This is a genomic window from Pseudomonas fluorescens (assembly GCF_004683905.1).
GTDB lineage: Bacteria > Pseudomonadota > Gammaproteobacteria > Pseudomonadales > Pseudomonadaceae > Aquipseudomonas > Aquipseudomonas putida_A.
The window spans coordinates 2,350,645-2,463,142 of the sequence record NZ_CP038438.1; the positions used below are offsets into that span (position 1 = coordinate 2,350,645).

Annotated in this window: 106 protein-coding genes and 3 pseudogenes (2 of these 109 running past the window's edge); 52 read left to right on the forward strand and 57 right to left on the reverse strand. The window is 60.0% G+C overall.

From position 1 onward, the window contains the following. Positions 1-300: the final stretch of a DHA2 family efflux MFS transporter permease subunit gene (locus tag E4T63_RS10540; protein ID WP_047597558.1), read on the forward strand. 1,230 nt of this gene lie to the left of the window's left edge; the window shows 300 of its 1,530 coding nt (coding positions 1,231-1,530); its start codon lies beyond the left edge, outside the window; its stop codon occupies positions 298-300. 179 nt (positions 301-479) lie between these two features. Here E4T63_RS10540 and lpxH read toward each other — a convergent pair whose 3' ends face one another. Both lpxH and E4T63_RS10550 read right to left on the reverse strand, forming a co-directional pair. Beyond that, positions 480-1,226, reverse strand: a complete 747-nt coding sequence (gene lpxH, locus E4T63_RS10545) for a UDP-2,3-diacylglucosamine diphosphatase (protein WP_135295428.1) — start codon at positions 1,224-1,226, stop codon at positions 480-482. After that, entirely contained in the window at positions 1,223-1,729 is a 507-nt protein-coding gene (locus tag E4T63_RS10550) for a peptidylprolyl isomerase (protein WP_098968133.1), read from the reverse strand. Before E4T63_RS10550 ends, lpxH begins: the two co-directional genes overlap by 4 nt. Before the next feature lie 266 nt (positions 1,730-1,995). On the opposite strand from E4T63_RS10550, the gene E4T63_RS10555 reads away from it, so the two are divergent. Continuing rightward, positions 1,996-3,696 carry a glutamine--tRNA ligase/YqeY domain fusion protein gene (locus E4T63_RS10555; protein ID WP_135295429.1) on the forward strand — a complete coding sequence of 567 codons (1,701 nt, stop codon included), beginning with the start codon at positions 1,996-1,998 and terminating at the stop codon, positions 3,694-3,696. A 22-nt stretch (positions 3,697-3,718) separates the two neighbouring features. After that, positions 3,719-5,101: a cysteine--tRNA ligase gene (gene cysS, locus E4T63_RS10560; protein ID WP_047291685.1), complete on the forward strand. Its 1,383-nt coding sequence runs from the start codon at positions 3,719-3,721 to the stop codon at positions 5,099-5,101. Between the two features lie 62 nt (positions 5,102-5,163). Here cysS and uppP read toward each other — a convergent pair whose 3' ends face one another. After that, positions 5,164-6,036, reverse strand: a complete 873-nt coding sequence (gene uppP, locus E4T63_RS10565; RefSeq protein ID WP_134785993.1) for an undecaprenyl-diphosphatase UppP — start codon at positions 6,034-6,036, stop codon at positions 5,164-5,166. Between the two features lie 253 nt (positions 6,037-6,289). Continuing rightward, complete coding sequence (locus tag E4T63_RS10570) at positions 6,290-8,137, reverse strand: sigma-54-dependent Fis family transcriptional regulator (RefSeq protein WP_135295430.1); 1,848 nt, start codon at positions 8,135-8,137, stop codon at positions 6,290-6,292. A gap of 369 nt (positions 8,138-8,506) precedes the next feature. Between E4T63_RS10570 and E4T63_RS10575 the strand changes: the two genes are divergently transcribed. From E4T63_RS10575 to E4T63_RS10600, 6 genes are read left to right on the forward strand one after another with little or no spacing between them, the layout of a single operon-like run. Further along, positions 8,507-9,601 (forward strand): ABC transporter ATP-binding protein, encoded by a 1,095-nt coding sequence (locus E4T63_RS10575; RefSeq protein WP_135295431.1) that lies wholly within the window; start codon positions 8,507-8,509, stop codon positions 9,599-9,601. Then, entirely contained in the window at positions 9,601-10,710 is a 1,110-nt protein-coding gene (locus E4T63_RS10580; protein WP_135295432.1) for an ABC transporter ATP-binding protein, read from the forward strand. Before E4T63_RS10575 ends, E4T63_RS10580 begins: the two co-directional genes overlap by 1 nt. Continuing rightward, positions 10,707-11,573, forward strand: a complete 867-nt coding sequence (locus tag E4T63_RS10585) for a carbohydrate ABC transporter permease (protein WP_007961995.1) — start codon at positions 10,707-10,709, stop codon at positions 11,571-11,573. Before E4T63_RS10580 ends, E4T63_RS10585 begins: the two co-directional genes overlap by 4 nt. 10 nt (positions 11,574-11,583) lie before the next feature. Further along, on the forward strand, positions 11,584-12,384 hold the full coding sequence (locus E4T63_RS10590) for a carbohydrate ABC transporter permease (RefSeq protein WP_027614646.1): 801 nt from the start codon (positions 11,584-11,586) through the stop codon (positions 12,382-12,384). Between the two features lie 10 nt (positions 12,385-12,394). Beyond that, positions 12,395-12,667 carry a DUF2160 domain-containing protein gene (locus tag E4T63_RS10595; RefSeq protein WP_027614647.1) on the forward strand — a complete coding sequence of 91 codons (273 nt, stop codon included), beginning with the start codon at positions 12,395-12,397 and terminating at the stop codon, positions 12,665-12,667. Between the two features lie 47 nt (positions 12,668-12,714). Then, complete coding sequence (locus E4T63_RS10600) at positions 12,715-14,457, forward strand: ABC transporter substrate-binding protein (protein WP_098968138.1); 1,743 nt, start codon at positions 12,715-12,717, stop codon at positions 14,455-14,457. Between the two features lie 397 nt (positions 14,458-14,854). On the opposite strand, the gene E4T63_RS10605 is transcribed toward E4T63_RS10600, so the two are convergent. Together E4T63_RS10605 and E4T63_RS10610 are read right to left on the reverse strand one after the other, a co-directional pair. Next, a complete protein-coding gene (locus E4T63_RS10605) occupies positions 14,855-16,288 on the reverse strand; it encodes a heavy metal sensor histidine kinase (protein WP_135295433.1) in 1,434 nt (477 codons plus the stop codon). Beyond that, positions 16,285-16,959 (reverse strand): heavy metal response regulator transcription factor, encoded by a 675-nt coding sequence (locus tag E4T63_RS10610; protein ID WP_003223767.1) that lies wholly within the window; start codon positions 16,957-16,959, stop codon positions 16,285-16,287. Before E4T63_RS10610 ends, E4T63_RS10605 begins: the two co-directional genes overlap by 4 nt. A gap of 539 nt (positions 16,960-17,498) precedes the next feature. Between E4T63_RS10610 and E4T63_RS10615 the strand changes: the two genes are divergently transcribed. From E4T63_RS10615 to E4T63_RS10655, 8 genes are all read left to right on the forward strand, one after another. Then, complete coding sequence (locus E4T63_RS10615) at positions 17,499-18,746, forward strand: TolC family protein (protein ID WP_135295434.1); 1,248 nt, start codon at positions 17,499-17,501, stop codon at positions 18,744-18,746. A 49-nt stretch (positions 18,747-18,795) separates the two neighbouring features. Further along, on the forward strand, positions 18,796-19,989 hold the full coding sequence (locus E4T63_RS10620; protein ID WP_135295435.1) for an efflux RND transporter periplasmic adaptor subunit: 1,194 nt from the start codon (positions 18,796-18,798) through the stop codon (positions 19,987-19,989). A 15-nt stretch (positions 19,990-20,004) separates the two neighbouring features. Beyond that, a complete protein-coding gene (locus E4T63_RS10625) occupies positions 20,005-23,154 on the forward strand; it encodes a CusA/CzcA family heavy metal efflux RND transporter (RefSeq protein WP_135295436.1) in 3,150 nt (1,049 codons plus the stop codon). Between the two features lie 212 nt (positions 23,155-23,366). Next, complete coding sequence (locus tag E4T63_RS10630) at positions 23,367-23,567, forward strand: co-regulatory protein PtrA N-terminal domain-containing protein (RefSeq protein ID WP_098968143.1); 201 nt, start codon at positions 23,367-23,369, stop codon at positions 23,565-23,567. Between the two features lie 66 nt (positions 23,568-23,633). Continuing rightward, positions 23,634-23,966, forward strand: a complete 333-nt coding sequence (locus tag E4T63_RS10635) for a DUF2790 domain-containing protein (protein ID WP_135295437.1) — start codon at positions 23,634-23,636, stop codon at positions 23,964-23,966. 457 nt (positions 23,967-24,423) lie between these two features. Further along, positions 24,424-24,804, forward strand: coding sequence for a DUF6124 family protein (locus E4T63_RS10645; protein WP_095138906.1), 381 nt, complete (start codon positions 24,424-24,426; stop codon positions 24,802-24,804). A gap of 289 nt (positions 24,805-25,093) precedes the next feature. Beyond that, on the forward strand, positions 25,094-25,384 hold the full coding sequence (locus E4T63_RS10650; protein ID WP_041073246.1) for a DUF1778 domain-containing protein: 291 nt from the start codon (positions 25,094-25,096) through the stop codon (positions 25,382-25,384). Next, the gene (locus E4T63_RS10655; protein ID WP_135295438.1) at positions 25,342-25,863 is read left to right on the forward strand and encodes a hypothetical protein; all 522 of its coding nucleotides are present in this window, start codon (positions 25,342-25,344) and stop codon (positions 25,861-25,863) included. The genes E4T63_RS10650 and E4T63_RS10655 overlap by 43 nt, the downstream gene beginning before the upstream one ends. A 159-nt stretch (positions 25,864-26,022) precedes the next feature. Here E4T63_RS10655 and E4T63_RS10660 read toward each other — a convergent pair whose 3' ends face one another. From E4T63_RS10660 to E4T63_RS10670, 3 genes are all read right to left on the reverse strand, one after another. After that, positions 26,023-27,348 carry an OprD family porin gene (locus E4T63_RS10660; protein WP_135295439.1) on the reverse strand — a complete coding sequence of 442 codons (1,326 nt, stop codon included), beginning with the start codon at positions 27,346-27,348 and terminating at the stop codon, positions 26,023-26,025. 173 nt (positions 27,349-27,521) lie between these two features. After that, the gene (locus E4T63_RS10665; RefSeq protein ID WP_027614657.1) at positions 27,522-27,836 is read right to left on the reverse strand and encodes a helix-turn-helix domain-containing protein; all 315 of its coding nucleotides are present in this window, start codon (positions 27,834-27,836) and stop codon (positions 27,522-27,524) included. Further along, positions 27,826-28,176, reverse strand: coding sequence for a toxin (locus E4T63_RS10670; protein WP_135296915.1), 351 nt, complete (start codon positions 28,174-28,176; stop codon positions 27,826-27,828). Before E4T63_RS10670 ends, E4T63_RS10665 begins: the two co-directional genes overlap by 11 nt. A 369-nt stretch (positions 28,177-28,545) precedes the next feature. Here E4T63_RS10670 and E4T63_RS10675 point away from each other — a divergent pair, with 369 nt between their 5' ends. After that, complete coding sequence (locus tag E4T63_RS10675; protein ID WP_135295440.1) at positions 28,546-29,010, forward strand: GNAT family N-acetyltransferase; 465 nt, start codon at positions 28,546-28,548, stop codon at positions 29,008-29,010. A 191-nt stretch (positions 29,011-29,201) separates the two neighbouring features. Here the strand turns inward: E4T63_RS10675 and nuoN are convergent, their stop codons facing one another. The 22 genes from nuoN to E4T63_RS10785 all read right to left on the reverse strand — a co-directional run bounded on the left by nuoN (position 29,202) and on the right by E4T63_RS10785 (position 55,436). After that, entirely contained in the window at positions 29,202-30,665 is a 1,464-nt protein-coding gene (nuoN, locus tag E4T63_RS10680) for an NADH-quinone oxidoreductase subunit NuoN (protein WP_003223784.1), read from the reverse strand. A 7-nt stretch (positions 30,666-30,672) separates the two neighbouring features. Next, positions 30,673-32,205, reverse strand: coding sequence for an NADH-quinone oxidoreductase subunit M (gene nuoM / locus E4T63_RS10685; protein WP_003223785.1), 1,533 nt, complete (start codon positions 32,203-32,205; stop codon positions 30,673-30,675). 39 nt (positions 32,206-32,244) lie between these two features. Beyond that, positions 32,245-34,098 (reverse strand): NADH-quinone oxidoreductase subunit L, encoded by a 1,854-nt coding sequence (gene nuoL / locus E4T63_RS10690; RefSeq protein ID WP_135295441.1) that lies wholly within the window; start codon positions 34,096-34,098, stop codon positions 32,245-32,247. Continuing rightward, positions 34,095-34,403, reverse strand: coding sequence for an NADH-quinone oxidoreductase subunit NuoK (nuoK, locus tag E4T63_RS10695; protein WP_003223790.1), 309 nt, complete (start codon positions 34,401-34,403; stop codon positions 34,095-34,097). Before nuoK ends, nuoL begins: the two co-directional genes overlap by 4 nt. Before the next feature lie 3 nt (positions 34,404-34,406). Further along, positions 34,407-34,907, reverse strand: a complete 501-nt coding sequence (gene nuoJ, locus E4T63_RS10700; RefSeq protein WP_003223793.1) for an NADH-quinone oxidoreductase subunit J — start codon at positions 34,905-34,907, stop codon at positions 34,407-34,409. A 9-nt stretch (positions 34,908-34,916) separates the two neighbouring features. Then, a complete protein-coding gene (nuoI, locus tag E4T63_RS10705) occupies positions 34,917-35,465 on the reverse strand; it encodes an NADH-quinone oxidoreductase subunit NuoI (RefSeq protein ID WP_003223795.1) in 549 nt (182 codons plus the stop codon). Between the two features lie 11 nt (positions 35,466-35,476). After that, positions 35,477-36,484, reverse strand: a complete 1,008-nt coding sequence (nuoH, locus tag E4T63_RS10710; protein ID WP_003223797.1) for an NADH-quinone oxidoreductase subunit NuoH — start codon at positions 36,482-36,484, stop codon at positions 35,477-35,479. Further along, positions 36,481-39,195 carry an NADH-quinone oxidoreductase subunit NuoG gene (nuoG, locus tag E4T63_RS10715; RefSeq protein ID WP_135295442.1) on the reverse strand — a complete coding sequence of 905 codons (2,715 nt, stop codon included), beginning with the start codon at positions 39,193-39,195 and terminating at the stop codon, positions 36,481-36,483. Before nuoG ends, nuoH begins: the two co-directional genes overlap by 4 nt. 136 nt (positions 39,196-39,331) lie before the next feature. After that, the gene (gene nuoF, locus E4T63_RS10720) at positions 39,332-40,687 is read right to left on the reverse strand and encodes an NADH-quinone oxidoreductase subunit NuoF (RefSeq protein WP_041073222.1); all 1,356 of its coding nucleotides are present in this window, start codon (positions 40,685-40,687) and stop codon (positions 39,332-39,334) included. Continuing rightward, positions 40,684-41,181 (reverse strand): NADH-quinone oxidoreductase subunit NuoE, encoded by a 498-nt coding sequence (gene nuoE, locus E4T63_RS10725; protein WP_003223804.1) that lies wholly within the window; start codon positions 41,179-41,181, stop codon positions 40,684-40,686. The genes nuoF and nuoE overlap by 4 nt, the downstream gene beginning before the upstream one ends. A gap of 2 nt (positions 41,182-41,183) precedes the next feature. Beyond that, entirely contained in the window at positions 41,184-42,968 is a 1,785-nt protein-coding gene (gene nuoC / locus E4T63_RS10730) for an NADH-quinone oxidoreductase subunit C/D (protein ID WP_027614664.1), read from the reverse strand. 69 nt (positions 42,969-43,037) lie between these two features. Continuing rightward, entirely contained in the window at positions 43,038-43,712 is a 675-nt protein-coding gene (locus E4T63_RS10735; RefSeq protein WP_003223809.1) for a NuoB/complex I 20 kDa subunit family protein, read from the reverse strand. Positions 43,713-43,722: 10 nt separating this feature from the next. Then, on the reverse strand, positions 43,723-44,136 hold the full coding sequence (locus tag E4T63_RS10740) for an NADH-quinone oxidoreductase subunit A (RefSeq protein ID WP_003223812.1): 414 nt from the start codon (positions 44,134-44,136) through the stop codon (positions 43,723-43,725). Between the two features lie 647 nt (positions 44,137-44,783). Continuing rightward, positions 44,784-46,109: an isocitrate lyase gene (gene aceA, locus E4T63_RS10745; RefSeq protein WP_003223815.1), complete on the reverse strand. Its 1,326-nt coding sequence runs from the start codon at positions 46,107-46,109 to the stop codon at positions 44,784-44,786. 473 nt (positions 46,110-46,582) lie between these two features. Then, the gene (locus E4T63_RS10750; RefSeq protein ID WP_096795640.1) at positions 46,583-47,344 is read right to left on the reverse strand and encodes a secretin N-terminal domain-containing protein; all 762 of its coding nucleotides are present in this window, start codon (positions 47,342-47,344) and stop codon (positions 46,583-46,585) included. Positions 47,345-47,587: 243 nt separating this feature from the next. After that, positions 47,588-48,013, reverse strand: a complete 426-nt coding sequence (locus tag E4T63_RS10755; protein ID WP_003223818.1) for a GNAT family N-acetyltransferase — start codon at positions 48,011-48,013, stop codon at positions 47,588-47,590. Beyond that, positions 48,006-49,178, reverse strand: coding sequence for a cupin domain-containing protein (locus E4T63_RS10760; protein ID WP_003223820.1), 1,173 nt, complete (start codon positions 49,176-49,178; stop codon positions 48,006-48,008). The genes E4T63_RS10755 and E4T63_RS10760 overlap by 8 nt, the downstream gene beginning before the upstream one ends. Positions 49,179-49,264: 86 nt before the next feature. After that, positions 49,265-50,635: an adenylosuccinate lyase gene (purB, locus tag E4T63_RS10765; protein ID WP_027614666.1), complete on the reverse strand. Its 1,371-nt coding sequence runs from the start codon at positions 50,633-50,635 to the stop codon at positions 49,265-49,267. A gap of 127 nt (positions 50,636-50,762) precedes the next feature. Then, positions 50,763-51,386, reverse strand: a complete 624-nt coding sequence (gene hflD, locus E4T63_RS10770) for a high frequency lysogenization protein HflD (protein ID WP_003223824.1) — start codon at positions 51,384-51,386, stop codon at positions 50,763-50,765. Continuing rightward, on the reverse strand, positions 51,383-52,507 hold the full coding sequence (gene mnmA / locus E4T63_RS10775) for a tRNA 2-thiouridine(34) synthase MnmA (protein WP_027614667.1): 1,125 nt from the start codon (positions 52,505-52,507) through the stop codon (positions 51,383-51,385). The genes hflD and mnmA overlap by 4 nt, the downstream gene beginning before the upstream one ends. A gap of 59 nt (positions 52,508-52,566) precedes the next feature. After that, positions 52,567-53,013 carry an NUDIX hydrolase gene (locus tag E4T63_RS10780; RefSeq protein ID WP_007964846.1) on the reverse strand — a complete coding sequence of 149 codons (447 nt, stop codon included), beginning with the start codon at positions 53,011-53,013 and terminating at the stop codon, positions 52,567-52,569. Positions 53,014-53,210: 197 nt separating this feature from the next. Further along, positions 53,211-55,436 carry an NADP-dependent isocitrate dehydrogenase gene (locus E4T63_RS10785; protein WP_135295443.1) on the reverse strand — a complete coding sequence of 742 codons (2,226 nt, stop codon included), beginning with the start codon at positions 55,434-55,436 and terminating at the stop codon, positions 53,211-53,213. A gap of 481 nt (positions 55,437-55,917) precedes the next feature. Here E4T63_RS10785 and icd point away from each other — a divergent pair, with 481 nt between their 5' ends. Continuing rightward, positions 55,918-57,174, forward strand: coding sequence for an NADP-dependent isocitrate dehydrogenase (icd, locus tag E4T63_RS10795; protein ID WP_003223831.1), 1,257 nt, complete (start codon positions 55,918-55,920; stop codon positions 57,172-57,174). Positions 57,175-57,235: 61 nt separating this feature from the next. On the opposite strand, the gene E4T63_RS10800 is transcribed toward icd, so the two are convergent. Then, positions 57,236-57,517: a cold shock domain-containing protein gene (locus E4T63_RS10800; protein ID WP_098968501.1), complete on the reverse strand. Its 282-nt coding sequence runs from the start codon at positions 57,515-57,517 to the stop codon at positions 57,236-57,238. Positions 57,518-57,741: 224 nt separating this feature from the next. On the opposite strand from E4T63_RS10800, the gene clpS reads away from it, so the two are divergent. After that, positions 57,742-58,125 carry an ATP-dependent Clp protease adapter ClpS gene (gene clpS / locus E4T63_RS10805; RefSeq protein ID WP_098968154.1) on the forward strand — a complete coding sequence of 128 codons (384 nt, stop codon included), beginning with the start codon at positions 57,742-57,744 and terminating at the stop codon, positions 58,123-58,125. 30 nt (positions 58,126-58,155) lie between these two features. After that, complete coding sequence (gene clpA / locus E4T63_RS10810; protein WP_097088113.1) at positions 58,156-60,426, forward strand: ATP-dependent Clp protease ATP-binding subunit ClpA; 2,271 nt, start codon at positions 58,156-58,158, stop codon at positions 60,424-60,426. Between the two features lie 1,068 nt (positions 60,427-61,494). On the opposite strand, the gene infA is transcribed toward clpA, so the two are convergent. The 4 genes from infA to trxB form a co-directional block, all read right to left on the reverse strand. Further along, positions 61,495-61,713 (reverse strand): translation initiation factor IF-1, encoded by a 219-nt coding sequence (gene infA / locus E4T63_RS10815; RefSeq protein ID WP_002553999.1) that lies wholly within the window; start codon positions 61,711-61,713, stop codon positions 61,495-61,497. Positions 61,714-61,825: 112 nt separating this feature from the next. Continuing rightward, positions 61,826-62,533: an arginyltransferase gene (locus E4T63_RS10820; RefSeq protein WP_027614671.1), complete on the reverse strand. Its 708-nt coding sequence runs from the start codon at positions 62,531-62,533 to the stop codon at positions 61,826-61,828. Between the two features lie 57 nt (positions 62,534-62,590). Beyond that, positions 62,591-63,271 (reverse strand): leucyl/phenylalanyl-tRNA--protein transferase, encoded by a 681-nt coding sequence (aat, locus tag E4T63_RS10825; protein ID WP_047601673.1) that lies wholly within the window; start codon positions 63,269-63,271, stop codon positions 62,591-62,593. Positions 63,272-63,333: 62 nt separating this feature from the next. Further along, on the reverse strand, positions 63,334-64,293 hold the full coding sequence (gene trxB, locus E4T63_RS10830) for a thioredoxin-disulfide reductase (RefSeq protein ID WP_135295444.1): 960 nt from the start codon (positions 64,291-64,293) through the stop codon (positions 63,334-63,336). A gap of 307 nt (positions 64,294-64,600) precedes the next feature. Here trxB and E4T63_RS10835 point away from each other — a divergent pair, with 307 nt between their 5' ends. From E4T63_RS10835 to cysG, 6 genes are all read left to right on the forward strand, one after another. Continuing rightward, positions 64,601-67,009, forward strand: coding sequence for a DNA translocase FtsK (locus E4T63_RS10835; protein WP_098968156.1), 2,409 nt, complete (start codon positions 64,601-64,603; stop codon positions 67,007-67,009). Positions 67,010-67,076: 67 nt separating this feature from the next. Next, positions 67,077-67,697: an outer membrane lipoprotein chaperone LolA gene (gene lolA / locus E4T63_RS10840; protein ID WP_007966612.1), complete on the forward strand. Its 621-nt coding sequence runs from the start codon at positions 67,077-67,079 to the stop codon at positions 67,695-67,697. Positions 67,698-67,869: 172 nt separating this feature from the next. Beyond that, positions 67,870-69,192, forward strand: coding sequence for a replication-associated recombination protein A (locus E4T63_RS10845; protein ID WP_098968158.1), 1,323 nt, complete (start codon positions 67,870-67,872; stop codon positions 69,190-69,192). Then, positions 69,192-69,566 carry a fluoride efflux transporter CrcB gene (gene crcB, locus E4T63_RS10850; protein WP_027614675.1) on the forward strand — a complete coding sequence of 125 codons (375 nt, stop codon included), beginning with the start codon at positions 69,192-69,194 and terminating at the stop codon, positions 69,564-69,566. The genes E4T63_RS10845 and crcB overlap by 1 nt, the downstream gene beginning before the upstream one ends. Positions 69,567-69,581: 15 nt before the next feature. Then, positions 69,582-70,862 carry a serine--tRNA ligase gene (serS, locus tag E4T63_RS10855; protein WP_003223852.1) on the forward strand — a complete coding sequence of 427 codons (1,281 nt, stop codon included), beginning with the start codon at positions 69,582-69,584 and terminating at the stop codon, positions 70,860-70,862. Beyond that, a complete protein-coding gene (cysG, locus tag E4T63_RS10860) occupies positions 70,863-72,257 on the forward strand; it encodes a siroheme synthase CysG (RefSeq protein ID WP_135295445.1) in 1,395 nt (464 codons plus the stop codon). It begins immediately after the preceding gene. Between the two features lie 117 nt (positions 72,258-72,374). Here cysG and E4T63_RS10865 read toward each other — a convergent pair whose 3' ends face one another. The 8 genes from E4T63_RS10865 to E4T63_RS10900 form a co-directional block, all read right to left on the reverse strand. Next, positions 72,375-73,376 carry a glutathione S-transferase family protein gene (locus tag E4T63_RS10865; RefSeq protein ID WP_135295446.1) on the reverse strand — a complete coding sequence of 334 codons (1,002 nt, stop codon included), beginning with the start codon at positions 73,374-73,376 and terminating at the stop codon, positions 72,375-72,377. Between the two features lie 91 nt (positions 73,377-73,467). Beyond that, entirely contained in the window at positions 73,468-74,469 is a 1,002-nt protein-coding gene (locus E4T63_RS10870) for a glycosyl transferase family protein (protein WP_135295447.1), read from the reverse strand. After that, positions 74,466-74,801, reverse strand: coding sequence for a TusE/DsrC/DsvC family sulfur relay protein (locus E4T63_RS10875; RefSeq protein WP_134786012.1), 336 nt, complete (start codon positions 74,799-74,801; stop codon positions 74,466-74,468). Before E4T63_RS10875 ends, E4T63_RS10870 begins: the two co-directional genes overlap by 4 nt. Beyond that, positions 74,798-75,091 carry a sulfurtransferase complex subunit TusB gene (gene tusB / locus E4T63_RS10880; RefSeq protein ID WP_027614680.1) on the reverse strand — a complete coding sequence of 98 codons (294 nt, stop codon included), beginning with the start codon at positions 75,089-75,091 and terminating at the stop codon, positions 74,798-74,800. Before tusB ends, E4T63_RS10875 begins: the two co-directional genes overlap by 4 nt. Further along, entirely contained in the window at positions 75,091-75,447 is a 357-nt protein-coding gene (tusC, locus tag E4T63_RS10885) for a sulfurtransferase complex subunit TusC (protein ID WP_135295448.1), read from the reverse strand. The genes tusB and tusC overlap by 1 nt, the downstream gene beginning before the upstream one ends. 1 nt (position 75,448) lies before the next feature. Beyond that, entirely contained in the window at positions 75,449-75,841 is a 393-nt protein-coding gene (gene tusD / locus E4T63_RS10890; protein ID WP_027614682.1) for a sulfurtransferase complex subunit TusD, read from the reverse strand. Positions 75,842-76,020: 179 nt separating this feature from the next. Then, positions 76,021-76,725: a YoaK family protein gene (locus E4T63_RS10895; protein ID WP_027614683.1), complete on the reverse strand. Its 705-nt coding sequence runs from the start codon at positions 76,723-76,725 to the stop codon at positions 76,021-76,023. Between the two features lie 25 nt (positions 76,726-76,750). After that, positions 76,751-77,080: a DUF6388 family protein gene (locus E4T63_RS10900; protein WP_135296916.1), complete on the reverse strand. Its 330-nt coding sequence runs from the start codon at positions 77,078-77,080 to the stop codon at positions 76,751-76,753. 134 nt (positions 77,081-77,214) lie between these two features. Here E4T63_RS10900 and E4T63_RS10905 point away from each other — a divergent pair, with 134 nt between their 5' ends. After that, positions 77,215-77,565: a hypothetical protein gene (locus E4T63_RS10905; RefSeq protein ID WP_047601654.1), complete on the forward strand. Its 351-nt coding sequence runs from the start codon at positions 77,215-77,217 to the stop codon at positions 77,563-77,565. A gap of 110 nt (positions 77,566-77,675) precedes the next feature. On the opposite strand, the gene E4T63_RS10910 is transcribed toward E4T63_RS10905, so the two are convergent. Continuing rightward, positions 77,676-78,101 (reverse strand): GNAT family N-acetyltransferase, encoded by a 426-nt coding sequence (locus E4T63_RS10910; protein ID WP_135295449.1) that lies wholly within the window; start codon positions 78,099-78,101, stop codon positions 77,676-77,678. Between the two features lie 147 nt (positions 78,102-78,248). Between E4T63_RS10910 and E4T63_RS10915 the strand changes: the two genes are divergently transcribed. The 3 genes and pseudogenes from E4T63_RS10915 to E4T63_RS10925 all read left to right on the forward strand — a co-directional run. After that, the gene (locus E4T63_RS10915) at positions 78,249-78,686 is read left to right on the forward strand and encodes a hemerythrin domain-containing protein (RefSeq protein ID WP_027614687.1); all 438 of its coding nucleotides are present in this window, start codon (positions 78,249-78,251) and stop codon (positions 78,684-78,686) included. A 222-nt stretch (positions 78,687-78,908) separates the two neighbouring features. Beyond that, on the forward strand, positions 78,909-79,544 hold the full coding sequence (locus E4T63_RS10920; protein WP_027614688.1) for a lytic polysaccharide monooxygenase auxiliary activity family 9 protein: 636 nt from the start codon (positions 78,909-78,911) through the stop codon (positions 79,542-79,544). A gap of 40 nt (positions 79,545-79,584) precedes the next feature. Continuing rightward, positions 79,585-80,607: pseudogene (locus E4T63_RS10925) on the forward strand (chitinase); the annotation flags it as partial. A gap of 127 nt (positions 80,608-80,734) precedes the next feature. Here the strand turns inward: E4T63_RS10925 and E4T63_RS10930 are convergent. Further along, positions 80,735-82,180 carry a PLP-dependent aminotransferase family protein gene (locus E4T63_RS10930; RefSeq protein ID WP_167734116.1) on the reverse strand — a complete coding sequence of 482 codons (1,446 nt, stop codon included), beginning with the start codon at positions 82,178-82,180 and terminating at the stop codon, positions 80,735-80,737. Positions 82,181-82,368: 188 nt separating this feature from the next. Here E4T63_RS10930 and E4T63_RS10935 point away from each other — a divergent pair, with 188 nt between their 5' ends. The 11 genes and pseudogenes from E4T63_RS10935 (at position 82,369) to E4T63_RS10985 (ending at position 93,578) form a co-directional block, all read left to right on the forward strand. Beyond that, positions 82,369-83,910: an FAD/NAD(P)-binding protein gene (locus E4T63_RS10935; RefSeq protein ID WP_081730309.1), complete on the forward strand. Its 1,542-nt coding sequence runs from the start codon at positions 82,369-82,371 to the stop codon at positions 83,908-83,910. Next, the gene (locus E4T63_RS10940) at positions 83,907-85,118 is read left to right on the forward strand and encodes an MFS transporter (RefSeq protein ID WP_134786016.1); all 1,212 of its coding nucleotides are present in this window, start codon (positions 83,907-83,909) and stop codon (positions 85,116-85,118) included. Before E4T63_RS10935 ends, E4T63_RS10940 begins: the two co-directional genes overlap by 4 nt. A 47-nt stretch (positions 85,119-85,165) precedes the next feature. After that, positions 85,166-86,359: pseudogene (locus E4T63_RS10945) on the forward strand (pyridoxal phosphate-dependent aminotransferase); the annotation flags it as partial. 209 nt (positions 86,360-86,568) lie between these two features. After that, complete coding sequence (locus E4T63_RS10950; RefSeq protein WP_135295451.1) at positions 86,569-87,348, forward strand: YqcI/YcgG family protein; 780 nt, start codon at positions 86,569-86,571, stop codon at positions 87,346-87,348. Then, positions 87,348-88,187, forward strand: coding sequence for an arginase family protein (locus tag E4T63_RS10955; protein WP_049827968.1), 840 nt, complete (start codon positions 87,348-87,350; stop codon positions 88,185-88,187). Before E4T63_RS10950 ends, E4T63_RS10955 begins: the two co-directional genes overlap by 1 nt. Beyond that, positions 88,180-89,037 carry a diaminopimelate epimerase gene (dapF, locus tag E4T63_RS10960; RefSeq protein ID WP_167797070.1) on the forward strand — a complete coding sequence of 286 codons (858 nt, stop codon included), beginning with the start codon at positions 88,180-88,182 and terminating at the stop codon, positions 89,035-89,037. The genes E4T63_RS10955 and dapF overlap by 8 nt, the downstream gene beginning before the upstream one ends. After that, the gene (gene cysK / locus E4T63_RS10965; protein WP_135295452.1) at positions 89,024-89,986 is read left to right on the forward strand and encodes a cysteine synthase A; all 963 of its coding nucleotides are present in this window, start codon (positions 89,024-89,026) and stop codon (positions 89,984-89,986) included. Before dapF ends, cysK begins: the two co-directional genes overlap by 14 nt. Before the next feature lie 48 nt (positions 89,987-90,034). Continuing rightward, entirely contained in the window at positions 90,035-91,186 is a 1,152-nt protein-coding gene (metX, locus tag E4T63_RS10970; protein ID WP_135295453.1) for a homoserine O-acetyltransferase MetX, read from the forward strand. Continuing rightward, positions 91,173-91,916 carry an SDR family oxidoreductase gene (locus E4T63_RS10975; RefSeq protein ID WP_027614694.1) on the forward strand — a complete coding sequence of 248 codons (744 nt, stop codon included), beginning with the start codon at positions 91,173-91,175 and terminating at the stop codon, positions 91,914-91,916. Before metX ends, E4T63_RS10975 begins: the two co-directional genes overlap by 14 nt. Before the next feature lie 48 nt (positions 91,917-91,964). Beyond that, the gene (locus E4T63_RS10980) at positions 91,965-92,879 is read left to right on the forward strand and encodes an ATP-grasp domain-containing protein (protein ID WP_135295454.1); all 915 of its coding nucleotides are present in this window, start codon (positions 91,965-91,967) and stop codon (positions 92,877-92,879) included. Positions 92,880-92,987: 108 nt separating this feature from the next. Next, entirely contained in the window at positions 92,988-93,578 is a 591-nt protein-coding gene (locus tag E4T63_RS10985; protein WP_096795624.1) for an NUDIX domain-containing protein, read from the forward strand. A 127-nt stretch (positions 93,579-93,705) separates the two neighbouring features. On the opposite strand, the gene E4T63_RS10990 is transcribed toward E4T63_RS10985, so the two are convergent. Then, entirely contained in the window at positions 93,706-94,221 is a 516-nt protein-coding gene (locus E4T63_RS10990) for a methylated-DNA--[protein]-cysteine S-methyltransferase (protein WP_135295455.1), read from the reverse strand. 150 nt (positions 94,222-94,371) lie between these two features. On the opposite strand from E4T63_RS10990, the gene ggt reads away from it, so the two are divergent. Together ggt and E4T63_RS11000 are read left to right on the forward strand one after the other, a co-directional pair. Further along, the gene (ggt, locus tag E4T63_RS10995; protein WP_098968174.1) at positions 94,372-96,099 is read left to right on the forward strand and encodes a gamma-glutamyltransferase; all 1,728 of its coding nucleotides are present in this window, start codon (positions 94,372-94,374) and stop codon (positions 96,097-96,099) included. Positions 96,100-96,168: 69 nt separating this feature from the next. Next, a pseudogene (locus E4T63_RS11000) lies at positions 96,169-96,703 on the forward strand (cysteine hydrolase family protein). 865 nt (positions 96,704-97,568) lie between these two features. Here E4T63_RS11000 and E4T63_RS11010 read toward each other — a convergent pair. Continuing rightward, positions 97,569-98,210, reverse strand: a complete 642-nt coding sequence (locus E4T63_RS11010) for a TetR/AcrR family transcriptional regulator (protein WP_135295456.1) — start codon at positions 98,208-98,210, stop codon at positions 97,569-97,571. 241 nt (positions 98,211-98,451) lie between these two features. On the opposite strand from E4T63_RS11010, the gene E4T63_RS11015 reads away from it, so the two are divergent. Continuing rightward, positions 98,452-99,087 carry a hypothetical protein gene (locus E4T63_RS11015; RefSeq protein WP_095139000.1) on the forward strand — a complete coding sequence of 212 codons (636 nt, stop codon included), beginning with the start codon at positions 98,452-98,454 and terminating at the stop codon, positions 99,085-99,087. Positions 99,088-99,129: 42 nt separating this feature from the next. On the opposite strand, the gene E4T63_RS11020 is transcribed toward E4T63_RS11015, so the two are convergent. Together E4T63_RS11020 and E4T63_RS11025 are read right to left on the reverse strand one after the other, a co-directional pair. Continuing rightward, complete coding sequence (locus tag E4T63_RS11020; RefSeq protein WP_027614702.1) at positions 99,130-99,675, reverse strand: hypothetical protein; 546 nt, start codon at positions 99,673-99,675, stop codon at positions 99,130-99,132. A gap of 82 nt (positions 99,676-99,757) precedes the next feature. Beyond that, positions 99,758-100,048, reverse strand: coding sequence for a DUF7693 family protein (locus E4T63_RS11025; RefSeq protein WP_098968178.1), 291 nt, complete (start codon positions 100,046-100,048; stop codon positions 99,758-99,760). A gap of 156 nt (positions 100,049-100,204) precedes the next feature. Here E4T63_RS11025 and E4T63_RS11030 point away from each other — a divergent pair, with 156 nt between their 5' ends. After that, positions 100,205-101,650: a SulP family inorganic anion transporter gene (locus E4T63_RS11030; RefSeq protein WP_135295457.1), complete on the forward strand. Its 1,446-nt coding sequence runs from the start codon at positions 100,205-100,207 to the stop codon at positions 101,648-101,650. Positions 101,651-101,761: 111 nt separating this feature from the next. Here E4T63_RS11030 and E4T63_RS11035 read toward each other — a convergent pair whose 3' ends face one another. Further along, the gene (locus E4T63_RS11035) at positions 101,762-102,655 is read right to left on the reverse strand and encodes a DMT family transporter (RefSeq protein ID WP_135295458.1); all 894 of its coding nucleotides are present in this window, start codon (positions 102,653-102,655) and stop codon (positions 101,762-101,764) included. Positions 102,656-102,743: 88 nt separating this feature from the next. On the opposite strand from E4T63_RS11035, the gene E4T63_RS11040 reads away from it, so the two are divergent. Continuing rightward, on the forward strand, positions 102,744-104,075 hold the full coding sequence (locus tag E4T63_RS11040; protein ID WP_096795617.1) for a PLP-dependent aminotransferase family protein: 1,332 nt from the start codon (positions 102,744-102,746) through the stop codon (positions 104,073-104,075). A 64-nt stretch (positions 104,076-104,139) separates the two neighbouring features. After that, on the forward strand, positions 104,140-104,526 hold the full coding sequence (locus E4T63_RS11045) for a c-type cytochrome (RefSeq protein ID WP_027614707.1): 387 nt from the start codon (positions 104,140-104,142) through the stop codon (positions 104,524-104,526). A gap of 63 nt (positions 104,527-104,589) precedes the next feature. Here E4T63_RS11045 and E4T63_RS11050 read toward each other — a convergent pair whose 3' ends face one another. The 3 genes from E4T63_RS11050 to E4T63_RS11060 all read right to left on the reverse strand — a co-directional run bounded on the left by E4T63_RS11050 (position 104,590) and on the right by E4T63_RS11060 (position 107,516). Continuing rightward, entirely contained in the window at positions 104,590-106,233 is a 1,644-nt protein-coding gene (locus tag E4T63_RS11050; RefSeq protein ID WP_027614708.1) for a sensor domain-containing diguanylate cyclase, read from the reverse strand. A 226-nt stretch (positions 106,234-106,459) separates the two neighbouring features. Then, positions 106,460-106,822, reverse strand: coding sequence for a hypothetical protein (locus E4T63_RS11055; protein ID WP_135295459.1), 363 nt, complete (start codon positions 106,820-106,822; stop codon positions 106,460-106,462). A 124-nt stretch (positions 106,823-106,946) separates the two neighbouring features. Further along, positions 106,947-107,516, reverse strand: coding sequence for a chorismate mutase (locus E4T63_RS11060; RefSeq protein WP_135295460.1), 570 nt, complete (start codon positions 107,514-107,516; stop codon positions 106,947-106,949). Between the two features lie 126 nt (positions 107,517-107,642). Between E4T63_RS11060 and E4T63_RS11065 the strand changes: the two genes are divergently transcribed. Both E4T63_RS11065 and E4T63_RS11070 read left to right on the forward strand, forming a co-directional pair. Beyond that, positions 107,643-109,001, forward strand: coding sequence for an MATE family efflux transporter (locus E4T63_RS11065; protein WP_027614711.1), 1,359 nt, complete (start codon positions 107,643-107,645; stop codon positions 108,999-109,001). 98 nt (positions 109,002-109,099) lie between these two features. Continuing rightward, entirely contained in the window at positions 109,100-109,660 is a 561-nt protein-coding gene (locus E4T63_RS11070) for a YceI family protein (protein WP_135295461.1), read from the forward strand. 15 nt (positions 109,661-109,675) lie between these two features. Here E4T63_RS11070 and E4T63_RS11075 read toward each other — a convergent pair whose 3' ends face one another. Continuing rightward, complete coding sequence (locus E4T63_RS11075) at positions 109,676-109,888, reverse strand: YXWGXW repeat-containing protein (RefSeq protein WP_027614713.1); 213 nt, start codon at positions 109,886-109,888, stop codon at positions 109,676-109,678. 41 nt (positions 109,889-109,929) lie between these two features. Continuing rightward, positions 109,930-110,253 (reverse strand): YXWGXW repeat-containing protein, encoded by a 324-nt coding sequence (locus tag E4T63_RS11080; protein WP_097088058.1) that lies wholly within the window; start codon positions 110,251-110,253, stop codon positions 109,930-109,932. Positions 110,254-110,447: 194 nt separating this feature from the next. Between E4T63_RS11080 and E4T63_RS11085 the strand changes: the two genes are divergently transcribed. After that, complete coding sequence (locus E4T63_RS11085; protein WP_098968185.1) at positions 110,448-111,134, forward strand: GNAT family N-acetyltransferase; 687 nt, start codon at positions 110,448-110,450, stop codon at positions 111,132-111,134. A 199-nt stretch (positions 111,135-111,333) separates the two neighbouring features. On the opposite strand, the gene E4T63_RS11090 is transcribed toward E4T63_RS11085, so the two are convergent. After that, entirely contained in the window at positions 111,334-111,972 is a 639-nt protein-coding gene (locus E4T63_RS11090) for a TetR/AcrR family transcriptional regulator (protein ID WP_135295462.1), read from the reverse strand. A gap of 86 nt (positions 111,973-112,058) precedes the next feature. Between E4T63_RS11090 and E4T63_RS11095 the strand changes: the two genes are divergently transcribed. Further along, positions 112,059-112,498: the 5' portion of an NAD(P)H-dependent oxidoreductase gene (locus E4T63_RS11095; RefSeq protein WP_135295463.1), read on the forward strand. Its footprint extends 148 nt past the window's final position; the window shows 440 of its 588 coding nt (coding positions 1-440); its start codon is at positions 112,059-112,061; the stop codon falls past the right edge of the window.

The window sequence follows — 112,498 nt, forward strand, 5'->3', positions numbered from 1 at the left end:
TTTGCGGCATCGTTGACCACATGGATCTGGATCCGCCGCGCCGATCAGCATCATGCGTACATGAGCGAAAGCATCAGTACCTTCGAGCCGGCGACCCGCGAGACCTTGAACCATTTAGGCGGCGCGAGCCAATCGGCGTACGCGCAGATGGATCAGATCCTCACCAGCCAGGCGTACATGCTCTCCACCGTGGATTACTTCACGTTGTTGGGCTGGGGCTTCATGGGGCTGATTCTGATTGTGTGGCTGGCGAAGCCGCCGTTTGCGGCGAAGGCCGGGCCTGCTGCTTCAGGACACTAAGGTCAAAAGCCCCTCACCCTAACCCTCTCCCGGAGGGAGAGGGGACTGACTGAGGGTTTCTTTCGAGGTCCGCCGACCTGAGCCACCGAGTTGAACTCAGGTTTTGAATAGCATGAAGATCGGCTCCCTTTCCCCCTCGCCCCCCTGGGGGAGAGGGCTGGGGTGAGGGGGGGCGATCTTCAGCCGTGCGGCAGGGCCGGCGGCGGAGCAAAGTCGAACGGTGCCAGGGCATACCCGTTCTCATCCACCTGCAACGCCCAGCCCTGACGATCCCAGTCCCCCAGCACAATCCGCTTAGCTGCCTGCTCGCCGAGTTGCAGCTTGTGGATCGCCGGACGATGGGTATGCCCGTGAATCAGGGTTTTCACCGCGTATTGCTGCATGATCCGCGGAATTTCCTCAGGTGTGACATCAACAATGTCATTGGCCTTCATCCGCGTCTGCGCGCGGCTTTCGCTGCGCAGCTTGCGCGCCAGTTTGTGGCGGGTGCTCAGCGGCAGGTGGCGCAGGATGAACAGGGTGATCGGGTTACGCAGGTAGCGGCGCAGCTTCATGTAGGCTTCGTCGCGGGTGCACAGGCTGTCGCCGTGCATCAGCAGCACCGGCTCGCCGTAAAACTGCACGACACTCGGGTCCTTCAACAGGGTGCAGCCGGCTGCTTTGCAGAAGGCCTTGCCGAGCAGGAAGTCGCGATTGCCGTGCATCAGAAAGATCGCCGTGCCGCTGTCGCTCAACTGGCGCAGGGCCTGGCAGATGGAACGCTGGAAGGGCGTCATGGCGTCGTCGCCAATCCATGCCTCGAAAAAGTCGCCAAGGATATACAACGCACTCGCCGAGCGGGCGCGTCCGGCGAGCAAATCCAGAAACGCCCGGGTAATGTCCGGGCGCTCCTCTTCCAGATGCAAGTCTGAAATCAGCAATATCACGCTTCGATGATCTCGGCTTTCTCGATGATCACGTCGTCTTTCGGCACGTCCTGGTGACCGGCCTTGGAAGTGGTGGCAACGGCTTCGATCTTGTCGACGACATCGGTGCCGGCAACGACTTTACCGAACACGGCGTAACCCCAGCCCTGAGCGGTCTTGGCAGTGTGGTTGAGGAAGCTGTTGTTGGTGGCGTTGATAAAGAACTGCGCCGAGGCCGAATGTGGATCCATGGTGCGGGCCATGGCCAGGGTGTACTTCTCGTTCTTCAGGCCGTTGTCGGCTTCGTTCTGGATGCTGGCGCGCTTGTCTTTCTTTTCCTGCATGCCAGGCTGGAAACCGCCGCCCTGGATCATGAAACCCTTGATCACACGGTGAAAGACTACGTTTTCGTAGTGACCGGCCTTAACGTATTCAAGGAAGTTGGCAACGGTGATCGGCGCTTTTTCAGCGTCCAGTTCGATGACGATGTCGCCGTAGTTGGTGGTCAGTTTGACTTGAGTCATGATCGGTGCTCTTTTTCAATGAAGCGTTTTATAAGGAATTCGTGGTTTTCGGACACTGCGTCCCGAAACCGGTTCAGCCTGCTTCGGCCAAGGTGCGCAGTTTAGCGTGACAGGCGCGAATTTCGAGGCTGTTTTTCATATCCCGGCGATTAAATGCGCTCCTTTATAGGCCACGCTCTGTCAGCCCCTTGACAGCATCGGCTATGATAGCGGCTTTGTTTTGTCTGGCCCCCTTTGCGGCCGCGCACATGTAAGTCAAGGATCCTATGAGCAAGCCCACTGTCGACCCTACCTCGAATGCCAAGTCCGGCCCTGCCGTGCCGGTCAATTTCCTGCGGCCGATCATCCAGGCAGACCTGGACTCGGGCAAGCACACCCAGATCGTCACCCGTTTTCCGCCTGAGCCCAACGGCTACCTGCACATCGGCCACGCCAAGTCGATCTGCGTGAACTTCGGCCTGGCCCAGGAGTTCGGCGGCGTCACGCACCTGCGTTTCGACGACACCAACCCGGCCAAGGAAGACCAGGAATACATCGACGCGATTGAAAGCGACGTCAAATGGCTGGGCTTCGAGTGGTCCGGCGAAGTGCGCTACGCCTCGCAGTATTTCGACCAGTTGCACGACTGGGCGGTGGAGCTGATCAAGGCCGGCAAGGCCTACGTCGACGACCTGACCCCGGAGCAGGCCAAGGAATACCGTGGCAGCCTGACTGAGCCTGGCAAGAACAGCCCGTTCCGCGACCGTTCGGTGGAAGAGAACCTCGACTGGTTTGCGCGCATGCGCGCCGGTGAGTTCCCGGACGGTGCCCGCGTGCTGCGCGCGAAGATCGACATGGCCTCGCCGAACATGAACCTGCGCGATCCGATCATGTACCGCATCCGCCACGCCCATCACCATCAGACCGGTGACAAGTGGTGCATCTACCCGAACTATGACTTCACCCACGGTCAGTCGGACGCCATCGAAGGCATCACCCACTCGATCTGCACCCTGGAATTCGAAAGCCATCGTCCGCTGTACGAGTGGTTCCTGGACAACCTGCCGGTGCCGGCCAACCCGCGTCAGTACGAGTTCAGCCGCCTGAACCTGAACTACACCATCACCAGCAAGCGCAAGCTCAAGCAACTGGTCGATGAAAAGCACGTCAATGGCTGGGACGACCCGCGCATGTCGACGCTGTCCGGCTTTCGTCGCCGTGGCTACACGCCGGCGTCGATCCGCAACTTCTGCGACATGATCGGCACCAACCGTTCCGATGGCGTGGTCGATTTCGGCATGCTCGAGTTCAGCATCCGTCAGGATCTGGACGCAAACGCGCCGCGCGCCATGTGCGTGCTGCGTCCGTTGAAAGTGGTGATCACCAACTACCCGGAAGGTCAGGTCGAGAACCTCGAACTGCCGCGTCATCCGCAGAAAGAAGAACTCGGCGTGCGCCAGCTGCCGTTCGCCCGTGAAATCTACATCGACCGCGATGACTTCATGGAAGAACCGCCAAAGGGCTACAAGCGCCTGGAGCCGAACGGCGAAGTGCGTCTGCGTGGCAGCTACGTGATCCGTGCCGACGAAGCGATCAAGGACGCCGACGGCAACATCGTCGAGCTGCGTTGCTCGTACGACCCGGACACCCTGGGCAAGAACCCTGAAGGCCGCAAGGTCAAAGGCGTGATCCACTGGGTGCCGGCGGCTGCCAGCATCGAGTGCGAAGTGCGTCTGTACGATCGCCTGTTCCGTTCTCCGAATCCGGAGAAGGCCGAAGACAGCGCGAGTTTCCTCGACAACATCAACCCTGACTCACTGCAAGTGCTGACCGGTTGTCGTGCTGAGCCATCGCTTGGCAATGCACAGCCGGAAGACCGTTTCCAGTTCGAGCGCGAAGGCTACTTCGTCGCCGACATCAAGGACTCGAAACCAGGTCAGCCGGTATTCAACCGTACCGTGACCCTGCGTGATTCGTGGGGCCAGTGATTTAGCGTCAAGGAAATATAAAGTGCTGACGATCTACAACACGCTCACCAAGAGCAAAGAAGTCTTCAAGCCGCTGGATGGCAACAAGGTGCGCATGTACGTGTGCGGCATGACCGTGTACGACTACTGCCACCTCGGCCACGGCCGCAGCATGGTCGCGTTCGACCTGGTGACCCGCTGGTTGCGCTTCAGCGGTTACGACCTGACCTACGTGCGCAACATCACCGACATCGACGACAAGATCATCAATCGTGCCCGCGAGAACGGTGAGTCGTTCGAAGCGCTGACCGAGCGCATGATCGCGGCGATGCACGAAGACGAAGCGCGCCTGAACATCAAGAAGCCGGACATGGAACCGCGCGCCACGGATCACATTCCGGGCATGCACGCGATGATCCAGACCCTGATCGACAAGGGCTTCGCTTACGCCCCGGGCAATGGCGACGTGTACTACCGCGTCGCCAAGTTCATGGGCTACGGCAAGCTGTCGCGCAAGAAGATCGAAGACCTGCGCATCGGTGCGCGCATCGAAGTCGACGAGTCGAAAGAAGATCCGCTGGACTTCGTCCTGTGGAAAGCCGCCAAGCCGGGCGAGCCGAGCTGGGAATCGCCGTGGGGCGCCGGGCGTCCGGGCTGGCACATCGAGTGCTCGGTGATGTCTACCTGCTGCCTCGGTGAGACCTTCGACATCCATGGCGGCGGCAGCGACCTCGAGTTCCCGCACCATGAAAACGAAATCGCCCAGAGCGAAGCGGCCACCGGCAAGACCTACGCCAACGCGTGGATGCATTGCGGCATGATCCGTATCAATGGCGAGAAGATGTCCAAGTCCTTGAACAACTTCTTCACCATTCGCGATGTGCTCGACAAGTACCACCCGGAAGTCGTGCGTTACCTGCTGGTGTCGAGCCACTACCGCAGCGCGATCAACTATTCGGAAGACAACCTCAAGGACGCCAAGGGCGCTCTCGAGCGTTTCTACCACGCGTTGAAAGGCCTGCCGAGCGTGGCCCCGGCCGGCGGCGAAGCCTTCGTCGAGCGTTTCACCACGGTGATGAACGACGACTTCGGCACGCCGGAAGCCTGCGCGGTGCTGTTCGAGATGGTGCGTGAGATCAACCGCCTGCGCGAGAGCGATCTCGATGCAGCGGCAGGTCTGGCGGCACGTCTGAAAGAACTGGCGAGCGTGCTGGGCGTGTTGCAGCTGGAAGCGGATGACTTCCTGCAAGCGGGCGCCGAAGGGCGTGTCGATGCCGCTGAAGTCGACGCGCTGATTGCTGCACGTCTGGCGGCACGCGCCGGCAAGGACTGGGCCGAATCCGACCGCATCCGCGACCAGCTCACCGCCATGGGCGTGGTGCTGGAAGACGGCAAGGGCGGCACGACCTGGCGTCTGGCTGACTGATTGCTTGATCCGCTTTAAAACAAAACCCGCCGAGTGCGGGTTTTGTTTTTTCTGGCGGGGCCTTAGCTCAAGGCGCCGGTGCTGACCGCGACGATCAGGAAAATCCCCAGCACCGCACGGTAGATGACGAATGGCCAGGTGGAGAACTTCTCCAGAAAACGCATCAGGCCCCAGATCGCGAAGAACGCCGAGATGCTGGCGATCACCAGACCAAAAATCAGGTGCCCCCAAACGGCAGCGGGAAGGTCGGCATGGAACAACACCCACAACTCTTTCAAACCGGCGAGGGCGATGGCCGGCAGCCCGAGCAGGAATGAAAACCGCGCCGCTTCTTCACGCTTGAAGTTGAGAAACAGCGCTGCCGTCAGTGTCGAGCCGGAGCGCGACACCCCAGGAATCAGCGCGCCAATCTGTGCGATGCCGACGATCAGCGCGTCGCGCAGACGCATTTCGTCCACGCTGCGCCGATGGCGGCAGGTGAGTTCGGCAGCCGCCAGCAGCACCGCCATGACCACGCAGGAAATCCCGATCACCATCAGGCCGCGAAGGGGCGAGTTGCAGGCGTTGAGTGTCGATGACAAAGCTATACCGGCGATGCCGATGGGGATGGTCGCCAGCACGATGGCCACCGCGAGGATGAACCAGCGATTGTTGAAATCCCGTTGGCGCACCGCATCGACGCTGCCGCCGACCACTTGGCGGACATCGCGCCAGAAATAACTGACCACCGCCGCCAGTGCGGCCAGTTGCATCGCTGCGGAAAACGCCGAGCCGGGATCCGGCCAGCCGAGCAGGGCCGGGACGATGCGCATATGCGCGGTGGAGGAAACGGGCAGCAACTCGGTGATGCCTTGAATGATGCCGAGGAAGCCGATCTGCAGGTAGTCCAGCGAAGCGAAGCCGATATCGAGGCCGGTGGAACAGATGTTGGTCAAAGCACGTGTCCTGTAAGGATCAGGAGGAGGGAGGTGTGTGGATCAATGGCGGGGCAAAAAACTGAAACATTTCGTCACAGTCTAGTCGGTTCGGTCAATGAGGGCGGATTGATAGTTGTGGGGTGACTGGGCTGGCGCCTTCGCGAGCAAGCCCGCTCCCACATTGGATTTTTGTCATGTCTGATTTTTGTGTACGACACGGATCCCCTGTGGGAGCGGGCTTGCTCGCGAAGAGGCCGGTTCAGCCACCCTGTCACTCAGCCTGGCGCAAGCGCTTGTAAAGGGTATTGCGACTAACCCCCAACCGCCGCGCCAGATGCGAAATATTGCCCCCGGCTGCTTTCAACTCCCGGTTCAACGCCTCCACATCATTCAGATCCAGCCCCAGCGGCTGCACGCTCTCCACCGGCTCCATCTCCAGATCGACAAAAAAGTCATCCGGCAAATGCTCCGGCCGCACCGGCTGTTCCTCGGCCATCGCCAGCGCCACCTGCATCACGCTGCTGACCTGACGCAGATTACCCGGCCACGGGTGCCGCTCGAACAGCTCCAGCACTTCGCGGCTGAGCCCGGCCCATTGCGTCGGTTCGCGATGCTGCTCCCACAGGCGTTTGAACAGCGCCTCTTTATCACTGCGCTCTCTGAGCGGCGGCAGTTCCAGTGTCAAACCGCCAATTCGGTAGTACAAGTCCTCACGAAATCGGCCCAATTGCACTTGCTCGCGTAAAGAGCGGTTGGTCGCCGAGATGATCCGCAAGTCCACCGCGAACAACTCGCTGCTGCCCACCGGTTGCACGCAGCGCTCCTGCAACACCCGCAACAACCGCGCCTGAGTCGGCAACGGCATGTCGCCGATTTCGTCGAGGAACAGGGTGCCTTTGTCGGCTTTGCGGATCAGGCCGATGCTGCCTTTCTGGTTGGCGCCGGTGAACGCGCCTTTTTCATAGCCGAACAGTTCTGATTCCACCAGTTCGGCGGGGATCGCCGCGCAGTTGACGGCGATAAATGCCTGTTTGCTTCTCGAGCTGGCCTGATGCAGGGCTTTGACGAAGACTTCCTTGCCGACTCCGGTTTCGCCGTGGATCAGCAGCGGAATGTCTTTCTCCAGCAGGCGTTCGGCCTGACGCACGGCTTTTTCCACCCGGCTGTCACCGAAGTGCAGGGTGCTGAGGCTGATGGCGCCCGCGGGTTTGAGCGACGTTTCGGCGCTTTTCGGTTCAGCAAATACCCGAGGCTGAACCGCTGCCTGTTGCGGCCGCTTCAACAAACACTGAAAACGGTTGCGCCCGGAGGTCTGCAGGGCGAATGGCAAGCCGTCGGGCTGATTCAGCAGCTCCAGCAGCGACACGTTGAACAGGCTCTCGACACTGACCCGCGACAGGCGCACGCCGAGCAGATTGTCCGCCCGGCGATTGGCCGACAGCACCTGCCCGCTCTCATCGAAAATCAGCAAACCCGCCCACTGACTGTCGAGGTTGTTCAACCCGGTGTTGAAGGTCAGTTGAAAGTGCTGGCCGTGGAACAGGTTGAGGATCAGCCGGTTCTCCACGGTCTGGCTCATCATCTTGACCATGCCCAGGGTGTGCGAGGGCGGCAGATAGCTGTCGCTGGACACGTCGAGTACGGCGATAACCTTGCGCTCGGCATCGAAAATCGGCGCGGCGGAACCGGTCATGAAACGGTTGGCTTTGAGAAAGTGTTCATCGTGCTCGATGTGTACCGCTTGCTCGCAGGCCAGCGCGGTGCCGATCGCATTGGTGCCACTGCAGCGCTCCATCCAGCTCGCCCCGGCGCTAAACCCTCGGGCCAGGTTCGGCTCGATAAAGCGCTGAGTGCCCCACGAGGTCAGCACCTGACCCTGATGGTCGGCGAGCATGATCAGGCAATTGGAGTTGCTGAGGATGTTCTCGTAATACGGCAGCACTTCCTGATGGGTGGTTTGCACCAGCGCGTGGTGACGGTCGAGCAGCTGGGCGATGCCGGCGGCGGGCAATTGATCGAAGGCCGGGGCGCTCTGGTGGTCAAGGCCGAAGGCGCGGCAACGTTGCCAGGAGGTCTGGACAATCGCGTCGTGGGACAGCGGCGGGGCAGGTGCGGCCATGGTGGTGGGCCTCTGAAGGGCATTTTATTGTTGTTATGGCACTGCTTTCAAAACCAACACAGATCAAAACTGTGGGAGCGGGCTTGCTCGCGAAAGCGGTATATCAGACACATTTACATCGACTGACACACCGCATTCGCGAGCAAGCTCGCTCCCACAGGATCTCCGGTGTTCACCGAAATGAGTTCATAGAGTGTTGTTCACTATTGTTCATTGTCAATCGCCCAGCTGTTCAAATGTGTTCAGCAATGAACGCCTGATCCCCGCGTTTTCAGCCCTTTTCACGACAAATCAACCACTTGCCATTTCTGGCACGAATGTCGCTCTGCTGCACAGGTCGCTTGACTCCAATAATAAAAAGGCCGAGCCATGTCACTCACCCTGGAGCACGTCAGCCGCACCGTCGAGGGCCAGACCTGGATCGACGATGCCTGCCTGAAATTCGAACCCGGATCTTTCAACGTTCTGCTCGGCCGCACGCTGTCCGGCAAGACCAGCCTGATGCGCCTGATGGCAGGCCTGGACAAGCCCGACAGCGGCCGGATCCTGATGAACGGCGTCGACGTCACCCAGCGCCCGGTGCGCCTGCGCAACGTGTCGATGGTTTATCAGCAGTTCATCAATTACCCGAGCATGACCGTGTTCGAGAACATCGCCTCGCCGCTGCGTCAGGCCGGTGTTTCCAAAGAAATAATCCATAGCAAAGTGCTGGAAACCGCGAAGATGCTGCGCATCGAGAAGTTCCTGCAGCGCTATCCGCTGGAGCTGTCCGGCGGCCAGCAGCAGCGCACGGCGATGGCCCGGGCGTTGGTCAAGGACGCCGAGTTGATCCTGTTCGACGAGCCGCTGGTCAACCTTGATTACAAGCTGCGCGAAGAACTGCGCCAGGAAATGCGCGAGCTGTTCAAGCTGCGCCACACCATTGCGATCTACGCCACCACCGAACCCAACGAAGCCTTGGCGCTGGGCGGCACCACGACGATTCTGCACGAGGGCCGGGTGATCCAGAGCGGCCCATCGACCTCGGTCTACCACCAGCCGCAAACCGTGCTGGCGGCGGAGTTGTTCTCCGAGCCGCCGATCAACCTGATGCCCGGGCGCATCGCCGGCAACGAAGTCAGCTTCGCCAATTTCGTGCACTTCCCGTTGAACGTCGACCTGCGCCCGGTGGGTGAGGGCGAGTTCCGCTTTGGCGTGCGCCCCAGCCATATCTCGCTGGTGCCGAGCAACGATGACGATCTGGAGCTGGCGGTTACCGTCGAAGTGGCGGAGATCAGCGGCTCGGAAACCTTCCTGCACGTGCGCAACGAGCATTTCCTGCTGGTGCTGCACCTGCCGGGGGTTCACGAATACGACGTCGATGCGCCGATCCGCATCTACATCCCGACCCACAAACTGTTCGTGTTCGATGCGCAGGGCCGTCTGGTGCAGGCACCGGGTCAACGTGTCGCGAGGGTTGCCTGATGGCCGAAATCCGTTTGCAGCACCTCGCCCACAGCTACAGCAAGCAGCCGAGCGGGCCTGACGATTACGCGATCCGCGAGATGGATCACATTTGGGAGCAGGGCGGCGCGTATGCCTTGCTAGGCCCTTCGGGTTGCGGCAAGTCGACCTTGCTCAACATCATTTCCGGCCTGCTCAGCCCCTCGCAAGGGCATGTGCTGTTCGATGGCAAAGCGGTCAACGACCTGACCCCGGAGAAGCGTAACATCGCTCAGGTGTTCCAGTTCCCGGTGGTCTACGACACCATGAGCGTGTTCGACAACCTTGCCTTCCCCCTGCGCAATCAGGGCATGGCCGAGGCGAAAGTGCTCAGCAAGGTGCAGGAAATCGCCGAAGTCCTCGACCTGCAAAACCTGCTGAGCAAGAAGGCGCGCAACCTCACCGCCGACGAAAAACAGAAAGTCTCCATGGGCCGTGGCCTGGTGCGCGACGACGTTTCCGCAATCCTGTTCGACGAGCCGCTAACGGTGATCGACCCGCACCTGAAGTGGAAACTGCGGCGCAAGCTCAAGCAGATCCACGAGCAGTTCAACATCACCATGGTCTACGTCACCCACGATCAACTGGAGGCCTCGACCTTCGCCGACAAGATCGCAGTGATGTACGGCGGACAGATCGTGCAGTTCGGCACGCCCCGGGAATTGTTCGAGCGGCCGACTCACACCTTTGTCGGCTACTTCATCGGCAGCCCGGGGATGAACCTGATCGAGGTGCAGCCGCAGCCGGGCGGGGTCGGTTTCGCCTCGACGCACTTGCCGTTGTCCGACGCCTTGCAACGGCATATCGAACACGGTCAGTGGAAAAATCTGAAGGTCGGCATCCGCCCCGAATTCATTCACGTCTGGGACGAGCCGTTTGACGAGGCGATGCAGGCGCGGGTGGTTCACGTCGAAGACCTCGGCACCTACAAGATCCTCACCCTCGACCTCGATGGCGCGCCGCTGAAGGTGCGTCTGGCCGAAGACAAACCGGTGCCGCAGGGCACGGCGTATATCAGTTTTCCGGCGCAGTGGCTGATGGTCTATGCCGATGAGTTTCTGCTCGAAGCCGACGACGAGGTGCAGCCATGAACAAGGTGCAGAACAACAAGGCCTGGTGGCTGGTGTTGCCGGTATTTCTGCTGGTGGCGTTCAGCGCGGTGATCCCGATGATGACCGTGGTCAACTACTCGGTACAGGACATCTTCGACCAGTCCAGCCGCTACTTTGTCGGCGCCGACTGGTACAAGCAGGTGCTGCTCGACCCGCGTCTGCATGACTCGCTGCTGCGCCAATTCATCTACTCGGCCTGCGTGCTGCTGATCGAAATTCCGTTGGGTATCGCCGTCGCCCTGACCATGCCGACCAAGGGCCGCTGGTCGTCGGTGGTGCTGATCATCCTGGCGATTCCGCTGCTGATTCCGTGGAACGTAGTTGGCACCATCTGGCAGATCTTCGGTCGCGCCGACATCGGTCTGCTCGGCTCGAGCCTGAATGCACTGGGTATCAGCTACAACTACGCGGCCAACACCATGGACGCCTGGGTCACGGTGCTGGTGATGGACGTCTGGCACTGGACTTCGCTGGTGGCGCTGCTGTGTTTTTCCGGGTTGCGGGCGATTCCCGACGTGTATTACCAGGCGGCGCGAATCGACCGCGCCTCGGCGTGGGCAGTGTTCCGCCATATTCAGTTACCGAAGTTGAAAAGCGTGCTGCTGATCGCGGTGATGCTGCGTTTCATGGACAGTTTCATGATCTACACCGAGCCGTTTGTGCTCACCGGTGGCGGGCCGGGCAATGCCACGACCTTCCTCAGTCAGACGCTGACGCAGATGGCGGTCGGCCAATTCGATCTGGGGCCGGCGGCGGCGTTTTCGCTGGTGTACTTCCTGATCATCCTGCTGGTTTCGTGGCTGTTCTACACCGCCATGACCCATTCCGACGCCAACCGCTGAGGGCCCGGCCATGAGCAAGAGAAAGCTGATTCCGCTGCTGGTGTACATCCTGTTTCTGCTGGTGCCGATCTACTGGCTGCTGAACATGTCGTTCAAGAGCAACACGGAAATTCTCGGCGGGTTGACCCTGTTCCCCCAGGATTTCACCTGGCACAACTACAAGGTGATTTTCACCGATCCGAGCTGGTACACCGGTTATCTCAATTCGCTGTATTACGTCAGCCTGAACACGGTGATCTCGCTGAGTGTGGCGCTGCCGGCGGCCTATGCGTTTTCGCGCTATCGCTTCCTCGGCGACAAGCACCTGTTCTTCTGGCTGCTGACCAACCGCATGGCGCCACCGGCGGTGTTTCTGTTGCCGTTCTTCCAGCTGTATTCGTCGATCGGGCTGTTCGACACGCACATCGCCGTGGCGCTAGCGCACTGCCTGTTCAACGTGCCGCTGGCGGTGTGGATTCTTGAAGGCTTCATGTCCGGGGTGCCCAAGGAAATCGACGAAACCGCGTACATCGACGGCTACAGCTTTCCCAAGTTCTTCGTGAAGATTTTCATCCCGCTGATCGGCTCGGGCATCGGCGTCACGGCGTTCTTCTGCTTCATGTTTTCCTGGGTCGAACTGCTGCTGGCGCGCACGCTGACTTCGGTCAACGCCAAGCCGATTGCCGCGGTGATGACGCGCACGGTGTCGGCTTCGGGCATCGACTGGGGCGTGCTGGCGGCGGCGGGGGTGCTGACCATCCTGCCGGGCATGCTGGTGATCTGGTTTGTTCGCAACCACGTGGCCAAGGGCTTTGCCCTCGGTCGGGTCTGAGGAACGCATGATGGAATGGATGAGCTGGACCACCCCCACGGCGGGGTTCTTTATTGCCATCGGCCTGCTGCTGGTGGGCATGACCACTTGGGAATTGCGCTCGCCAAGCATCCTGCGACGCGGTTTTCTGCCGATTGCCACCACCCGTGGCGATCGCTTGTTCATCGGTCTTCTCGGCAGCGCCTACCTGCATCTGCTGGTAATCGGCGTCACCGACTGGAGCATCTGGGTGGCGTCCGCGCTGTCTCTGGTGTGGCTGTTGGTTGTGATGCGCTGGGGCTAGTCGAGTCGCTCGGCAATCGTGCTCCGTAACTCAAACTGGAGGTCTCTATGTTCGACAAAAACAATAAGCTGCGACATAGCATTTCATTGGCAGCCTTGCTGGCACTCAGCGGTTTGAGCGCATCTGCCTGGGCCGATGCCTACGAAGACGCTGCGAAAAAATGGATCGGCAGTGAATTCAAGCCGTCGACCCTGACGGCCGATCAGCAACTCGAAGAATTGAAGTGGTTCATCAAGGCCGCCGAGCCGTTTCGCGGCATGGAAATCAAAGTGGTTTCCGAGACCCTGACCACCCACGAATACGAGTCCAAGGTGCTGGCCAAGGCGTTCACCGAAATCACCGGGATCAAGCTCACCCACGACCTGCTGCAAGAAGGCGATGTGGTGGAAAAAATGCAGACGGTGATGCAGTCGGACAAGAACATCTACGACGGCTGGGTCAACGACTCGGACCTGATCGGTACGCACTTTCGCTACGGCAAGACCGAATCGATCACCGACCTGATGGCCAACGAAGGCAAGAACTTCACCTCGCCGACCCTCGACATCAAGGACTTCATCGGCATCTCGTTCACTACCGCGCCGGACGGCAAGATCTATCAACTGCCCGACCAACAGTTCGCCAACCTGTACTGGTTCCGCGCCGACTGGTTCGAACGCGCCGATCTGAAAGCCAAGTTCAAGGAAAAGTACGGCTACGAATTGGGCGTGCCGGTGAACTGGTCGGCCTATGAAGACATCGCCAAATTCTTCAGCGAAGACGTCAAGGAGATCGACGGCAAACGCGTCTACGGACACATGGACTACGGTAAGAAAGACCCGTCGCTGGGCTGGCGTTTCACCGATGCCTGGTTTTCCATGGCCGGTGGCGGCGACAAGGGCCTGCCCAACGGCTTGCCGGTGGACGAGTGGGGCATTCGCGTCGAGGACTGCCACCCGGTCGGCTCCAGCGTGACCCGCGGCGGCGACACCAACGGCCCGGCGGCGGTGTTCGCGACGCAGAAATACGTCGACTGGCTCAAGGCCTACGCGCCACCGGAAGCGGCGGGCATGACCTTCTCCGAGTCCGGCCCGGTGCCGTCGCAAGGCAACATCGCCCAGCAGATCTTCTGGTACACCGCGTTCACCGCCGACATGACCAAACCGGGCCTGCCGGTGGTCAACGCCGACGGCACGCCGAAATGGCGCATGGCGCCGTCGCCGCGCGGGCCGTATTGGGAAGAGGGCATGAAGCTCGGGTATCAGGACGTGGGTTCGTGGACATTCATGAAATCCACCCCTGAGAAACAGAAGTTGGCGGCGTGGCTGTACGCGCAGTTCGTCACTTCGAAAACCGTGTCGCTGAAGAAAACCATCGTCGGCCTGACGCCGATCCGCGAGTCGGACATCAACTCGCAGGCGATGACCGATCTGGCGCCGAAACTCGGTGGCCTGGTCGAGTTCTACCGCAGCCCGGCCCGCGTGCAATGGACCCCGACCGGCACCAACGTGCCGGACTATCCGCGCCTGGCGCAATTGTGGTGGAGCCACATCGCCGAAGCGGCCAGCGGCGAGAAGACTCCGCAACAGGCGCTGGACGGCCTGGCCAAGGATCAGGACGCAATCATGACCCGCCTCGAACGCTCCAAGGCGCAAGCAGTATGCGCCCCGAAAATGAACCCGGAACGCGACGCGCAATACTGGTTCGACCAACCGGGCGCACCAAAACCAAAACTGGCCAACGAGAAGCCGCAGGGCGAGACCGTGAGCTACAACGAACTGCTGAAATCGTGGGCGGATGCGCGTAAGTGATGGTTGATGTGTGAAAAGCAAAACGGCACCGTGAGGTGCCGTTTTTTTTGTTGCCTGATCTACCGCTTTCGCGAGCAAGCCACGCTCCCACAGGGTTCTGTGTTGCTTACAAATTCAGTGTGCACCCGAAACCACTGTGGGAGCTTGCCTGCAAGCGATTGCTTTCTGACATTCAACATGGATATCGCCTGATCCGACGCTTTCGCGAGCAAGCTCGCTCCCACAGGTTTTGGCGGTGTCCACACATTTTGTGAATGACTACTGTCCCTGTGGGAGCGAGCTTGCTCGCGAAGGCTCAGTATCAGGCAGTGCAGATGTTGCAGGATCCACCGCCATCGCGAGCAGGTGAAGGCCTACAGGTTTCAGTGGTGGTCACAAAACCTGAGTACCCCGCAAATCACTGTGGGAGCTTGCCTGCAAGCGATGGGGCCATGGGTGTCGCCGCAGGAAAACCGAGGCGGAACACGGTCATGACACCTGGCAAGCTCTTCACCTCCGCTACCCCCTGATGCAGGCTCATGATCGAGCGCACGATCGCCAGCCCCAGCCCGGTGCTGCCCTGTGAGCGCGAGCGGGCGCTGTCGACGCGGTAGAAGCGGTCGAACAGATGCGGCAGATGTTGCGCCTCGATGCCGGCGCCGGGATTGCTCACCAGCAGTGAAGCCTGCGTTGCGCCTTGCTCGATCAGCAAGGTGATGGTTTTGCCGTTCGGGCAATGACGCAGCGCATTCGACAGCAGATTGGAAATCGCCCGCTGGATCATCAGCCGATCGCCCAACACCGATGCGCTGCCAACAACATTCAAATGAATCTGCTTGTCCTGCGCCGCCAGCGAAAACATCTCCGCGACCTTCGCCGCTTCCTCCTCCAGCGCCACCGATTCAAACGGCGCCAGTGCCGACGGATGACTGACCTGCGCCAAAAACAGCATGTCGGAAACAATCCGCGCCACGCGCTCCAGCTCCTCGGTGCACGACACCAGAACGTCCTGGTATTCCTCGCTCGTGCGCTCGCGCGACAGCGTCACCTGGGCCTTGCCCATCAGGTTGTTGATCGGCGTGCGCAGTTCATGCGCCAGGTCATCGGAGAACTGTGACAACTGCTGCACCCCGGCATCGAGGCGATGCAGCATGAAGTTGATGCCCTGCGCCAGTTCGCTCAACTCCTGCGGCATGTTCACCACCGACAGCCGATGCTCCAGGTCCTGCGTCGAGACCATCGCCGCCACTTTGCGAAACTCGCGCAGCGGCGCCAATCCACGCTGCACCGCGCCCCACGCCGTCAGGCCGATGAACACCAGCAACAGCGGCAAGGCAATCAGCGTCGAGCGCAGATAGGCGCTGAGCAGCGCCTGATCGTGCGCGTTGTCCATCGACAGCAGCACCGGCACGCTGCTGCCGTCCTTGAGCCGAATCAGCTCCGACGCGGTAAGGAACTTCGCACCCTCGTCATCGATGCTGTCGCTATAGGCCAACTGCTCGGTAGTGCCTCGTACTGCGCGCAATTCGGCGCGCGGATCCTTCAGTCCCGAGCCGGATTTGAGCAGCGGCGTACGCAGGTTCGAGCGGTCATAAATCGTCAGCGTCAGGTTGTCGTGGCCCATGACCTGATCGAGCAGAATGTGCGGCTTGCCACTGACCTCATTGGCGTCGACATACAGCGACAGGCTGTGCTCCACCTGCGCCATCTTCTTTTGCAGGCTGTCGCGGGACAGCGCATTCAGCTCATGGGTCAGGGCGAAATAGGCGAGGATCGCCAGGAATACCACCAACAGCGCGCCGAGAATACTTACCGTCAGACCGAGGCGCATCGACAGGCTGGCCGGCCTCATTCTCGCGCCTCCAGCACATAGCCGACACCGCGCAGGGTGTGGATCAGCTTGTTGTCGAACGGGTCATCGATCTTCGCCCGCAAGCGCCGGATCGACACTTCGACCACGTTGGTGTCGCAGTCGAAATTCATGTCCCACACCAGCGAAATGATCTGCGTGCGGGTCAGCACCTCGCCGGACTGGCGCATCAGCAAGTGCAGCAGGGCAAATTCCTTGGTGGTCAGGTCGATGCGCTGCTCGCCACGAAACGCCCGATGCCGGCCCGGATCCAGCTCCAGATCGGCGACTTTCAACACCTGTGGCACTGGGATGTTTTCACTGCGGCGCATCAAGGTGCGCACCCGCGCCAGCAGTTCGGGAAACTCGAACGGCTTGACCAGATAGTCGTCGGCGCCCAGATCCAGACCACGAATCTTGTCCGCCAGCCGCCCGCGCGCGGTGAGCATCATCACCCGCGTCGAGTGGGTGCGGCGCAGTTGTTCCAGCACGCCCCAGCCGTCCAGTTCCGGCAAGTTCACGTCGAGAATGATCAGGTCATAGGCCTGCTGTTGCGCCAGATGCAATCCATCGGCACCGGTGGCGGCGTGGTCAACGATATAACCACTTTCGGTCAAACCCTGATGCAAGTATTCGGCAGCTTTAAGCTCGTCCTCGACGACAAGGATTCGCATGATCTATCACCACTTTTATTTAATGGATATCTAATTAAGGCATACCCCTCACCCTAACCCTCTCCCCGAGGGAGAGGGGACTGAATGCGGGATATTTCAGAACTACGCCAACGTGAAAAAAATTTTACTGAATCCATAATCGACTTGATGTAACAGGTCGATAAAAAACGCGAGACACTTCGGTCGGCCCCTCTCCCCCCGGGAGAGGGCTGGGGTGAGGGGATGTCCGCAACGATAAAGGTTGTAGCGGCTACAGGGTCAACAACCCAATGCTTTAAACCGGGGCTGTGCGACAGTCCGCCGCAGCGCGGACCACGTGATTCTCGTAAGTTTGATTCCGACAAGTACTGTTCAGCAGTTAACTACCGAGTATTTGTTTCTATGTATTGCGGCAAAGCCGATTGCACTTCGCATCCTAGAACAAAACAACTTTGCCAAACCGTGGATAACGGATTTGTAATGTTCCAGTCACCTTGTCGATAAGTTCAAAACCCTAACGTGGCGGCATCGAAAAATCCTGAATTAAAGGAAGTCCTCCATTGCCCGGTTTAATCGAACTGACGGCGCGATCACGCCTGAACAAAACCGCCAGCGGCCTCTTGTTGCTGGCGAGCAGCAGCCTGGCCAGCGCATCGACCCTGACGCTGGATCAGGCGCTGCAAAGTGCCTTAGCCGGCAATCCCGATCTTGCCGCCGCGCAGTGGGAAATCGGCATAGCCGAGGGCGACCGCCAACAGGCCGGACTGATCCCCAACCCCGAGGTGTCGTGGGAAGCCGAAGACACCCGGCGCAACTCGCGCACCACCACGGTGATGCTCAGCCAGCCGATTGAACTGGGCGGCAAACGCGGCGCGCGCATCGATGTCGCCAGCCGTGCGCAGGACGCTGCCGGTATCGAACTGGAGCGCAAGCGCAATGCCTTGCGCGCCGATGTGATTCAGGCGTTCAACAGCGCGCAAACCGCGCAGCAACGCTTGCAGCTGTCGCGTCAGTCACTGCAACTGGCCGAGCACGGTGTGCGCGTTGCTCAGGGGCGGATCGAGGCCGGTAAATCGTCGCCGGTCGAAGGCACGCGAGCACAGGTGCAGCTCTCGGAAGTGCGCCTGGAGGTGAGCCGCGCCGAACGCGATCAGGCCAATGCCTATCAGCAACTGGCGCAGGTCATGGGCGCACCGTTGCCGACCTCGACCAACGTGCAACCCGCCACGCAAAACCTCGCCACGCTGCCGCCGCCCGGCCGTTTGCTCGAGCGTCTGAACCAGACCGCCGAGCTGCGTCTGGCGAAACTGCAGATCGATCAGCGCGAAGCCTCGTTGGGCCTGGAAAAGTCGCAGCGCATTCCCGATCTGACCGTGAGCATCGGCAGTCAGTACAGCGAAACCGAGCGCGAACGGGTCAACGTGGTCGGGCTGTCGATGCCGATTCCGCTGTTCAACCGCAATCAGGGCAACGTGCTCGCCGCCGCACGCCGCACCGATCAGGCGCGGGATCTGCGCAACGCCACCGAGCTGCGTTTGCGCACCGAAGTCCAGACCAGCCTTGAGCAATGGCAGACCGCCAACGGCGAAGTCAACGCGTTCAACCAGACCATCCTGCCTGCCGCACAAAGCGCAGTGGACAGCGCCACGCGCGGTTTCGAAATGGGCAAGTTCGGTTTCCTCGACGTACTCGATGCCCAGCGCACCCTGATCGCTGCGCGCAGCCAATACATCCAGGCCGTCAGTGAGGCGACCGACGCCCGCGTGCGCCTCGAACGGATCTACGGCGACCTCAGCGTCAGCCCTTGAATTTCACTTTTCAGACAACTGCGCGATGGCACGGCGCAGAGGAGTTTCCATGGATAAAAAACTGATGGTGGTCGCGGTGGCGACCTTGGCGCTGGGCATTGGCCTCGGTTCGATGTGGCCGGCCAATTCAAATATCGACGCGCATGCCGATGAGGCCTCCGAACACGCCGATCACGCCGAGGAGGGCGCTGCCGCCGAAGGCGAACATGCCGAAGAAGGCCACATCGAATTGAGCGCCGAGCAGATCGCCGCCGCAGGCATTCAACTGGCCGAGGCGCGGGCGCAGAGCATCAGTCTTGGCCTGTCGTTCCCCGGCGAAGTGCGCTTCGACGAGGACCGCACGGCACACGTCGTGCCGCGCGTGCCGGGGGTGGTCGAGTCGGTCGCGGTCAACCTCGGGCAAACCGTGAAGAAGGGCCAGTTGCTGGCGGTGATCGCCAGTCAGCAGATCTCCGATCAGCGCAGCGAACAGGCCGCCGCGCAACGTCGCTTGGCGTTGGCGCGTACCACCTACGAGCGCGAGAAAAAGCTCTGGCAGGACAAGATTTCCGCCGAACAGGATTTCCTCCAGGCAAAGCAAGCGTTGGAAGAGGCGGAAATCGCCATGAACAACGCCCGGCAAAAAATCAGCGTGCTCAGCGGCAGCGTGGTCGCCACCGGCGGCAATCGCTACGAACTGCGCGCACCGTTCGATGGCGTGGTGGTGGAAAAACACCTGACGCCGGGCGAGGTGGTCGATGAGACCACGGCAGCGTTCACCCTCTCGGATCTGTCGCGGGTGTGGGTCACGTTCGGTGTCTCGCCCAAGGATCTGACCAAAGTGCAGGTGGGCAAACCGGTGACTGTCAGCGCGCCTGAGTTAAAGGCCGAAGTGACCGGCAGCGTGGCGTACGTCGGCAGCCTGCTCGGCGAACAGACCCGCACCGCGACCGTGCGCGTGACCGTGGAAAACCCTAAAGGCTCGTGGCGCCCGGGGCTGTTCGTCACCGCGCGGGTCGCCACCGAGAGCCGCCAGGCCAAAGTCGCCGTGCCGGAAACCGCGATCCAGACCGTCGAGGACAAACCCACGGTGTTCGTGCGTACCGACGACGGCTTCAAGGCGCAGGCGGTGGAACTGGGCAGCCGTGCCGCCGGCCACGTGGAAGTCACTCAAGGGCTGGAACCGGGCGTGCAAGTCGCCAGCGCCGGCAGCTTCGTCCTCAAGTCGGAGCTGGGCAAAGCCTCAGCCGAGCACAGTCATTAATTCTGGAAGGTTCCCATGTTCGAACGCCTGATCCAGTTTGCCATCGAGCAGCGCATCATCGTGCTGCTCGCCGTTCTGCTCATGGCCGGCCTCGGCATCGCCAGTTATCAAAAACTGCCGATCGACGCCGTGCCCGACATCACCAACGTCCAGGTGCAGATCAACACCGGCGCCGCCGGGTTCTCGCCGCTGGAAACCGAGCAGCGCATCACTTTCCCGATTGAAACCGCGATGGCCGGTTTGCCGGCGCTGGAGCAGACCCGTTCGCTGTCGCGCTCCGGGTTGTCGCAGGTTACGGTGATCTTCAAGGACGGCACCGACCTGTTTTTCGCTCGCCAACTGGTCAACGAGCGTCTGCAGATCGCCAGGGAGCAATTGCCTGAAGGCGCGGAAGCGGTGATGGGGCCGATTTCCACAGGTCTCGGTGAGATCTTTTTATGGACGGTGGAAGCCCAGAAGGGCGCGCTGAAGGACGACGGCAGCGCCTACACGCCGACCGATCTGCGGGTGATTCAGGACTGGATCATCAAGCCGCAGTTGCGCAACGTGCCGGGCGTCGCCGAGATCAACACCATTGGTGGTTTCGCCAAGGAATATCAGATCGCGCCGGACCCGAAACGCCTCGCCGCGTACAAGCTCACGCTCACCGATCTGATCACCGCGCTGGAGCGCAACAACGCCAACGTCGGCGCCGGGTACATCGAGCGTAGCGGCGAGCAGTTGCTGATCCGCGCGCCGGGGCAAGTGGCGAGCACCGAGGATATCGCCAACATCGTCATGGCCAATGTCGATGGCACGCCGATCCGGGTGAAGAACGTCGCCACCGTGGAAATCGGCCGTGAGTTGCGCAGCGGTGCGGCCACAGAAAACGGTCGCGAAGTGGTGCTGGGTACGGTGTTCATGTTGATCGGCGAGAACAGCCGCACCGTTTCGCAAGCGGTGGCCAGGAAGCTGGAACAGATCAATAAATCCCTGCCGCAAGGCGTGATCGCCGTGCCGGTGTACGACCGCACGCACCTGGTCGACAAAGCCATCGCCACGGTGAAAAAGAACCTGATCGAAGGCGCGATTCTGGTGATCGCGATTCTGTTCCTGTTCCTCGGCAACATCCGCGCCGCGTTGATCACGGCGATGGTGATTCCGCTGTCGATGCTGTTCACCTTCACCGGGATGTTCAGCAACAAGGTCAGTGCCAACCTGATGAGCCTCGGCGCGCTGGACTTCGGGATCATCGTCGACGGCGCGGTGGTGATCGTCGAAAACACCCTGCGTCGTCTGGCGCATGCGCAGCAGCATCACGGCCGTTTGTTGACCCGCGCCGAGCGTTTCAAGGAGGTCTTTGCCGCGGCGAAGGAGGCGCGACGACCGCTGATTTTCGGCCAGTTGATCATCATGGTCGTGTACCTGCCGATCTTCGCCCTGAGCGGCGTCGAAGGGAAAATGTTCCACCCGATGGCGTTCACCGTGGTCATCGCGCTGCTCGGTGCGATGCTGCTGTCGGTGACCTTCGTGCCGGCAGCGATTGCGCTGTTCGTCACCGGCAAGGTCAAGGAAGAAGAGGGCGTGGTGATGCGCGGTGCACGTCGGGTGTATGCGCCGGCGCTGGCCTGGGTCATGGCCCATCGCACGGTGGCCGTGGGCGCGGCGTTGGGCGTGATCGTGCTCAGCGGCGTGCTCACCAGCCGCATGGGCAGCGAGTTTGTACCGAGCCTCAGTGAGGGGGATTTTGCCCTGCAAGCGCTGCGCGTGCCGGGCACCAGCCTGACGCAATCGGTGGACATGCAGCAGCGTTTGGAGACGCTGATCCTGGCCAAGGTGCCGGAAGTCGAGCGCGTGTTTGCCCGCACCGGTACCGCCGAAATTGCTTCTGATCCAATGCCGCCGAACATCTCCGACAGCTACGTGATGCTCAAGCCGAAGGACCAATGGCCAGACCCGAACAAGTCCCGCGAAACCCTGATGGCCGAGTTGCAACAAGCCGCCGCGACGTTGCCGGGCAGCAACTATGAACTGTCGCAGCCAATCCAGTTGCGCTTCAACGAACTGATCTCCGGTGTGCGCAGCGATGTCGCGGTGAAGGTGTTCGGCGATGACATGGACGTGCTCAACGCCACGGCAGCGAAGATCGCGGCGGCGATGCAAAAGGTCAACGGCGCCTCTGAAGTGAAAGTCGAGCAGACCACCGGGTTGCCGGTGCTGACCATCAACATCGACCGCGACAAGGCGGCGCGTTACGGGCTCAACGTCGGTGATGTGCAGGACACCATCGCTGTGGCAGTGGGCGGGCGCCAGGCCGGCACCTTGTACGAGGGCGATCGGCGCTTCGACATGGTGGTGCGTTTGTCCGACGCGATGCGCAAGGACATCGACGGCTTGTCGGCGTTGCTGATTCCGGTGCCGGCGCTGAGCGGTACGGCGAATCAGATCGGGTTTATCGCGCTGAAGGACGTCGCCAGCCTCGATCTGGTGCTCGGGCCGAACCAGGTCAGCCGCGAAAACGGCAAGCGTCTGGTGATCGTCAGCGCCAACGTGCGCGGTCGGGATATCGGCTCGTTCGTCAGCGAGGCCGGTGCGCTGATCGAGCGTGAGGTGCAGGTGCCTGCCGGTTACTGGACCAGTTGGGGCGGGCAGTTCGAACAACTGCAATCGGCGGCCAAGCGCTTGCAGATTGTGGTGCCGGTGGCGTTGCTGCTGGTGTTCGGATTGCTGTTCATGATGTTCAACAATCTGAAGGACGGGTTGCTGGTGTTTACCGGGATTCCGTTTGCCTTGACCGGCGGGGTGATGGCGCTGTGGCTGAGGGATATTCCGTTGTCGATTTCCGCTGGCGTGGGGTTTATCGCGTTGTCCGGGGTGGCGGTGCTCAACGGTTTGGTGATGATCGCGTTCATTCGCAATTTGCGCGAGGAAGGGCGCTCACTGACGGAGGCAATCAACGTCGGCGCGCTGACGCGCTTGCGGCCGGTGTTGATGACCGCGCTGGTGGCGTCGCTGGGGTTTATTCCGATGGCGCTGGCGACCGGCACCGGCGCCGAGGTGCAGCGGCCACTGGCAACCGTGGTGATCGGCGGGATTCTGTCCTCGACGATCCTCACGTTGCTGATCTTGCCCGCGCTGTACCAGATCGCCCATCGCCGGGATGAGGACACCGTACCGTCTGAGTAGGTGATCTCCTGTGGGAGCGGGCTTGCTCGCGAAGAGGCCGTGTCAGTCGACATCAATGTTGGATGACACACCGCTTTCGCGAGCAAGCCCGCTCCCACATGGGTTCCGTGCACTGATCCGGCAGATAACGGATATGTAATTCCCCCGCCACCGTCACGAAAGGTGCGCCTTGTTACCTTGATCCCGTCAGCTACTTAAACGAGGAATCAACCATGAAATTCGCCCAACTGAGCACCTTCGCAGCCGCCCTGATGCTGTCGTCCCTGGCCATGGCCGAAGGCGGCGGTGACCGCACGTTCGACCGGATGATGACCGCCAATGATCGCGCCGTGGAGCTGTTCGTGACCAAGGAACAGGCCCGCGACCCGGTCGTCGTCAACGAGAAGAAAGACGCCAGCACCAAAGACCTGTAAGCCCGGCGCACTGGAACAAGCCCGTTGTCGTGTGCCGATGCCGGGCTTTTTTACGGAGGAGTAAACATGCAGTTGATCAAATGGATGACCTTCGCCGGCGTCATGGCGATGTCGGTAAATACACTGGCTGAAGGCGGCGGCGATCGCACTTTCGAACGTGCTTTCAGCGCCAACGCCAAAGCCATGGAGCAATACGCCGCCGAGCGCGGCAAAGCGGCGCCGGTGGTCAAGGAATATGAATACGGCATGAAGCTCGACGTGGTGAAAATCGTCAGCGTGGTGAAGCCGCAGCCGGCTTGCTCGGTGGTCCCTACCGCTATGACCTACGAAGACTCGCAAGGGCAACTCAACACCCTCAGATACAGCGTGGCCGGCGTGTGCCGCAACAGTGGTGGCTAACCAACACCTAATCCCTGTAGGAGCTGCCGAAGGCTGCGATCTGTTGATCTTGGTCTTCAAAGTCAAAAGATCGCAGCCTTCGGCAGCTCCTACACGGGGCACATTTTCAGTATCACGATCTGTATTTAGATTCGGAATGTTTAAAGGTTGTGTGGGAAAAGCTGAACCTTCCCACAATGTTTTCAGGTTGTCCCTCGGACGTCCGCTCTCTAGCCTGTGTGGGTCGCTGCCAAATCAGCGATCGGGATTGGAACCCCGGGACCCAAGAAGCGCAAAAGAGGCTTTCATGACGTATGCTTGCGCACCTTCATGGTGTGCACTCTGTTATGGCGGCTGTGCGCGGGAGACTTCGAGTCTGCCGGGTTTTCTCTGGTCCCCGGGTTCCAACCTGCGTACAGCTGCCACCCATCGCGTGGAACCGAATGGGCCAGCTCCACCGCAAGACTGGAGATACACCATGAAAAAGCCAACACCCAATCCGCCCGAAGCGAACGCTGCTGCAGACCCCGATCCAACATCCCCCTACGCCGCCATCGACACCCACAAACTCCACGAAGCCGCCGAGCGCGCCCTCGACTACTACCTCAAGCCCGCAGCGCCCATCATGGCCACGCCTTACACCGCCAACGCGCTGTTTCTGGTCAATCCCAACGCCGACACCGAATCCCTGCTGGCCAACGCCTGCGAATCCCTGGCCTCGGCCACGGTGATGCTCGGCGACTTCGCCGCGTTGCTGGAGGGCACGCATCGCAAGACGCTGCTCGGCATCGCTCAGGTGGTCATGCTCGGTGAACTGGCGGTGAACAAAGCGCTGGATAACGTGGAAGTCGCGACGTAGGCGAAGTTCCTTTGATGAGGATCCTTTTCTCGCCAGACCTGAATAAAATGACCGTGTATCTGAAAGCTATACGCGTATATGCATTAGCTACACGGTCGGTATAGAATCGACTCCGAAGTCGCTCTCATGGCTTCGCACCTCAAACGTTAGATCTCACGTTAAGAGCATGGCCTAAACCTCTCCGGGCCACTCAAGGAGTCAGAAAATGAAAAATAAACAAAAGCTGATGTGCTAACGCCATAAGGAGGCTCCAGCTCCAACATCACCTACCCAGATGGGAAACAGAACAATGTCCACAACTGAAAGCGTTGAAAAATCCAAACCCGTTCCAATCAACATGAGAGCGGACGAAAAGAAACGTAATCTGATCGATTTGGCAGCCGCCATGTCTGGTCGTGATCGCACAAGTTTTATCCTGGAAGCTGCCTGCCAAAAAGCTGAAGAGGTGATTCTGGATAAACGACTGTTCCTTCTCGACGACAGCGCATTTGACGCATTCGAACAGGCTATTGAAGCCAATCCGGCTCGAGGTAACGAATGCCTGCACCAACTGCTCGCTCGTCCAAAACGTTGGAGTTGACCGCGCCCGAGAAGCTCAACGACCAACACGAACTTGATGCCTTCGATTCTGGTGAGGTGACCATTGACCAATACCTGCAGAGGAAGGCGCGAAAAGCCCAATCCACCAAGCAGGCTGTTGTGTACGTCAGTTGCCTCAAAGGCACGTCGAATGTGATGGCCTACTACACGCTATCCAGCGGATCAGTCGCCCGCGCCAGCGTCATGCCGAAAAGCCGTCAACGCAACTCGCCCAGTGTCCATCCGGTAACTCTATTGGGACGTATGGGCGTAACACGGGAAGCTCAAGGCCAGGGCTTCGCCATCGATTTACTGCAAGATGCGATTGAAAGAGCTCTCAACGCGTCTCAGTCGATCGGATCCAGCGCGATAATTGTTCGTCCCTTGAATGATCGGCTGTCGAGCTTTTATATCAAGTACGCGGGATTCATTCCGTGCCCCGACATTTCCCCTATAACACTGATGCTGCCTTTACGCTAAAAGCTTGGATTAATCAGCTATCCGCCAGGTTGTCTCGATAGCGGGTTGATTATGTCGCAACCGCAGAGCAAAAAAGGCGCCCCGAAGGACGCCAAAAAATTCACCTCTGACCAAAGGAGCAAGGAGCTTCTAAAGGTGAATGGTATTGCTCGGGGAAACTCAGAGAATCGCCAACGGATACTCGACGATCACCCGCACTTCATCCAGGTCCGACTCGAACGCCGTGGCACGGGTGGTGGCCTGGCGCAAACGCAGCGACAGGTCTTTCATCGAACCGCTCTGCACCACGTATTTGACTTCGATGTCGCGCTCCCAGCGCTTCTGGTCGGTCAGCGGATTGCCTTCGGCATCGCGGCGCATGTACACGGCGTTGGCGTTGGAATAGTCGGCGTCGGTGCCACGTGCGTAACGGGTCATGAACGACAGACCGGGTACGCCGTAAGGGCTCATGTCGAGGTCGTAGCGCACCATCCACGAACGCTCCTTCGGTGAGTTGAAGTCGCTGTACTGGATCGAGTTGTCGAGGAAGATCGAGTCGGACTGGCGCAGGTAATCGAAGTCGTCGTTGCCGTTGTTGCGCTGATGGGAGAGGGCGACGGAATGGGCGCCGAGCTTCACGCCGACGCGGCCGCTCCAGATGTTGTTGTCGAACTGGCCAAGCAGTTGTTTGCCTTCGTCGACCGCCTTGTAATAGTTCAGGCCGCCGAACAGCGACAGGTCGTCCGCCAGCGGATAGGTCCAAGCGGTGCCGGCGTAATACTGATTCCAGGCATCCTTGAGACGACTGGAGTACAGGCTGAAACTGAGGTTCTTGTTCAGCACGTAGTCGCCCCCGCCATAAGCGATCCACGGCGAATTGACCGGGCCGGCGTAGAACGTGGCGAAATTTTCGCGCATGTCGCTGGACACCGGTTGGCTCATCGCATGCAAACGACCGCCCTGAATCGACAGACCGTCGATGCTGGTGTTGGTCGCCGTCACACCGCGAAAGCTTTCCGGCAGCAGGCGCGAATCACCTGCGGCCACCACCGGGTTGGCCGGGAACACATCACCGACCTTGACCACGGTATCGAAGGCCCGCACTTTGGCGGCGCCACCGATCTTGGTGTATTCATCCCGCGCCTGGCCGTCACGGTTGACCGGCAGCACATCGAACGAACTGCGCCCGCCGTTGCGGCCGTCACCGGTGTCGAGTTTCAAGCCGAGCATGGCAAATGCATCCACACCGACCCCGACGGTGCCTTGGGTGAAACCGGATTCGAACTTGCTGATCACCGCATGCGCCCAGGCTTCGGAATAACCGTTGCCGGTGGGGCTGGACTGGCCGTTGCGATGATCACGATTGAAGTAGAAGTTGCGGTTGAGCACCGTCAGGCTGCTGCCTTCGACAAAGCCTTCGGGCTTGTCTTCTGCAAACACCATGGACGGCCCGGAGCCGAGCACCACCGCTAAAGCGGCCATCGACATTTTTGTATTGTTAACCATCAAACACTCCTTGGGTTCGGCAGAACGGGAACGTGCGTCGGCGTGGTTTTATTGTTCGGCGGGGCAGGGCCCGCCGGCATTGGTCGCCGGGTCACATCGTTGCAAGCTGCGGATAACGCCAAGGTGATGGGGGAATTACAATTTCGTCATGTGGCTGGAATCAAAACCCCGTGTCAGGTCAGGGCTGCGAGTTGTTCGATTGTCTGTGGAAAACGCTCGACCAGACGGATCAGGGTTGTGGCCTGAGCATTGGGCGTAGCTCGTCCTTGCTCCCAGTTCTCGAGCGTTCGCGTATTGGTGCGTAGATACATCGCGAAAACTGACCGGGAAAGATTAAGTTGCTGACGGATGGCTATCACTTCCTCAGCAGTGATCGGCATCAGTTTTGGCAGCTGAACCTTATGGGTACGCAAGGTGATTTTGCCTTGGCGTTCATCGGCCAGTGCTTCCAGTCCATCCATCAGTTCGGAAAAAATGTCACGTTTCATAGTGGCTTCTCGCGTTGAGTTCTCTATCCAGTGTTTTTCTGAAAAGCTTTTTCTGGGCAGGCGTCAAATCGTCCTGCTCGTTTTTGTTGAAGACGGTAAAGAGCCAGAACTGATCGAAGCCTGGCCACCAGTAATAAATCACTCGTAATCCGCTGCGCTTGCCTTTCCCTCTTCGTTGGTCGCTGAAGCGAATTTTACGAAGCCCGCCTGTGTCCTCGATGAGATCGCCCGCTTCCGGATTTTTCAGCAACTCCAATTGAAAGCTGCGAAACAGATCGTCATCCAGATAGTCGTCTCGGTGCTTCTGAAACACAGGCAATTCGATAAATAGAGCATCCATGTTCTGTACGCTACCTACGTATAGTGTTGTCTCGATAATCGAATCGGTCAAGGCCTCCAGGCCGTCCTTTTCGTCCCTTTTTGAACGGTAGACGCCGGTCGTAAAAACACCTGTAGGACGAATCGACGAGTGTGGTGAGAACGTTCGATTGAGTAGCGAGGAGGCTTAGCAGTTGACGTGTCGGAACAATCCGCAGCACTATCGCCCCATGACTGTCCAACTTCGAATGACCAAGATGTGCTCCTCCATGACCGCTTCCGGCGGGCCATAAGGTCATACGTGTTTGTCATTTGACGTTTACCCAAAGCCCCGCCAGCAATGGACGGGGCTTTTTCATGCCCCGTCCGCACATGGCTCAAGGAGAGAGAAATGTTCGACATCAGAAGAGCTACCCCGGACGATGCGCAGATCGCGTTCGACATTCGGCGACTGGCCATCCGGCACCAATGCATCGGTGCCTACAGCCAGCAGCAAATGCTCGACTGGACCAAAGGAGCGGCCGAAGACGGCTACGACACGCTCATGGCAAAGCATTTCTATCTGGTCTGCACTGAGGGTGAACCTGTAGCAACTGGAATGCTTGATCTGGAGCAGCATGAAATCGGCGCAATCTTCATCCGCCCGGATTTCATGCAGCGTGGGCTGGGCAAGCGTGTTCTGTTCTTTCTCGAAGATCTGGCGCGGGAGCTGGGGCTGGCAGAGGTGTGTCTGGACGCGACATTGAACGCTGTCGATTTTTACCGGCGCTGCGGTTACATCGGGGAGGGGAGTGCAATTTATCAATCGCCTTCTGGTCTGCAACTGGCCTGCGTGCCAATGGTGAAGAAACTGTGATGCCATTGTGGCGAGGGAGCTTGCTCCCGCTGGACTGCGTAGCAGTCCCCGCTTCTCAGCTGAACAGCGGGGCCGCTTCGCGTCCCAGCGGGAGCAAGCTCCCTCGCCACAGGTTATTTGTTGCTGCATAGAATCCGTAAAACAAAAACGGCACCCGAAGGTGCCGTTTCCGTTTCCAGCCAGTCGAGCAATCAGCCCGCCAGACCCGCCTGCTGAACCAGGGTCAGCAATGGCTGCGGGTACACACCGAGGAAGAACGCGACCAGGGCGATGGCCAGCAACATCACGCCGCCTGCCTTCTGTTCCCAGTGCAGTTGGGCGTCGTGGCGGCGCAGGTTCGGTTCGATCAGGTACAGGGTGACCATCACGCGCAGGTAGTAGAACACGCCGATGGCGCTGCCCAGTACCAGCGAACCGACCAGCCACCATTGGTGCGACTCGACACCGGTGGCGATGATGTAGAACTTGCCGATGAAGCCAGCGGTCAGCGGAATACCGGCCAGGGACAGCATCATCACGGTCAGCACGGCGGTCAGGTACGGACGGCGCCAGAACAGGCCGCGGTACTCGTACAGCGCGTCGGCGTCACGGCCGTTGTACGGCGAGGACATCAGAGTGATCACGCCGAACGCGCCGAGGCTGGTGATCACATAAGTAACCAGGTACACGCCGATGGCTTCCACCGCCAGACCCTTGCTCGCCACCAGGGCAATCAGCAGGTAGCCGAAGTGCGCGATGGACGAGTAACCGAGCAGACGCTTGAGGTTGCTCTGGGTCAGGGCCAGCAGGTTACCGAACAGGATCGAGGCGACGGCGATCACGCTCAGTACGTCGCTCAGCACGCCACTGCTCGCGGCAGGGGAGATCTGGAACAGACGCACCATCACCGCGAATACGGCAACCTTCGACGCCGTGGCGAGGAACGCGGCGACCGGCGCCGGAGCACCTTCGTACACGTCCGGCGTCCACAGGTGGAACGGTACCAGCGACAGCTTGAATGCCAGACCGATCAGCATCATGCCCAGACCCAACTGCGCCAGCGAGCTCGGCAGGTTGGTGGTAGCCAGCGCCTGACCGATACCGTTGAAGCTCAGGGTGCCGGCGTCAGCGTAGAGCAGGGCCATACCGAACAACAGGAACGCGGAACCGGCCGCCGACAGCACCATGTACTTGATACCGGCTTCCAGCGAACGCTTGTTGAAGAAGGCGTAAGCCACCAGACCGTAGACCGGCACCGACAGCAGTTCCAGACCGATGAACAGGCCGGCCAGGTGCTGCGCGCTGACCAGAACCAGACCACCGGCGGCGGCCATCAGGATCAGCAGGTACAGTTCTTCACGGTTGCCCGGGTAACCCGAACCGCCATCGCCGAGGTAGGCGTGGGCGAGGGTCACACAGGCGAGGGTGGCGACCAGGATCAGCGCCATGTACAGGCAGGCGAAGGTGTCGACTTGCAGCAAAGGAGTCACAGCCAGAGGCGCGACTTTCAGGGCTGGCAGGATCGACAGCAGGGCCAGGTTCAGACCGGCGACCGAGATCAGGAAGGTCTGCGAGTGGTTGCGGCGCCAGGCGATTGCCAGCATCACCACGATAATGGTGAGGCTGGTGATCAACAGTGGCGCTAGCGCAATAAAGTGTTGAATCGTGAATTCCATAGCGCTCTTACCGGGCCGAAGCGAGTTGAGTGAAGGCGGTGCCGAGCCACTGCTGCACGCCATGCATCGTGGCGGCGGAAGTGTCGAGGAACGGTTGCGGGTAGACGCCGAGGTAAATCAGCAGCACCGCTAGGCCCAGCACCATGATCAGTTCGCGACCGTCCATGCCGTGCAGGATCGAATCCGATTTCGACGGACCGAAGTAGGCACGGTGAATCATGATCAGCGAGTAGACCGAACCGAACACCAGACCGGAAGTGGCAATCGCGGTGATCCATGGCGCACTGGCGAACGTACCGATCAGGATCAGGAACTCGCCGACGAAGTTACCGGTACCCGGCAGACCCAGCGAAGCGGCGGCGAAGAACAGGCTGATCGCCGGCAGGTACGCGATACGCGACCACAGACCGCCCATCTCACGCATGTCACGAGTGTGCAGACGCTCGTACAACTGACCGCTGAGGATAAACAGTGCTGCGGCCGACAGACCGTGCGCCAGCATCTGGATCACTGCACCTTGCAGTGCCAGTTGGCTGCCGGAGTAGATGCCGATCAGTACGAAGCCCATGTGGGAAACGGACGAGAAGGCGATCAGACGCTTGATGTCGGTTTGCGCGAACGCGAGGAACGCACCGTAGAAGATCCCGATCAGACCGAGGGTCATGGCGATCGGCGCGAACTCGGCCGAAGCATTCGGGAACAGCGGCAGGGCGAAACGCAGCAGACCGTAGGCCGCGGTTTTCAGCAGGATACCGGCGAGGTCGACGGAACCGGCAGTTGGCGCCTGGGCGTGCGCGTCAGGCAACCACGAGTGGAACGGTACGACTGGCAGCTTGACCGCGAAGGCGATGAAGAAGCCGAGCATCAGGATGTACTCGGTGGTCATCGACATCTTGGTCTTCAACAGGTCGGCGTAGTTGAAGGTAATCACGCCAGTGTTGTTGAAGTTGACCAGCACCAGACCGAGGATCGCCACCAGCATGATCAGGCCGGAAGCCTGAGTGAAGATGAAGAACTTGGTTGCTGCGTAGATCCGGGTTTTCTTGCCGTCCGAAGAACTGTGACCCCAGAGCGCGATGAGGAAGTACATCGGCACCAGCATCATTTCCCAGAAGAAGAAGAACATGAACAGGTCGAGGGCGAGGAACACGCCGACCACGCCGCCCAGGATCCACATCAGGTTCAGGTGGAAGAAGCCAACGTGACGTTGAATCTCTTTCCACGAGCAGAGTACCGAGAGGATACCCAGCAGACCGGTCAGCAGGATCATCAACAGCGACAGACCGTCGAGGGCCAGGTGCACGTTGATGCCGAAGCGCTGGATCCAGACGTGCTTGAACTCGAGCGCCCAGGTCGGATCGGCGCCAGGCGCCGGCGCAAATGAATAGTCACCGTGGGCCCACAGCCAGAGGCCGAGGGCGAGTTCCAGGGTCATGGTCAACAGCGCAATCCAGCGGGGGAGGGTAGCGCCGAAGCGCTCACCCATCCAGCACAGCAGGCCGCCGATGAAGGGGATCAGGATTAGCCAAGGCAGAATCATGACGGGCTCGTTTCCTTTCGCAAATTCGCAAGGTTCATATCAGACCGCTACCAGCACGATGGCGCCGATTACCAGCACGGCACCAGCAGCCATCGAGGCGGCATACCAACGCAGTTGACCGGTCTCGGTGCGGCTCAGGGCGGTGTGACCGCCTTTGGCCATACGCGGGATCAGACCGATGGTCTGGTCGAGCGGGTCTCTGCGTAGTACATGGCTGATCGCAAGGTACGGCTTGACGAACAGTTTGTCGTAGATCCAGTCGAAGCCCCAGGCAGCGAACCACCAGGCCGAAAGGAAACGGCCGACGCCGCTGTTGGCGATCGCGGTCACGAAGCGACGCTTGCCGAGGAACAGCAGGGCCGCCAGCAGGATACCGGCCAGAGCAATGGCGCCCGAGGCGATTTCCAGACTGTGCTTGGCTTCGCCACCGGCATGGCCAACGCTTTCAGGCAGTACGCCGTGCAGCGGCGGAACGATCATGGCGCCGACGAAGGTCGACAGCACGATCAGCACCGACAGTGGCAGCCAGTGAGCAATGCCGTGACCGGCGTGGGCTTCGGTCTTGGCTTCACCGTGGAACGTGATGAAGATCAGGCGGAAGGTGTACAGCGAAGTCATGAACGCGCCGACCAGACCTGCGTAAAGCAGACCGTGGTTGCCGCTGGCGAACGCTTCCCAAAGGATTTCGTCCTTGGAGTAGAAGCCTGCGGTGACCAGTGGCAGGGCGGCCAGTGCAGCACCACCGACGATGAAGCTGGCGTAGGCCAGTGGCAGCTTTTTCCACAGACCGCCCATCTTGAAGATGTTCTGCTCGTGGTGGCAGGCAACGATCACCGCACCGGAAGCAAGGAACAGCAGGGCCTTGAAGAAGGCGTGGGTCATCAGGTGGAAAATCGCGCCATCCCAGGCACCAACGCCCAGCGCCAGGAACATGTAGCCGATCTGGCTCATGGTCGAGTAGGCGAGGATACGTTTGATGTCGGTCTGTACCAGTGCGGCGAAACCGGCCAGTACCAGAGTCACACCACCAACGATGCCGACCAGGTGCAGGATTTCCGGCGCCAGGGTGAACAGACCGTGGGTACGGGCGATCAGGTAGACACCGGCGGTCACCATGGTTGCAGCGTGGATCAGTGCCGACACCGGGGTCGGACCGGCCATCGCGTCCGCGAGCCAGGTTTGCAGTGGCAGTTGCGCCGACTTACCGACCGCACCACCCAGCAGCATCAGGGTCGCCAGGGTGATCCAGAAGTCGCCGACCTGGAATTTCTGCGGTGCCAGCACCAGCAGTTCCTGGATGTTCAGCGTGCCCACTTGCTGGAACAGGATGAACAGGCCGATGGCCATGAACACGTCGCCGATCCGGGTCACGATGAAAGCCTTGAGTGCGGCGTTACCGTTGTTGCGGTTGCTGTAGTAGAAACCGATCAACAGGTACGAGCACAGACCCACGCCCTCCCAGCCGAAGTACAGGAACAACAGGTTATCGCCGAGGACCAGGAACAGCATGCTGGCGATAAACAGGTTGGTGTACGAGAAGAAGCGCGAGTAGCCCGCTTCGCCGCGCATGTACCAGGACGCGAACAGGTGGATCAGGAAACCCACGCCCACCACCACGCCGAGCATGGTGATCGACAGGCCATCGATGTAGAGGGCGAAGTCAGGCTTGAATCCTTCGACCGCCATCCACTTCCACAGCACCAGGGTGTAGTGACCACCTTCGGGCGGCGCGACGTTGAATTGCCAGATGACGTAGGCGGCGACAATCGCCGACAAGCCAATGGAGCCCACGCCGATCAGCGCCGAGAGGTTTTCCGACCAGCGTCCACGGGAGAACGACAGCAGCAGGAAACCGATCAGAGGGAATACAAAAGTCAGAAAGATTAGGTTCATCCGCGCATCTCACTGGCAGCGTCGATATCGAGCGTGTGGAAGCGGCGATACAGTTGCAGCAGGATCGCCAGGCCAATACTGGCCTCGGCGGCTGCCAGGCTGATCACCAGGATGAACATGATCTGTCCATCCGGTTGGCCCCAACGGGCGCCTGCAACGATGAAGGCCAGGGCAGAGGCGTTCATCATCACTTCCAGACTCATCAACACGAACAAAATGTTGCGGCGGACCATCAGGCCGACCAGACCAAGGCAGAACAGGATGCCGGCAACGGCCAATCCATGTTCGAGAGGGATAGCAGGCATGTCTTACTCCTTCGCCTCGTTACGGCCCAAATGGAACGCCGTGACGGCTGCAGCGAGCAGCAGCATCGAGGCGAGTTCGACCACCAGCAGATACGGACCGAACAGGCTGACGCCCACGGCTTTTGCATCGACGGTGGTGTGGCCGATGGCCTGGCCGCTCTGGTGAGCGAACAGCACATACAGCAGTTCGGCCAGCAGCAGGGCGGCGAGAATCACCGGCCCTGCCCAGATGCCGGGCTTGAGCCAGGTGCGTTCCTGCTGAACCGAGGCCGGGCCCAGATTCAGCATCATCACCACGAACACGAACAGCACCATGATGGCGCCGGCGTAGGCGATCACTTCCAGCACGCCGGCGAACGGTGCGCCGAGGGCGAAGAAGGTCATGGCCACGGCGATCAACGAGATGATCAGGTAGAGCAGGGCGTGCACAGGGTTGGTGTTGGTGACCACACGAAGCGTGGACACCACCGCGATACCCGATGCGAAATAGAAAGCGAATTCCATCGTTCTTCCTTAAGGCAGCAAGCTCTTCACGTTGATCGGTTCGGCTTCGTTCTGCGCAGAGCCTTTCGGCTTGCCAGCGATTGCCATACCTGCAACACGATAGAAGTTGTAATCAGGGTTTTTGCCGGGGCCGGAGATCAAAAGATCTTCTTTCTCGTACACCAGGTCCTGACGTTTGAACTCGGCCATCTCGAAATCCGGGGTCAACTGGATTGCGGTGGTCGGACAGGCTTCCTCGCAGAGACCGCAGAAAATGCAGCGCGAAAAGTTGATACGGAAGAAGTCCGGGTACCAGCGACCGTCTTCGGTTTCAGCTTTCTGCAGCGAGATGCAACCTACCGGGCAAGCCACGGCGCACAGGTTGCAGGCTACGCAACGCTCTTCGCCATCGGGGTCACGGGTCAGGACGATGCGACCACGGTAGCGTGGCGGCAGGTAGACCGGCTCTTCCGGGTATTGCAAGGTGTCGCGCTTGCGGAAGCCATGGCCGAAGACCATGACCAGGCTGCGCAACTGGGTACCGGTACCCTTAACGATGTCGCCAATATATTTGAACATGGGTCAAATCCTCACTGAACCGCAACCGCAGGTGTGTTCCACAACACAACCGCAGCGGTTATCAGCAAATTGATCAGGGTCAGTGGCAGGCAGAATTTCCAGCTGAAATCCATCACCTGGTCATAACGCGGACGCGGGATGGAAGCGCGCAGCAGGATGAACAGCATGATGAAGAACGCGGTCTTCAGTGCGAACCAGACGAAGGACAGTTGCGGCAGGATGCCGAACGGACCGTGCCAGCCACCGAAGAACAGGGTGACCAGCAGCGCCGAGATCAGGATGATGCCGATGTATTCACCGACGAAGAACATGCCCCATTTCATACCGGCGTATTCAATGTGGTAACCGTCTGCCAGTTCCTGTTCCGCTTCCGGCTGGTCGAACGGGTGACGGTGAGTCACGGCCACGCCAGCGATGAAGAAAGTACAGAAGCCGAAAAACTGCGGAATGATGAACCACAGGTTCTGCGCCTGGTACTCGACGATGTCGCGCATGTTGAACGAGCCGACCTGCACCACGATGCCCATCAGGGACAGGCCCATGAACACTTCGTAGGACACGGTCTGCGCCGAAGCACGCAAGCTGCCGAGCAGGGCGAACTTGTTGTTGCTCGACCAGCCGGCGAACAGCACCGCGTAGACCGACAGACCAGCCATGGCGAAGAAGAACAGCAGGCCGATGTTCAGATCCGCGACGCCCCAAGTCGGGGTGATCGGGATGATCGCGAACGCGATCAGCAGGGCGGACATGGCGACCACCGGTGCCAGGGTGAAGATCACCTTGTCGGCAAACGGCGGGGTCCAGTCTTCCTTGAAGAACATCTTCAGCATGTCGGCGGCGATCTGGAACATGCCGAACGGGCCAACGCGGTTCGGACCGTAACGGTCCTGCCACCAGCCCAGCAGGCGACGTTCGACAAAGCTGAGCAACGCGCCCGCGACCACAACGGCCAGCAGAATCACGATGGCTTTGATGACCGTCAGGATCACATCGATCACTTCAGGGGTGAACCAGGTCATTGCGCTGCCTCCTGCAGACCGTCGACGGACAGGCCGGCGAATGCCGGTGGAATGCCGGCGATGCCCGCAGGCAAGGCCACCAGACCCGCGCCCAGTTCTTCATTGATGCGCAGCGGCAGACGCAGGGTCTGGCCGGCCACGTTCAGGCTCAGCAGAGCACCGTCGTTGACGCCCAGGCGATCCGCTTCGGATTTGGCCAGAGCGACGTATGGCGCCGGGATGCGTTCCTGTACCGGCGCGGCTTTCGACGAGTTTTCGTCGCTGCCGAACAGGTGGTAGAACGGCACGGCCTGCCAGGTGCCCGGCGCCGGGTTGAATGCGCGCGGAGCAGCGGCGAACCAGTTCAGCGAATCGCCGGCGCTTTCGATCAGGCGGGTGCCCGGGTCGCCAGCACGCAGGTGACCACCGACTTCGTCCTGGAACTTGTTCCAGGCTTGCGGCGAGTTCCAGCCCGGCGACCAGGCAAACGGTACCTGCTGACGCGGTTCGGCAGAGCCCGAGTAACCTTCCATGGAGAAGGCAAACGCGGTGTCTTTGTCTTGCGGGGTACGCGGTTCGTGAACGCTGATGTCGGCGCGCATCGCGGTGCGACCAGAATAACGCAGCGGCTCACGCGCCAGTTTCAGACCCTTGATGCGGAACGCGGCAGACGGCGCGGCGTCGACGATACGCGCCAGTTGCTCGGTGCTCGACGCCACGGCAGCGGTGACGTGGTCGAGTTGCGTCCAGTCGATCGGCTGATTCAGCAGGGTCGAGCGCAGGGCGTGCAGCCAGCGCCAGCCTTCGTGAACCAGGATGCTCGCATCCATGTATTGCGGATCGAAAACCTGGAAGAAGCGCTGGGCGCGGCCTTCCTGGCTGACCAGCGTACCGTCGCCTTCAGCGAAGCTCGCCGCTGGCAGCACCAGTTGCGCGCGGTCGGTGGTGGCGGTCTTCTGGTGGTCGGCAACGATCACTACTTTCGCAGCGTTCAGCGCGGCGTCGACCTTGGCTTTCGAAGTACGGGTGTACAGATCGTTTTCCAGCACGACGATGGCGTCGGCCTTGCCGTCGATCACGGCTTGCAGCGCCGCGTCGACCGATTCGCCACCGAGCATGGCCAGGCCAAGGCTGTTGGCTTCCGGCACGATCAGGCTGATCGAACCGTTCTTCTCGCGCAGCTTCAGGGCCTTGGCGATGTTCGCAGCGGCTTCGATCAAGGCTTTGGAACCCAGCGAAGTACCGGCGATGATCAGCGGGCGCTTGGCCGCGAGCAGGGCGTCAGCGATGCGCTGAGCCAGTTCCAGTGCTTCGGCGTCCAGACCTTCAACGGCCGGGGCGCTGGCGTCCAGCGCGTGAGCCACGGCGAAACCGATACGCGCCAGATCGTCCGGAGCGGCGTGAACGCACTCTTCCGCGATGTCGTCGAGCTTGGTTTCCGCCAGGCTGGCGATGAACAGCGGGTTCAGTTCGTGCTGACCGATGTTCTTCACCGCGGCATCGAGCCACGGCTGAACGCGCATGGCTTCGGCCATGTCTTCAGCTTTGCCCTTGACCGACTGACGCAGGGACAGCGCCATACGGGCGGCGGTCTGGGTCAGGTCTTCACCGAGGACGAAGATCGCGTCGTGGTCTTCGATTTCGCGCATGTTCGGCACGGGCAGCGGGCTGTCTTTGAGCACTTGCAGGACCAGACGGATGCGCTCCAGTTCGGAGGCTTCGATACCGGAGAAGAAGTGCTCGGCGCCCACCAGTTCACGCAACGCGTAGTTGCTTTCGAGGCTGGCACGCGGCGAACCGATACCGACGATGTTGCGCCCGCGCAGCAGATCGGCCGCCTTGTCCAGCGCCTGATCCAGGCCCAGCTTGGTGCCGTCGGCCAGCAGTGGCTGACGTGGACGGTCGGTGCGGTTGACGTAGCCATAACCGAAACGGCCACGGTCGCACAGGAAGTACTGGTTCACCGAACCGTTGAAACGGTTTTCGATGCGACGCAGTTCGCCGTAACGCTCGCCCGGGGAAATGTTGCAACCGCTGGAGCAGCCATGGCAGATGCTCGGCGAGAACTGCATGTCCCATTTACGGTTGTAGCGCTCGGAGTGAGTCTTGTCGGTGAACACACCGGTCGGGCAGACCTCGGTGAGGTTGCCGGAGAACTCGCTTTCGAGGGTGCCGTCTTCAACGCGACCGAAGTACACGTTGTCGTGGGCGCCGAATACACCGAGGTCGGTGCCGCCGGCGTAGTCCTTGTAGAAACGCACGCAGCGGTAGCAGGCGATGCAGCGGTTCATTTCGTGGGAAATGAACGGGCCCAGTTGCTGGTTCTGGTGGGTGCGTTTGGTGAAGCGATAACGGCGCTCGTTGTGGCCGGTCATCACCGTCATGTCTTGCAGGTGGCAGTGACCGCCTTCTTCGCACACAGGGCAGTCGTGCGGGTGGTTGGTCATCAGCCATTCGACAACACTGGCGCGGAACGCCTTGGATTCTTCATCGTCGATGGAGATCCAGGTGTTGTCGGTGGCAGGGGTCATGCAGGACATGACGATGCGACCACGGGTGTCGTTCTCGTCGGTGTACTGCTTGACCGCGCACTGGCGGCAGGCCCCGACGCTACCAAGCGCGGGGTGCCAGCAGAAATAAGGGATGTCGAGGCCCAGCGACAGACATGCCTGTAACAGGTTGTCTGCCCCGTCGACTTCGAGCGCTTTGCCGTCTACGTGGATAGTGGCCATGGTTCAAAGGTCTTCGTTGGCCCGGTGTCAGCGGGCGTGGCTAATGGAATCTTGTTATCCGTCCGAATCCAGTCAGCCCCGAAAGGCGTCATCGGACGAAAGGCGAAGGGCACGGACCCTCCGCCTTTTTAAGCGTTTACGCGCCGATTACGATCGGCCTTGCCAGAGGCGGGACGGCGGCGCTTGCAGGCGCGATACCGGCTTCGAACTCTGGACGGAAGTATTTGATGGCACTGCCCAACGGCTCCACGGCACCCGGTGCGTGAGCACAGAAGGTCTTGCCTGGGCCGAGGAAGCCGACCAGACCCAGCAGGGTCTCGATGTCGCCTGGCTGACCACGGCCTTCTTCGATGGCCATCAAGAGCTTGACGCTCCATGGCAGGCCATCACGGCACGGGGTGCAGAAACCGCAGGATTCGCGAGCGAAGAACTGCTCCATGTTGCGCAGCAAGGAGACCATGTTGACGCTGTCGTCCACCGCCATGGCCAGGCCGGTACCCATCCGGGTGCCCACTTTGGCGATGCCGCCGGCGTACATCTGTGCGTCGAGGTGTTCCGGCAACAGGAAACCGGTACCGGCGCCACCTGGCTGCCAAGCCTTGAGCTTGTAACCGTCGCGCATGCCGCCGGCGTAGTCTTCGAACAGTTCGCGACCGGTGACGCCGAATGGCAGCTCCCACAGGCCCGGATTCTTGACCTTGCCGGAGAAGCCCATGAGCTTGGTGCCCATGTCTTCGCTGCCTTCGCGGGCCAACGATTTGTACCAGTCAACGCCGTCGGCAATGATCGCCGGCACGTTGCACAGGGTTTCCACGTTGTTCACGCAGGTCGGCTTGCCCCACACGCCGACGGCGGCAGGGAAGGGCGGCTTGGAGCGCGGGTTGGCGCGGCGGCCTTCGAGGGAGTTGATCAGTGCGGTTTCTTCACCGCAGATGTAACGCCCGGCGCCGGTGTGGACGAACAGTTCGAAGTCGAAACCGCTGCCCAGAATGTTCTTGCCCAGCAGGCCTGCAGCCTTGGCTTCTTCCACGGCACGATTCAAGTGCTTGGCGGCGGTGGTGTACTCGCCACGCAGGAAGATGTAGCCACGGTAGGTTTTCAGCGCGCGGGCACTGATCAGCATGCCTTCGATCAGCAGATGGGGCAGTTGCTCCATCAGCATGCGGTCTTTCCAGGTGTTCGGCTCCATCTCGTCCGCGTTGCACAGCAGGTAGCGGATGTTGATGGATTCGTCCTTGGGCATCAGGCCCCACTTCACGCCAGTGGGGAAGCCTGCACCGCCGCGACCTTTGAGGCCGGCGTCTTTCACGGTCTGGACGATGTCGTCCTGAGCCATGTCGGCGAAGGCTTTGCGCGCAGCGGCGTAACCGTTCTTGGCCTGGTATTCGTCGAGCCACACGGCTTCGCCGTCGTCACGCAGACGCCAGGTCAGCGGGTGAGTCTCTGCCGAACGCTTGATGCGGTTGGCAGGACCGAAAGAGGTCAGAGTCATACGTAGCCCTCGAGCAGTTTGGCCACGCCGGCAGGCTGCACGTCGCCAAAGGTGTCGTCGTCGATCATCAGCGCCGGTGCCTTGTCGCAGTTGCCGAGGCAGCAGACAGGCAGCAGGGTGAAACGACCGTCGGCGGTGGTCTGACCCAGGCCGATGCCCAGATTGTTCTGGATTTCGCTGACCACCGACTCGTGGCCGCCGATGTAGCAGACCATGCTGTCGCAGACGCGAATGATGTGACGGCCGACCGGCTGACGGAAGATCTGGCTGTAGAACGTCGCCACGCCTTCAACGTCGCTGGCCGGGATGCCGAGGATCTCGCCGATCGCGTACAGGGCGCCATCCGGCACCCAGCCGCGCTCTTTCTGAACGATCTTCAGGGCTTCGATCGACGCCGCGCGCGGGTCTTCGTAGTGATGCAGCTCGTGCTCGATGGCCGAGCGCTCGGTTTCACTCAAGGTGAAACGGTCTGTCTGGATAAGCGTGCTGTTCATGCTTAGCGGTCCACGTCGGCCATAACGAAGTCGATACTACCCAGGTACGCAATCAAGTCCGCGACCATGCTGCCTTTGATCACCGAAGGGATCTGCTGCAGGTGCGGGAAGCTCGGAGTACGGATCCGGGTACGGTAGCTCATGGTGCCGCCGTCGCTCGTCAGGTAATAACTGTTGATGCCCTTGGTCGCTTCGATCATCTGGAAGGATTCGTTGGCCGGCATGACCGGACCCCACGAAACTTGCAGGAAGTGCGTGATCAGGGTTTCGATGTGCTGCAGCGTGCGCTCTTTCGGCGGCGGCGTGGTCAGCGGGTGATCCGCCTTGTACGGGCCTTCCGGCATGTTGCGCATGCACTGGTCGATGATCTTGATGCTCTGGCGCATCTCTTCGACGCGCACCATGCAGCGATCGTAGGCATCGCCATTGGCGGCCAGCGGTACTTCGAATTCGAAGTTCTCGTAGCCGGAGTATGGACGCGCTTTACGCAGGTCGAAGTCGCAACCGGTCGAACGCAGGCCGGCACCGGTGACGCCCCATTCCAGGGCTTCTTTGGTGTTGTACTGGGCGACGCCGATGGTCCGACCTTTGAGGATGCTGTTCTGCAGGGCAGCCTTGGTGTACTCGTCGAGGCGCTTTGGCAGCCATTCAACGAAGTCTTTCACCAGTTTGTCCCAGCCGCGCGGCAGGTCGTGGGCGACGCCACCGATGCGGTACCAGGCCGGGTGCAGACGGAAACCGGTGATGGCTTCGATCACCGTGTACGCCTTCTGGCGGTCGGTGAAGGTGAAGAACACCGGGGTCATGGCGCCGACGTCCTGGATGTAGGTCCCCAGGAACAGCAGGTGGCTGGTGATCCGGAAGAACTCGGCCATCATGATGCGGATGACGTCGACCTTCTCCGGCACCTTGATGCCGGCCAGCTTCTCGACCGAGAGCACGTACGGCAGGTTGTTCATCACGCCGCCGAGGTAGTCGATACGGTCGGTGTAGGGGATGAAACTGTGCCAGGACTGACGCTCGGCCATCTTCTCGGCACCACGGTGGTGGTAACCGATGTCCGGTACGCAGTCGACGATCTCTTCACCATCGAGTTGCAGAATGATGCGGAACGCACCGTGAGCCGAAGGGTGGTTCGGGCCCAGGTTGAGGAACATGTAGTCCTCGTTGGCCCCGGAACGCTTCATGCCCCAGTCTTCAGGACGGAAGCGCGCAGCTTCTTCCTCAAGCTGCTGCTTGGCGAGGTTGAGGCTGAACGGATCGAATTCGGTGGCGCGCGCCGGGAAGTCCTTGCGCAGCGGGTGACCTTCCCAGGTCGGCGGCATCATGATGCGCGACAGGTGCGGGTGGCCTTTGAAGTCGATGCCGTACATGTCCCAGACTTCACGCTCGTACCAGTTGGCGTTCGGCCAGATGCTGGTGACGGTCGGCAAGCTCAGGTCGCTTTCGGACAAGGCGACTTTGATCATCACGTCACTATTACGCTCAAGCGACATGAGGTGATAGAACACGGTGAAGTCGGCGCCCGATGGCAGCCCTTGACGCTTGGTACGCAGGCGCTCGTCCACGCCGTGCAGGTCATAGAGCATGACGTACGGCTTGGGCAGGTTGCGCAGGAAGGTCAGGACTTCGACAAGTCTGGCGCGCGCCACCCACAGCACCGGCATGCCGGTGCGGGTCGACTGAGCGGTGAACGCTTCGGCGCCAAAACGGTTGTTCAATTCGACGACCACATCCTGGTCGTCTGCCTTATAAGGCGGGATGTACAGAGCGCTGCCTGTAGTCATGGTTATTTTTTCGCTTTCGGTCAACGTAAAGAATGAAGCCAGCTTCTCGTTTCTTTGAAACAGACTGGATCAGACTTCGTCAGGGCTGCGCAGATTGGTGACTGCGATTCGCTGTTCGCGGCGCTGTTCCTTTTGCGAAGGCATGTCGGCGCGATAAACGCCTTGGTCGCCAACGACCCAGGAAAGCGGACGACGCTCCTGTCCAATCGATTCCTGCAACAGCATCAAGCCTTGAAGGAATGCTTCTGGACGAGGCGGGCAGCCAGGTACGTAGACGTCCACGGGCAGGAACTTGTCCACCCCTTGAACCACGGAGTAGATGTCGTACATGCCACCGGAGTTGGCGCACGAACCCATGGAGATAACCCACTTAGGCTCGAGCATCTGCTCGTAGAGACGCTGAATGATCGGCGCCATCTTGATGAAGCAGGTACCGGCGATAACCATGAAGTCGGCCTGACGCGGTGATGCCCGGATAACTTCGGCGCCAAAGCGCGCGATGTCGTGGGGCGCCGTGAAGGCGGTGGTCATTTCCACGTAGCAGCACGAAAGGCCGAAGTTGTACGGCCACAGGGAGTTTTTACGCCCCCAGTTGACCGCGCCACTCAGCACGTCTTCGAGCTTGCCCATGAAAATGTTTTTGTGAACTTGATCCTCTAACGGATCGGAAACGGTTTCCCGTTCGCCGATCGGATACTGCTCGTTAGGAGCATCGGGGTCGATTCTGGTGAGATTGTATTGCATTGCCAAAGCCTCATTGTTTCAGCTTCGCCTGCCGCTTGCGACGAGCTTCCGGAGCCCAGTCAAGGGCGCCCACTCGGAACAGGTAGACAAGACCTGCCAACAGAATTGCTATGAAAACGAGAGCTTCGACGAATCCGGTCCAGCCGCTTTCGCGGACGGACACAGACCATGCAAAGAGAAAGAGGGCTTCGATATCGAAGATCACGAACAGCATCGCGACCAGATAGAATTTGGCTGAGAGCCGCAAGCGGGCGCCACCTGTAGGTAGCATGCCGGACTCGAACGGTTCGTTTTTGCTGCGGCCCCAGGCTTTTGACCCGAGGAGGCTGGAGACGCCAAGCATGAAGGCACACAGGCCGACGACACCCAGAAGGAAAATGGCAAAGCCCCAGTTGTGGGCCATGAGTCCTGTCGCTTCGGGCATGCTGGTAATCCTTAACAGAGAGCAAAGGTCTCTGAGCTTGATAAAGAAATAGGCAGTGACGATATGTCGCAGCAATCAATCGCGCTGATTTTATGGCTAAACACCCGGCAAGTAAAATTCCTATAGCGAAATTATTTATTGGAATAAGGACATAGCGTACCTCCAATGCCCTGCAGCCCATGCGTTGCGGGCATTAGCCGGGTTTATGCAAATAATGTTTTGTAGGGAATGTAACGAACATAGTTGCGGCTAAATGATAATTGATATCGTTTGGAGTGGTTTTGTAACTGTTTAGCGGTGCAGTAAACAGAAAGTTGTCTTATATGCCTGTTACTGCAAGTAGCGGTGGCGCCCGTTTTAGCTGATTTTTCTGACCTGGGTACTGGTCTGGATCAATGTTTTGTCGCGCGGCGGGCGTCAAACCTGTGGGAGCGGGCTTGCTCGCGAATGCGGTGGGTCAGTCGCGCATCTGCAAGCTGACACTACGCTTTCGCGAGCAAGCCCGCTCCCACAAGGGGGGGGGCTGTGGTGTTTGGGGAATCGGCGCGCAAAAAAAAACGCCCCGAACCAGTCGGGGCGTCAGTCTTGCGGCTTTGCGGTTAGTTTTCTATACGATCCGCAAAGGCCGTTTGCTCAGCGAAGCCGAATCAGTGGAACTGTTCTTCTTCGGTCGAACCGGTCAGCGCGGTCACCGAGGACGAGCCACCCTGAATCACGGTGGTCATGTCGTCGAAGTAGCCGGTGCCCACTTCCTGCTGGTGAGCCACGAAGGTGTAACCCTTGGCGGCGTCAGCGAATTCCTGCTCTTGCAGCTTCACGTAGGCAGTCATGTCGTTGCGGGCGTAGTCGTGCGCCAGGTTGAACATGCTGTGCCACATGTTGTGAATGCCGGCCAGGGTGATGAACTGGTGCTTGTAGCCCATGGCGGACAGTTCGCGCTGGAACTTGGCGATGGTCGCGTCGTCCAGGTTTTTCTTCCAGTTGAAGGAAGGCGAGCAGTTGTACGACAGCAGTTGGTCCGGGTATTCCTTCTTGATCGCTTCAGCGAAGCGACGGGCTTCTTCCAGATCCGGTTTGGCGGTTTCGCACCAGATCAGGTCGGCGTACGGTGCGTAGGCCAGGCCACGGGCAATCGCCTGATCCAGACCGGCACGTACCTTGTAGAAGCCTTCCTGAGTACGCTCGCCTGTCACGAACGGCTGGTCGTACGGATCGCAGTCCGAAGTCAGCAGGTCAGCCGCGTTGGCGTCGGTACGCGCCAGGATGATGGTCGGCGTGCCGGCAACGTCAGCCGCCAGACGAGCAGCGGTCAGCTTCTGTACGGCTTCCTGAGTAGGAACCAGTACCTTGCCGCCCATGTGGCCGCATTTTTTCACGGAAGCCAGTTGGTCTTCGAAGTGAACGCCGGCGGCGCCTGCTTCGATCATGCTCTTCATCAACTCGTAGGCGTTCAGTACGCCGCCGAAACCGGCTTCAGCGTCAGCCACGATTGGCGCGAAGTAGTCGATGTAGCCTTCGTCGCCCGGGTTCTTGCCGGCCTTCCACTGGATCTGGTCAGCACGACGGAACGAGTTGTTGATGCGCTTGACCACGGTTGGTACCGAGTCCACCGGGTACAGCGACTGGTCCGGGTACATCGATTCTGCGGAGTTGTTGTCCGCAGCCACCTGCCAGCCCGACAGGTAGATCGCCTGGATACCGGCCTTGACCTGCTGAACAGCCTGGCCACCGGTCAGGGCGCCCATGCAGTTGACGAAATCTTTCTCTGGGCGGAAGGACGGCTTGGCACCCTGGGTCACCAGGTTCCACAGCTTCTCGGCGCCCATTTTCGCAAAGGTGTGCTCAGGTTGAACCGAGCCACGCAGACGGACGACGTCAGCAGCGGAATAAGTGCGAGTCACGCCTTTCCAGCGCGGGTTTTCAGCCCAGTCTTTTTCAAGGGCTGCAATTTGCTGTTCGCGTGTCAGTGCCATGGAGATAAACCTCGTCGCGTCTTTATGAAAAGTTGTTCTGCGGTGGAAAATTCCTGCGCTCGCTGACCAGAAGCTTAGGTGGTCAAGTCGGATTCGGCGGGGGAGGCGACGGGATGAACGATGGGCTCGAGGGGAAGTGAGCAGGTAGTGGCGGACTGCGGGCGCATTAGGGCGTCGTGGGCCTTTATACGGTCTACAGCGTGAAGCCGGGTTACCTAATTACGCTTCCGTCCCTCGGGACAACTTCGTTCCAGTCGGCAACCTCGTCAAACACACCTTGTGGGCGGTACAGACACGAAGCGGTTCGCGGGGTAGGTGCGAACGTCGCTTCGAAGGCCCTTGCCAGGGCCTCTGATTAGCGGGAGCGAGGCCATCATGCCTTCGCTTTTTTGGCTCGTCAAACGTTTTGTAGTGCTTTTTTTCAAGCACTACATCTTTCGTCTAATACGACTAATCAGTCAGTTTTCGGTGCTTTAGTCCAGGGCGTCGACTTTGACCCGTAAAGTCATGTCATCTCGGCCTTGAGTCGAGTAGCTGCGGGTCAGGCCCTGTTTGTCGGCCTGAGTCTGGCGATTTACGCCGGCGAGGGTGATCCATTCGCCCAGGCGTCCGCTGACCGTTGTGTCGGTACTTTGCACGTTCACTACATCGGGACGTTCCTGGCTCATGCGGTCACGGTTGGTACTGATTGCCAGGTGAACGATGTCGCCGGTGACGCTGGCGGTGACGTAGAAGCCTTGAGTGACGTTACGGTATTGGGTCTGGCTACTGTAGTCGCCGTAGGAGTTGGTCTGGCTGCTGGTGATCGGCACACTTTGGCCGACCTGAATCAGCGCCGGCATGCCGTCGGTGGCCTGTACTTGCTGCACGCCGCCGTCACGGCTGGCGGTGCTGCGGCTGATAATGCGGGTCTGATTCGGCTGCGCGCCGTTGACCGAGTAGCCTTCATCGCCGCGACCGTTGTTTTCATTGGTATCAACCGTGATCAACAGGCGTTTGGGCGCAGTGTCGAGTTGAGTGATCAGCGCCTTCAACTCCTGGATCTTGTCCGGTTCGGCCTTGATGATCAGTTGGTTGCCATAGGCGCTGACCTGACCGTCCTTGCCGATAAAGTCTTGCGCCATCGGCAACATGTCGGCGCTGGTGCGGTAGTTGAGAGGCACGATTTCTGTGGCTGCCATCACCGAAAAACTGCAACCGAGCAGCAGGGTGGTGAGCAGGGTGCGTAGGGACATGTCCGTTATCTCCGCTTTCGAAAGGCTTGATATTGCCAGTTTGTCGGCCCGGGGTGGGGCAAGTTGAATCGTAGACAGCAAAACGCCCCGGCATCGGTTGATGTCGGGGCGTTTTGTGGTGTTCTTGCTGGCCTCTTCGCGAGCAAGCTCGCTCCCACATTGAATCTCTGTCTGACACACAATCTGTGTCTGCTGCAGATCAACTGTGGGAGCGAGCTTGCTCGCGAAAGCCGCGCCGCGGTCTCAGGCCGAATGGCGAACCATATCGACATGCGGAATCCCGGCTTCGAGGAATTCCTCGCTGACCAGGCTGAAGCCCAGGCGCTCATAGAACGCCGTGGCCTGTACCTGGGCGCTGAGCATCTGCTGCTGCAGGCCGCGGGCTTCGGCTTCAGCGATGACCGCTTGCATCAGCGCATCGCCTACCTTCATGCCGCGCCAGTCCTTCAGCACCGAAACCCGGCCAATGTGCCCGTCGGGCAGCAGGCGGGCGGTGCCGATCGGAAAGTCGCCTTCGAACGCCAGAAAATGCACGGCGGTCGCGTCATCGGCGTCCCATTCAAGCTCGGGTGGCACCGATTGTTCGGCGATGAACACCGTTTCACGAATGCGCCGGATCTCGGCGTTGTCCTTTTGCCAGTCTGCGACACGTACGCGAATCTTATTCATCGGCAAATCCCAGGCTGCCTTGTTTGACCAGTTCGCACAGCAGGCCGCGACCGTCTTCGTCGTTCAGCCACTCGCCGAGGTTGTCGACGTGCAGCGCATCGGCGGCGCAGATCATCTTCAGCAGCTCGCGCAGCTTGCCCGGCAGGTAACGGCTCTGGCCGCTGGCGAACAGCAGCAGATCGTCATCGACTTCCGACCAGGCCAGGCGCGCGCTCGGGTTGCGGATCAGCACCGCACCGTCCTGCAGAGCGTTGAGGAAGTCATCTTCTTCAACGTCTTCCGGGCCAACCACCAGTTCCGGGTAGCGTGGCTCGGTCATGTACTGGCCGAACCACGTCAGCAGCAGGCGCTCGTCACTCATGTGTTCGGCGAGCAGGCTTTTCAGGCGGCCGAGTGCATCGTGCTGGATCTGATGTGGATCATCGCTGACCGGCTTCGCATCGGCGTCGGTGTAGCGTTCTTCGTCAGTCAGGAACTGGCTGAGGAAGTCGGTGAAGTGGGTCAGCACTTCCGAGGCGCTTGGCGCACGGAAACCAACCGAGTAGGTCATGCAGTTGTCCACGGCGACACCGCAGTGAGCCAGGCGCGGCGGCAGGTAGAGCATGTCGCCCGGTTCCAGCACCCACTCTTCGGTCTCGTGGAATTCGGCGAGGATGCGCAGATCCGCGTGTTGCAGCAGCGGGCTCTCGGAGTCGCACATCTGGCCGATCTTCCAGTTGCGCTGGCCGTGGCCTTGCAGCAGGAACACGTCGTAATTGTCGAAGTGCGGGCCGACGCTGCCACCCGGGGCGGCGAAGCTGATCATCACGTCATCGACGCGCCAGCTCGGCAGGAAGCGGAAGTTTTCCAGCAGCTCGCTGACTTCCGGGACGAATTGATCAACGGCCTGAACGAGCAGGGTCCACTCTTTTTCCGGCAGCTTGCTGAATTCGTCTTCGGCGAACGGGCCACGACGCAGCTCCCACGGACGCTCGCCGTGCTCGATCACCAGGCGCGACTCGACCTCTTCTTCCAGGGCCAGGCCGGCCAGTTCGTCGGCGTCGATCGGGCTTTCGAAGTCAGGGATGGCCTGACGGATCAGCAGCGGCTTTTTCTGCCAGTAATCGCGCATGAATTCGCGCGCCGTGAGACCGCCCAGAAGTTGAAGAGGAGTATCAGGATTCATGTGTAACCTATTGAAAAAAAGCATTTTTCAGACGGGAATAAAAACGCCCGGCGCGGCCGGGCGTCTCAAACGGGTCAAGCGGTGAATCAGATGCGTTTGGCTTGCGCCACAGCGTTGCCGATGTAGTTGGCCGGGGTCAGCTGTTTCAGCTCGGCTTTCGCTTCGGCTGGCATGTCCAGGCCGTCGATGAAAGTCTGCAGCGCTTCAGGGCTGATGCCCTTGCCGCGGGTCAGTTCTTTGAGCTTTTCGTACGGGTTTTCGATGTTGTAGCGGCGCATCACGGTCTGGATCGGCTCGGCCAATACTTCCCAGCAAGCGTCCAGATCGGCAGCGATCTTGTCAGCGTTCAGCTCAAGCTTGCTGATGCCTTTGAGGCTGGCTTCGTAGGCGATCACGCTGTGAGCGAAGCCCACACCGAGGTTGCGCAGTACGGTGGAGTCGGTCAGGTCGCGCTGCCAGCGGGAGATCGGCAGTTTGCTCGCCAGGTGCTGGAACAGTGCATTGGCGATGCCCAGGTTGCCTTCGGAGTTTTCGAAGTCGATCGGGTTGACCTTGTGCGGCATGGTCGACGAACCGATTTCGCCAGCGATGGTGCGCTGTTTGAAATAACCCAGGGAAATGTAGCCCCAGATGTCACGGTCGAAGTCGATCAGGATGGTGTTGAAGCGCGCGATCGCGTCGAACAGCTCGGCGATGTAGTCATGCGGTTCGATCTGCGTGGTGTACGGGTTGAAGCCCAGGCCCAGTTCGTCTTCGATGAAGGCGCGGGCGTTGGCTTCCCAGTCGATCTGCGGGTAGGCCGACAGGTGCGCGTTGTAGTTGCCTACGGCGCCATTGATCTTGCCCAGCAGCGGCACGGCAGCGACTTGAGCGATCTGACGCTCGAGACGGTAAACCACGTTCGCCAGCTCTTTACCCAGAGTAGTCGGGGAGGCCGGTTGGCCGTGGGTGCGCGACAGCATCGGCACGTCGGCGAAACGGATCGCCAGTTCGCGGATGGCGTTGGCAGTCTGGCGCATCAGCGGCAGCATCACGTCGTCACGGCCTTCGCGCAGCATCAGGGCGTGGGACAGGTTGTTGATGTCTTCACTGGTGCAGGCAAAGTGGATGAACTCGCTGACCTTGGCCAGCTCCGGCAGCTTGGCCGCCTGCTCCTTGAGCAGGTATTCGATCGCCTTGACGTCGTGGTTGGTGGTGCGCTCGATCTCTTTGACGCGCTCAGCGTGCTCCAGCGAGAAGTTTTCAGCCAGTTCATTGAGAACGGCGTTGGCCTCGGCGGAGAAGGCTGGCACTTCCGGGATACCGGCGTGGGCGGCCAGGCGCTGGAGCCAGCGCACTTCAACCAGGACGCGGGCACGGATCAGGCCGTACTCGCTGAAAATCGGGCGCAGGGCCTGGGTTTTGCCGGCGTAGCGGCCGTCAACAGGGGAAACCGCAGTGAGCGAAGAGAGCTGCATGGGGTGTTCTCGGACAGTCGGGCAACGAAATGGGGCGCGTATCATACATGAAAAAATCCGCCGGTCCGTTGCCAACTGACCGGCGTATTACGCGCTACAGACTACAAAACTTTTATTGCGCGACGATTTACTCGCTGCGCATCAACGGATACAGCTCTTTGAGCAGCTTGCGCCGACTGATCACCAACTGCCAGCGGTGGCCGCCGAGCTGCCGCCACAGGCGTGCCGAACGGATGCCGGCCAGCAGCAGGGCGCGGATCTTCGAAGCGTTGCTCGGTTGCTGCAGGTTGCGCATGTCGCCATGCACCTGAATCCGCTGGCGCAGGGTGCTCAGAGTATCCTGATACAGCGCACCGCAGGCGGCGATCACGTTTTCGTGGGCCGGGCCGAAGTGCTCGACCTGCGACTGGATCTGCGGCAGGCGTTTGCCGATGGTGTCGAGCATGTCGTCACGTTTGGCCAGTTGGCGTTCCAGACCGAGCATCGACAGGGCATAGCGCAACGGCTCGCGCTGCAGGGTGCTCGGGTCGCGCTCGAGCGCGCCGATCAATGCCCGATAACCCTCGCGCAGATTGAGGTCGTCGCCGCCGTACACATCCAGTGTGTCCTTCGGGTCGCGTACCAGCAGGCTGCCGAGCATGCAGCTCAGGCCGGCCTCGCTGGTCTGACCGGTCTTGGCGATGCGGTCGACCAGCACGGCGGCGAGAAACACCCCGCCCAGCGCCGTCAGTTGCTCCTGAGTCGGGCTCATGCCTGGCCGCTCCACGGCTCGGCAACTTCGATCACGCCGCCACCGAGGCAGATTTCACCGTCATAGAACACCACGGACTGGCCCGGGGTCACCGCGCGTTGCGGTTCGTCGAACACGGCGCGGTAGCCGTTTTCGGTTTTTTCCAGGGTGCAAGCCTGATCGCTCTGGCGATAACGCACTTTGGCAGTGAGCCGCAGTGGCTGGCTCAGGTCGATCGGGTTGACCCAATAGATTTCCGAAGCGAGCAGGGCGCTGGAGAACAGCCACGGATGGTTGTTGCCCTGGCCGACGATAAGCTCGTTAGTGTCCAGATCCTTGCGCAGCACGTACCACGGCTCGTCGCCCGCGTCTTTCAGGCCGCCGATACCCAGGCCCTGACGCTGACCGATGGTGTGGTACATCAAGCCGTGGTGACGGCCGATGACTTCGCCTTCAGTGGTCTTGATCTCGCCCGGTTGCGCCGGCAAGTATTGCTTGAGGAAATCGCTGAAACGTCGCTCGCCGATGAAGCAGATCCCGGTGGAATCCTTCTTCTTGGCGGTCGCCAGCTCGTATTTCTCGGCAATGGCGCGCACTTCGGGCTTTTCCAGTTCACCGACCGGGAACAGGGTCTTGGCGATCTGTTCGCCGCCGACAGCGTGCAGGAAGTAGCTCTGGTCCTTGTTCGGATCGAGGCCCTTGAGCAGTTCGGTACGACCATCGATGTCGCGACGGCGCACGTAGTGGCCGGTGGCGATCAGGTCGGCGCCAAGCATCATGGCGTAGTCGAGGAACGCCTTGAACTTGATCTCGCGGTTGCACAGGATGTCCGGGTTCGGCGTGCGACCGGCCTTGTATTCGGCCAGGAAGTGCTCGAACACGTTGTCCCAGTACTCGGCGGCGAAGTTGGCGGTGTGCAGCTTGATGCCGATCTTGTCGCACACGGCCTGGGCATCCGCCAGGTCGTCCATGGCGGTGCAGTATTCCGTTCCGTCGTCTTCTTCCCAGTTCTTCATGAACAGGCCTTCCACCTCGTAACCCTGCTCGATCAGCAGGAGAGCGGAAACGGAAGAGTCCACGCCGCCGGACATGCCGACAATGACGCGCTTCTTGGATGTGTCAGAAGGGGCTGGATCACGCATAGGGATTCAATGAGTGTCTTGAAAAAGGACGCGATTCTAGCAGGCTCACGGCCTCAAGGCTAAAGAGAAGGGCGGATCAGTTCGAGACTGAAGTGATGGCCGGCCAGATAGTCGTCGATGCAACGGATGATCAGCTCGCTGCGCCAGTTGTCGCGCTGAGCGATTAATTCGCTACGGGTCAACCACTTGGCGCCGACGATGCCGTCGTCCAGTTGATAGTCGGGGTGGTGTTTCACTGCTTTGGCGCTGAAGCACACGCGTTGATACGTCACGCCGTTGCTCGGCGCGGTATACAGATAAATGCCGATTACGCCGGTGGGTTCGACGTCCCAGCCGGTTTCCTCAAGGGTTTCGCGGATGGCGGCGTCGATCAGGGTCTCGTTCGGGTCCAGATGACCGGCCGGCTGGTTGAGCACGTTACGCCCGGCCTTGTGTTCTTCGACCATCAGGAAGCGACCGTTGTCTTCGACGATGGTGGCAACGGTGATGTGGGGGAGCCATTCCATAAATCTTCCTCAATCTATTGGTTAAACCCCAATCCCCTGTGGGAGCGGGCTTGCTCGCGAAAGCGGTGGGTCAGTCAATGACGATGTTGAATGATAAACCGCATTCGCGAGCAAGCCCGCTCCCACAGGGGGTTCGTGTTGTATTCGGAAACAGAAACCCCGGCACTGGGCCGGGGCTTCTTTGCAGCATTACAAGCTTAAACCAGCGCAGCAATCGCCGCGTTGAAGGTTGCGCTTGGGCGCATGGCCTTGCTGATCAGCTCGGCGTCGGCGTGGTAGTAACCGCCGATGTCCACTGGCTTGCCCTGCACGGCGTTGAGCTCGGCAACGATGGTCGCCTCGTTCTCGGTCAGGGTTTTGGCCAGGGTCGCGAACTGCGCTTGCAGTGCAGCGTCTTCGGTCTGGGCGGCCAGGGCCTGAGCCCAGTACAGCGCCAGGTAGAAGTGGCTGCCGCGGTTGTCGATGTTGCCGACCTTGCGCGATGGCGACTTGTTGTTGTCGAGGAACTGACCGGTGGCCTGATCCAGGGTTTTCGACAGAACCAGCGCTTTCGGGTTGTTGTAGTTCACACCCAAATGCTCAAGGGACGCTGCCAGAGCCAGGAATTCGCCCAGCGAATCCCAGCGCAGGAAGTTCTCTTCAACCAGTTGCTGCACGTGCTTCGGCGCCGAACCGCCGGCGCCGGTTTCGAACAGGCCACCGCCGTTCATCAGCGGCACGATCGACAGCATCTTGGCGCTGGTGCCCAGTTCCATGATCGGGAACAGGTCGGTCAGGTAGTCGCGCAGTACGTTGCCGGTCACCGAGATGGTGTCCTTGCCTTCGCGGGTGCGCTGCAGGGTGTACTTCATGGCATCGACCGGCGCCATGATCTGGATATCTAGACCAGTGGTGTCGTGATCCTTCAGGTAAGCCTGAACCTTCTCGATCACTACGCCGTCGTGGGCGCGCATCGGGTCCAGCCAGAAGATCGCCGGGGTGCTGCTGGCGCGAGCACGGTTGACGGCCAGTTTGACCCAGTCCTGGATCGGCGCATCTTTGGTCTGGCACATGCGGAAGATGTCGCCGGCTTCAACAGCCTGCTCCATCAGCAGCTTGCCCTTGCTGTCGGTAACGCGAACCACGCCGTCAGCCTTGATCTGGAAGGTCTTGTCGTGCGAGCCGTACTCTTCGGCTTTCTTCGCCATCAGGCCAACGTTTGGCACGCTGCCCATGGTGGTCGGATCGAACGCGCCATTGGCTTTGCAATCTTCGATCACAGCCTGGTAGATGGTTGCGTAGCAACGATCCGGGATCACAGCCTTGGTGTCGTGCAGCTGACCATCGGTGCCCCACATCTTGCCGGAGTCACGGATCATCGCTGGCATCGAGGCGTCGACGATGACGTCGCTCGGCACGTGCAGGTTGGTGATGCCCTTGTCGGAGTTGACCATCGCCAGCGATGGGCGAGCAGCGTAGACCGCTGCGATGTCAGCTTCGATCTGTGCTTGCTGCTCGGCCGGCAGGGCCTTGATGCGCGCGTACAGATCGCCAATGCCGTTGTTCAGGTTGAAGCCGATCTGGGCCAGCACGTCAGCGTGCTTGGTCAGGGCGTCTTTATAGAACTCGGCAACGATCTGGCCGAACATGATCGGGTCGGAGACCTTCATCATGGTCGCTTTCAGGTGAACCGAGAGCAGCACGCCCTGGGCCTTGGCGCTTTCGATTTCAGCGGCGATGAACGCGCGCAGGGCGTTTTTGCTCATCACGGCGCAGTCGAGGATCTCGCCAGCCTGAACGCTGGTTTTTTCTTTCAGGACGGTTGCGTTGCCGTCTTTGGCGATCAGCTCGATTTTCACAGCGTCAGCGGCGTCGATCAGGGCAGCTTTTTCGCTGCCGTAGAAATCGCCGGTGCTCATGTGAGCGACGTGGGACTTGGAGTCTTTGGCCCAGGCGCCCATTTTGTGCGGGTGCTTGCGAGCGTAGTTTTTTACCGACAGCGGAGCGCGGCGGTCGGAGTTGCCTTCACGCAGAACCGGGTTCACGGCGCTGCCCTTGACCTTGTCGTAACGCGCCTTGGCTTCTTTTTCGGCGTCGTTGGTCACGGTTTCCGGGTAGTCCGGCAGGTTGTAACCCTGGGCTTGCAGCTCTTTGATCGCCGCTTGCAGCTGAGGCACCGAAGCACTGATGTTCGGCAGCTTGATGATGTTGGCTTCAGGCGTAACGGCCAGGTCGCCCAGTTCGGCGAGGTGGTCGGCTACGGCTTTGTCGCCCAGTTGCTCGGGGAAGCTGGCCAGGATGCGTGCTGCAAGAGAGATATCGCGGGTTTCCACGGCGATATCGGCCGAGGCGGTGTAAGCCTCGATGATCGGCAGCAGGGAATAGGTGGCGAGGGCTGGAGCTTCGTCGGTGAAGGTATAGATGATCTTCGAGCGGGTGGGCATATTCGGATTAACTCTCTCTTCTTTGCTAAAGCGTGCGCAGAAACTCGAGGGGCGCCGGGTAAGCGCGTTCGTTCAAAGTCATCCATGAACCGAATGTCGAGATTCTTCGCGGTGATGTTGGGTGCATCAGTAGAGCGTCAAGCAGTCGGACTGCGGTAACAACCCGACCAATCAGGCGGAAAGTCTCGTGCTAGAGAGGCCAGCCGTCGTGACCCTTTGGTCAGCGGGCGGCATTATACATAGGTAGCTGGCAATCTGCCGATGGTTCATATGCAACGATTCTCGTCCATTGGTCTAAAGGTCGCAGGGGCGGGTGGGGCGTAGAGTCGCTGCGAATGCTTGAGTTTGGCGCTTTTCCCTTTGCTTTCAGGGTTGTACGAAACCAGATGTGCCCGCGCCGTGAACAGAGGGTTTGCGTGTTGATTTAACTGGGTTACGCTCGAACCAAGCCAGATGTTCAATCCAAACAATGGAGTTCAGCATGGGTTACAAGAAGATTCAGGTTCCAGCCGTCGGCGACAAAATCACCGTCAATGCAGACCATTCTCTCAATGTTCCTGATAACCCGATCATCCCCTTCATCGAAGGTGACGGCATTGGCGTCGACGTCAGCCCGGTGATGATCAAAGTGGTTGATGCTGCCGTGGCCAAGGCCTACGGGGGCAAGCGCAAGATTTCCTGGATGGAGGTTTATGCTGGCGAAAAAGCGACTCAAGTCTATGACCAGGACACCTGGCTGCCCCAGGAAACCCTGGACGCCGTCAAGGATTACGTGGTCTCTATCAAGGGCCCGCTGACCACCCCGGTCGGTGGTGGCATCCGCTCCCTCAACGTGGCCCTGCGCCAGCAACTCGATCTTTATGTCTGCCTGCGTCCCGTGGTGTGGTTCGAAGGTGTGCCGAGCCCGGTGAAAAAGCCTGGCGACGTCGACATGGTGATTTTCCGCGAGAACTCGGAAGACATTTATGCCGGTATCGAATGGAAGGCCGGCTCCCCTGAGGCCACCAAGGTCATCAAGTTTCTGAAAGAAGAAATGGGCGTCACCAAGATCCGTTTCGACCAGGATTGCGGTATCGGCATCAAGCCTGTTTCCAAGGAAGGCACCAAACGTCTGGTGCGCAAGGCCCTGCAATACGTGGTGGACAACGACCGCAAGTCGCTGACCATCGTGCACAAGGGCAACATCATGAAATTCACCGAAGGTGCCTTCAAGGACTGGGGCTACGAGGTGGCGAAGGAAGAATTCGGCGCCGAGCTGCTCGATGGCGGCCCATGGATGAAATTCAAGAACCCGAAAACCGGCCGTGAAGTCATCGTCAAGGACGCCATCGCCGACGCCATGCTTCAGCAGATCCTGCTGCGTCCAGCCGAGTACGACGTAATCGCCACGCTGAACCTCAACGGTGACTACCTCTCCGACGCCCTGGCGGCGGAAGTGGGCGGTATCGGTATCGCGCCGGGCGCCAACCTGTCCGACACCGTGGCCATGTTCGAGGCGACCCACGGTACCGCGCCGAAGTACGCCGGCAAGGACCAGGTCAACCCGGGTTCGGTGATTCTGTCGGCCGAGATGATGTTGCGTCATCTGGGCTGGACCGAAGCAGCGGATCTCATCATCAAGGGCACTAACGGCGCCATCAAGGCCAAGACCGTGACCTATGACTTCGAACGTCTGATGGAAGGCGCCACGCTGGTGTCTTCTTCGGGCTTTGGTGAGGCGATCATCAAGCACATGTAAATCGTGCAGGTACAAAAAAACCGCCTTCGGGCGGTTTTTTCATGACTGGGTGACGGTTGAGTCAGCCTGATACCGTTTCTGTATGAGGGGCATGCATAGCCGCTTCGCCTGCCACGGTTGCCGCTTTGATCTTTACCGCGTGCAGGCCTTTGGGCCCCTGGACGATGTCGAAACTGACGATCTGCCCGGCCTTGAGAGTTTTATACCCGTCCATCTCAATGGCCGAGTAGTGGGCAAAGAAATCGACCTCTTTGCCGTCCTCGTCACGTCCTTCCCGGGCATCGGTGTTGATGAAGCCGAATCCCTTGGCATTGTTGAACCACTTGACCTTGCCGACAGCCATGCTCAAATCCCTCTGCAACAGACTCCATCGCTGGAGTATCATCCAGGACATCCGCAATCTAATCCGTTAAAAGGATTGACTCCGCGGATCTTTTTTACCCACTGTGGGCTCTATTGGTTGTAACACCGTTTTCCCGATAGTCAAGGTGACCGGGCAGTCGGAGTTGAAAAGGTGTACAGCCGCCCCCACCACTGTATTTGCACAACTGACGAACCTTTCTTTCCATGCATGCAATCAGCCAGATTCGACTAACATTCAATCAGGATCGCCCGCTTCTCCAAAAGGATCATCCACAGGAGCACGACGACGATTCGGCAGGCGTTGCTGTTCAGGAAGCAAAGCCTGCGTTACAGGCGCCGCCGATGTACAAGGTGGTTTTGTTCAATGATGACTACACACCGATGGATTTCGTCGTCGAAGTGCTCGAGGTGTTTTTTAACCTGAATCGCGAGCTGGCGACCAAGGTCATGCTGGCCGTTCACACAGAAGGACGGGCAGTATGTGGAGTGTTTACCCGCGACATCGCCGAGACAAAGGCCATGCAGGTCAACCAGTACGCCAGGGAAAGCCAGCATCCGCTACTCTGTGAAATCGAGAAGGACGGTTAATCGCCGACCACTTGGGTATGAGGTGAAGCTATGTTAAACCGCGAGCTCGAAGTCACCCTCAATCTTGCCTTCAAGGAGGCTCGTTCGAAGCGTCATGAATTCATGACCGTCGAACACCTGCTGCTGGCCCTATTGGACAATGAGGCTGCCGCCACCGTATTGCGTGCCTGCGGCGCAAACCTCGACAAACTCAAGCACGACCTGCAGGAGTTCATCGACTCCACCACGCCATTGATCCCCGTCCACGACGAAGATCGCGAAACCCAGCCAACCCTGGGCTTCCAGCGTGTACTGCAACGTGCTGTCTTTCATGTGCAGAGCTCGGGCAAACGCGAAGTAACCGGCGCCAACGTGCTGGTTGCAATCTTCAGTGAGCAAGAGAGTCAGGCCGTATTCCTGCTGAAACAGCAGAGCGTTGCGCGCATTGATGTCGTCAATTACATCGCCCACGGCATTTCCAAAGTGCCAGGGCACGGCGATCACTCTGAAGGTGAACAAGATATGCAGGACGACGAGGGCGGTGAGTCTTCTTCTTCAGGCAATCCGCTGGATGCTTATGCCAGCAATCTCAACGAACTCGCGCGCCAGGGTCGGATCGACCCGCTGGTCGGCCGCGAGATGGAAGTCGAGCGTGTCGCGCAGATTCTCGCGCGTCGGCGCAAGAACAATCCGTTGCTGGTCGGCGAGGCAGGTGTGGGTAAAACCGCGATTGCCGAAGGCCTGGCCAAGCGCATTGTCGACAACCAGGTGCCGGATCTGCTGGCCAACAGCGTCGTCTATTCGCTCGACCTCGGTGCACTGCTCGCAGGCACCAAGTATCGCGGTGATTTCGAGAAGCGCTTCAAGGCGCTGCTCAATGAACTGAAAAAACGTCCGCAGGCGATCCTGTTCATCGACGAGATTCACACCATCATCGGTGCGGGTGCTGCGTCCGGTGGCGTGATGGATGCCTCGAACCTGCTCAAGCCGCTGCTGTCGTCTGGCGACATTCGCTGCATCGGCTCGACCACGTTCCAGGAATTCCGCGGAATCTTCGAGAAGGATCGTGCGCTGGCACGACGCTTCCAGAAGGTCGATGTTGTCGAGCCGTCGGTGGAAGACACCATCGGTATCCTGCGCGGCCTGAAAGGGCGTTTCGAACAGCACCACAACATCGAATACAGCGATGAGTCGTTGCGCGCTGCTGCCGAGCTGGCATCGCGCTACATCAATGACCGGCATATGCCGGACAAGGCCATCGACGTGATCGACGAGGCGGGTGCCTATCAGCGCCTGCAGCCGGTCGAGATGCGCGTCAAACGCATCGAAGTGCCGCAGGTTGAAGACATTGTGGCGAAGATCGCGCGGATTCCGCCAAAACACGTCACCAGCTCCGACAAGGAATTGCTGCGTAACCTGGAGCGCGACCTGAAGCTGACGGTGTTTGGTCAGGATGCGGCGATCGATTCGCTGTCGACCGCGATCAAACTGTCCCGTGCCGGGCTCAAGTCGCCTGACAAGCCAGTCGGCTCGTTCCTGTTCGCAGGTCCTACCGGTGTCGGTAAAACCGAGGCCGCGCGGCAACTGGCCAAGGCGTTGGGTATCGAACTGGTGCGCTTCGACATGTCCGAGTACATGGAGCGCCACACCGTATCGCGTCTGATCGGTGCGCCTCCGGGCTATGTCGGCTTTGATCAGGGCGGTCTGTTGACCGAAGCGATCACCAAGCAACCGCACTGCGTATTGCTGCTCGATGAAATCGAGAAGGCGCATCCGGAAGTCTTCAACCTGCTGCTGCAGGTGATGGACCACGGCACGCTCACCGACAACAACGGGCGCAAGGCGGATTTCCGCAATGTGATCGTGATCATGACCACCAACGCCGGTGCCGAAACCGCGGCGCGTGCTTCGATCGGTTTCACCCATCAGGACCACTCGTCTGATGCGATGGAAGTGATCAAGAAGAGCTTCACGCCGGAGTTCCGTAACCGTCTGGACACCATTATCCAGTTTGGTCGCCTCAGCCATGAGGTCATCAAAAGCGTGGTGGACAAGTTCCTTACCGAACTGCAGGCGCAGTTGGAGGACAAGCGTGTGTTGCTGGAGGTTACCGATGCGGCGCGCAGTTGGCTGGCGGCCGGTGGTTATGACTCGGCGATGGGCGCACGTCCGATGGCGCGTCTGATCCAGGACAAGATCAAGCGTCCGCTGGCGGAGGAGATTCTGTTTGGCGAGCTGGCCGAGCATGGCGGTGTGGTGCACATCGACATCAAGGATGGTGAGTTGACGTTTGACTTCGAAACCACGGCGGAGATGGCCTGACGGTTGTTGGTCTGTTGTAAAGCGAAAGGCGCCTTCGGGCGCCTTTTTTGTTGTCTGGGGTTTTTGGGTGTATATCCGTTGCTGCGGTAACGGCCGCCTAGGGTTCCGCCCTGACGGCGGGTCACTTTTGGCAAACGCCCCAAAAGTAACCAAAAGGGCTTTACCCTGACGTTCGGCCCTCGCTTAGGCTCGGGTTCCTTCGCTGCGGGATTCATCCGGGGGGCAGCGCCTACGGTTTGCTTCGCTGCACCTCCTCTCGCTGTGTTTGGCTGCGCCAAACGGTCGCTGCGCTCCCACCCCGGATAAATCCCTCCACTCAGCCTGCCGACGGGCCCTGAGATCAAAAGCTTTACTCGAGCTAACGCTCATCGTGTTGAGTGGGGCGGCTTCGCCGCAGGGTTGCACGCTCTCTGAATTGTAGGAGCCAGCCTGCTGGCGATGGCGGCCTGACAGCCGACCAATCTCTTGCTGATGCACCCGGCCCAATTGTGGGAGCTGGCCTGCCAGCGATGGCGGCCGACCAGCCTACCAATCTCCAACTGCCTACCCCAATCCACTGTGGGAGCGGGCTTGCTCGCGAAGGCGGCCTGCCAGCCGACCAAACTCCAAATGAAAACACCCAATCCCATGTAGGAACTGCCGAAGGCTGTGATCTTTTGATCTGCTTTGGCTTTGGCTTTTGATGTGGCTTTTGATGTGGCTTTTGATCTTCAACCCCTTCGGCAGGCCGAGCGTAGGTGTCCATCAGGGGGGTGGGCGCGCAGCGCCATGCGGCGAAGCCGCATCCATCGAGAGGAGGTGCAGCGAAGCAAACCGGAGGCGATGCCCCCTGATGGGCACCGTAGCGAGGGAACACTGAGCCTCAGCGAAGTGCCGTACGCCGGGGGTAGCCTTTTTGGTTACTTTTTCGGCGTTTGGAAAAAGTGACCCGCCGTAAGGGCGGAACCGTAATCAGCAACCACCGCAGCAACGGATATGCTCACAAACCCAAACCCAAACCCAAACCCAAACCCAAATCGCAGACAAACAAAAACGCCCGGCAAAGCCGGGCGTCTTGTATTGACTTGATTAGCGAGCGCGGTAAGTAATGCGCCCTTTGCTCAAGTCATAGGGCGTCAGCTCGACGCGCACTTTGTCACCGGTAAGAATACGAATGTAGTTCTTGCGCATCTTGCCGGAGATATGCGCGGTTACGACGTGCCCATTTTCCAACTCCACACGAAACATGGTGTTGGGCAGGGTGTCGACGACAGTGCCTTCCATTTCGAAGCTGTCTTCTTTCGACATGCAGTAAAGCCCTCGGTGTCCAATGAATGGCCCGGTGCAACTGCGCCAGGCAAAAGCGGCGTGCATTGTGCCCGAAAAAGGGGGTTTAAGCCAAGGGGTTTACGGCTTGCGATCAGTTAAGAATCACCCAGCGCTGATTAATCAGCAATTCAATGGGGCGATACTGGGTCTTGTAGTTCATCTTTTTGCAGTTCTTGATCCAGTAACCGAGATACACCGCCTCTAGCCCCAGGCGCTGGCTTTCGGTGATTTGCCACAGAATTGCGAAACGCCCCAGGCTGCGGCGTTCCTCGTCAGGTTCGTAGAAGGTATAGACCGCTGACAAGCCATTGGGCAGCAGATCGGTCACCGCGACGGCGAGTAACCGTCCGTCGAGACGAAATTCATAAAAGCGCGAGAAGGGCAGATCGCGCACCAGAAAGGTCGAGAACTGGTCCCGGCTCGGCGGGTACATATCGCCGTCGGCATGGCGCTGCTCGATGTAGCGCTGATACAGATCGAAATATTCTTCGCTGAAGTGCGGTTTTACCGGGCGTACCTGCAGATCGGCATTGCGTTTGAAAATGCGTTTCTGCTGGCGGTTGGGCAGGAACTGCGCCACCGGGATGCGTGCAGGCACGCACGCATTGCAATTCTGGCAATGGGGCCGATACAGATGATCGCCGCTGCGACGAAAACCCATTTCCGACAGGTCTGCGTAGACGTGCACATCCATGGGCTGACTCGGATCGAGAAACAGCGTCGTCGCCTGCTCCTCGGGCAGATAACTGCAGGAATGAGGCTGAGTGGCATAGAACTTCAAGCGCGCCAACTCGGTCATGATCAACCCTCGGGATAAGCTGGTGAATTAAGTGTAAGCCACGCGCGCAAAAGTCGCTCAGCAAACCCAGGTGGCACGACTCGGTTGATCCAGGTGGCGAGCCAGATAGTCGGCGAATTCGTGGCGGGGGATCGCGCGGGCGCCGAGGCTGTGCAGATGATCGGTCGGCATCTGGCAGTCAATCAGAACGAATCCAGCGTCTTTCAAATGCTGCACCAGCGTGGCAAAGCCGAATTTGGAGGCGTTGTCGGCGCGGCTGAACATCGATTCGCCGAAAAACAGCTGACCCATCGCCAGGCCATACAGGCCGCCGACCAGTTGGCCCTGATCCCAGACCTCGACCGAGTGGGCGAAGCCGCGGCGGTGCAGTTCGAGGTAGGCGTCCTGCATCGCTTCGGTGATCCAGGTGCCGTCGGCGTAATCCCTGGGGGCGGCGCAGGCACGAATCACGGCGTCGAAATCCTGATCGAAGGTCACCTGGTAGCGTTGTTTGCGCAGCAGTTTGCCGAGGCTGCGCGAGACATGCAGTTCGTCGGGAAACAGCACGGTGCGTGGGTCCGGCGACCACCAGAGGATCGGCTGGCCTTCGGAGAACCACGGAAAACAGCCGTGCCGGTAAGCCTGCACCAGCCGATCGGCGGACAGATCGCCACCGGCAGCCAGCAATCCATTGGGATCGCGCATGGCCTTTTCCAGGGGCGGGAAGGTCAGGGAATTGCGTTGTAACCAAGTCAGCATGGCGTCCAGGCTTGCAGAAGGGGAGGGCAGTGCGGGCATCAGGCCCGCGATAAAGTGTGCCGTTAAATGACAGGAATGTCGTCCAGATACTTCTCCGCGTCCAGTGCCGCCATGCAGCCGGCGCCGGCCGAGGTCACGGCCTGGCGGTAGACGTGGTCGGCCACATCGCCGGCAGCGAAGACGCCGGGGATCTCTGTGGAGGTGGCGTCGCCGTCGCTGCCGCCCTTGACCAGCAGGTAGCCGTCGCGCATTGGCAACTGACCCTGAAACAGGTCGGTGTTGGGTTTGTGGCCGATGGCGATGAACACGCCGGCCAGTGTCAGTTCGCGGGTCTGCCCGCTGTGGCTGTCACGCAGGCGCGCACCGGTCACGCCGCTGGCATCGCCCAGCACTTCGTCCAGATTCTGGTTCCAGTGCAGGCGAACGTTGCCGTTGGCGGCTTTTTCGAACAGTTTGTCCTGAAGGATTTTCTCCGAGCGCAATTTGTCGCGGCGATGGATCAAATGCACCTCTCTGGCGATGTTCGACAGGTACAGCGCCTCCTCGACAGCGGTATTGCCGCCGCCCACCACGGCGACCACCTGATTGCGATAGAAGAAGCCGTCACAGGTCGCGCACGCCGAAACCCCTTTGCCGGCGAAGGCTTCTTCCGAAGGTAGACCCAGATACTGCGCCGAGGCGCCGGTGGCGATGATCAGCGCGTCGCAGGTGTAAGTGCCGCTGTCGCCAATGAGTTCGAACGGGCGCTGCTGCAACTTGGCGGTGTGGATGTGGTCGTAAACGATCTCTGTGGCAAAGCGCTCGGCGTGTTTTTGCATGCGCTCCATCAGCGCCGGACCGGTCAGGCCTTCGACGTCGCCAGGCCAGTTGTCGACTTCGACGGTGGTGGTGAGCTGACCACCGGCCTGCAGCCCGGTAATCACCACCGGTTTGAGGTTGGCACGGGCGGCGTACACGGCGGCGCTGTAACCGGCAGGGCCGGAGCCGAGAATGATCAGGCGTGAATGCTTCGCTGCGTTCATCAAATACACCTCATAAGCCTTTGTCACATAAGACAATGCATGCTCAAATTGAAACGCAGTATTTGTGCGCTTGGCTATGCTCAGCTATGGGTTGAAGCATGGCATCAGCCGCACAAACCCGTACAATGCCGGGCTGTTACAGAATATTTGTAGAGCGCTGTGTTTATGGCTGTGTTTATAAAAGCTGCGGCACAGTGTTAAAAGTAGTCTCAGATGCGCCGGTTCACTTTTTTACCTGCCTGGATTGGGCAGTTTTTTATCGACATTCAATAGATGGACGCGCCCCGGGCGCAGGAAAAGAAGCGTTTTGAAGAAATCCACCGCAGCACCAAAAACAGTCGTTCCGCTCTGGCGCCAGCAATTGCACTACCGGCTCAAGGAAGGTGCATTGATCGCCATCGGAGCCTTGTGCCTGTTCCTGATGATGGCCTTGCTGACCTACGGCAAGGACGATCCGGGCTGGAGCCACAACAGCAAGATCGACGATGTGCAGAATTTCGGCGGCCCCGCCGGTTCTTACAGCGCCGACATCCTGTTCATGGTGCTGGGTTACTTCGCGTACATCTTCCCGCTGCTGCTGGCGGTCAAGGCGTATCAGATCTTCCGTCAACGCCACGAGCCGTGGCAGTGGAGCGGCTGGCTGTTCTCCTGGCGCCTGATTGGTCTGGTGTTTCTGGTGCTGTCGGGCGCCGCGCTGGCGCATATCCATTTTCATGCGGCCACCGGCCTGCCGGCGGGCGCCGGCGGGGCGCTGGGCGAAAGTCTCGGTGATCTGGCGCGTAACGCGCTGAATATCCAGGGCAGCACGCTGCTGTTCATTGCACTGTTCCTGTTCGGCCTGACCGTATTCACTGACCTGTCGTGGTTCAAGGTGATGGACGTCACCGGCAAGATCACCCTCGACCTGTTCGAACTGTTCCAGGGCGCGATCAACCGCTGGTGGTCGGCGCGTACCGAGCGTAAGCAACTGGTTGCGCAGCTGCGTGAAGTCGATGATCGCGTCCACGACGTGGTGGCGCCGACCGTTACCGACAAGCGTGAACAGGCCAAGGTCAAGGAGCGCCTCATCGAGCGCGAACAGGCCCTGAGCAAGCACATGTCCGATCGCGAGAAGCAGGTGCCGCCGGTTATCGCCCCGGCTCCGGTCAAGGCGCCCGAGCCAAGCAAGCGTGTGCAGAAAGAGAAACAGGTGCCGTTGTTCGTCGACAGCGCCGTGGAAGGCACCTTGCCGCCGATCTCGATCCTCGATCCTGCGGAAAAGAAACAACTCAACTATTCGCCGGAATCCCTGGCAGCAGTCGGCCACTTGCTGGAGATCAAGCTCAAGGAATTCGGCGTCGAAGTCACCGTGGACTCGATCCACCCGGGCCCGGTGATTACCCGTTACGAAATCCAGCCTGCAGCCGGCGTCAAAGTCAGCCGCATCGCCAACCTGGCGAAAGACCTTGCACGTTCGCTGGCCGTGACCAGTGTGCGGGTGGTCGAGGTGATTCCGGGCAAGACCACGGTCGGTATCGAGATCCCCAACGAAGACCGGCAGATCGTGCGTTTCTCCGAAGTGCTGTCGACCCCCGAGTACGACAACTTCAAGTCGCCGGTCACCCTGGCCCTGGGCCACGACATCGGCGGCAAACCGGTCATCACCGACCTGGCGAAGATGCCGCACCTGCTGGTCGCCGGTACCACTGGCTCCGGTAAGTCGGTGGGCGTGAACGCGATGATCCTGTCGATCCTGTTCAAATCCGGGCCGGACGACGCCAAACTGATCATGATCGACCCGAAAATGCTCGAGCTGTCGATCTACGAAGGCATTCCGCACCTGCTGTGTCCGGTAGTGACCGACATGAAAGACGCTGCCAACGCCCTGCGCTGGAGCGTTGCCGAGATGGAACGTCGCTACAAGCTGATGGCGAAGATGGGCGTGCGTAACCTGTCCGGCTTCAACGCCAAGGTCAAGGAAGCGCAGGATGCCGGCGAGCCGTTGAGCGATCCGTTGTACAAGCGCGAAAGCATTCACGACGAAGCGCCGCTGCTGCAGAAGCTGCCGACCATCGTCGTGGTGGTCGACGAATTCGCCGACATGATGATGATCGTCGGCAAGAAGGTTGAAGAACTGATTGCGCGTATCGCACAGAAAGCGCGTGCCGCCGGTATTCACCTGATCCTCGCGACCCAGCGACCTTCGGTGGACGTGATCACCGGTCTGATCAAGGCCAACATTCCGACGCGTATGGCGTTCCAGGTGTCGAGCAAGATCGACTCGCGGACCATCATCGACCAGGGTGGCGCCGAACAACTGCTCGGTCACGGTGACATGCTCTACATGCCACCGGGCACCAGCCTGCCGATCCGGGTGCACGGCGCGTTCGTTTCCGACGATGAAGTGCACCGCGTGGTCGAAGCCTGGAAACTGCGTGGCGCACCGGAATACAACGATGACATCCTCAACGGTGTCGAAGAGGCGGGCAGCGGTTTCGAAGGCAGCAGCGGTGGCGGTGACGGTGATGATCCGGAAGCCGACGCGCTGTATGACGAAGCCGTACAGTTCGTCCTGGAAAGCCGCCGGGCGTCGATTTCCGCGGTACAGCGCAAGCTGAAGATTGGTTACAACCGCGCTGCGCGCATGATCGAAGCCATGGAAATGGCCGGGGTCGTCACCTCAATGAACACCAACGGTTCGCGTGAAGTTCTGGCCCCGGGCCCGGTTCGCGACTGATTGCAAAAGCAAAGGGCGGGACAATGATGTGCCGCCGCTCTCCCAACGAGTATTCAAGAGGACTCCCATGCGTCTTATCCGCATGCTGTTGCCAGTACTGGCGCTGACCACGTTCACGGCCCACGCCGACGACAAGGACGTGGCGCGTCTGACCCAATTGCTGGAAACATCGAAAACCCTGACCGCGAACTTCTCGCAGCTGACCCTCGACGGCAGCGGCACGCAGTTGCAGGAAACTCGCGGTGATATGGTTCTGCAGCGTCCGGGCCTGTTCTACTGGCACACCGAAGCGCCAAACGAGCAGACCATGGTCTCTGATGGCAAGAAGGTCACCCTGTGGGACCCGGATCTGGAGCAGGCAACCATCAAGAAGCTCGACGAGCGTCTGACCCAGACCCCGGCGCTGCTGCTGTCCGGTGACGTGTCGAAGATCAGCCAGAGCTTCGAGATCAGCGCGAAAGAGGCAGGTGGCGTGATCGACTTCACCCTCAAGCCGAAGACCAAGGACACCCTGTTCGACAGCCTGCGTCTGTCGTTCCGCAACGGCCTGGTCAATGACATGCAACTGATCGACAGCGTTGGTCAGCGCACCAACATCCTGTTCACCGGGGTCAAGGCCAACGAAGCGGTGTCGGCGTCGAAGTTCAAGTTCGACATCCCGAAGGGTGCTGACGTTATCCAGGAATAAGCCCTCAGCCCTGTAGTTCTGTGAAGGGGCTTTTGTGGCGAGGGGATTCATCCCCGATGGGCTGCGAGCAGCCCCAAAAAAGGTGACTGCTACGCAGTCAGTCGGGGATGAATCCCCTCACCACAGGGTTCTCGACAGGCTTTAAGACAATCAGAGGTTTCAACGCTACGTGATGGATCTGTTTCGCAGTGCACCGATTGCCCAGCCACTGGCCGCGCGTTTGCGTGCGACCAATCTGGATGAGTATGTCGGTCAGGAGCACGTGCTCGCTCGCGGCAAGCCTCTGCGTGAGGCGCTGGAGCAGGGTGCCCTGCATTCGATGATCTTCTGGGGGCCGCCGGGCGTGGGCAAGACCACCCTGGCGCGATTGCTCGCGGAAGTCTCGGATGCGCACTTCGAAACGGTCTCGGCGGTGCTTGCCGGGGTCAAGGAGATCCGTCAGGCCGTTGAAATCGCCAAACAGCAGGCCGGCCAGTACGGCAAGCGCACGATCCTGTTCGTCGATGAAGTGCACCGCTTCAACAAATCGCAGCAGGATGCGTTTCTGCCGTACGTCGAAGACGGCACGCTGATTTTCATCGGTGCCACCACCGAAAACCCTTCATTTGAATTGAACAACGCGCTGTTGTCGCGGGCCCGCGTCTATGTGCTGAAAAGCCTCGACGAGACCGCACTGCTCAAACTGGTACATCGCGCGCTCACCGAAGAGCGCGGGCTGGGCAAGCGCAACCTGACCCTCAGCGATGAAGGCTTCCAGATGCTGCTGTCGGCCGCCGATGGCGATGGCCGGCGCCTGCTCAATCTGCTGGAGAACGCCTCGGATCTGGCCGAAGACAACAGCGAGATGGGCACCGAGTTGCTGCAAAGTCTGCTCGGTGACACCCGACGGCGCTTCGACAAGGGCGGCGAAGCGTTCTACGACCAGATCTCCGCGCTGCACAAATCGGTACGCGGCTCCAACCCCGACGGCGCGCTGTACTGGTTCGCGCGGATGATCGACGGCGGCTGCGATCCGTTGTACCTGGCGCGGCGCGTGGTGCGCATGGCCAGCGAAGACATTGGCAACGCCGACCCGCGCGCCCTGAGCCTGTGCCTGGCGGCGTGGGAGGTGCAGGAGCGCCTCGGCAGCCCGGAAGGCGAGTTGGCGGTGGCTCAGGCCATCACCTATCTGGCCTGTGCACCGAAAAGCAACGCGGTGTACATGGGTTTCAAGACTGCGCTGCGCGCCGCTGCCGAGTACGGTTCGCTGGAAGTGCCGCTGCACTTGCGCAATGCACCGACCAAACTCATGAAACAACTGGGTTACGGCGACGAATACCGCTACGCCCACGACGAACCGGACGCCTATGCCGCCGGCGAAGATTATTTCCCGGAAGAGCTCGAACCGATCCCGTTCTATCAACCGGTGCCCCGTGGCCTGGAATTGAAGATCGGCGAGAAGCTCAACCACCTCGCTCAACTCGACCGTTTAAGCCCAAGACAGCGGAGAAAATAGTGCTTCCATTGATCGTTGCGGTCTCCGTCGGCGGGATTGCCGGCACCCTGTTGCGCTTCGCCACCGGCAATTGGGTCAACGCCAATTGGCCGCGGCACTTCTATACCGCGACGCTGGCCGTTAATATCGTGGGCTGTCTGCTGATTGGCGTGTTGTACGGCCTGTTTTTGATACGCCCGGAGGTGCCGATCGAGGTGCGTGCCGGGTTGATGGTCGGCTTCCTCGGGGGGCTGACGACTTTTTCATCCTTTTCACTGGATACGGTGCGCCTGCTGGAAAGCGGGCAAGTGCCGCTGGCCCTGGGCTATGCGGCGATCAGCGTATTCGGCGGGCTGCTCGCGACGTGGGCCGGCCTGTCCCTGACCAAACTTTGATAACGAGAAACCGACATGCTCGATTCCAAACTGTTACGTAGCAACCTTCAGGACGTAGCGGACCGCCTGGCTTCCCGTGGCTTTGCCCTGGATACCGCGCGCATCGAAGCGCTGGAAGAACAGCGCAAGACCGTCCAGACCCGCACCGAAGCACTGCAGGCTGAGCGTAACGCGCGTTCCAAATCCATCGGTCAGGCCAAGCAGCGCGGCGAAGACATCGCGCCGCTGATGGCGGACGTCGAGCGCATGGCGGGCGAGCTGAGTGCCGGTAAGGTCGAGCTGGACGCGATCCAGACCGAGCTGGACTCGATTCTGCTGGGTATCCCCAACCTGCCGCACGAATCGGTACCGGTCGGCAAAGACGAAGACGATAACGTTGAAGTGCGCCGCTGGGGCACGCCGACGCAGTTCGATTTCGAAGTGAAAGACCACGTTGCACTGGGCGAGAAGTTCGGCTGGCTGGACTTTGAAACCGCCGCCAAGCTGTCCGGCGCCCGTTTCGCTCTGCTGCGCGGTCCGATCGCCCGTCTGCACCGCGCTCTGGCGCAGTTCATGATCAACCTGCACGTCAACGAGCACGGCTACGAAGAGGCCTACACGCCTTATCTGGTCCAGGCCCCGGCGCTGCAAGGCACCGGTCAGCTGCCGAAGTTCGAAGAAGACCTGTTCAAGATCGCTCGCGAAGGCGAAGCCGATCTGTACCTGATCCCGACCGCCGAAGTGTCGCTGACCAACATTGTGGCCGGTGAAATCGTCGACTCGAAACTGCTGCCGATCAAGTTCGTCGCCCACACCCCATGCTTCCGCAGCGAGGCCGGTGCGTCGGGCCGTGACACTCGCGGCATGATCCGTCAGCACCAGTTCGACAAGGTTGAAATGGTCCAGATCGTCGAGCCGTCGACTTCGATGGAAGCGCTGGAAGGCCTGACCGCCAACGCCGAAAAAGTCCTGCAACTGCTGGGTCTGCCTTACCGCACCCTGGCGCTGTGCACCGGTGACATGGGCTTCAGCGCCGTGAAAACCTACGACCTCGAAGTGTGGATTCCGAGCCAGGACAAGTACCGCGAAATTTCGTCGTGCTCCAACTGCGGTGATTTCCAGGCCCGCCGCATGCAGGCGCGTTTCCGCAACCCGGAAACCGGCAAGCCTGAGCTGGTACACACTCTCAACGGTTCGGGTCTGGCGGTCGGTCGTACGCTGGTGGCGGTGCTGGAAAACTACCAGCAGGCCGACGGTTCGATCCGTGTGCCGGACGTACTGAAGCCGTACATGGGTGGCCTCGAGGTCATCGGTTAAATGAAATATCTGCCGCTGTTTCACAACCTGCGCGGCAGTCGTGTGTTGGTGGTCGGTGGGGGGGAAATTGCCTTGCGCAAATCCCGCCTGCTGGCCGATGCCGGTGCGCTGCTGCGGGTGGTCGCACCTCAAATCGAAGCGCAACTGCGCGAACTGGTCAGCGCCAGCGGCGGCGAATGTCTGCTGCGTGGTTACGTGGAAGCGGATCTGGACGGTTGCGGGCTGATCATTGCCGCCACCGACCATGAAACGCTGAATGCGCAGGTCTCCAGCGATGCCCATCGGCGTTGCGTGCCGGTCAACGTGGTCGATGCGCCGCAGCTATGCAGCGTGATCTTCCCGGCAATCGTTGACCGCTCGCCGCTGATCATCGCGGTGTCCAGCGGCGGCGATGCGCCAGTGCTGGCGCGGCTGATTCGCGCCAAGATCGAAACCTGGATTCCTTCGACCTACGGCCAACTGGCCGGTCTTGCCGCGCGTTTCCGCAATCAGGTGAAAAACCTGTTTCCGGATGTGCAGCAGCGCCGTGGTTTCTGGGAAGACGTGTTTCAGGGCCCGATTGCCGACCGACAACTGGCCGGGCAGGGTAATGAAGCCGAGCGGCTGTTACAGGCCAAGATTGATGGCGAAGCGACCGTCACCACCGGCGAGGTGTATCTGGTGGGGGCAGGGCCGGGTGATCCGGATCTGCTGACCTTCCGCGCCTTGCGCCTGATGCAGCAAGCCGACGTGGTGCTGTACGACCGCTTGGTCGCTCCGGCGATTCTTGAGCTGTGCCGTCGCGATGCCGAGCGCGTCTATGTCGGCAAGCGTCGCTCTGATCATGCGGTGCCACAGGATCAGATCAACCAGCAACTGGTGGATCTGGCCAAGGCCGGCAAACGCGTGGTGCGCTTGAAGGGCGGTGACCCGTTCATCTTCGGTCGCGGCGGTGAAGAAATCGAAGAGCTGGCGGCCCACGGGATTCCGTTCCAGGTGGTGCCGGGGATCACGGCGGCCAGCGGTTGCGCGGCGTATGCCGGGATTCCGCTGACCCATCGCGATTACGCGCAGTCGGTGCGCTTCGTCACCGGTCATCTGAAGGATGGTTCCACCGATCTGCCGTGGGCCGACCTCGTCGCCCCGGCGCAGACGCTGGTGTTCTACATGGGCCTGGTGGGCTTGCCGGTGATCTGCGAGCAGTTGATCAAGCACGGTCGCAGCGCGGACACCCCGGCGGCGTTGATCCAGCAGGGCACCACGGTCAATCAGCGAGTCTTCACCGGCACGCTGGCCGACCTGCCGCGTCTGGTGGCGGAGCATGAAGTGCATGCGCCGACGCTGGTGATCGTGGGGGAAGTGGTGCAGCTGCGCGAGAAACTGGCGTGGTTCGAGGGTGCACAGGCGCAGGTCTGAAAATCGAGTTGCCCTCATTCGCGAGCAAGCCCGCTCCCACATTGGATCTGTGTCATGCACAAATCCAATGTGGGAGCGGGCTTGCTCGCGAAGAGGCCCTCAAAAACACCGAATCAATTAACCCCGCCGCCAAACCCCTTTCCCGCTCAGCCGCTCCCGATCATGAGCGATGGTGAAATCCTGCTTCGGCCCCTTCGGCACAATCCCCGTCGGATTGATGGTCTTGTGGCTACCGTAGTAGTGGTTTTTGATGTGCTGAAAATCCACCGTCTCGCCAATCCCCGGCCACTGATACAGCTCTCGCAGCCAGTTCGACAGGTTCGGGTAATCGGCAATCCGCCGCAGATTGCACTTGAAGTGCCCGTGGTACACCGCATCGAAGCGAATCAGCGTGGTGAACAGTCGCACATCGGCCTCGGTCAGGTATTCACCCGTCAGATAGCGATTGGCGCCCAGCACCCGTTCCAAGTGATCCAGCTCGGCAAACACTTCATCGAACGCCTCTTCATAGGCGTGTTGCGAGGTGGCGAACCCGGCGCGATACACGCCGTTGTTCACCGCCGGATAAATCCGTTCGTTCAGTGCATCGATCTCGCCGCGTAACGGTGCCGGGTAAAAGTCCAGTTCGTTACCGGTCAGGTCATCGAAGGCGCTGTTGAACATGCGGATGATTTCCGCCGACTCATTGCTGACAATGCGCTTGAGCTTTTTGTCCCACAGCACCGGCACAGTGACACGGCCGGTGTAGTCCGGCGTGTCGGCGGTGTAGCGCTGATGCATGAAGTTGAAGTGGTCGAGCTTGTCGCCGGTCGAGCCAAGGGTCTGGTCGAAGGTCCAGCCGTTTTCCAGCATCAGCCAACTGACCACGGACACGTCGATCAGGCTTTCCAGACCTTTGAGCTTGCGCAGAATCAGCGTGCGGTGCGCCCACGGGCAGGCGAGGGACACATACAGGTGATAGCGCCCGGCTTCTGCGGCGAAACCGCCTTCACCGCTCGGCCCGGGCTGGCCATCTGCGGTGACCCAGTGGCGCCGTTGCGCCTGTTCGCGCTGAAAGGCGCCGTCTTTGCTGCTTTCGTACCACTTGTCCTGCCAGTGGCCGTCGACGAGTAAACCCATGATCAAGACTCCATGAACCAATAAGCGTTGGAGCCGAGTCTATTCCGATGAGTTCGAACAAAAAGCGCAAAGATCGGGCGTAGATGATCGGTTAAATCGATTTGTTACGCGCCGCCCAGTATTGCTCGGCGGTTGCGAACGCTTGCTCGCGGCTTTGACCGAGGCCGCGCAGGGCCAAGGCCATGGTCGAGATCAGGGCCATTTGCGGATAGCTGTCGACCACCTCGCCGCGCCACACCGCTTTCAAATGTTCAACGTCCAGCGTGGCCGGTTTGACGTGGCGCTGACTGGATAGTTGCGGCCATTCCTCGTCCCAGCTCTCGCCGCCCCTGGTGCCGTAAAGATGGCTGTCGGCATCCGGGTTGATCTCGATTTCGCCGCCGTCGCCCTTGACCACGATTGCGGTGTCGCCGAGCAGACCGCTGGCCTCGCGATGCACCGCTTGATAGCCGGGGTGGAAAATACTTTGCAGGCCACAACGGGCGCGCAGTGGATTGAGGATGCGTGCCAGCGAGTGAATCGGCGAGCGCAGGCCCATGGTGTTGCGCAGGTCGATCATCTTCTGCAACTGCGGCGCCCAGTCGATCAGCGGCATGAACGCCAGACCGCCGTGGTTCAGCGCGCTGCCGACTTGCTGCCAGGTGCGGCACAGCGGGATGTTCAGCTCGCCAAGCAGTTGTTCGGTGTACAGACGTCCGGCGGTGTGCGCACCGCCGCCGTGCATGAAAATCCGCACGCCGTTTTGCGCCAGGCACTTGGCCGACAGCAGGTACCACGGCAGATGGCGTTTCTTGCCGGCATAGGTCGGCCAGTCCAGATCGACGTTCAGCGTTGGCGCTGACAGGCGCTCGCGCAAGGCTTCGGTGAAACCGGCCATTTCTTCCGCGCTTTCTTCCTTGTGCCGTAGCAGCATCAGAAAGGCCCCGAGCTGGGTGTCTTCGACTTTGTCGTCGAGCACCATGCCCATGGCTTCCCGCGCTTCTTCACGGGTCAGGTCGCGGGCGCCGCGTTTGCCCTTGCCGAGGATCCGTACGAACTGCGCGAACGGGTGCTCGGTGGGTGTTTCGAGGGTCAGCGCTGGAAAGTCGGTCATAAGCAATTCGTCGGTTTGGGCAGGCCCGCCAGTTTCGCGGCGAGTTTGGCAGGGGTGCCTTTGAACAGTCGGTTCAGGTGCAGGCTGTTGCCTTTGTCCGGGCCGAGTTTGAGTGCGGTGTATTTGATCAGCGGGCGAGTAGCCGGCGACAGCTGGAATTCTGCATAGAAGCTGCGCAGCAGATCGAGGACTTCCCAGTGTTCGGGGGTCAGGTCGATGTCTTCAGTAGCGGCGAGGGCGCTGGCAACGTCATGAGACCAGTCGTCGAGGTCGACCAGAAAGCCGTCCTTGTCCAGTTCGATGGCGCGGGCGCCGACAGTCATCGAGTTCATAGCCAGCTGTTGACCTTGTCGTGGTGGATCGACAGTTCGACGAAGGCCGGGTAATCGATGGCTTCGGCCCAGTCGGGAGCAACGATGGCGCGGGCCTGCAGGTCTTCGGCGAGGGCGAACAGCTTGACCCGGCGCTCGTTCAGCGTGGCGAATGGCGCAGTGCCCGGTTGCAGGGCGTATACCGCATCACCGGATAACAGTAAGGCGTCGGCAGCGCCGATCACGCGCAGGCAACTGCTCAGGCGATCATCGCCGAACGGGGAATGAGACAACACATGCAAAGTCGACATCAGAGGGTGATCACCTGGTCGTAACGGTCAATAAGGGCGGTGATTTCGCTGGCGCCGAGCGGCTGCGCTTCGTCCAGCGACAGCGTGCTCAGGCCACGGGCGCTGGCGCTGTCGGTGCAGTAGAACAGTTCTTCAACGCCGAACATCGGCAGCGCCTGCAGGTTAGCGCTGAGGTCTTTCTGTTGCAGGGCCTTGGCGTTCTGTCCGGCGGCCAGTTGCAACATGCCATCGTCGAGAAACAGCAGGCCGATCGGCAGATCGAACGCGCCGCCGGCCAGAACGACGTCCAGCGCTTCGCGGGCGCCGGGGCCGGACCATGGCGACTGGCGGCTGATGATCAACAGGGATTTGGCCATTTCACGCGCCTCCGAAACAGATCAGTCGATCGGCGTCCTGCACCGCGTCGTGCAACTGGCCGAGGCCGGACAACTCCCACGGCGCGCTGACCGCGACTGCATCACGCTGGTAGCGTTTGGCTTCTTCGTCATTCAGCACGCCACGGCGCAGGGCGGCGGCGATGCACACCACGCCGTCCAGTTGCTGCTCGCTGATGAACGCGCGCCACTGTTTGGGCAGGTCCAGTTCGTCCTGCGGGGTGACCACCGCGTCGGAGGCGTTGTACACGCCGTCCTGATAAAAAAACAGCCGGACAATCTCATGCCCGCCGGCCAGCGCAGCCTGCGCAAACAGCAGGGCACGGCGCGAGGAGGGCGCATGGGCGGCGGAAAACAGCGCAATGGCGAACTTCATGACGGACTCGATCAGCAAAACTGCGGCCATGATAAAGCTTTATGAAGGCAGCCGCGAAACCAAGTGAAGCACATGCCCTCTGTGGGAGCGGGCTTGCTCGCGAAGGCGTTGGGTCATTCGACACATCTTTGACTGATGCACCGCTTTCGCGAGCAAGCCCGCTCCCACAGGATCGTATTTCAGCGCGGCATATAGCCCAGTTGCCAGCGCCGCGGAATGCTCAGGGACAGCACGCCCAGCACCGCCGCCAGCAAGCCGCTGGCGAACAATGCCCGAAGTCCGAAATGATGTTCCAGCACTGCGCCGAGTATCGCGCCGATGAACATCCCGCTCCACGGCACCAGTTGCACCCGCCAGCCATTACGGCGTTCGCCGAGCATCCAGCGCCCCAGTCCACGGCCGAACCGCGACAGCGCTCCGGTCACGTACGTCAGGCCCACTGGCAGGCCATTCACTTCCTCGACCGCCGCGTTGAGCATGCCCATCGCGATGATCGCCGCCAGCAGCGCCGGCAGTTGCGTGTCGTACGGCCATGCCGCCGCCAGGCAAAGCAGGGTGGCGATGCACAGCAACAAGGGCAATGTGCGCCGACCACCGAGGCGCCCGATCACGATCCCCAAGGCATTACCGATCACGAAGGTGACGACGAGGATGATCAGGCGCAAAGTCAGTCCGAGGTCGCCGTCACTGATCGCCACCGCCAGCCGCGTGGTATTACCGCTCATGAAAGAAACGAAATCGCCGCTGGCCATGAAGCCGATCGCGTCGGTCATGCCCGCCAGCACTGACAGGCTGGCCACCAGCGCCAGACCGATGCGCCCGCGCCATTTCTGCCGATGCAGATGCCCGGAGGTGGCGCGGTGAGTCGAAGTGGAGGGCAGCATCGGCGACGATATCCTTCAGCGGCGTTTACGGTTCCAGCCCATACAGATCGCAGTAATCCTTCCAGCTCATGTGCGCCATTTCCGCTACCTCGCGATGCACCTCCATGCGCTGGGCCTGATACTCCTGGGGCGATGCAGCCGTGAGTCGCAAGGTCAGTTCCCAGGCGAACAGCCCCTGATTTTCCGCCTCGGCCTCGAAGGCTTCGTGCAGGCGTTCTTCACGATACTGCGCCGGGGTTTCGCCTTTGGCCTGGGCCAGCAGCGGATTGAGATGATCGAGGGATTCGCGCAGTTCGGGGCGCGCGTCGAGAAACAGTTTCAGGGCTTGTTCATGTCGCTGGTCGGTGGGCGCCATGTGTGTTCCTTGTGAGGCTGATGACCCTAGGGTGCCGGAGCGGCCGTCGCATGTCGCGCTATAAATGCAGTAAAGCAGAACGATTTTGCCTGTTGCGGTGATACAGTCCGCTTTTTTCTGAATGAGCGAATGCAATGCGAATTCTGATGGTAGCGCTGGCCGCGACGGTGTTGGCTGGCTGCGCGGGTTCGGTGATGGACGATTCTCGCACCAAAGCCCCGTACAAGGTTCTGACTTCGGACAAGCCGGAGAAAGTTGTCGCTCAGTGCGTACAGTTCGGCTGGCAGGACGAAGCAGTGTTTGGCGTGGACGCCGGAGCGTATCTGCAACCGGGCAAGAAGGGTGGCTCGACGGTGTACACCCGTTCCGCAGAGTCATTTGTCGACGTGACCAGCGATGCGTCGGGAACCGTGCTCAACTACTACGCGCAGAAGGACGATTTTGTTGCCAAACGCCGGTTGGCGGCGTTGGCGACCTGTCTTTGATATTGCGCTGAAGCGGCTGCCGTTATCGCCAGCAGGCTGGCTCCCACACTGGATTTGTGTTTGCCACCGCTCCTGTAGGAGTGAGCCTGCTCGCGATGAGGCCAATGAATTCAACCGATCAAGCGCTTCTGGAAATAATGCCGGCTATGCCCCGGCGGGTAATCAACGATCTCGCCAAACTGGCTGAATCCCAGCTTCTGGTAGAACGCCGGCGCCTGAAAATCGAAGGTGTCCAGCCAGATGCCCAGGCAGTTCTTCTCCTTGGCCAGATTTTCCGCCATGGCCATCAGTTCCGAGCCGATGCGTTGCCCGCGACCCTGTTCCGGGACGCACAGCAACTCGATGTACATCCACTGGAAGATCACCCGGCCGTACAAACCGCCGAGAATCGCGTCGTGTTCATCGCGCACCAGCAGGGCGAAAGGTTCAGATGTGGAACCACCGGTCCGGGCGTCGTTATACGCAATCAAAGGCTCGAGAATGGCTTTGCGCTGTTCTTCCGTAGGGTTCTGCGACAGCTCGATTCGCAACGTCATGTGCAACTTCCTTGTGAGATGAACCGGCAGCCTATCCTGCCCGGGGAGCGTCTTCCAAGTCCTTCCTCATCCCTTTGGAACCGCCGCTGTCGCGCCGGGGTCTAGCTTTTACAGCGTCATTCCGAACGCGGTTGATGAGGATCCCCCATGAATATTTTCGAAGCCCTTCGCGAAAGCCACGACCGCCAGCGCAGTTACGCCAAAGCCCTGGTCGAAACCAGCGGTGATACTCCGGAGCGGGTTGAGGCCTACAAACAGCTCAAGGCTGAACTTCAGGCCCATGAAACCGCCGAAGAGCGGCACTTCTACATCCCGCTGATGGAGTTCGACAACGGTGTCGACCTCAGTCGCCATGCCATCTCCGAGCACCATGAAATGGACGAGATGATGGAAGAGCTGGACGAGACCGAGATGTCCAGCCCGGCGTGGCTGGCAACGGCGAAGAAGCTCTCCGACAAAGTCCATCATCATCTCAAGGAAGAAGAGCAGAAGTTCTTCCAGATGGCCGGCAAATTGCTCGATGACAAGCAAAAGGAACAGCTCGCTGGCCAGTACGAAAAGGAGTACCAGGCGCAACTGCCATGAGTACTGAATGCCAGTTTTTGCAGTGTCGGCGTGTAGGCCTTTGGCCATGCGTTGGGTGGGTCTTGTCGTAATTGACTGTATATTCATCCAGTGTTTTCGGCGTTTTTGACTTGAGACGCCGATTGACTGCGACAAAACCGCCGATGGACAAAAAAACCACCTCCGTTAGCTTGAAGGCCTCTCCTCGGACAGGAGAGTTCTTAAATCAACGGAGTGAAAAACATGAATCAACCACAAGCTCAAACCCAACTGCGACACGGTCGCGTCACCTCCCCAGCCAGCCGCGGTGCGGTAGCCATCGAGCAAGGATTGCTCGGTGCCTGGCAGGTCAACGAAATGGAAGGCGGCAAGAACTTCCCGGCGCTGACGGCAGGACCTTTTCCTGCTCCCTATGGCAGCGACAGTGACAGTGTCACGCCGCCCGCCGACGGTTACATCCTCAGCGGTGGCAAGACCGATGCCCGTGACTGCGTGAACTTCACCGACGAGGAAATGAGCAAAAAGCTCAATCGTCCGTTCAGCTGGCCACTGCTCAGTGTCACCCCGGGCCAGACACTGGAAGTGAAGTGGGAATACACCGCGCCACACACCACCCGTGGTTATCGCTGGCTGATCACCAAGGATGGCTGGGATCCGAAACAGCGTATTTCCCGTGCACAACTCGAAGCGCAGCCTTTCGCCGAAGACTTCTACACTCAAGTGCCGTATTACAGCTATCCGGGGGAATTGAAGGCCAAGGTCAATCATTCGGTGAAATTGCCGGCCACCAAAAAGGGCCGTCACGTCATCGTGCTGATGTGGATCGTCGCCAACACCGGCAACGCGTTCTATCAGGCGTTCGACGTCGACTTCAAATAACGGCGTTACGCTCAACTCACAGGTTCTGAAGGATTAGAACATGTCAAATATCGACTTCACGCTAGTGCAAAACCAGGCGGCCGACGCGGCCTCGCTGATGCCGAGCATCGCCGGCAAAAAAATACTCATGGGCTTCTGGCACAACTGGCCGGCGGGTCCAAGTGACGGCTATCGTCAGGGCCGCTTCGCCGAAATAGCTCTGGAAGCGGTGCCCAAGGAGTACAACGTGGTCGCGGTGGCGTTCATGAAGGGCAGCGGGATTCCAACCTTCAAGCCGTACAACGTCTCCGATGCCGAGTTCCGGCGTCAGGTCGGCGTGCTCAACAGCCAGGGGCGGGCGGTGCTCTTGTCCCTGGGTGGCGCCGATGCGCACATCGAGTTGCGGGCCGGACAGGAACAACCACTGGCCAATGAGATTATCCGTCTGGTGGAAACCTACGGCTTCGATGGGCTGGACATCGATCTTGAACAGAGCGCGATTGATTTCGCCGCCAACAAGACCGTGCTGCCGGCCGCGCTGAAACTGGTCAAGGATCACTACGCAGGCCAGGGCAAGCACTTCATCATCAGCATGGCCCCGGAGTTTCCGTACCTGACCACCAATGGCAAATACGTCGGTTACCTGCAGGCACTTGAAGGCTATTACGACTTCATCGCGCCGCAGTTCTACAACCAGGGCGGCGACGGGGTCTGGGTGCCGGAAGCCAATAATGGCAATGGTGCATGGATCGCGCAGAACAACGATGCGCTGAAAGAGGACTTCCTCTATTACCTGACCGAAAGTCTGGTGACCGGCACCCGGGGCTTCACCAAAATCCCGGCGGACAAATTCGTCATCGGCCTGCCGGCCAACGTCGATGCGGCTGCCACCGGTTACGTGATCGACAGCACCGCCGTCGGCAATGCGCTCAAACGTCTGGCGATCAAAGGGCTGCCGATCAAGGGCCTGATGACCTGGTCGGTAAACTGGGACAACGGCGTCAGCAAGGATCGCGTGCCGTATGGCTGGGAATTCAGTCGGCGTTATGGACCGCTGATTCACGGAGCGAAAACAGCGGCACAGGAAACGGATGACACGTTGTCGCGCGTCGCCCGTTAGCAGCAATTAAAGAGCCCGGTAGCGCTGCCGGGCTTTTTTGCGTGGGCCAGGCAAACAATGCTCGGGTGTGAGTCATAGCGGAGCGGGTTGCTTATCCGATTGGGACGCGCTCGATACATTGAGTGAATGACTGGACGAGATCCAGCAAGCAGGCAGCCGCCTGATTGATCTGCGTATCGGTAAGCGCCGCGTAGCCAATCAGCACGCCGGGTTTGACCGCGTGACTGCTGGTGAATGCGGATACCGGTTGCAGGCAAAGATTGAAGAGGGCAGCCCGTGCGCAGAATTCTCTTTCATCAATGTCTGTGGGTAACCAGAGCACAAAATGTAATCCGGATTGCTCGCCGGAAATCTGCAGATCAGGGTTTTCTCGCAGCTTTGAGATCAGCAAATCGCGTCGATGTTGATACGTCTGTCGCGAGATGCGCAAATGCCGTACATATTTTCCGGTGCAGAGAAACTGGTTGAGTGCGAGCTGACCCAGTATGCCTGGCGTCTGGCCGGTGTCTTCGATGAGGTTGATGACTTTCTTCTGTAAATGTTTGGGAATGACCATGAAGCCCAGACGAAAGTTGCTGAACAGGGTTTTATTGAAGCTGCCGCAGAAAATCACCCGGTCGTTTGTATCTATTGATTTGATGGCGGGCAGGGGAGCACTGCCATAGTTGTATTCGCTGTCGTAGTCGTCCTCGATGATGATCGCATTGGCTGCGGTCGCCGAGGCCAGCAGAGCCTTGCGGCGTGCCATGCTCATGCAGACACCCAAAGGAGCCTGGTGAGAGGGCGTGACATAAATGGCCTGAACCGGACTGGCGGGTGACAACGCTTCAACGATCAGACCTGCATCGTCCACTGGAATATCGATGATTGTGTTGCCGGAACAATTGAATATCCGCCGGGCCCAGTAATAGCCGGGATCTTCCATGGCAACGACGGCCTCTTTTCCCAATACCCGGCTGATGAGGTCGAGACAGTGCCTGATGCCGTGGGTAATCACGATGTCCTGAGGTGAGCAGTCAATTCCCCGGTAGATCTGGATATGGTCGCAAATGGACTTGCGCAAGTTCTCGTCACCGCCGAGTGACGAGGCCGATACTGCGGTGGCGAGGTCTTTGGCGGAAGGTGTGCATAACGACTTTACATCTTTTTCTTCGAGCAATCCCGGATCGGCCAGTCTGGCAATAAACGGTACATACGGCTGTAAATAAGTAATGGGAGCAGGTGAATCGGATGACCGGTGAGTATCAAGTTCGACTTGCAGTTCCTTAGTTCTGGCGGCGGCGATCAGATTATCCGGCAATGTTGCGCAGACTACCGAGCCGGCACCTCGCTTGCGAATGATGAAACCTTCTTCGCGCAATTGATCGAAAACAGTTTCCAGGGTCCCTCGGGAAACTCCCCATCTTTGCGCAAGCGTACGCGTGGAGGGCAGCGCTTCGCCGGATTGGAGCCGGCCGGAGCTGATCAGGTGTTCAAGGAAACGGCACAGAAGCTGATGTTTGGTGGACAGCGAATGTTCGGTCAATTCGAACGGCAAGACTAGGTCGAGGCCAACTGGCCGCTTACCTCTGGTCATAGTGGTACACACCAAAATCCATTTAATGGATCTTCATCTTAGCGCGGCATACAAATACGCTCAACGCCGCTCAAGCTAACGCGTTGAGGGGTGGCGCGCGAGTCATTGGGGTCAAGAGAAACTGGATTGGTATAGGGATATCGTCGGCAATGACTGCTTTTGAAAAACTGTCAACACTCAATAAGACTAATCATCGCGAGCCGCAACTAAAGATTGCGATAGTCGGAGGGGGTGCAACAGCGATTAGTGTAATTGATGCGTTGCAGCGCGACGTTAAGCTGAAAAATATGGATGTTGCAATTACCCTCTATGAGCCTGACAAGAAAATAGGTCCAGGTCGCGCTTATCAAAACGATGGTGATTATGGATTGATTAATCGCCAGGCCCGCTTCATGTCCGTGAAAAGTGACGATCCCCGGCACTTTGTAGGATGGGTCACTCATAAATATGGAAGTGCACTGGCGCAACTTGATTTCTTGCCCCGTCACTATTTTGGTGAGTACCTGTCCGATTGTTTTGCCGAGCAAGTGGCGCTGGCGCGCGACCTCAAGCGGCCGATTCGGGTGATCGGGCAAAAGGTCACCAGCCTGACAATGCACGATGACAAAGCAGTCGTCGGTGTCGAAAACGGGCCGCAACAAGTGTTCGACCGGGTGATTCTGTGCATCGGTACCGCTGAACCGGCGGATATCTTCTCGTTGGCCTGCTCCCAAAACTACATCGGCAATCCGTATCCGATGTGGACCAAGTTTTCCGCGATTGGCGGCGACGATCAGGTGGCGATCATTGGTTCCAGCCTCTCCGCTGTCGATGCAGTCCTGGCCCTGAATGCCCAGGGACACCGCGGCAAGATCGTCATGCTGTCGCGCAATGCGCTGCTGCCAGCGGTGCGCATGCCGCATCACGACTTCACTTACAAGGTCATCACCCGCGAACGCATCGAAGAGCTGCGTGATGAAGCGGGGATGATCTCCTGGTCGAAATGGCTTGGCCTGATCACCTTCGAACTGACAGCCCAAGGCGTGGATCTGGAGAAGCTCAAGGCTGAACTGGCGCCAGGTCAACTGCCGTTCGAGCGGCTGGAGCGCCATCTTCAGGCGTCGGCCCGCGGCGAAAAGTGGCTGTCCATCCTGATTGATATTGCCAACGACTACGTCGAGCTGGCCTGGGACAGCCTGAGTGCGGGCGATCGCAGTTATTACATGGCCAACTATCACTCGATTTTCATGAGCCTGTGCAACCCGATGCCTCCGGCAACGGCCAACAAGTTGCGCAACATGCTCGAATCCGGGCACCTCGTGATTCGTCCTGGCCTGAAGGGCGTGGAACTGAGTCCCGGTGGCGGTTTCGTCCTGAATTACCAGGCAGGCGCCTGTCATGCCGACTGGGTCATCAACGCCACGCGATCTGAAACCGGTGGTGTCGGGCAGACCGGTACCGAGCTGGTGTCTTCGATGGTCAACAATGGCGTCGCTCAGCACCATCCGTTTGGTGGCCTGCACGTGTCATTCGGTTCGCACAAGGTCATCGACCGCAGTGGCAAGGCCAGCGACGCTATTTATGCCTTGGGCCAACTGGCTGCCGGTAACCATTACTACACCAGTTCACTGGCCATGATCACACGTCAGATCGATCGGGTTCTGCCGCATTTGCTGACGACTGATCAATACCTCAAGGAGCTTTCTGCGTGAAATCCAGCCGCCCCGGAATCCTGTTACCTGCAGCGTTGTTGTCGGCTGTAATCGTGCCGCAGCTCGGACTCGGCCTGATGACGCCCACCGTTGCAAAACTGGCGGAGGAGTTTCGAGTCCCCCATGAGGCGATTCAGGAAACGTTTGTTGTTTACATGATCGGGTATGCGTTGTCCGTGGTATTGGCGGGGATTCTTGCCGATCGTATCGGAGCCCGTCGCGTACAGATTTCGGGGTTGCTGATTTGTGCTGCCGGGTGCCTGCTTGCAGCGTTCTCGGACTCCTTTTACCTGTTTGCGGTTGCGCGTTTCATGCAGGCCCTCGGAGGGTGTGTAGGGACCGTAACCACCAGGCTGATCGTGAAATCCGATTATCCGGAAAGCAAGCGCCTGCGAATTCTCACCACCCTTGCCTCGGCGATAGCGCTCACGCCGTGTATCGCACCGTTGCTCGGCGGCATGCTGTTACCTTCGCTGGGATGGCGCTGGATGATGGGCGGCGTGGGGATGTTCAATCTCGCGGCATTGGTGCTTTTCTGGCAGGTCGACACCTCCCCGGGGGCATCGGATTCGACGGGGCGCAGCATCATTGCCGTTTATGCCGCCAACTTCAGAAATGCGGATTATCTGGCTTATGCCGCCGGCATCAGTCTGGTGTGGATGAGTTACTTCGTGTTCCTGTCCTGTTCGACTTATGCGTTGCAGACGGAACTGGGCATGTCCAGCTTGGGTTACGGCGCGGTGATCTCCCTGTGCGCCGTCGGTTATGTGATTGGCAGTACGTTGGCGCGAGCATTGAGCGCCAGGTGGGCGTTGAACGAGATCCTGCTGCTTGGAAGCAGGGTAGGCATGGCCGGGTGCATGTTGCTGGGCATTCTGCTGTCGGTGTTTGGCAGTGTGCTGCCGGCGCTGCTGATTCCGATGGTGTTCATTCTGTTGTCGGTCGGGATGGTGATTCCCGCGACTCAGGCCGGGCTATTGAAGAGTGTCAGTCGCGATATCGGTATTTCCTCCGGGCAGTTTTTCTTTTTCCAGATGGCGGCGGGGGCCGGTTACGGTTTGCTGGTCAGTTCCTTTTCCGAACTGGGCGTTCGTGGCCTGGCACTGTTTATCGCCATTCCGATTGTCGTGTTGTTCGTTTTCCTGAATATGTCGCGGGCACTGTCGAAGTCCCCGGAAGAACAGTTGAAGGCAGTTTCTCGGACCTGAGTTTGCTGTTGCTGCGACCCTGATAAAAAAAACAAGGATGTGTAGTCGTGCAGTATCTGAAATCGCTGAAGTTGAACAGTGTGTGTTATGACATTCGTGGCCCGGCACTGGAGCAGGCCAGAAAGATGGAGGAGGACGGCCAGCGCATTCTCAAGTTGAATATCGGCAATCCCGCGCCCTTCGGTTTCGAGGCGCCCGACGAGATACTCCAGGATGTGATCCGTAACTTGCCGACGGCGCAAGGTTACAGTGACTCCAAAGGCTTGTTCAGCGCCCGCAAGGCCGTCATGCAGTACTGTCAGCAGAAGCAGATCGAGGGCGTCGGCGTCGACGATATCTACCTGGGCAATGGCGTCTCCGAGCTCATTGTGATGTCACTGCAGGCGCTGCTGAACAACCGCGACGAAGTGCTGGTGCCTGCTCCGGATTATCCGTTGTGGACCGCCGCGGTGAGTCTTGCCGGGGGCAATGCGGTGCACTACAGGTGCGACGAGCAGCAGGACTGGTGGCCGGACCTCGATGACATACGGGCCAAAATCACCCCCAGCACCCGAGCGCTGGTGATCATCAACCCCAACAATCCCACCGGTGCGGTGTATCCGCGAGACGTGCTGCTGGGAATGCTGGAGATCGCGCGCCAGTACAATCTGGTGGTGTTCTCCGACGAGATCTACGACAAGATTCTCTACGACGAAGCTGTGCACATCAGCACCGCCTCGCTGGCGCCGGACCTGCTGTGCCTGACCTTCAACGGGTTGTCCAAGTCGTACCGGGTGGCCGGGTTCCGCTCCGGCTGGCTGGTGATTTCCGGGCCGAAGCAGCATGCCGCCGGCTACATCGAAGGCATCGACATGCTGGCGAACATGCGCCTGTGCGCCAACGTTCCGGCCCAGCATGCGATCCAGACCGCGCTGGGGGGTTATCAGAGTATCAATGACCTGGTCTTGCCTCAGGGGCGTCTGCTCGAACAGCGCAACCGGGTGCATGAACTGCTCAACGCTATTCCTGGCGTCAGTTGCGTCAAGCCGATGGGCGCGCTGTACGCATTTCCAAGGATCGATCCGAAAATTTGCCCGATCAAGGATGACGAGAAGTTTGTCCTCGAGCTGTTGATGTCGGAAAGGCTGCTGGTGGTTCAGGGAACCGCGTTCAACTGGCCCGCGCCCGACCATTTCCGCGTGGTCACGTTGCCGGCATTGCCGGACATCGAAGACGCGATGGCGCGGATTCATCGATTCATCAGCAGCAGGTCAGTCAACAACCTGAGCGTTCGTCGAGTGGCGAATAACGCCCGGGACCTGTGGCCGGTCTTCTGATTCCAGACGCAGATCAAGTAAGCAAGTTGTCATGCCTGACGTAAGTTCGTGGCAGGTGTGACAGCGCAAAGTGCCAGACGGCTGGATGCCACACTCGGCCATCTCTCTAAGTTGTGCAGCATAAAGGAATGAGTATGCGGAACTTTGATGCGCAGGTTTCTTATCGGGTCATGCTTTCTCAGGATGAAGTCAATCATCATGGGGCCGGTTGGGAGAAAGAGGCCTTGAATGAACTGGAAGAGCGACTTGGAGCAGGGTCCGACTTTCCCTGCATCTTTTCCAAGAATGCATTCAAGAAGTCTTCGATCAAGTTTGTATTTGTCGACACTTTGGATGCTCAAGGGCTGGCGAAACTGGCTGAAGGGTTAAAAGAGTATGTAACGCTTTCCAGAACATGGAGTGGTTCAATCGAAGACGCTTATCCGCTCATCGTGTTCTTTTCAACCGATGCGATATCGGCGAGTACCGCGCAGGAGTATCAGGCCGCCGGGTGGGGCGTGCTGCAGAGCCTGCACTGGCTGGATGAAAGCCCGTGGCCGGACAGCGTCGATGTCGACCCGGAGTCACCGTTCTGGTCGATGTGCTTCGCGGGAATGCAACTGTTTGTGAATATGAGTTCTCCCGCACACAAACTTCGCAAGAGCAGAAACCTCGGGTCGAGATTTGCGTTGGTGATTAATCCGCGTGAACGCTTCGATGTATTTGCCGGCGATACCGTGGGCGGACGTAATGTTCGCGCCAATATTCGCAAACGCATCCTTAAATATGATTCGGTGCCCCACGCCTTGCAATTGGGCGGCTTCGGCTCTGACGCCAAAGAGTGGTGGCAATACGGTTTGATTGAAGAAAATGCAGAGCGCACGGATGTTTGCCCGTTCAAACATTCCAGCCATGAAAATAAAGAGGAAGCCTGATGTTCAAGTTGATTGTATCCAACGGCAGAGTGGCAGACCGCACGGCATTTACCCGTATCGGCGCGTTGAAGGCCGCGTCGGCACTTGAAGCAAAGTACGGTGTAGCGCCGCTGTATATCGGTGACGGCAGCTGCGAGCCGGCGGCCGATGACTGGACAGTCAGTCTGCCGGCAGGACGTGAGCAGATCGATTCGCTGCATCGCGCCGTGGCCTGTGCGGTAGAGGAGCAGCAACTCACAGTGGTCATCAACGGCACCTGCCCGGCCAGCCTGGGCAGCGTACCTGCGGTTGCCAGACATTACCCGGACCTTTGTCTGGTGTGGGTTGATGCCCATGGTGACTTCAATATTCCGACGACCACTGACACGGGCTACCTGGGCGGGATGGTGGTGTCGGCATTATGTGGCCTCTGGGACAGCGGCTGTGGCGCCGGCGTGCGTGCGGAGAACGTCATTCTGGTCGGCGCGCGTGACATCGACGGGCAAGAGCAGCGTCTGCTGAGCGCCAATAATGTGCGCACGCTTTCCCCGCAGCAGGCAACCGCCGAAGCGGTGCGCAGCGCGATCGGCCAATCGAAGGTCTGGGTGCACATCGATTGGGACTCTCTTGAGCCTGGCTACGTTCCCGCCGACTACGCAGTGCCTGACGGTCTGCTGCCGCAACAGCTCGCGGCGATCCTGGGGGCGATTCCGCTGGAGCAGATCGTCGGCCTGGAAATCGCCGAGTTCAACGCCTCCTGCGATGCGGCGACGGCACAGCGTGCGACCCAGTGCATCATCGATATCGTTGACCCGCTCCTGTCCAAGGCGTGTCTTGAGGCGAGTGTGTGTCATGCATAAACCGCCTGCTGCTGCCCGGCTGCGTTTCAGCAAGATGCACGGTGCGGGCAATGACATGATCATTCTCGATCTGCGTGATGCGCAGGATCCGTCGCGCGAATTGTGCAAGTACCTGGCTAACCGCCATAAAGGTATCGGCGCCGATATGGTCCTGGGCGTCAAGGCGGCGCGCAATCCATCGTCCGTGGCCTCGTTCGATATCTGGACGGCGCAGGGCGAGTCCTCCCGGCAATGCGGCAACGGCGCGCGGTGTGTCGCCGCATGGCTGGTTCGGGCAGGCCTGACGGAGGCGTCCGAGTTCACCCTCGACAGTCCCTCCGGTACCCACCGGGTCCGGGTCATGGAGGACGGCAACTATCAGATCAGCATGGGCGCACCGAATTTCTCGCCCGCCGCCATCCCGGTGTTCGGCTTCGACCAGGCGCAGTCGGCTTATCAACTCGAACTCGCCGGGCAACACCTGGCGTGTTCGGCGGTATCGATGGGCAACCCGCATGCGGTGATCGAAGCCGAACGTGATCAGTATGAGATTCCAGCTGTCGGCAGCGCCCTGCAAAACTCCGGGTATTTCTCCCCTGACGTCAACGTCGGGTTTGTACAGCTGCAATCGCGCAACAGGATAAAACTCAAGGTCTACGAATTCGGCGCAGGCGAGACGCTGGCCTGCGGCAGCGGTGCCTGCGCGGCGGTCGCGGTGCTGGCGCGGGCCGGGCGGGTCGACCGCTCGGTCGATGTCGAACTGCCCGGCGGAACCCTTGAAGTGACATGGGAGAGTGACTTGTCCGCGATGTACCTCTCCGGCCCTGCTGAATTCGTATTTGATGGAGAACTCGCTCATGCCGTTGTATGAAAGCATTCTGGACACGATCGGCCGTACGCCAATCGTCAAGCTGCAAAGGCTCGCCCCGGAACACGTCAGCATTTATGTGAAGGTCGAGTCGTTCAACCCCGGCGGTTCGGTCAAGGACCGGCTGGCGCTGGCGGTGGTACTCGACGCCGAAGCCAGAGGCCTGTTGAAGCCTGGCGATACGATCGCCGAATGCACCTCCGGCAACGTCGGCATTGCGCTGGCGATGGTTGCCGCGGCGCGCGGCTATAACTTCGTGGCGATCATGTCCGACAGTTACTCGATCGAACGGCGCAAGCTGATTCGTGCCTATGGCGGCAAGGTTCTGCTGTTTCCTGCTCATCTGGGCAGCAGCGGCGGCAACCAGATTGCCGATGAACTGGCGCAGAAGTTTGGCTGGTTCAGATCGCGACAATTCGATAACCCGGCCAACCCTTCCTATCACCGCGAAACCACCGCCACCGAAATCCTCGGTGATTTTGCCGGTAAACGCCTGGACTACTTTGTCACCGGTTTCGGCACCAGCGGCACACTGACCGGCGTTGGCCAGATGCTGCGAGTCGCGCGACCTGCGGTGCAGATCGTTGCCGCAGAACCGGAAAATGCTGCGTTGCTGTCGGGCGGCACCTGGGGCGTGCACCAGATTCAGGGACTCGCGCCCAACTTCACGCCGACCATCATGGACAAGACCGTCATCGATAAAATCCTGACCGTGAACGAGTACGAGGCGCGCGACACTTCGCAGCGCCTGGCCAGGGAGGAGGGGATCTTCGTCGGCATTTCTTCGGGCGCCTCGGTCGCCGCAGCGTTGAAGGTTGCCGAGACCGCAGCGGCCGGTTCGGTGCTGCTGGCCATGTTGCCGGATACCGGTGAACGTTATCTCTCGACGTTCCTGATGGACGGCATCGCCGAAGGTTCCGACGATGACTGGTTGCAGTCGCTCGAGCCGTAACAGGCAACCGGTTACTTGGCGAAGCAGGCGCTCTAAGGGATTAGCATCATGGTGGAAACTCTTCCGGCAGCAGATTACATCGAGTTCGCGCGCCCGTTTCCAATGCATCGTGGAGGTGTACTGGAAGCTTTCAGGCTGACGTATGAGACGTTCGGGCAACTGAATGATCGTCGCGACAACATCGTCCTGGTGCTGCCCGGCATGTCCGCCAACAGCCACGTTTGCAGTGTCGCCCGCGATCCTGAGGCGGGCTGGTGGGAGGACTTTGCCGGTTCAGGCAAGCCGATCGATACAGACCGCTGGTATGTGATCTGTTTCAACTATCTGGGGGGGTGCAAGGGCTCGACGGGGCCGCTGTCCACTGAGCGGGCGAGTGGCAGGCCTTACCAGTCGCGCTTTCCCGAGCTGAGCATCGAAGACATCGTCGACACGATCGTCATGGCCGTGAAAGCGCTGGGCATGGCGCAAGTGACCTGCCTGATCGGCGCTTCGATGGGTGGCATGTGTGCGCTGGCCCTGTTGACCCGGCATCCGGGGTTTGTCCGGCATCACATCAACCTGTGCGGCGCGGCCAGTTCGCTTCCCGTGTCCACAGCCTTGCGTTCATTGCAGCGGGAAGCCATCCGCAGTGATCCGCTGTGGGCCGGTGGCGAGTATTCGCCGGATGCGCGCCCGATCCATGGCATGACGCTGGCTCGCAAGATCGGCCTGTTGAGTTATCGCTCCGGCGCGCAATTGAATCGCCGTTTCAGCCGCAGCGATCAGGCGGCGGGGAAATCCGCCGGCATGACCCACGACTTTGAAGTCGAGGATTATCTGCAGGCCAATGCCTGGCGATTCGCGCGGGATTTCGACCCCAACAGTTATCTGCAGCTAAGCCGCGCAATTGATCTTTATGCCTGTCTGACGCCGCTGCAGGGCGGTTTTCAGACTGCCGGGCTGGAGCAGGTTCTGGTGGTCGGCGTCGAGAGCGACACGCTGTTTCCTGTTGCGCAACAGCAGCACATCGCTCAAGGGCTCGAGCAGGATGGTGCCGAGGTGACCTTTGTCCGGCTCGATTGCCCGGACGGCCACGACGCCTTTCTGACCGATCTGCGGGCGTTCGGGCCACTGCTGGAACATTTCATGAATCGTATTGGTTCCGTCCTCCCTGCGGGCAGGGCGGAGCGTTGTCTGGAGTTGCACGATGAACGATTTTGACAAGGTTGCATTGGTGACCGGTGCCAACCGTGGCATCGGTTTCGAGGTGGCGCGACAACTGGCCGCCGAGGGCGTGACGGTGGTGCTCAGTGGCAGGAATTATCAGGCTGTCGCTCAGGCGGCCGACGAGTTGGTCGGCATGGGCCTGAAGGCGTTCCCGTGCCTGCTGGATGTCACGGATGAAGACAGCATCGCCTCGGCGGTCAAATTGCTGGAGGCGAAGTTCGGCCGACTGGATATCCTGATCAATAACGCTGCGATCCGTATCGAATCCTACGGGTTGAACCCTTCGCAACAACCACTTCAACAGTGGCGCCAGACGTTTGAAACCAACCTGTTCGGCATGGTCGCGGTGACCCAGCATTGTCTGCCGCTGATTCGCCAGTCTGCGGCCGGGCGCATCGTCAACGTATCCAGTCTGCTGGCATCGCTCACCACCCATACGGACGTCGATTCCTACGCCTATTCACCGATGTTCAAATCCTTGCCGGGCTACAGCGCCAGTAAAAGCGGGGTGAATTCGTGGACGGTTCATCTGGCTTACGAGCTTCGCGATACGCCCGTCAAGGTCAATGCCGTGCACCCCGGTTACACCAAAACCGGCATGAATGACGGCGCCGGTGATCTCGATGTGCAGGAAGGCGCGCGGACCAGTGTCGCTCTGGCATTGATCGGTGCCGATGGCCCCACGGGCACTTACCGCCATCAGGACCGCGTGATTCCCTGGTGAGTCGTCGCTGTTTTTCTGCTTCCAACTGTCCAGTAGAAAGGATTCTTCATGATTAAGCTTGCACTCGTCACCGATAAGCCGAACCTGCACATTGACTACGACATGCCGCCATTGCTGGAAGCCTGCAAGCAACTGTCGATCAACGCCGATGTGTGCTTCTGGGACGATCCGTCAGTCGATTGGGCGGCGTATACCGCCGTATTGATCCGTTCACCGTGGGACTGCATCGAAAACCTCGCCGAATTCTTTGCCTGGTGCGACAAGGTGCATGCACTGACCTGCCTGTTGAACGTGCCGTCCGTGGCCCGGTGGGGCTTGAACAAGTTGTACCTGAAGGACATTGCTGCGCGCGGCGTGCCGATTATTCCGAGTGTGTTCCTGGCGCCCGACGACGCTCCCGAGGGTTATCTGGCTGACTTCCTCGACGCGAACACCGACAGCCACGAATTTGTCGTCAAACCGACGATCGGCTCGTATTCGCGCGGAGTGAAAAGATTTGTCCGCGGCGGTTCCCAGGCCGCGCTGGCGCACATTCGCGCGCTGCAAAAGCGCGGTTCGCATGTGATCATTCAGCCGTACATCACCACCATCGACACTTACGGCGAGACGGACCTGACCTTCTTCGATAACACCTTCAGCCATTCCATCCGCAAGGGCGCCATGCTCATGGCGGACGGTACGGTGAACGTGCCAACCCCCGAATTTCGCCAGCCGCGCGAGGCGGATGCCGAGGAGCAGGCGGTGGCGCTATCGGCGCTGGTGGCTTCTGCCGAGGTGCTCGGGCTTGAGCTGCCGTTGCTCTACGGCCGGGTCGACGTGATCCGCGACTATGACGGTCGGCCGATGATCATGGAAATGGAGATCTGCGAGCCTTCGCTTAACCTGCCGTTTCGCGCCGACAGTGCGCTGAACCTGATCAAGGGCGTGCTCAAGCGCATCGACCGGCACCTGGTCGATCTCTGACAACCTCCGCGAACGCCAGTAAACAAGCCCGACAGCATTGCCGGGCTTTTTTTGTGCGCGCGATTATTCGACTATGGGCGTTTTCCGATGGCACAAGGAACAGGCGTCATGACCAAGACAGCCGAGCGGGTCAACATTGTCGATACTCAGGTGTTGTCCCACGACTGGTATCTGTTGCAGAAAATCACCTTCGACTATCTACGCAACAACGGTGACTGGCAGCGGCAGACTCGCGAAGTCTACGACCGTGGCAATGGCGCGGCGATTCTGTTGTTCAACCGCGAAAAGCGCACGGTGGTGCTGACCCGCCAATTTCGCTTGCCGGTGTTCGTCAACGGCCACGACGGCTTGTTGATCGAAGTGGCGGCGGGGCTGCTGGAAGGTGCGGCGCCGGAACAGCGGATCCGCGACGAGGCCGAAGAGGAAACCGGTTACCGCGTGCATGAGGTGAAGAAGGTCTTCGAGGCCTACATGAGCCCCGGCTCGGTGACCGAGAAGCTGCACTTTTTTATCGCCGAATACGACGCGAAGTCGAAGGTCAGCGAGGGCGGCGGCCTGGAAGAGGAAACCGAAGAACTGGAAGTGCTGGAGTGGCGCTTCGATGAGGCACTGGCGGCGTTTCAGCGCGGCGAGATCTGCGACGCCAAGACCATCATGCTGCTGCAATACGCGGCGATGAATAACCTTTTCGACAGCTGATTCAACGCCAATCCATTGTGGCGAGGGAGCTTACTCCCGCTGGGCTGCGCAGCGGCCCCAGGTTTTTGCCCGTGCTGCGCACTGGAGCGGGAGCAAGCGCCCTCGCCACACAATGGCATTTACGGGGTTAAAACAGGTCGCCTGTTCTACCGACATCAGACCAGTCCCCGCCCTCCAGCGTCAGCAACCGCTCCTTGGCCTCAAGCCCACCCGCAAACCCGGTCAACTTCCCCGACGCGCCGATCACCCGATGACACGGCGCCACAATCGAGATCGGGTTACGCCCATTCGCCGCTCCCACCGCGCGCACGGCTGTCGGATTACCGATCTGCTCGGCGATCTGGCTGTAAGTGCGGGTTTCGCCAAACGGAATGGTCAGCAACGCCGCCCAGACCTTTTTCTGAAAATCGGTGCCGACAAAATCCAGCTCCAGATCGAAGCGATCACGCTTGCCGGCAAAATATTCTTCAAGCTGCTGCGCGGTTCGCTGCAGCAGCGGATTGTCCGGCGCTTCGCTCATCGGCCCGAGGCGCACCCGGCCCGGTTTGTCGTTTTCCCAGAGGATGGCCGCCAGTCGTGAGCCGTTCGCCACCAGCTTCAATTCGCCGACCGGTGAGGGCAGGGTGATGAACGTGTACGACATGGGCAGAACTCCGGATCGGTACGGCGAAAGCGCCCAGCATACTGCCTGAGCGGGGAGGCGCAAATCGCAATAGCGACCATACTGCTTGGTGCTTTTGCTGCGTTCCCCTCTGTTCTGCACAGAACCCGAAAACAAAAAAGAGATCGACTCATGAAGTACGAACCTTTGGCCAAAACGCTGATTGCGACGTCACTGGCACTGAGCTGCCTCATGGCCCACGCCGCTTCCGTAGCACCGGTTGCCGCCGAAAACGGCATGGTGGTCACCGCTCAACACTTGGCCTCGCATGTCGGTGTCGATGTGTTGAAAAACGGCGGTAACGCGGTGGATGCGGCGGTCGCTGTGGGCTATGCGCTGGCGGTGGTGTATCCCGCCGCAGGCAACCTCGGCGGTGGCGGTTTCATGACCATTCAACTGGCGGACGGGCGCAAGACCTTCCTCGACTTCCGCGAAAAAGCCCCGCTGGCGGCGACTGCCAACATGTATCTGGACAAGGACGGCAACGTCGTTCCGGATCTGAGCACCCGTGGTCACCTCGCCGTGGCGGTGCCGGGCACCGTGTCGGGCATGGAGCTGGCGCTGAGCAAGTACGGCACTAAACCGCGCAAGGAGATGATCGCGCCGGCGATCAAACTGGCTGAGGACGGTTTCGAACTGGAGCAGGGCGACGTCGATCTGCTGGACTACGCAACCGATGTGTTCAAGAAGGACATGCGTGATTCCGGCTCGATCTTCCTGCACAACGGCGAGCCGATGCAGGTCGGGCAGAAACTGGTGCAGAAGGATCTGGCGAAAACCCTGCGCACCATTTCCGAAAAAGGCGCTGACGGTTTCTATAAAGGCTGGGTGGCCGACGCCATTGTCACGTCCAGTCAGGCCAACAAGGGCATCATCACCCAGGCCGACCTCGACAAATACAAGACCCGCGAACTGGCCCCGGTGGAGTGCGATTACCGTGGCTACCATGTGGTTTCGGCGCCACCGCCAAGCTCCGGCGGGGTGGTGATCTGCGAGATCATGAACATTCTTGAAGGCTATCCGATGAAGGATCTGGGCTTCCATTCGGCCCAAGGCATGCACTACCAGATCGAAGCGATGCGTCACGCTTACGTGGACCGCAACAGCTATCTGGGTGACCCGGATTTTGTGAAGAACCCGATCGAGCATCTGCTGGACAAGAACTACGCGACCAAGCTGCGCAACGCGATCCAGCCGCAGAAGGCCGGGATCTCCGCCGAACTGAAACCCGGCGTCGCGCCGCATGAAGGCAACAACACCACGCACTATTCGATTGTCGACAAGTGGGGCAACGCGGTGTCGGTGACTTACACCCTCAACGACTGGTTCGGCGCCGGGGTGATGGCGAGCAAGACCGGGGTGATCCTCAATGACGAGATGGACGACTTCACCTCCAAGGTCGGTGTGCCGAACATGTACGGTCTGGTGCAGGGCGAGGCCAATGCCATCGCTCCGGGCAAAACCCCGCTGTCGTCGATGAGCCCGACCATCGTCACCAAGGACGGCAAAGTGGTGATGGTGGTTGGTACGCCGGGTGGCAGCCGCATCATCACCGCGACCTTGCTGACCATGCTCAACGTCATCGACTACGGCATGGGCCTGCAGGAAGCGGTCGACGCGCCACGCTTCCACCAGCAATGGATGCCGGAAGAAACCAACCTCGAAGACTTCGCCGCCAGCCCGGATACGAAGAAGATCCTCGAGAGCTGGGGCCACAAGTTCGCCGGGCCGCAGGATGCCAACCACATCGCCGCGATCTTGGTCGGCGCGCCGTCGCTGGGCGGTAAACCGGTGGGCAAAAACCGTTTCTACGGGGCCAACGATCCACGGCGCAATACCGGGTTGTCATTGGGTTATTGAGCGGCGTAAAAAGGGCGGCGGGGCTTGGCTCCGCCCCCTGTCTCAAGGATCGATCAAGGAAGGCCCATCATGTCTAGCGCATTGCTGATCATCGACGTCCAACAGGCTCTCTGTTCGGGCGAGTATCAGTGCTTCGACATCCACCGTGTGATCGACACCATTAACCAGCTCAGCACGCGTGCGCGCAAGACTGGCGTGCCGGTGGTGCTGATACAGCATGAAGAAAAGGACAGTCCTTTGGCCTACAGTGCCGAAGGCTGGCAACTCGCCGACGGCCTGCTGACGACGGAGCAAGACCTGCGCGTACGCAAAACCACCCCGGATTCGTTCTATCAGACCGAGCTGGGCAAACTGCTGCCCAGCGAAGACTTCGAACGCCTGATCATTTGCGGCCTGCAGACCGACTACTGCGTCAACGCCACCGTGCGCCAGGCCCATCAACGGGGTTACGACGTGGTGCTCGTGGCGGACGCCCATTCCACCGTGAACGACAGCACGATGAGCGCCGAAGACATCATCGCCGAACACAACAAGGACCTGGCGCACCTGACGGGCGCCACGGCCCGTGGTCGACGTCAAACCCGCAGCCGAGATCACTTTCTAAAACCAGCGCATACCCCTGTGGGAGCGAGCTTGCTCGCGAAAGCGGTGGGCCTGTGACGCATGTGTTGGCTGACCCGACGCCTTCGCGAGCAAGCCCACTCCCACAATGATTGATGGTGTTCACCAATTCCCATGTCCAGCACAAATCCCCTGTGGGAGCGGGCTTGCTCGCGAAAGCGGTGGGCCTGTGACGCATGTGTTGGCTGACCCGACGCCTTCGCGAGCAAGCCCACTCCCACAATGATTGATGGTGTTTACAGATTCCCACGTCCGGCACAAATCCCCTGTGGGAGCGAGCTTGCTCGCGAAATCGGTGGGCCTGTGAAGCATGTATTGGCTGACCCGACGCCTTCGCGAGCAAGCCCACTCCCACAATGATTGAAGGTGTTCACAGATTCCTTGCCCAGCACAAATCCCCTGTGGGAGCGGGCTTGCTCGCGAAAACGGTGGGTCTGTGACGCATGTGTTGGCTGACCCGACGCCTTCGCGAGCAAGCCCACTCCCACAATGATTGAAGGTGTTCACAGATTCCTTGCCCAGCACAAATCCCCTGTGGGAGCGAGCTTGCTCGCGAAAGCGGTGGGCCTGTGAAGCATGTGTTGGCTGACCCGACGCCTTCGCGAGCAAGCCCACTCCCACAATGATTGAAGGTGTTCACAGATTCCTTGCCCAGCACAAATCCCCTGTGGGAGCGGGCTTGCTCGCGAAAACGGTGGGCCTGTGACGCATGTGTGGGCTGATCCGACGCCTTCGCGAGCAAGCCCGCTCCCACAATGATTGAAGGTGTTCACCAACTCCCATGTCCAGCATGAGTTCCCTGTGGCGAGCGAGCTTGCTCGCGACGGCTGCGTAGCAGCCCTCACACTTCAAGTCGCAAACAGAACCCCACGAATCGCCCCAACCCGCGGGGCCACGACGCCCTCCAGCACCATCCGCGTAATCGTCTGCGCCGCCGTCTGATAATCCTCATCCTGCGGCACTGCGCGCCCGGTGATGCAGCCCATTTGCCAGCCAATGTTGGTGTAGGTGCGGGTCGCCGACCAGATGAACAGCATCAGGTGTTCCGGGTCCACCGGGGCCAGCAGGCCGCGTTCGATCCAGCTGCGCAGGCAGTCGACGTTGCGTCGGGCTTCGGCGTGCAACAGGTCGCGGCATTCGTCTGGCAACTGGCGCCCGCCGAGCAGCAGCTCGCCGCTGAATACCTTGGCAATCGCCGGGTGTTCGCGGGCGATGCGGATGCGCGCGGCGATGTAGGCGCGCAGGCCGATCAGCGGGTCATCGCTTTCGCGCAACGCTGCCGAGGCTTCCAGCAGCGGTTCGACAAATCCCAGGAGGACTTTCGAGTACAGGTTTTCCTTGGTCTGGAAGTAGTAATACAGGTTGGCCTTGGGCACACCGGCGCGGGCGGCGATGTCGCGGGTCTGGGTCGCTTCAAAGCCGTTGGCGGCAAATTCTTCGCTGGCGGCGGCGAGGATCAGTTGCTCGTTGCGTACGCGGATGGCGCTCATGGGAACACGATGTGAATAGTAGGCATGGGCAGATACGGGCAATTTCGGTTTCGCAATATACAAAACTATATAGCGGCGAAGCCAGCTAACTGTTCCACTTGCGACAGGGCTGAGCGGATATTTTTGTGTAAATTTCCTGATTCAGTCTTTCCTCAAGCGAGCGCTCTCTCTAGAATCCGCCCCGCCTCCGCAATGGAGGCTCATTGCTATCATTTGGCTCGGTTCACATAGGGAGGACAACATGCAATTCGGGAAAATCCTGGCGCTGGGCCTGGTGCTTGCGCTCGGTGGTTGTGCCAGTTTCACCAAAGACGAAGTGGCGCCGGTCAAACTGCCATCGATGGCCAGCTACGCCAACAAACCCAATGTCTATGTGGACTTCGACTTCTATCAGGGCGAGCCGAAAAGCGCTTCGGCCGTAGAAGTGCCGCAGGCGCGTGACCAGCTCAAGCCTGAGCTGCAAAAGATTCTGAGCGATTCAGGCCTGTTCGGCCGTGTCACCCTGGACGAGTTCCAGAAGCAACCGGGCGACTACAGCCTGCGCCTGAAAATGTACAACCATCCGCCGAATGCCGGTTCGATGGTGCTGGGCTTCATCAGTGGTTTCAGCCTGGGGGTGATCCCGGCATACGGCACCGATCAGTACACCATGAGCCTCGAAGCCGTGGACGGAACGGGTCAGGCCCTGACCACCGCGAGCAACCATGATGCGGTCGGTACCTGGATCGGCATCTGGTTCATTCCGCTGATGGGCAACACTCCAAAGGCTGCGGTCAACGACACCTTCGCCCGTCAGGTCAATGCGCTGCTCAAGCAGATGATCGACAACAACAACCTGAAATACTCGGCACTCGAGCCCCGTACTCCACGGGCCTGATGGCAAAAAAAAAGAGCCGCAATCGCGGCTCTTTTTTCGCCCTTACTTCAGGGCCTGGATGAACTGAGGATCGCTGTACAGTTCTTTCAGCAAGTCACGCAGCATCGGGTTGTAGGCGTTGACCGCATTTGGAATCGCAATGAAACCGAAGAAGCTGCTGCTCCACTGGCTGCTGACATGCTTGGTCGCGTCGTAAACCACATTCTGGCCATTGAGCAGGGTGAAGCGTGCCGCGAGTTGGCCTTCGCCTGTGCCCATGCCGGCCGACAGGTTGTTCTTCACCACCAGCACTTTCAACTGACGCTGAGCCTGCGGATCAAGCAGACCGGCCTTGCGCAGTTCTTCGGTGATCGCGTCCTGGATATGCGCCGGGATGCTGCCGGATGGCGAGCGCACCGGGTTGGCCCGCACTGTCAGCGAACCTTCGCCAGACTCGGCAGTTACCTGAGGATTGCTGATCGCCTGCAGGGGCGGGGTCTGCTTGAGCTTCTGAACGTTTTCGAAGCTCGGCTCATAGCGGGTCATGGTCATGCCACAACCTTGCAGCAGCACTGCCAGCATCGGGATCAACAACAGAGACTTTTTCACGGCGTTTCCTTGCGTGAGGAATAAGGGGAGCGAATTATGGGCAGAGTGCCATCATTGGGCAACCGACTTCACCGTGAAGCGCTCAGAGCTTCAACAGATTCTCGATCTGCGCCAGTTCCCAGGTACTGAGCAGATTCACCGGGTCGGTGCCGTAACGGCTGTTGAATTGCCATTCGCGGCCATCCGGGCAGCGGCACTGTTCACAGTGATGCAAGCGCCCACCCTCAAAATCCAGCAACAGGCGCCAGCCCTCGATATCGACCGTAACCAGTCCGGTATCAGCGGGCGTCTCGGATCTATTGAACATCAGCACGCCCAGCGCAGCCTCGCGCAAGCGCTGGCAAACGTCGCGGGCGGTCAGCAATGCAGTCATGGTCGTACTCGATGGGCAGAAGCGCGTCAGGATAAATCGCGCGTCGACGGGTGTCAGCGATCACTGGCCCGATTCCGAACTATTCCGTAACATCCGCACCCCTCATTTTCGCGAACATCCGCGGTCACCCTCGTGGACCGCTCAGTCAGGTAAGCCATGAAACCGAAACGTCTGCGCGCCGATGTCCTGGCCGGACTCACCACCTCGTTTGCCCTGTTGCCCGAATGCATTGCGTTCGCGCTGGTGGCGCATCTCAATCCGCTGATGGGCCTGTACGGCGCCTTCATCATCTGTACGCTGACCGCGTTGTTCGGTGGCCGGCCGGGAATGGTCTCCGGGGCGGCGGGTTCGATGGCGGTGGTGATCGTCGCGCTGGTGGTGCAGCACGGCGTGCAGTACTTGCTGGCGACGGTGTTGCTCGGCGGTTTGATCATGATGGCGTTCGGCTTGTTGCGCCTGGGCAAACTGGTGCGCATGGTGCCGCATCCGGTGATGCTCGGTTTCGTCAACGGCCTGGCAATCATCATTGCACTGGCGCAACTGGAGCATTTCAAGAGCGGTGAACACTGGCTCAGCGGCACGCCGCTGTACCTGATGACCGGGCTGGTGCTGCTGACCATGGCCATCGTCTACATCCTGCCGCGCCTGACCCGCGCGGTGCCGCCGGCATTGGTGGCGATCCTCGGCGTGGGCCTGCTGGTCTACCTGTTCGGTCTGCCGACGCGCACCCTTGGCGACATGGCGCACATCGCCGGCGGTCTGCCGACTTTCGCGCTGCCGGACATCCCGTGGACGCTGGAAACCCTGCGCATCATCGCCCCGTACGCGATTCTGATGGCGCTGGTCGGTCTGCTGGAAACCCTGCTGACCCTGAACCTCACCGACGAAATCACCGAAACCCGCGGCTACCCGGATCGCGAGTGCGTGGCGCTGGGCGCGGCGAACGTGGTCTCCGGCGCATTCGGTGGCATGGGCGGTTGCGCGATGATCGGCCAGACCGTGATCAACCTCAGCTCCGGCGGCCGTGGGCGTTTGTCCGGGGTGGTGGCGGGGGTGCTGATTCTGCTGTTCATCCTGTTTCTGTCGCCGCTGATCGAGCGTATTCCGCTGGCGGCACTGGTAGGGGTGATGTTCGTGGTCTCGCAGCAGACCTTCGCCTGGGCTTCGTTGCGGGTGTTGAACAAAGTGCCGCTCAACGATGTACTGGTGATCATCGCCGTGACCACTATCACCGTGTTCACCGATCTGGCCACCGCCGTGCTCTGCGGGATCATCATTGCCGCGCTGAACTTTGCCTGGCAGCAGGCCCGCGAGTTGTACGCCGATGAGCATCTGGAAGCCGACGGCAGCAAACTCTACCGCCTGCACGGCACGCTGTTTTTCGCCTCGACCACGCCGTTCCTCAACCAGTTCGACCCGGCCAATGACCCAGTACGAGTGACCCTCGATTGCCGGCATTTGAGCTTCGTCGATTACTCGGCGATTGCCGCGTTGAAGACCCTGCGCGAGCGTTACGAAAAGGCGGGCAAGGAGCTGCAGGTGTTTCATCTCTCCGAGCGCTGCAAGAAGCTGTTGAAACGCGCCGGCGTCGAACACCACTGAGTGCAGTTGTGGGCGCGGCTTGCTCGCGAAGGCGGTATGTCGGTGAAACGGTATCGACTGCCACTACGCCTTCGAGCAAGCCCGCTCCCACAGAGGCGATGCCAAAGATCACTATCGGGAGAACTTCTTCGCCCCGGCCACACAAAGAATCACGCCCACCGTCACCACCAGCATGCCGATGCTGACTTGCTCATGCAGCAACGTCGCTGCCAGCGCCAGGCCGAAAAACGGTTGCAGCAACTGCAGTTGACCAACCGCGGCAATCCCGCCCTGGGCCAGGCCGCGATACCAGAACACGAACGCGATCAGCATGCTGAACAGCGAAACGTAGCCCAGACAGACCCATGCCGACACGCTGATGCCGCTGAACGACGGCGGGGCCAGCCACAGGCTCGCAATTGCCATCGGGGGCAGCGACAAGACCAGCGCCCAACAGATCACCTGCCAGCCACCCAGGGTGCGCGACAGTTTTGCGCCTTCGGCATAACCCAGACCACAGACCAGAATCGAGGCGAGCATCAGCAGGTCACCGGTGGGCGAGGCGGACAATCCCTGTGACAAGGCGAACCCCACCACCAGAGCACTGCCGAGGATCGAGAAGAACCAGAATACCGGGCGCGGACGCTCGCCACCGCGCAAGACGCCAAACAGCGCAGTGGCCAATGGCAGCAAGCCGACAAAGACGATCGAATGCGCCGATGTCACGTGCTGCAATGCTAACGCCGTCAGCAGCGGGAAGCCGAGCACGACGCCCAATGCCACGATCAGCAACGAAAACCACTGATCCCTGGACGGTCGCCGCTCACGGAACAACCACAACAGGGCAACGGCCAGGACGCCGGCAATGGCGGCGCGCGCGACGGTGAGAAACACCGGGTCAAACTCCAGCACGGCCAGGCGCGTCGCCGGCAGCGAGCCGCTGAAGCACACCACGCCAATAAAGCCGTTGATCCAGCCGCTGGTTTTTTCCAGTGTCGGGTTGCTCACGTTTGAAGTCCGTTCCATACGATTCACACTCATTGTGGGTTGCTTTGAGAGAATCCTATGATCGAGAATCAGGACAATCAAAAAATTGTCATGGATACATCCCGACATGTCCCGCTCTCGCTACAAGACCCTCGTCGACACTTACGCCGCCGACATTCGCACCGGACGTCTGGCGCCCGGCACCCGTCTGCCGACGCACCGGCAACTGGCCACGCAGGAAGGCCTGGCGCTGGTCACGGCCTCGCGGGTGTACGCCGAACTCGAAGCCATGGGGCTGGTCAGCGGCGAAACCGGGCGCGGCACCTTCGTGCGCGAAACCTCGTTGTCGCCGGGGCAGGGCATCGACCAGAAAGACGTGGCCGTCGGCATGATCGACCTCAATTTCAACTACCCGTCCTTGCCCGGTCAGACGCAATTGTTGCGCACCGCACTGCGCCAGTTGGCGTTGTCGGGAGATCTGGAAGCGTTGTTGCGCTATCAGCCCCATGCCGGCCGGGCCCACGAACGGGCTTCGGTCGCGCGCCATTTGCTCAGTCGCGGTGTCAACGTCGACGCCGAACAAGTACTGCTGGTCAACGGCGCCCAGCAGGGGCTGGCGGTGACGCTGATGGCGTTGCTCAAGCCCGGCGATGTGATCGCCGCCGATGCGCTGACCTATTCCGGGTTCAAAGTGCTGGCCGAGGCGTTGCATCTGGAAGTGGTGGCGATCCCGGTCAACGAGCAGGGGCCGGATCTGGCCGCGCTGGAAAAGCTCTGCCGCAGTCGCTCGGTGCGTGCGGTGTACAGCATGCCGACCCTGCACAACCCGCTTGGTTGGGTGATGCCTATCGAGCAGCGCGAAGAATTGGCTGCCATCGCGCGGCGGCATGATCTGACCCTTATCGAAGACGCGGCCTACGCTTTTCTGGTGGAAGACCCGCCGCGTCCTCTGATCGACCTGGCGCCTGAGCGCACGGTCTACGTTTCGGGCCTTTCGAAGAACATCGCCACCGGCCTGCGCGTCGGTTTCATTGCTGCGCCTGCGGCCCACGTTCCGGCACTGGAGCGGGTGATTCGCGCAACCACCTGGAACACCCCGGGACTGATGACCGCGATCGTCTGCGGCTGGCTCGACGACGGCACCGTGATCGAACTGGAAGCGCAAAAACGCCACGATGCTCAGGCGCGCCAGGCACTGGCTGCCGAGTTGCTCAAAGGGTTGCCATGCGTCGCCCATCCGAACTCGTATTTCCTGTGGCTGCCCTTGCCGGAAGACGTGCGTGCCGATCAGATTGTGGTGGAGCTGATGCAGAAGCAGATTTCGGTCACCACGGCCGAGCCGTTCGCCGTATCGGCGCATGTGCCGCATGCGATTCGACTGGCCCTGGGTTCGGTGGAAATGGATGTGTTGCGGCAGGCCTTGACCACCGTCAGGAAGGTCATCGCCGCTTACCTGTAAAACAAGGCCCGAGGGACAGATGTTACCCTTGCGCAGCCAGATTCAAGCCGTTCCGGAACCTTAGATGAAAAACACCGTTGCACTCTTGCTTGCCTTGACCGCCACCGCCGTACTGTTCAGCTCGACCACCCGCGCCGCAGGCGATCCGCAGGCCGGCGAAAAGATCTTCCCGCGCCTGTGCGGCGGCTGCCACCAGGTTGGCCCGGATGCGCGCCCGGGGTTCGGCCCGCAACTCAACGGCATCATCGGTCGAGCGGCCGGCACCTCGGCCAATTACGTGTATTCCGAGGCGATGAAAAATTCGGGCAAGACCTGGGACCGCGAAACGCTGACGGCGTATCTGAAAGATCCAAAGGGCGTGGTGCCGGGCACACGAATGATTTTCTGGGGGCTGAGTGACGAGGAGAAGATCGATAATTTGCTGGCGTATCTGCAGCAGTTCTCCAATTAAAGATTTTGCTCGGCCGGCCCGGCAAACCAGGCCAACGGCATTTGCGAAGTCAAAGAGGGCTGATCAAGCCACCTGATTACGGCCCGCCGCTTTCGCCTGATACAGCTGCTGGTCGGCACGTTTGATCAGCATCGTGTGGCTGTTGTCCGCCGGGTCGGCCAGCGCGACGCCAATGCTCACCGTGACCTGTCCGATCTCGGGAAAGTGCGCCTGGGCCACGGCGACACGGATCTTTTCGGCGACCACCTCTGGAGTATCAGGCTGGGCGACTTCCGGCAGCAGTACGGCGAATTCCTCGCCGCCATAACGGGCGACGAAGTCTGTGGCGCGCACGCTGACCTGAATGAGTTGCGCCAATTGCTGCAACACGTCGTCGCCAATCGCGTGGCCGTAGGTGTCGTTGATACGCTTGAAGTGATCGGCGTCGATCAGCAGCAGGGCAAACGGTCGCCCGGTGCGGCGGAACAGCAGACTGTACTCGCTGAGTTTTTCATCGAAGCGGCGACGGTTGTAGACGCCGGTCAGGGCGTCGTGGGTCGCCAGGTTCAACAGGTCGGCATTGGCCTGCATCAGTGCCGCGGTGCGCTGGGCTACGGTGGCTTCCAGCGAGGCGTTGGCTTCCTGCAGTTCGCGCTCCTTGGCCAGCAGCGACCGGGTCATGGCGTCGATCGACTGCCCAAGCTGGGCGATTTCCCGCACCGGGTGCTGCAGCGGGAAGTGTGCGCCGGGCTGCTGGTTCTGCACCTGTTTGGCCGAGTGCGCGAGTTGCTCGATCGGCCGGCTCAGATACTGCGCCAGATAGTACGCCACCAGCCCGAATGCCACGGCGGCGGCCACACCCAGCAGCAACAATTTATAGAGCAGCAGGCGCGCCGGCTCCAGAGCGGTGTCCAGTGGCTGGCGCACGGCAATCGACCAGGACAACGCCGTACTCGAAGGCGTCGGTACGGTGACCATGCTGGTCAGGTAACCGTTGCCGACCGACCAGCCCGGCGACTTCGAATCATTCACCGCCAGTTGCTGGCCCATCAGGGCTTCCGGGTACAGCACCTTGCCGTCGTGATCGATGATCAGCGCTTCGATATCCGGCGACGCATTTTTATGCGAGAACGCTGCCGATTCGACGATACGCGTCACCCAGCTCCAGTGCGCGTGCGCGCCCAGCACGCCAATCACCTGGCCGTCGGCGTTGCGGATCGGGGCGGCGAAGTCGATGAAACGCAGCGGTTCGCCGTTGGGCGTTCCCGGCAGCAGTTTGGCCAGCAACACCGCTTCGTGTGGGTCACCGGTGTACTCACCCCGCAGGCCAGCCTGGAACCATGGCCGTTGCTGCACCGATTGCCCGACCAGCAAATTATTCACCGCTTGATGCACATGGCCATCGGCATCGGTCACGCCCATCCACGCATACTCGGCCCGGGCCTGGGTGCGCAGTTGCATCGATTTGAGAATCGCCGGGTTGTCGAGGTCGCCGCGTTCCAGATGCGGCGCACGGCTGAGCAGGTAGACCTCCAGCTGGCGCTCGCGTAATTGGTCACCGAGCAACGTTGCCGCAGAACGCGCGGTATTGAGCAGTGAATTGCCGCTGACCTGTTTCATCTGTTCGGTGGCGATATGCCCGACATAGAAGCCGACGATCGCCAGGGTCAGCAGGGACAAACCGGCGAACCAGAGGGTCAGGTGACTTCGCAGACTGGCTTTGAGCATGGGCAGGCAAATTCTGTTTGGACGTTGTGGCCGCATGGTATGCGCATTAAGCGTCGGGCTGCCAGTCGGTCGCTTCGGATAAGCACCGTCGGAAGTTTCGCCAATGCCCTACAAGGCAAGATCCTTTCTGACGCGGGTTGTTGAAAAGAACCACGCCAGCAAACGACGAAATGCAAAAGCCCGGCTGATCAGGCCGGGCTTCTTTGACTGCTTTAGAGCCGTTGTTTTATGCATTGCGGCTTTCGATCAGACGATCCGAACCACCTTCAGCGACGCGGCGTTCCTGCAGACGATCCGAACCACCTTCAGCGACACGGCGTTCCTGCAGACGATCCGAGCCACCTTCAGCGACACGGCGTTCTTGCAGACGATCCGAACCACCTTCAGCGACACGGCGCTCCAGCAGACGATCCGAGCCACCTTCAGCGACACGGCGCTCCAGCAAACGATCAGAACCACCTTCAGCCAGACGGCTTTCAATCAACTTGTCCGAGCCGCCTTCAGCGACCAAGGTGTGAACGGGTGTTGCTGCAAAAGCGTTAACTGCAAGAACCGAGAAAGCGATGCCGAGGATGGTTTGGCGTTTCATGATCGTGTGCTCCGGGGTGTATTGGGTTGGTATGGAGCTGATGTTACGCCGCGGATTTTTTATGAGAACTTCATTGGCGTGATGGTGACTATCGACGCCAGCGATGTATGCCGCAAGTCCGGATTCAGAGCTTCTGCGCCCGAATGCATAGTTCTCCGGTGGCGCGGGTCAGGGCCAGATCATGCAGTGCGTCGTGTGTCAGGCCCTGCCGGGCCTTGGCCAGCCAGACCGGGCAATTCGGGTCGCGGCGATGCGGCGCGAAGTCGGCGTACTGGCGCAGCAGGCGGGTTTGCAGCTCGTCCAGGCGCGGACGAATCTGCCCGGCCAGATCCGGTCGCGGCGTGTCCGGCGCCGCACCAGCCGCCTGCCATTGCGCGAGCAATCCGTACTGCACCAGTTTGTTTGCCTCCATTTGTGCAGCGATCAACTGGGCGACTTCTTCGGTGTCGAGTTGGTGTTCGGTCGCCAGGGTGCGGGCATTGGCGATGACCTGGGCTTCGCGCGGGCTGTCCTGAATCGGCTTGCCACTGTCCCATTTGGTCAGCGCCACTAGGTCGCCGATGTTCAGGCGTTCGTTCAAGGTTGTCAGCAACGGACGCAACGATTCGGAGGAAACAGGGGGCTCGGCGGCGCCGGCAGTGTGGCTGAACAGAACCAGCAGGGAACAGGTCAGAGCATTTCGCAACGGAGTCATGGGCAGGCGCGTTCCACAAAAAATAGTGCCGACATTTAAGCCTTGAGCAGAGGCGATGTCGACCGACTTTATCCCGCCCATCTAGCGTAATATCCCTCGCATCTCCCACCCCGAGAACGATCCTCAATGCAAACCCCCAGCACCATCAAACCGCTCTGGCAAACCTACCTGCTGTTCCTTGCGCCGATGGTGTTGTCCAACTTCCTGCAATCGATGTCGGGCACGGTCAACAGCATTTACATTGGGCAGATGCTCGGTACGCAAGCGCTGGCGGCGGTGTCGGGGATGTTTCCGGTGATCTTTTTCTTTATCGCGCTGGTGATCGGCCTGGGCGCGGGCGCCGGGGTGTTGATCGGCCAGGCGTGGGGCGCGCGCGAGGCACACATGGTCAAGGCGATCGCCGGGGCAACGCTGTTGCTGGGGGTGTTGATCGGTTTGCTGGCGGCGGTACTCGGCAGCGTGTTTGCGCGTCAGGCATTGCAAGGGTTAGGAACGCCGGCGGATGTACTGGACGACGCAGTGGCGTATGCGCATGTGATGATGTGGATTCTGCCGTCGATGCTGGTGTTTGTGCTGTTCACGCAATTGCTGCGCGGAGTCAGCGACACCGTGTCGCCACTGTTGGCGCTGATCGTGTCGACCTCGGTCGGGCTGGCGCTGACCCCGGCGTTGATTCGTGGCTGGTTCGGTCTGCCGCAGTTGGGCATTCAGAGTGCCGCCTTCGCCGGTCTGGCCGGTAACCTGTCGGCCATGACGTGGCTGGCGTGGCGGCTGATTCGCAAGGACCATCCGCTGGCGCCGGACCGCGAGTTCTTCGCGGCACTGCGGCTGGACGCGGCGATTCTCGGCAAGGTGCTGCGCATCGGCCTGCCGACCGGGGTGCAGATGATTGTGTTGTCGCTGTCGGAGCTGGTGATTCTGGCGCTGGTCAACCAGCACGGCTCGCAGGCGACAGCGGCCTATGGCGCGGTGACGCAGATCGTCAACTACGTGCAGTTTCCGGCGCTGTCGATTGCCATCACCGCCTCGATCCTTGGCGCCCAGGCCATTGGTGCCGGGCAACTGCAACGCCTGGCAGCGATCCTGCGCACCGGGTTGTTGATCAACGTGTGCCTGACCGGCGGTTTGATTGTGCTCGGTTACCTGTTGTCGCACTGGTTGCTGGGACTGTTCCTGACCGAAGATTCGACCCGGGCGATGGCTGAGCACTTGCTGCACATCATGTTGTGGAGCCTGTTGGTGTTCGGCTTCCAGGCGATCATCGGCGGCATCATGCGCGCCAGCGGAACGGTGCTGGTGCCGGTGATTATTGCGATTGTCTGTGTGGTCGGCGTGCAGTTGCCGGCGGCTTACTGGCTGGACGGTCAGTACGGTTTGCAGGGCGTTTGGATGGCGTTCCCGGTGGCGTATCTGGGCATGCTGGTGTTGCAGACGCTGTATTACAAACTGGTCTGGCAGCATCAGAAGATCGAGCGGCTGGTCTGAGCCCGAGCCACACCGGCAGACAAATGACATGGCGCATTCGCCGGTTGTTTGCTTAAGTCAGTCGAGGCCTCGAAGGTTTGCCCCGTCCGGAGAATCCCATGCGTGCCCGATTCACCGCTGTGGCACTGTTTGCCTGCCTGTGCGTCACGAGCGCGGCGCAGGCCGCTGAATACAACCGCGTCAACACCACCGCCAGCCAGATCAGCTTTACCTACAACCAGATGGGCTCGCTGATGTACGGCACCTTCGGCAAGTTCGACGCGACACTGCAGTTCGACAGCGACAACCTCGCCGGCGCCCACACCACATTGCACATCGACCTGAACAGCATCGACGCCGGCAGCACTGACGCCAACACCGAACTGGTGAAACCGGCGTGGTTCGATACGCAGCGCTTTCCCGTGGCGGTGTTCGAGTCCAGCCGTTTTACCCGGGTCACGGGCAATCATTATCTGATCGCCGGCCAGCTCACCCTCAAGGGCATCACCCGCGAGGTGCAGGTGCCGGTCGAGCTGAAACCGGACAGTTCGATCGGCATTTTCGACGGTGAGCTGGTGCTCAAGCGTGACCAGTTCGGACTCGGGGCGGGGGAGTGGACGGACACTGTGGTGTCCAACGACATCGCGATCAAGTTCAAGGTAGTGGCGCCACAGCAGTGACGCCAGCCGCTCAGGTCAGTAGGCGCGCCAATGTCCCGGTGCCCAGCGCCACTCACGTCCATCCCAACGATAGTGACCGGCGACCCAGTGATAACCGGGCGCTGGCATGACCGGCACGACTTCCACCGGCGGTGGTGGCCGATGCGGCCGTACCGGTTCGACAATGCAGCCCGACAGGGTGATCGCGACCAGTGAGGCGGCGAGCAGGGTTTTCAGGTTTCGCGACATGGTGGTCTTCCCGGTAGATAAGTTGTTGTTGCCGAGCGGGTTCAACGGGCCCAGTGGCCTTCGACCCAGTACCAGTTAGGACCGCGCGCCTGCCAGTGGCCTGGTCGCCAGTGCGCGCCGTACCTCACCGGTTGCCAATGACCGGGCATCCACACGTAGCCGCGTCCTTCCCAGCGCCAATGGCCCTGATCCCAGACATAACCGGGGCGCGGGCCGGGCATCACTTCCATGCGCATCGGCGGCGGTGCCTGCTGAATGTAAACCGGGGGTTGTGCAAACACCGGGGTGCTGGCCAGCGCTGCCAGGGTCAGCGGCACCAGCAACAAGGCTTGCCGCCATTTGAACAGAGAACGCAAAACGTTCATGTGAACTCCTCAAGGCCTGCGTTAAAAAAGTGAACGCAGCTGAAGAATTGGACGCTAAATCGGCGAAAGATCCGAGCCTTGGCAGATGAAATTTTCTTCAGGTCAACCGTCAGCTTGCTTCGGTATTTCCTGCGACAGTGGCAGGCGTCGGGACACGGTATGATGTCGCGGTTTTCCGCCGGAGTTCAGTTGTCATGCCACGCATCACCCACTACAAATCCCCATGCCCCGAAAGCGTCAACAGCCAGATTCTGCAACTGGTGGTCGATTACCTCACCGACATCAGCGCGGTCGGTCTTGGCCCGAGCAATCTGCTGTACAACGTCTATCAGTACGCGGTCGGCTATGAGGTGCATCTGTATCTGGAGGCGCTGAATGGTGAGAAGGGCACCGAGGTGGAATTGCTGGTGGCGACGGCCGAGGACGACCCGGAGCGGGTCACCGGTTTCCTCTTGTACCTGCCGGTGCAAGGCGATTGGGAAGCGTGCAGCGTCGCCTACATGGCCGTGCGCGAAGGCTATCGGCGCCAGGGCGTGGCGCGGGCGATGATCGGCGAGATGGTCAGCCGTTATCCGCACGCCGAACTGACCTGCAGCGTCGGCAAGGTGCCGTACTTCGAGGCGCTGGGTTTCGAGGTGATCGGCGCGCGCGAAACCCAGGTGTTGATGAGCACCCGGCATTACCGCAGCAATGGCCTGCGCGGTTTCATCGACACCACACCGATCTATCGCTCGCTGGAAGTGCAGCAGATCCACACCTACCTGCTGCAGAAAAACGGCAAGCGCGCGATGCTCGATGCGGAAAAACAGCGCGACCGGCATCTGGATCAAACTACCCGTCACGTCGAAGAGTTTGTCCGTCAGCGCCTGACGCTGCACTGAGTCCTGAGTCCGGCGCAAAAAACGGACAAAAAAAGAGCCTCAAGGCTCTTTGATGGGGAGAAGTAGAGCCCATGAGGCTCAAGCTGCGCATGAAACAGGGAACAGGCTTGATTTGGGGTTCAGAACACCCGTTCCCTACGCAGTCGCTCAGGAGTGAAGCGCCTGCGTACCTTCATCATGGGAACGCGCGGGGGCCGACTCAAGTACCGCTAGTCGCACGGGCGGCGGCCCGTTCCACCATCGCGATGATGGTCGCGAACAACTCGTCCTTCGCTTGCCGGGCACTGATTTCAGCACTGGCGGCAGCATTCGACAACGCCTCGGCGGCACCGAGCATCGCGCGCAAACCGGCTTGGGTGATTTCCCCGCCAGCAGCCAGCGGTTGCAGCACACTGCGGCACTTTTCGAGGAAGATTGCCTCGTAGTCGCGCTTGATCTTTTCCAGCTCCGGCGTGCTGCCCAGCGCGGCAATCACTCCAGGAATCTCATTGCCCTGCAATAACACGCAATCGACGTACGCCGTGGCGATCACTGTCGCGGTGGCGGTCAGTGTCGGCGGACATTGGTCGATGGCAGCGTCCATCACCGCGGTCTGGCGCGTATCGAAGTCCCGGTAAAGCGCCGCGAGCAAGCCCGAGCGAGTGGTGAAGTGGTCGTAGACCACCGGTTTGGTCACCCCTGCCTTGTCCGCCAGATAACCCAGGGTCAGGGCATCGGTGCCCTCGGCCCGAATGATCTGCCAGGCGACGTCGAGCAACTGGCGGTTGCGATCTTCGCGCGACAGGCGACGTCGCGGCTGGGCAGGGGAATCGGCTTCGGTCATTTCTATGGTTGACATCGCTTATATACCAAACGTAACTTACTGTTCGTAACTTACCAAGAGTATATAGCCCTTGGTCAGCGCAAACTTACAGGAGAATGACCATGCACGCATTGATTGTTGTGGCGCATCACGAACCGCGTTCGCTGACCCACAGCGTGGCAACGCAGATTGCCGAGGGCCTGACAAGCGCCAACCCTGCCAATACCCGGGAAATCGCCGATCTGTACGCCGAGGGATTTCAGCCGGTGTTCGGCGCAGCGGATTTCGCCGTGCATCACCGTGAGGCGCAGCCGCCAGCCGACGTGCTGGCTGAACAGGCGCGGATTGATCGGGCCGACGCTCTGGTGCTGGTATTCCCGGTGTACTGGTGGTCGATGCCGGCGTTGCTCAAGGGTTGGATTGATCGGGTGTTCAGCAACGGCTGGGCGTTTGATTTCGCTGGCGACCTCAAGCATGTGAGGAAGCTGCAGCGCCTGCGCGTGCATCTGGTCGGGCTTGCGGGGGCCGATGAACGCGCCTACGAACGTCACGGTTATGGCCC

What these genes read in the sequence shown, in the direction of transcription:
- E4T63_RS10785 (WP_135295443.1), bottom strand. Translation starts at nt 55,436, where the DNA reads ATGCCCACCCGCTCGAAGATCATCTATACCTTCACCGACGAAGCTCCA.
- lolA (WP_007966612.1), top strand. Translation starts at nt 67,077, where the DNA reads ATGCGTCTTATCCGCATGCTGTTGCCAGTACTGGCGCTGACCACGTTC.
- E4T63_RS10800 (WP_098968501.1), bottom strand. Translation starts at nt 57,517, where the DNA reads ATGGCTGTCGGCAAGGTCAAGTGGTTCAACAATGCCAAGGGATTCGGC.
- cysK (WP_135295452.1), top strand. Translation starts at nt 89,024, where the DNA reads ATGCCGTTGTATGAAAGCATTCTGGACACGATCGGCCGTACGCCAATC.
- E4T63_RS11050 (WP_027614708.1), bottom strand. Translation starts at nt 106,233, where the DNA reads ATGCTCAAAGCCAGTCTGCGAAGTCACCTGACCCTCTGGTTCGCCGGT.
- E4T63_RS10820 (WP_027614671.1), bottom strand. Translation starts at nt 62,533, where the DNA reads ATGACCGAGTTGGCGCGCTTGAAGTTCTATGCCACTCAGCCTCATTCC.
- E4T63_RS11045 (WP_027614707.1), top strand. Translation starts at nt 104,140, where the DNA reads ATGAAAAACACCGTTGCACTCTTGCTTGCCTTGACCGCCACCGCCGTA.
- purB (WP_027614666.1), bottom strand. Translation starts at nt 50,635, where the DNA reads ATGCAGCTCTCTTCGCTCACTGCGGTTTCCCCTGTTGACGGCCGCTAC.
- nuoL (WP_135295441.1), bottom strand. Translation starts at nt 34,098, where the DNA reads ATGAACCTAATCTTTCTGACTTTTGTATTCCCTCTGATCGGTTTCCTG.
- nuoI (WP_003223795.1), bottom strand. Translation starts at nt 35,465, where the DNA reads ATGTTCAAATATATTGGCGACATCGTTAAGGGTACCGGTACCCAGTTG.
- E4T63_RS11085 (WP_098968185.1), top strand. Translation starts at nt 110,448, where the DNA reads ATGCCACGCATCACCCACTACAAATCCCCATGCCCCGAAAGCGTCAAC.
- E4T63_RS11035 (WP_135295458.1), bottom strand. Translation starts at nt 102,655, where the DNA reads ATGGAACGGACTTCAAACGTGAGCAACCCGACACTGGAAAAAACCAGC.
- E4T63_RS11015 (WP_095139000.1), top strand. Translation starts at nt 98,452, where the DNA reads ATGCAATTCGGGAAAATCCTGGCGCTGGGCCTGGTGCTTGCGCTCGGT.
- E4T63_RS10985 (WP_096795624.1), top strand. Translation starts at nt 92,988, where the DNA reads ATGACCAAGACAGCCGAGCGGGTCAACATTGTCGATACTCAGGTGTTG.
- nuoM (WP_003223785.1), bottom strand. Translation starts at nt 32,205, where the DNA reads ATGATTCTGCCTTGGCTAATCCTGATCCCCTTCATCGGCGGCCTGCTG.
- ggt (WP_098968174.1), top strand. Translation starts at nt 94,372, where the DNA reads ATGAAGTACGAACCTTTGGCCAAAACGCTGATTGCGACGTCACTGGCA.
- E4T63_RS10580 (WP_135295432.1), top strand. Translation starts at nt 9,601, where the DNA reads ATGGCCGAAATCCGTTTGCAGCACCTCGCCCACAGCTACAGCAAGCAG.
- E4T63_RS10605 (WP_135295433.1), bottom strand. Translation starts at nt 16,288, where the DNA reads ATGAGGCCGGCCAGCCTGTCGATGCGCCTCGGTCTGACGGTAAGTATT.
- E4T63_RS10550 (WP_098968133.1), bottom strand. Translation starts at nt 1,729, where the DNA reads ATGACTCAAGTCAAACTGACCACCAACTACGGCGACATCGTCATCGAA.
- nuoF (WP_041073222.1), bottom strand. Translation starts at nt 40,687, where the DNA reads ATGACTCTGACCTCTTTCGGTCCTGCCAACCGCATCAAGCGTTCGGCA.
- E4T63_RS10645 (WP_095138906.1), top strand. Translation starts at nt 24,424, where the DNA reads ATGAAAAAGCCAACACCCAATCCGCCCGAAGCGAACGCTGCTGCAGAC.
- nuoK (WP_003223790.1), bottom strand. Translation starts at nt 34,403, where the DNA reads ATGCCTGCTATCCCTCTCGAACATGGATTGGCCGTTGCCGGCATCCTG.
- nuoG (WP_135295442.1), bottom strand. Translation starts at nt 39,195, where the DNA reads ATGGCCACTATCCACGTAGACGGCAAAGCGCTCGAAGTCGACGGGGCA.
- E4T63_RS10905 (WP_047601654.1), top strand. Translation starts at nt 77,215, where the DNA reads ATGCGAATTCTGATGGTAGCGCTGGCCGCGACGGTGTTGGCTGGCTGC.
- E4T63_RS11010 (WP_135295456.1), bottom strand. Translation starts at nt 98,210, where the DNA reads ATGAGCGCCATCCGCGTACGCAACGAGCAACTGATCCTCGCCGCCGCC.
- E4T63_RS10935 (WP_081730309.1), top strand. Translation starts at nt 82,369, where the DNA reads ATGACTGCTTTTGAAAAACTGTCAACACTCAATAAGACTAATCATCGC.
- tusD (WP_027614682.1), bottom strand. Translation starts at nt 75,841, where the DNA reads ATGAAGTTCGCCATTGCGCTGTTTTCCGCCGCCCATGCGCCCTCCTCG.
- E4T63_RS10980 (WP_135295454.1), top strand. Translation starts at nt 91,965, where the DNA reads ATGATTAAGCTTGCACTCGTCACCGATAAGCCGAACCTGCACATTGAC.
- E4T63_RS10575 (WP_135295431.1), top strand. Translation starts at nt 8,507, where the DNA reads ATGTCACTCACCCTGGAGCACGTCAGCCGCACCGTCGAGGGCCAGACC.
- E4T63_RS10740 (WP_003223812.1), bottom strand. Translation starts at nt 44,136, where the DNA reads ATGCCCGAAGCGACAGGACTCATGGCCCACAACTGGGGCTTTGCCATT.
- E4T63_RS11090 (WP_135295462.1), bottom strand. Translation starts at nt 111,972, where the DNA reads ATGTCAACCATAGAAATGACCGAAGCCGATTCCCCTGCCCAGCCGCGA.
- infA (WP_002553999.1), bottom strand. Translation starts at nt 61,713, where the DNA reads ATGTCGAAAGAAGACAGCTTCGAAATGGAAGGCACTGTCGTCGACACC.
- mnmA (WP_027614667.1), bottom strand. Translation starts at nt 52,507, where the DNA reads ATGCGTGATCCAGCCCCTTCTGACACATCCAAGAAGCGCGTCATTGTC.
- clpS (WP_098968154.1), top strand. Translation starts at nt 57,742, where the DNA reads ATGCATGCAATCAGCCAGATTCGACTAACATTCAATCAGGATCGCCCG.
- E4T63_RS10585 (WP_007961995.1), top strand. Translation starts at nt 10,707, where the DNA reads ATGAACAAGGTGCAGAACAACAAGGCCTGGTGGCTGGTGTTGCCGGTA.
- nuoE (WP_003223804.1), bottom strand. Translation starts at nt 41,181, where the DNA reads ATGAACAGCACGCTTATCCAGACAGACCGTTTCACCTTGAGTGAAACC.
- E4T63_RS10665 (WP_027614657.1), bottom strand. Translation starts at nt 27,836, where the DNA reads ATGAAACGTGACATTTTTTCCGAACTGATGGATGGACTGGAAGCACTG.
- E4T63_RS10555 (WP_135295429.1), top strand. Translation starts at nt 1,996, where the DNA reads ATGAGCAAGCCCACTGTCGACCCTACCTCGAATGCCAAGTCCGGCCCT.
- E4T63_RS10975 (WP_027614694.1), top strand. Translation starts at nt 91,173, where the DNA reads ATGAACGATTTTGACAAGGTTGCATTGGTGACCGGTGCCAACCGTGGC.
- E4T63_RS10955 (WP_049827968.1), top strand. Translation starts at nt 87,348, where the DNA reads ATGTTCAAGTTGATTGTATCCAACGGCAGAGTGGCAGACCGCACGGCA.
- E4T63_RS10915 (WP_027614687.1), top strand. Translation starts at nt 78,249, where the DNA reads ATGAATATTTTCGAAGCCCTTCGCGAAAGCCACGACCGCCAGCGCAGT.
- E4T63_RS10845 (WP_098968158.1), top strand. Translation starts at nt 67,870, where the DNA reads ATGGATCTGTTTCGCAGTGCACCGATTGCCCAGCCACTGGCCGCGCGT.
- cysG (WP_135295445.1), top strand. Translation starts at nt 70,863, where the DNA reads ATGAAATATCTGCCGCTGTTTCACAACCTGCGCGGCAGTCGTGTGTTG.
- E4T63_RS10865 (WP_135295446.1), bottom strand. Translation starts at nt 73,376, where the DNA reads ATGGGTTTACTCGTCGACGGCCACTGGCAGGACAAGTGGTACGAAAGC.
- E4T63_RS10950 (WP_135295451.1), top strand. Translation starts at nt 86,569, where the DNA reads ATGCGGAACTTTGATGCGCAGGTTTCTTATCGGGTCATGCTTTCTCAG.
- E4T63_RS11060 (WP_135295460.1), bottom strand. Translation starts at nt 107,516, where the DNA reads ATGACTCCGTTGCGAAATGCTCTGACCTGTTCCCTGCTGGTTCTGTTC.
- E4T63_RS10920 (WP_027614688.1), top strand. Translation starts at nt 78,909, where the DNA reads ATGAATCAACCACAAGCTCAAACCCAACTGCGACACGGTCGCGTCACC.
- E4T63_RS10910 (WP_135295449.1), bottom strand. Translation starts at nt 78,101, where the DNA reads ATGACGTTGCGAATCGAGCTGTCGCAGAACCCTACGGAAGAACAGCGC.
- nuoH (WP_003223797.1), bottom strand. Translation starts at nt 36,484, where the DNA reads ATGACCTGGTTCACCCCTGAAGTGATCGATGTGATCCTGACGGTCATC.
- E4T63_RS11075 (WP_027614713.1), bottom strand. Translation starts at nt 109,888, where the DNA reads ATGTCGCGAAACCTGAAAACCCTGCTCGCCGCCTCACTGGTCGCGATC.
- E4T63_RS10875 (WP_134786012.1), bottom strand. Translation starts at nt 74,801, where the DNA reads ATGAACTCGATGACTGTCGGCGCCCGCGCCATCGAACTGGACAAGGAC.
- E4T63_RS10650 (WP_041073246.1), top strand. Translation starts at nt 25,094, where the DNA reads ATGTCCACAACTGAAAGCGTTGAAAAATCCAAACCCGTTCCAATCAAC.
- E4T63_RS10655 (WP_135295438.1), top strand. Translation starts at nt 25,342, where the DNA reads ATGCCTGCACCAACTGCTCGCTCGTCCAAAACGTTGGAGTTGACCGCG.
- E4T63_RS10735 (WP_003223809.1), bottom strand. Translation starts at nt 43,712, where the DNA reads ATGCAATACAATCTCACCAGAATCGACCCCGATGCTCCTAACGAGCAG.
- nuoN (WP_003223784.1), bottom strand. Translation starts at nt 30,665, where the DNA reads ATGGAATTCACGATTCAACACTTTATTGCGCTAGCGCCACTGTTGATC.
- tusC (WP_135295448.1), bottom strand. Translation starts at nt 75,447, where the DNA reads ATGGCCAAATCCCTGTTGATCATCAGCCGCCAGTCGCCATGGTCCGGC.
- E4T63_RS10755 (WP_003223818.1), bottom strand. Translation starts at nt 48,013, where the DNA reads ATGAATAAGATTCGCGTACGTGTCGCAGACTGGCAAAAGGACAACGCC.
- E4T63_RS10780 (WP_007964846.1), bottom strand. Translation starts at nt 53,013, where the DNA reads ATGGAATGGCTCCCCCACATCACCGTTGCCACCATCGTCGAAGACAAC.
- clpA (WP_097088113.1), top strand. Translation starts at nt 58,156, where the DNA reads ATGTTAAACCGCGAGCTCGAAGTCACCCTCAATCTTGCCTTCAAGGAG.
- serS (WP_003223852.1), top strand. Translation starts at nt 69,582, where the DNA reads ATGCTCGATTCCAAACTGTTACGTAGCAACCTTCAGGACGTAGCGGAC.
- E4T63_RS10625 (WP_135295436.1), top strand. Translation starts at nt 20,005, where the DNA reads ATGTTCGAACGCCTGATCCAGTTTGCCATCGAGCAGCGCATCATCGTG.
- E4T63_RS11070 (WP_135295461.1), top strand. Translation starts at nt 109,100, where the DNA reads ATGCGTGCCCGATTCACCGCTGTGGCACTGTTTGCCTGCCTGTGCGTC.
- dapF (WP_167797070.1), top strand. Translation starts at nt 88,180, where the DNA reads ATGCATAAACCGCCTGCTGCTGCCCGGCTGCGTTTCAGCAAGATGCAC.
- E4T63_RS10610 (WP_003223767.1), bottom strand. Translation starts at nt 16,959, where the DNA reads ATGCGAATCCTTGTCGTCGAGGACGAGCTTAAAGCTGCCGAATACTTG.
- E4T63_RS10600 (WP_098968138.1), top strand. Translation starts at nt 12,715, where the DNA reads ATGTTCGACAAAAACAATAAGCTGCGACATAGCATTTCATTGGCAGCC.
- aceA (WP_003223815.1), bottom strand. Translation starts at nt 46,109, where the DNA reads ATGGCACTGACACGCGAACAGCAAATTGCAGCCCTTGAAAAAGACTGG.
- E4T63_RS10570 (WP_135295430.1), bottom strand. Translation starts at nt 8,137, where the DNA reads ATGGCCGCACCTGCCCCGCCGCTGTCCCACGACGCGATTGTCCAGACC.
- E4T63_RS11065 (WP_027614711.1), top strand. Translation starts at nt 107,643, where the DNA reads ATGCAAACCCCCAGCACCATCAAACCGCTCTGGCAAACCTACCTGCTG.
- E4T63_RS11030 (WP_135295457.1), top strand. Translation starts at nt 100,205, where the DNA reads ATGAAACCGAAACGTCTGCGCGCCGATGTCCTGGCCGGACTCACCACC.
- E4T63_RS11080 (WP_097088058.1), bottom strand. Translation starts at nt 110,253, where the DNA reads ATGAACGTTTTGCGTTCTCTGTTCAAATGGCGGCAAGCCTTGTTGCTG.
- E4T63_RS10660 (WP_135295439.1), bottom strand. Translation starts at nt 27,348, where the DNA reads ATGGTTAACAATACAAAAATGTCGATGGCCGCTTTAGCGGTGGTGCTC.
- E4T63_RS10750 (WP_096795640.1), bottom strand. Translation starts at nt 47,344, where the DNA reads ATGTCCCTACGCACCCTGCTCACCACCCTGCTGCTCGGTTGCAGTTTT.
- E4T63_RS11055 (WP_135295459.1), bottom strand. Translation starts at nt 106,822, where the DNA reads ATGAAACGCCAAACCATCCTCGGCATCGCTTTCTCGGTTCTTGCAGTT.
- E4T63_RS10670 (WP_135296915.1), bottom strand. Translation starts at nt 28,176, where the DNA reads ATGGATGCTCTATTTATCGAATTGCCTGTGTTTCAGAAGCACCGAGAC.
- aat (WP_047601673.1), bottom strand. Translation starts at nt 63,271, where the DNA reads ATGCTGACTTGGTTACAACGCAATTCCCTGACCTTCCCGCCCCTGGAA.
- E4T63_RS10870 (WP_135295447.1), bottom strand. Translation starts at nt 74,469, where the DNA reads ATGACCGACTTTCCAGCGCTGACCCTCGAAACACCCACCGAGCACCCG.
- nuoJ (WP_003223793.1), bottom strand. Translation starts at nt 34,907, where the DNA reads ATGGAATTCGCTTTCTATTTCGCATCGGGTATCGCGGTGGTGTCCACG.
- E4T63_RS11040 (WP_096795617.1), top strand. Translation starts at nt 102,744, where the DNA reads ATGTCCCGCTCTCGCTACAAGACCCTCGTCGACACTTACGCCGCCGAC.
- E4T63_RS10990 (WP_135295455.1), bottom strand. Translation starts at nt 94,221, where the DNA reads ATGTCGTACACGTTCATCACCCTGCCCTCACCGGTCGGCGAATTGAAG.
- E4T63_RS11025 (WP_098968178.1), bottom strand. Translation starts at nt 100,048, where the DNA reads ATGACTGCATTGCTGACCGCCCGCGACGTTTGCCAGCGCTTGCGCGAG.
- metX (WP_135295453.1), top strand. Translation starts at nt 90,035, where the DNA reads ATGGTGGAAACTCTTCCGGCAGCAGATTACATCGAGTTCGCGCGCCCG.
- hflD (WP_003223824.1), bottom strand. Translation starts at nt 51,386, where the DNA reads ATGAGCCCGACTCAGGAGCAACTGACGGCGCTGGGCGGGGTGTTTCTC.
- E4T63_RS10590 (WP_027614646.1), top strand. Translation starts at nt 11,584, where the DNA reads ATGAGCAAGAGAAAGCTGATTCCGCTGCTGGTGTACATCCTGTTTCTG.
- trxB (WP_135295444.1), bottom strand. Translation starts at nt 64,293, where the DNA reads ATGAACGCAGCGAAGCATTCACGCCTGATCATTCTCGGCTCCGGCCCT.
- E4T63_RS10620 (WP_135295435.1), top strand. Translation starts at nt 18,796, where the DNA reads ATGGATAAAAAACTGATGGTGGTCGCGGTGGCGACCTTGGCGCTGGGC.
- tusB (WP_027614680.1), bottom strand. Translation starts at nt 75,091, where the DNA reads ATGTCGACTTTGCATGTGTTGTCTCATTCCCCGTTCGGCGATGATCGC.
- E4T63_RS10760 (WP_003223820.1), bottom strand. Translation starts at nt 49,178, where the DNA reads ATGAATCCTGATACTCCTCTTCAACTTCTGGGCGGTCTCACGGCGCGC.
- E4T63_RS10635 (WP_135295437.1), top strand. Translation starts at nt 23,634, where the DNA reads ATGCAGTTGATCAAATGGATGACCTTCGCCGGCGTCATGGCGATGTCG.
- E4T63_RS10900 (WP_135296916.1), bottom strand. Translation starts at nt 77,080, where the DNA reads ATGGCGCCCACCGACCAGCGACATGAACAAGCCCTGAAACTGTTTCTC.
- E4T63_RS10675 (WP_135295440.1), top strand. Translation starts at nt 28,546, where the DNA reads ATGTTCGACATCAGAAGAGCTACCCCGGACGATGCGCAGATCGCGTTC.
- nuoC (WP_027614664.1), bottom strand. Translation starts at nt 42,968, where the DNA reads ATGACTACAGGCAGCGCTCTGTACATCCCGCCTTATAAGGCAGACGAC.
- E4T63_RS10595 (WP_027614647.1), top strand. Translation starts at nt 12,395, where the DNA reads ATGGAATGGATGAGCTGGACCACCCCCACGGCGGGGTTCTTTATTGCC.
- icd (WP_003223831.1), top strand. Translation starts at nt 55,918, where the DNA reads ATGGGTTACAAGAAGATTCAGGTTCCAGCCGTCGGCGACAAAATCACC.
- E4T63_RS10630 (WP_098968143.1), top strand. Translation starts at nt 23,367, where the DNA reads ATGAAATTCGCCCAACTGAGCACCTTCGCAGCCGCCCTGATGCTGTCG.
- E4T63_RS10895 (WP_027614683.1), bottom strand. Translation starts at nt 76,725, where the DNA reads ATGCTGCCCTCCACTTCGACTCACCGCGCCACCTCCGGGCATCTGCAT.